Below are 115343 nucleotides of genomic sequence, written 5' to 3' on the forward strand. Positions count from 1 at the left end.
GTGCGGTGTGCTGAAGTCGGGGCTGGTGTAGTCGGGTCGGTTGTGGTCCGGTTTGGTGTCCTGTGTGTTGTGGCCGGGTCCGTCGAAGCCGGGGCTGCTGTAGTGCGGTGTGCTGAAGTCGGGGCTGGTGTAGTCGGGTCGGTTGTGGTCCGGTTTGGTGTCCTGTGTGTTGTGGCCGGGTCCGTCGAAGCCGGGGCTGCTGAAGTCCGGTGCGCTGTAGTCCGGGCCGCCGAAGTCCGGCCGACCGAAGTCCGGGCTGCTGAAACGCGGCCGGCGGTCGGAGCCCGAGGCGCGGCCGGTCCCGGCCGCCGCAGCCTCCTCCCCGAGCCGTGCGACGAGGAACGGCCGGATGCCCGCGTCGCGCAGCGCCGCGAGCCACACCGTCCTGGCCTGGTCGACGTCGGGAGAGGTCGCCGGACGGGTGCGTGCGGTCGGCTCCCTGTGCTCCGCGGCGGTCCGGTAGAGGGCGACGAGCCCGACGACGGCGGTGAGCGCGGCGATGCCGAGGCTGATCCAGCCCGAGCTGACCAGGGTGTCCGCCATGTCGGGCAGGCTGTCGGTGAACCGCATCCCGTACCCCAGAAGCAGGAACGTGCCCGCCGCGACGGCGGCCAGGAGCGGAGTCAGGACCGCCAGCACGGGCACCAGACCCGCGCCGGTGCGCTCCTGGTGCCCCGGCCCGGAAGAGGATGCCGCCCGATCGTCCCGTACCTCGCCGCACAGCCGCTGCCGCCGCTCCGTGTAGGACCGGTACTCGGCCTCGGCGGCCGACGCGATACGGGCAGTGGCCGCCAGGGCCGTGGCACGCAGCCGTTCCTTGCCGAGGTGCGAACGGGCCAGCAAGCGCTGGATCTCCGCCGATTCGATGACTTCGTCCAGCGCCGCCGCGTAGTCGGCCCTGTCCTCGTCCTGCAGCCGGAACGACCGGTCCATATCCGTCCCCCGATGTGTTGTGATCCGATGCCCCGGCCCGGTGGCGGGCGCGGCGTACGAGGCCTACAAGTGGTCGGCGACGACCGGCAGCAGGTCCTGGAAGGTGCGTCCGTCGGCGGCGGCGCCGATGGCGGCCATCTGCCAACCAGCCCCCGAGCGCGCCACCTTGGCCATGATCTGGGCGGTGTGACGTCCGCCGCCGCTCAGCGTGTAGCGTGCCAGCTCCTGCCCCGTGGTCTCGTCGACCAGGCGGCAGAAGGCGTTGTCGACCTCCTCGAAGGTCTGGCCGGTGAACGAGTTGACGGTGAACACGATCTGATCGATGTGCGCGGGCACCCGCTGCAGATCGACGACGATCGACTCGTCGTCGCCCCCTTGGCCGGCACCGCCGACGAGGTTGTCACCGGTGTGCCGCACCGATCCGTCGTCACTGGTCAGATGCTGGAAGAAGACCACGTCCTGGGCCTGCGCCCCGGCGAACAGGATCGCCGAGGCGTCCAGGTCGATCTCACGCGCGGTCAGGCGGGCCAGGAAGCCCTTGCGGGGTGCGGCCTTCCAGCCGAGTCCCATGCGTACGACGGTGAGTTCGCCGCCGCCGGACTTGGCGAGGCTGATCCGCTGGCCCTTCGACAGATCGACGGTCATGGGTCCGCTCCTCTCGGATGTCTTGGTCGCCGGATGCGTGGTGGTCAGAGCTGGACGCCGTAGTCGGCGACGATGCCGCCCAGCCCGGAGGCGTACCCCTGGCCGACGGCGCGGAACTTCCACTCGGCGCCGTTGCGGTACAGCTCGCCGAAGACCATCGCCGTCTCGGTGGACGCGTCCTCGCTGAGGTCGTAGCGGGCGATCTCCGCGCCGCCGGACTGGTTGACCACGCGGATGTACGCGTTGCGGACCTGCCCGAAACTCTGGCCCCGGCCCTCGGCCTCATGGATCGACACGGGGAACACGATCTTCGCGACATCCGCGGGCACCGCGGCCAGATCGACCTTGAGGATCTCGTCGTCCCCCTCGCCCTCGCCGGTGAGGTTGTCCCCCGTGTGCTCGACCGAACCGTCCGGGCTCCGCAGGTTGTTGTAGAAGACGAAATGCGCGTTGGAGAGCACCTTGCCCGCGCCGTCGCACAGCAGGGCGCTGGCGTCCAGGTCGAAGTCCGAGCCGGTGGTCGTACGGACGTCCCAGCCCAGACCCACCAGAACGGCGGTCAGTCCCGGCGCCTCCTTGGTCAACGAGACGTTTCCGCCCTTGGCGAGGCTCACACCCACAGTGGTTCTCCTTCATACCGAAGCCCGCGGCGGACAGTCACCGTCCGCGCGTTCTGTGACAGAGACCAAAATCTACAGCACTGTAGATTTAACGGTGGGGCACTGTCCGGATCGCGCGGGTCAAAGGGCGTGGAACGCGATATGACGACCCATCATCCGATGAATATGAGGGTCGTACCGCGGGCGCCGCTTCGACGCCCCATCGAGCGGACGCGACGGCGCCTGGAGCGATGGGTTCCGCTGTGGGTGGACCGCTGGCCGGAGCCTGGGTCGGCGGATCGGGAGAGGAGGTTCCCGGCCCGGATCCGACGGGCTTCGCGGCGGCGTACTCAGGCTGAACGGGGCTCGTCGTGGCCGCTTGGTGCGGACATGTCGGCGTTTGTCGAGTGACCTGGATCACAAGATCCTTGACAGTCGTCGAGCGGTGTCGAAAGCTCGTTCATCATTGGTCTGGACCACGATGAATGGGCGGGGTTCATGCTCGATCCGTCGCACGCTGCCGCTGTCGGCACACCGCTCTCGCGAGACGAACTCCGGTCCAGATCAAGAGAGTCGAGAGCGGCGGGGTCGGCGCCAGGGGCCCTTCGGCCGGGTGCGGCGGTCCGGGGCGGGTCGGGTGCGGTCCGGGGTGAGGTGCCCGGCCCGGTGTGCGGCGAACCGGGAGTGCCGATGGGCGGACGGGTCCCGGATGTGCGGCTGGCGTTGTGCGAGCTGTGGCAGGCATTCGGCGGGATGGCGTTACTGGCGCGCTACGGCTCCGACGCCCCCTGGCCGCATGTGTCCTGGGCCCGGGAGGCGTACGGCGCGCTGACGCCGCGTCTGAGGGCCGTCGTCGAACTGGCCGGGCCCCGGAGGCGCGTTCCCTCGTTCTTCGCCAGAGGGGTCGTCGTGCGCGGGGCTGGCGTCGCGGGGGAACTGGACGCCCTGAAGTGCACTCCGCCCGGACTGGTCCGTGAGGAACTCGCCCGGGAATATCCCAAGGCGTTCGACAACCCGCTGATCGCGGCGCTGATCCGCGATCCCGAGCGGCAACTCGGATACCTGGCGGTCGAATTGGCGAACTTCTGGCGATCCGGGATGGAGTCGCGCGCCGTCGGACTGGCGCGCACCCTGGAGGAGGAGATCCTCTTCCGGTCGCGGACGCTGGCGATGAGCGGCGGTGCAGCGCTGATGCGCGACCTGAGACTCCCGCCCGAGCGCACGGACGGCGCGGATCTGCTGACGCTGGTGCCGATGCTGCTGACGGACGGCACGCACTGGTGGTCGACCGTCGACGGCCGGACCATGGTCTCCTATGCCGCGCGGGGGGCGGGCGGTCTGAGTGCGGAACGGAAGCGGGGTGGCGGGGTCGCGGAACCGCAGCGGGCTGACCGGCTGGCGATCCTGCTGGGACGGGGGCGCGCGTCGGTCGTACGCGAGCTGGGCGCACCCATCACCACGTCCGCCCTCGCCGACCATCTGGGGCTGGCCGCGAGCACGGTCTCCCAGCATCTGTCGGCCCTCGTGTCCGCGGGGGTGGTGCGGCGCCATCGGGCGGGCACCCGCGTCCTCTACGAACTCAACCGCGAGGGCGTGGCGCTCACGGAGTGCCTGATGAATCAGTGATCCCGCGGCGCGGCGGGGTTGACCCGTCGGTGAGGTGATCCATGAGGTACCCTCCTCGCCCCTGTGGAACGGGCGGTAAAGAATGTCTTTTGCCGTGGAGAACTGCTTGGCAGGTGCATGGTAATTTCGCCTCTGTTCCCCCTGCCCCGACGGTGTCTCGTCCGCGGTCGCCGGATCACCAACCATGCGTACAACCAAGGCGATTCGGCATTCACCGAAAGGGTTGTCCCGCTCCTCGGGGGTCGACGACAGTCGGGACCGAGAACGCTCGACCGGAGGACCGCAACGCCGTGTGCAAGACACCCGCAACCGTCACCTTCCCGAGACCGGAACCCTCGTCGGTGGACCCGGCGCCACACTGACCTGACGCCACACCGATCCGGCGCCGCACCGAAGTGGCGGCGTTCCGCTCCGGTGCCGGATGCGGGCAACGGCGCCCGAGGCCGGACCTCACCGTGAGCCCCGTCGCGGTGCCGCCCGTCTGCTGCGCCGTTCTGCCGGGCGGCACGCCATCCGTGACCTCAACGCCGATGTCACGGCCCCGGAGCAGCCGCACTGCGGTGGCACGGTCGGCGGGCGCAGAGCCCCGACCGTCTCCGCCGCGCGACGTCGCCTCCGCGAGCCCTTCCCCTTACCCTCCCTCTCCTTCTCAGGCACCGGACCGGTGCGCGATCGGAGACGAGAGGCCCGTGCACCGGTCGACCGGGCCGCACCCGCCTCTCCGTTCCGGCGCCCGCACGGTGGGGCGCCGCCCGAGCGACCGGTCCCGTCCCGCCACCGAGAACCCCGACCCTGGAGTGATTGCATGCCGACTTCCGCTCCCTACCTGTACCGCGCGGCTTCGGACCGCCCGTACTTCAGCTCCGACGGCGAGACCTATCTGGCGCAGACACCGCTGCGGGACATCCGGAAGAACCACGAACTGCGGGTGCTGTCCGAAGAGGACTTCGCCTTCTGGCAGACCTACGGCTACGTCGTCGTGAAGCAGGCGATCCCCAGCGAAGAGGCGCGACGCCTGCTCGACTTCACCTGGGACTTCCAGGGGCTCGACCCGGCCCGGCCCGACACCTGGTACGAGGACCGCCCGTTCCGCACGGACCTGGACCGGGAACTGCACGTCTACGGCTTCGTCGAGGCGTACCACCACCAGCTCATCTGGGACAGCCGCCAGACGCGACGCGTCTACGACGCGTTCGTCGACGTGTGGGACTGCGAGGAGCTGTGGGTGACCCTGGACCGGCTCAACCTCAACCCGCCCAACGTCAAGAACCGCGACCGCGCGCTCATCGCCCCCACCGACAAGGGCTTCGACATCGAACTCCACTGGGACGTCGACACCTCGCTCGGGGTGCTGCCGCAGCGGGTGCAGGGCGTCATCGCGCTCAACGACACCCGCCCCGAGGCCGGCGGTTTCCAATGCTCACCCGAGCTCTTCCGGCGGTTCGAGGAGTGGAAGGTCGCGCAGCCGGCGGACCGGGATCCGATCAGGCCGGATGCCGACCGGGCTGAGTTCCCCGTCGTGCGGCCGGAGCTCGAAGCCGGTGACCTGCTGATCTGGAACGGCCTGCTGGCGCACGGAGTGGCCCGCAACACCTCCGGGGACGGGGTGCGCGCCGTTCAGTACCTCTCCATGATGCCCGCGCTGGAGTCGCACCGGGAACTGCGCCGGTCCCGCGTCGACTCGTGGCGCGACCTCAGCACACCGGACTGGAACACGACCCTGGTCGGCGACGTGACGAAGCACGAATCGCTCAGGTACGGCACCGCCGAGCTGAGCGGCCTCGGCGAGCGGCTGCTGGGCCTCGCGTCCTGGAACGGGCGGGAAGCCGATGCGGCGACGGGGGAGCCGGCATGCGCCGCATCTGCCTGACGCTTCCCACGAACAGGGCCTGCGCCGCGACCATTTCGGCCGTGGGGGAGGAAGCCGACTACGCGGCCACCCACTTCGGCGTGGAGGTGCACCTGCTGATCCTCGACTCCTCCGGCGACGAGGCGTTCGCCGAACACGCGCGAGTCGTCGAGCAGACCCGGCGGGCGCCCGACGTGACGGTCCACCATCTCTCCGAGGCCCGGCAGCGGGACTTCCTGGAGCGGGCGATCCGCCGTGCGGGCGTCGTCAAGCCGGACCTGATCCTCGACCTCATGCTGCCGTCCGGTGTCTCCTACGGGGCCTGCACCAACCGCGCGTTCCTCATCGCGGGAGCGCTCGGCTGCGCGTCCGTGCACCGCCGGGACTCGGACAGCCGCTATCAGGAGCTGGACGGCCGGCCGGTCTTCCCCATCCACCACGAGCTCACCTCGCTCGGCAAGACCGCGGCCGACGCGGCGAGCGGAGTGTCACAGACGCTGCTGGAACCGGAACACACCGGCAAGCCGGTGGTGATGGTGGGCAGTTCCTTCGTCGGCGAACTGTCCGTGGACATCGGTGAGATCGCCCGGCTCGACCAGGCCGTCTACCGGGACGTGGTCAGCCTGTGGGCGCCGCTCGACTGGCCGGACGAGCGGAAGCGGGCCCTGGTCGAGGAATCGTTCACGGGCGCGGGCACCGACCCGTTCGTACGCGACCACTCCACGCTCACCCATGTCGACCCGATGCGTGTGGACATGTGCAACATCAGCTTCCTGGACGAGGTGTACGAGCGCGTCCCGCTGCCTCCCGCCGGCGACACCATCGGCAGCGACTACTTCCTGATGCACCTGGTGCATGACGGCACGCTGCCGGGAGTGCTGCACAACCGCAACATCGTCAACTACTACACGCCCGAGCGCAGGACCGACGCCGGGTTCATGGCCTACCAACTGCGGTTCACCAAGTTCTTCCTGTCGATGCTCTACCTCAACCACATCTACGACCGGATGGCCGAGGCTGGTGCCGCGCTGCTCGACGACCGGCACCGGGTCCGCCCCGATGCGGTCGCCGGACTGGTCAGGGAGAGCGCCCGCCTGGACCGGGCGGACAACGTCCGGCGACTGGCCGTCATCGACCGCTCGTACCGCCGACTCGGCGGAAGGTACGAGGAGTTCGCCCGTTCCCTGGCGCCGCGCGGGGAGCGGCTGCTGGAAGAGGCGCAGGAGGACATCGAGGACTACGCCACGCTGATCGAGGCGTGGGGGCCGCTGGTCCGGGCGAGCAGGTCCACCGGCCTGCCCCGGGGCACTCACCGGGACCCGTCGGTGCCATGCGTCTGAACGCACGCCTGCACGCCGCTCTGGCCGCCGCCACCGAGGACCGGATCGTCTTCGACCTCGCGGGAATCGAGGCGCAGTACGAGGCGCTCTGTCGGGAACTCCCGGGCGTTTCCGTGCGGTTCGCCATGAAGGCATGCCCCGTGGACGCCGTCCTCGCCCGGCTGGCGAGCAAGGGATGCGGCTTCGACGCGGCGAGCCCCCGCGAGATCGAACAGGCCCTCGCCACCGGTGTGCCGGCCGACCGGATCCACTACGGCAACACCATCAAGTCGGACCGGAACATCGCCGCCGCGCACCGCCTGGGCATCAGGGACTTCGCGACCGACAGCCCGCAGGACGTGGCGGCGACCGCGGCCCACGCCCCCGGAGCCCGGGTGTTCTGCCGGCTCGCCACCTCCGGGGACGGCGCCCTGTGGGGCCTGAGCCGCAAGTTCGGCTGCTCGGAGGCCGACGCCGTACGCGTGATGGAGGCGGCGCGGGCGGCCGGACTGACCCCGTCCGGGCTATCCGTGCACGTCGGCTCCCAGCAGATGACGTCCGAGGCGTGGCAGGACACCTTCGAACGGCTCGCGGACGTGATCGCGGAATTGAACCGGCGCGGCATCCTCCCGGACCACGTCAATCTCGGCGGCGGTCTGCCCGCCCTCGGCTACTTCGACAACCGGGGAAGGCCGTTGGACCCTCCGGTGGACAAGATCTTCGCCGTGATCCGCGACGGCATGCGGCACCTCAGTGGGGTCTCCGCGTCCCCGTTGGACTTCCTCATCGAACCGGGACGCCACCTCGTCGCCGACCACGGGGCGATCAGGGCGCACGTGGCCCGCCTCACGTCGAGGGAGCGGGCCGGCGGCGAACGGGAGCACTGGCTCTACCTCAGCTGCGGGAAGTTCAACGGCCTCTACGAGATGGACCAGTTGCAGTACCGGCTGCTGTTTCCCACCCACGACGGTCGGGACCACGTTCCGGCCGTCGTGGCGGGGCCCACGTGCGACAGCGACGACGCCTACACCCACGAACACAACCGTGTCCTCGTGCCCAGGGCCGTCGCCTCGGGCGATCCGGTCTGGATCCTCTCCTGCGGCGCCTACGCCACCGGATACATGACCCAGGGCTTCAACGGTTTCGAACCCCTCCCCGCCACCTGGACGGACAGTGAATAGACGGACGGCGCACGACGTGCGCATACGGCACATCGCCGAGGGCGACTGGGACGGCATCACGGTGCTGGAGGCCCGTGTGTACGGCGCCCACGGCCTGTCCGAGGGACGGGACGCCCTGCGGTCCAGGGCCCGGGCGTCTCCCGGCACCTGCTTCGTGCTGGACCGCGAAGGGCGGACGGCCGGCTACCTGCTGGCTCTCCCGTACCCGAAGCTCGCGTACCCGGACCTCGACCGGCCGGAGGACGTCGTCTTCCACTCGCGGAACCTGCATCTGCACGACCTCGTCGTCGACGAGGAGTTCCGCGGCGGAGGACTGGCGAGGGAACTACTGCGCCACTTCACGGAGACGGCCGGTGCGAAGGGGTACGGGAGCATCTCCCTGGTCGCCGTCCTGGGCAGTGACGCGTTCTGGTCGGCGAACGGATACCGCCCCCACCCCCATACCGCACCGCCGCCGGGCTACGGCCCCGGCGCGGTGTACATGTCCAGGACGGTGCCGGACCACCGCACCGGGAGAACGGTTTGCGCCACCGAGCCATCGCCCGGGGCGCCTCTGGAAGACGAAGTGGGCTGATCTCACATGCTTGGCGTCCGTGACCCATTCCACCGGGCACAACTCGCGATCGCGGCGTTGTTCTGCTTTCTCGGGTTCCAGTACGCGACCTGGGCGTCGCGGCTCCCGGCCATCAGGACGAGGCTCGATCTCTCGGAAGCGGAACTGGGCCTTCTGCTGATGGCCTGCGGCGCCGGCGCGGCGGTGTCGTTCCCCCTGGTGACGGTGCTGATGAGACGGTTGGGGTCGCGGCGTCTCGCATTCCTGTCGGCCATCTGTCTGAGCCTGCTGCTGCTCGCGCTGGCCGCGGCACCGAACTATCCGGTCGCGCTCGTGGCGATCTGCTGCGACGGCGTCGCCGTCGGGTGCCTCAACGTCGCCATGAACGCGCAGGGCGCGGCACTGGAGGCCACGTTCCGGCGGACCGCCATGTCCAGGCTGCACGCGACCTTCAGTGCCGGTTCCCTCTTCGCCGCGCTGCTCGCCTCCGGCGTGAACATCGTGACGACGGAGGTCGCGGTGCACTTCGGAGTGGCCTCCGTACTCCTGCTGCTGCTGGTGGGGCTCACCCGCTCGGGGCTCCTGGCGGACGACCTGAGTGGTGCCGAGAAGGAGACGCCGAAGGAGAGCAGGCGCAGGCTGACCATGCCGTCCCGCGTCACCATATGGATGGGCTGCGCGATGGTGTTCGGCACGGTGACCGAAGGCGCGATGAACGACTGGTCCGCGCTCTACCTGAAGGATGTCGCCGGAGCGTCCGCGCAGTTGGCACCCATGGGCATCGCGGTCGTCTCGGTCATGATGGTGCTGGCGCGCCTCTTCGCCGACGGCTGGCGCAGCCGCTGGGGCGACGGGCGCATCGTGAAGGCCGGCAGCGCGGTGGCCGGGGCGGGACTGGCACTCGCCCTGCTGGCCGGTGGCACGGTTCCGGCACTGATCGGCTTCGCCTGTGTCGGCCTGGGCGTCGCGGCCGTCACACCGTGCGTGTACGTGGCGGCGGCGGGTCAGGGCACCCGGGCCCTGTCGCTGGTCGCCGCCATGGGGACGACGGGGTTGCTGGCCGGACCGGCGGTGATCGGCTTCATCGCGAACGCCAACGGTCTGGTGTGGGGGATGGGGGCCGTCGCCGCCTCCGCGCTGCTGGTGTCGCTCTGTGCGACCCGGATACGCTGGCCCGGACGGGCCGAGCCGGAGCCGATCCCGAGTTGAGAGCCGTCCGTCGCCCCTGGCGGGCGTCCGACGGCGGCAGCGGCACCGCGCCGCGTTGTCGGAACGCCCGCGTACATCCCGTGTGCGGGCGCCCCTCCGCCTTGCGACGCACCGCATCCGACCCCGCCCGCAGATCCACCACGGAGGACGGGACAGCCCTCATGGCTCTGGGGCGGGAAAGGTTCACCGGCTCGTCGAACGAAGCCGAAAGTCCGCGGACGTGCCGACCGGCGCGACGGGACGGATGATGCCGGGAGGGGCATGAGTGTTCTTGTGAGGGGAATGCTGGAACCGGCACCGGCCCGGCCGGACGGTGCCGAACCGCCGAGCCGGTGCAGTGGATGAGGGGGAGACCGTGATCGAGAAGATCCTGCCGTCGCGGGTGGTCGTGGAGGAGGCGTTCGCCGATCCGCCCCACGCCACGCTCTTCCCCGCCGAGGAGGAGCTGATCCGCAACAGCGTGGAGGTACGGCGCAGGGAGTTCACCACGGTGCGCCACTGCGCCCGCCGCGCGCTCGGCGCGCTCGGCGTGGCCCCCGCGCCCATTCTCAAGGGCGAACGCGGTGCCCCGGTCTGGCCGGACGCCACCGTTGGGAGCATGACCCACTGCGCCGGGTATCGGGCCGCCGCGGTGGCGCACCGCGCGGAGGTCCGTTCCATCGGCATAGACGCCGAACCGCACGCGCCGCTGCCCGACGACGTGCACGACAGCATCGCGCTCGCGACCGAGCAGCGGCGCGAACGCGAGCTGCGCGGACGGCACCCCGGAATCCACTGGGACCGGCTGCTGTTCAGCGCCAAGGAGAGCGTCTACAAGACGTGGTTCCCGCTTACCCATCGCTGGCTGGACTTCGAGCAGGCCGACATCGTGCTCCACCCGGACGGTTCCTTCACCGCGGAACTCCTGGTGCCTGAAGAGGAGTTGGCGGCGCGGGCGCAGACCGTTCCGGAGTCCGGGCCGCAGGCCGTGCCCGGACGGGCCTTCGGGAGCCAGGCGCCGCCGTCGGCCCTTGTACCGACGGTCCCCAGGCAGCTGCCGGGCCGCTGGCTGGTCGCCGACGGTCTGGTGGCGACCGCGATCGTCATCGAGAACGCGCCGGTCGGCCCGTAGGCCGTCTCCCACGGCGCCGGGCTTTCCGGGCGGCTGTCGTCCTCCCTCTCGTCCGGGGCCCGGGACCGCCCGTAGTCTCTGCTCGCATGAGCGATGATCACACGAACGAAGAACGCAGGCGTGCGCGTGAGGTGGGCATCCCGCTGACGGGTGAGCCGGGCCGGTGGAATGCGATCACGGACGTTCCGGGCGTCGAGGTCGGCTACGTCACCCTCGTCGAAGGCGACGACGTGCGCACCGGGGTGACCGCGCTCCTGCCGCGCGGCCGGGACGGTGTGGGCACCCCCTGCGCGGCCGGCCGGCACTCGTTCAACGGTAACGGCGAGATGACCGGGACGGCCTGGATCGAGGAGAGCGGGTCGCTCGCCGTCCCGGTGCTCATCACCAACACGTACGCGGTGGGCCCGGTGCACCGGGGCGTGGTCGAGTGGGTACGCGCCAACTGCGCGGGCATGGCACCGGAATGGCTGCTGCCGGTCGTCACGGAGACGTGGGACGGCCATCTGAACGACATCCACGGCACGGCGGTGCGGCCGCACCACGCGGGGGCTGCCATCGACGCGGCGGACTCCGGGCCGGTCGAGGAGGGGTGTGTCGGCGGCGGCACGGGCATGCGCTGCTACGGCTTCAAGGGTGGCTCGGGGACCTCGTCGCGGGTGGTCCGGTACGGCGCGGACCGCTACACCGTGGGCGCGTTCGTGCAGGCGAACTTCGGCGCACGGCGCGAACTGATGATGGCCGGTGTGCCGGTGGGGCGCGAACTGCCCGCCCCGGTCGCGGCCCGGGCTCCGGCCGACGCGGCCGACTCGGCCCTGGCACCCGGCCGCGGTCCGGTGGCCGACCCGGAGCGCCCGGTGCCGCCCGGCGCGGGCTCGGTGATCGTGGTGGTGGCGACCGACGCGCCGCTGTTGCCGGGGCAGTGCAAGGCGATGGCGCGACGGGCGACACTGGGCCTCGGCCGCACCGGAACCACCGGCAGCCACTTCTCCGGAGACCTCTTCCTGGCCTTCTCCACGGCCAACCCGTCCGCCCTGACCAGCACGTTCCCCGAGGACGACGACAGCGCGCCGTACGAGTCGATGCGTTTCGTGCCCTGGGGCCGGATGGACCCCTTCTACGGAGCGGTGGTCGAATCGGTGGAGGAGGCGGTGCTCAACGCGCTCACCGGCGCGCACGCGATGACCGGACGGGCCGGCCACCACGTTCCGGCGCTCCCGTTGGACCGGGTGGCCGCGCTGGTGGCGGACCGGACGCGCTGAGGCCGTACGCCGGGCGGGTTCCGGCCCGGCGTTCGGGGGAGTTGCCGGGGCGTACGGGCGGCCGGCGCGGGGGGCGCTGGTTCTCGAACAGGTTCGTCGGCCATACTGCCCGCCGTGGAGCAGCGCATAGATCCGAACACTCAGCCCGGGTACGCCGCGGGGACAGACCCGGCGTACATCCCCGGCCTCACGGCCCCCGTCGCCGCCGGGACGACGGCACCGAGCCGGGGCCAGCAGGAGCGGAAGCAGGCGGACGAGGCGGCGACCGCCGCGGTCGCCGTCGACGACGCCCCCGCGGAGTCCGCCGACGGCGGCGAGGCGTCCCTCGACGAGCCGTCCGCAGCCGCGGACGCCGCGGGCGATGACGCGGCGCCCACCACCGAAGGAAAGGAGACAAGCGACCAACGACCAAAGGACGGGCCGGAGTTCGAGGTGACCGACCGCCGCGGGGCGATCACGGTGAACCACGAGGGCGTCCGGTTCCGGCTGGACGATCAGGAGGCCGAATTCGACTGGGACGAGATCGGGGCGGTCGAGATGAAGACCGCCAGGTTCGGCCGCCGGTTCACCGTCACGGTCCACCTGTCGACCCGTCGGTGGTTCAACGCCGAGGTCGAGGCGCCCGCCCGGAGCGATCTGAAGCGGTGGGCGGAGCAGCTCGACGCGGTGCTCGACGTCTACTTCGAGGAGTCCTGAGACGACGCCCCCCGAGGGGCCGGGACACGCAGGCCGGCCCCTCACATCGCGCACCGTCAAGCTTCGGCGGGCACTGGCGCCCCCGGCCTGCCGGTGCGGTCGGGGACCGTCTCCGTGGCGGCCCTTCCCGCGGAGCACATCGAGCGGAGGCGGCCACGCCAGCGCCCCCATGCGCCTCGTCCGGGGCGGCCTCCGTGCCCTCGGACACGCCGAGGAACCCGGATCCGCCGGTCGGCGGCCAGGGCGGGACCCCTCGTGAACGCCCGGCTGGGGCGGGCGGCGAAGGGTCTCTCGGGCGGCCTCCCGCATACCCGGACCGGGTACACGGCAGGCCGCCCCACGATGCCCGGCGGCCGTCAGTCGTCCGCGAGCACGACCGAGCGGGTCAGGTGGCGCGGACTGTCCGGGTCCAGGCCGCGGGCCGTGGCGCGGGCGATCGCCAGGAGCTGCACCCGTACCAGATCCGCCAGCGGGTCCAGGTCGCTGTCCACCCAGCGGGCACCGGTCGCGCGCAGCTGCTCCGGCAGACCCTCGGGCGCGGTGCCGAACATCCAGGTCGCGGTGGTGTCGGTGGCGATGCTGATGGGACCGTGGCGGTATTCCATCGCGGGATACGACTCGGTCCAGGCGAGCGAGGCCTCCTTCATCTTGAGCGCGGCCTCGTTGGCGAGCCCCACCGTCCAGCCCCGGCCGAGGAATGTGAACTGGGTGCAGTCCAGCAGCCCCTCGGGCAGCGGCTCCGCCAGTGCGGTCTCCGCGTCGCGCACCACGGCGTCGGTGTGCAGCCCGACGTGGGCGCGGAGCAGGGTGAGCGCCGTGGTGGCGAACCGGGTCTGCACCACGGACTTCTCGTCGGCGAAGTCCAGGACGACGACATCGTCGGCGGACGTCATGACCGGGGTGTCCGGGTCGGCGGTGATGGCCACCGTGCGGGTGGTGCCGCGGAGGCGGTCGAGCAGTTCCAGGACCTCGGTCGTGGTGCCCGAGCGGGTGAGCGCGACGACCCGGTCGTACGCCCGGCCGGAGGGGAACTCAGAGGCGGCGAAGGCGTCGGACTCGCCCTGCCCGGCCCCCTCGCGGAGCGCGGCGTACGCCTGGGCCATGTAGAACGAGGTGCCGCAGCCGACGACCGCGACGCGCTCACCGGCGACGGGCAGCGCGGACGACTGGGAGGCGGCCAGATCGGCGGCGCGGCGCCAGCACTCGGGCTGACTGGCTGTCTCGATCTCGACGAATGACACTTCATGCACTCCGAACTCGTAGGATGATGCTCGTTCGTGCACGCTATATGGGTGATGCGAGCATTATCAAGCATTCAGTGTGCAGAATGCTTGACCGTGCAGTGCTGTGTGCCACGCTTGCGCGTGTCCGGTGACCGTACCCACGGGGATGGGTGTCCGAAGCCCGGGATCGTGAGGAGAGTTCTCTTGTCCAGGGAAGCCCGGTGGAACGCGCTGCTGGAGCTCGTCGGCAGGAACGGCCGGGTGGAGGTCGAGGACGCCGCCGCCACGCTGGACGTCTCGGCCGCGACCATCCGTCGTGACCTGGACCAGCTCGCCGAGCAGCAGCTGTTGACGCGCACCCGCGGGGGAGCGGTCGCGCACGGGGTCGGCTATGAGCTGGCCCTGCGCTACAAGGCCGGCCGTCACGCCCCCGAGAAGCAGGCCATCGGCCGGGCCGTCTCCGAACTGATCGCGATGGGCGAGGTGGTGGGACTGACGGGCGGCACGACGCTGACCGAGGTGGCCCGTTCGCTGGCGACGCGCTCCGACGTCGCCGGGGACACCGCTGCGGGGCTGGGCGCTCAGCCGGCCCTCACCGTCGTCACCAACGCCCTCAACATCGCCAACGAACTGGTGATCCGGCCCCAGATCAAGATCGTGGTGACCGGCGGTGTGGCCAGGCCGCAGTCGTACGAGCTGACGGGCCCCCTGGCCAGCGGTGTCCTGGGCGAGATCACCCTGGACGTCGCCGTGCTCGGGGTCAACGCGATCGACACCGAGCGCGGCGCCTATGTCCACCATGAGGGCGAGGCCAGCATCAACCGCCTGCTCGCCCAGCAGGCGCAGCGTGTGGTGGTGGCGGCCGACTCCTCGAAGATCGGCAAACGGGCCTTCGCCCGGGTCTGCGACCTCGCGCAGGTCGACTTCCTGGTCACGGACAAGGGGATCGCGCCCGAGGCCGTCGCCCGGTTCTCGGAGGCCGGTGTCACCGTCGTCGCCGTCTGACCCTCCTTCCCCCGGACCTGTGTGATCGGGGTCCGGTCGGGTCGTACCCGGACCCGGTCGCCCGTACGGTGCGCGACACGGCGGGGCGAGGCGCGCGAACCAGTCGTGCGCAGAGGGCGCGCGAGGTGCGCCGAGAGGGCATGCGGGGCGCTCCTGATGGGTCGTGTGATGCCTCCATGGATGCTTATGGACGCTCTCGTGCTGAGAGATGCGCGATATCCCTGCTAAATGAACAACTCTTGCCATTCTGGTGCGGCGTCGTGAACTATGGGCCTGTCGCCGCCGAGGGATGCCATCCGTGCACCCGCATGTGCGGAGCCGGCCGTTCCGTAGGGGTGCCCGCGTCCCGGCGGAGGCGGTCCCCACGGGCCGCGCGTACCCCCGGCACCACCCATGGACAGAAGGGACCACCGTGTCAGACCTGCGACTCGGCGTCATCGGGCTCGGCCTGCGCCGCTCCATCGCGGCGGCCGCCCACCACCCCGGAAAGGGGTCGGCGATCACCGCCGTCTGCGACCTCGACCCCGAGGTGCGCCGACGGGAGGCCGAGCGCTTCGGTACCGATGTCGCCGTCGAGGACTACAAGCAGCTCCTCGGCCGCGACGACCTCGACGCGCTCATCGTCGCTACACCGGACGACACCCATGAAGCCGTCGCGGTCGACGCGCTCCGGGCGGGCAAGGCGGTCTTCGTCGAGAAGCCGCTGGGCATCACGGTCGAGAGCTGCGACACCATCCTGCGCACGGCGTACGAGACCGGCGCCCGGCTGTACGTCGGACACAACATGCGGCACATGGGCGTCGTGCGCCTCATGCGCGACATCATCGCCCGCGGTGACATCGGTGAGCCCAAGACCGTGTGGGTACGGCACTTCGTCGGCTACGGCGGTGACTACTACTTCAAGGACTGGCACGCCGACCGGACCCGCACCACCGGTCTGCTGCTCCAGAAGGCCGCCCACGACATCGATGTCCTGCACTGGCTGGCGGGCGGCTACACCCGCCGCGTCAACGCACTCGGCGACCTGCTCGTCTACGGCGACCTGCCGCGCCGGGAGCCGGACACCCCGCGCCCCGCGAACTGGCTGCGCGAGTTCGACTGGCCGCCGACGGCCCGCAAGGACCTGCACCACACCGTGGACGTCGAGGATGTCTCGGTGATGAACATGCGGCTCGACAACGGCGTCGTGGCCGCCTATCAGCAGTGCCACTTCACCCCGGACTACTGGCGGAACTACACCGTCATCGGCACCGAGGGGCGTCTGGAGAACTTCGGTGACGGTCCGGGCGACGAGGTCAAGGTGTGGAACACCGGCCCCACCGGCTACCGCCGCGAGGCCGACATCACCTACCGGGTGCCGGACGCCGGGGGCACCCACGGCGGCGGTGACACCCGGATCATGGCGGAGTTCTGCCGGTTCGTCCGCGACGGCGGCGTCACCGACACCTCGCCGGTCGCCGCCCGGATGAGCGTGGCCGCCGGTGTGCTGGCCACGCGCTCCCTGCGCGAGGGTGGTGTGCCGTACGAGGTACCGGCCCTCGACCCGGAGCTGGTCGCGTACTTCGAGCGCGGACAGGTCCGCTGAGGCGTACCTCCGGGGAGGGGCGAGGGCACAGGGTTGCGGGAGCCCGGGGAGCCCGGGGAGCCGGGGGAGGGTTCCGGCAGTGGTGGAAGGTGCGGGCCCCGCCGCGGTCGGAGGGGCCCGGACGGAAGAGGGCACGCCGGTCGGCGGAACCCGGGCATTCATAGGGGCTGTTTTCAGCCATGCTCGGTGGGTAATCGGCCTGATCGGGTTTGACAGTGGCTCGTCGGCCTTCTGGCGCAACAGAGGTACCCTAGGGGTGGGTTGCGTCATTTGGCCGGAAAGCCCCTTCTGGGGGTGAGGGAAAATGGTTCCCCAGGGTCACCGATGCGCCGCCATGAGAGTGAGTAAGTGGCCGTTTCACGCCAACGAGACCTAATAGTGACCAACTTCGAACGCATGGCCGGATAACGGTGGGCATAATCGCGTCCATGTCGATCACGAGTGGAGACATCGTCGATCTGGGCCGCGGCCTGTACGCATGGCTTCCGCCGAAACGGGGCTGGGGGCTGGCGAACTGCGGTCTGCTCGTTTCGCCCCGCGGTGCGCTCTGGATCGACACCCCGTACGACAGGACGCTCGCGGGCCGGTTCCTGGCCGAGTCGACCAAGCGGCTGCCCGACGGCGTCTCCATCGACCGGGTGATCGTCACCCATGCGAACGGCGACCACTTCTGGGGCGCGGGCGTCCTTCCGGACGCGGAGATCATCGCGACCCGTGAGGCCCGCGAGCACATCCATTACGAACCCACGCCGCAGCAGCAGCACGCGCTCGTCGTCAGCGGGGACCGGGAGTCTGCGCTCGGGGCCTACCTCGCCCGGCACTTCGGCCCCTTCGACTGGTCGCGGACCGAGCCCGTGCACCCCACCACGTACTTCACCGGCGAGCTCGAACTGACCCTGGGCGACTACCCGGTCCGGCTCACCGCGCTGCCCCCCGCCCACACCACCGGCGACCTGATGGTTCATCTGCCCGAGCAGAACACCGTGTTCAGCGGGGACGTCATCTTCTCCTCGACCTCCGCCCGGCCCGGCGACCACGCGGTGCACTGGGCGGGCCCGCTCGGCAACGTCATCGCGGCCTGTGAACGGATCCTGGCCACCGGCGCCGAGACCATCGTGCCGGGGCACGGGCCGGTGCTCGACCGGGCCGGGGTGCGCGAGCACATCGTGTACCTGGAGTACGTGCGCGAGCGAGCCCACGCCTTCCATGCCGCGGGCGTCCCCGCCCTGGAGGCGGCCCGCCGGGTCATCGGCGAGGGCCGCTACCGGGAACTCGGGCTCCCGGAGCGGCTGGTGGTGACCATCGGCAGTGAGTACCGGCAGCTCGACGGCTCCGAACTGCCCGGAGTGCTCCAGGTGATGACCGATGTCGCCGTCGTCGCCCGGGAAATGGAGCAGTCCCGCGAGACGGCGGGCACGGCCGAGCGGTGAGCAGGAGCACCGCAGCCGTTTCCGCCGGACACCGGTTCGGGCCGCCCGGCGCCCGATCCGGGCGAAGACCCGTGTGGCCGACGACCGGCCCGACTACAGGGATGTGGTGACGGCATGGGATGGATCCTGGCGATGATCGCCGCCGCCGTGGCCGTGGCGGCGGGCGCCCGCGCACGGAACGCGGTGCGTTCGGAGTACCTGGCGCTGACCCGCGCCGAGACGGCCGAACGGCAGACCAAGGCCGCCGAGGCCCGTACCGCCGCCCTCACCGACGAGATCCGGCAGCTGGCCCGTCGGCGCATCCCGGCCGCCGCGCTCGCCCTCTCCCACCCCACCGCACCGGTCCCCGGGCTGTGGCAGCCGGCCGAGATCGACGGCGAGGCCGCCCGACTGCTTTCCGAGGCCGTGCAGGCCACCCGCACGGCGGTGGTCGAGGAGCGCGGGCGGGTCGACGCCGCCGCGCGTGCGGCGATGCGTGGCACCTCCGCGAAGATCCAGTCCCTGCTCAACCAGTCGCAGCAGCTGCTCCACGAACTCCAGCACGAGTACGACGATCCGCGGATCCTGCAACTCGACTTCCGCAACGAGCTGGCGCTGCGGCGCACCCAGGCCACCGCCGTGCTGTGCGACGCCTGGCCGGGGCTTGCCCGCCAGAACTCGCCGCTCGTCGAGATCGTGCTCGGTGCCCAGTCCCGTGTCTCGGGCTACGAACGGATCAAGGTCGCCAACCATCTGCGCGACGAGCGGCTCGCGCTCGTCGCCCGTGCCGCCGAGCCCCTCGCTATCGCGCTCGCCGAGCTGCTGGCCAACGCCACGGCGTATTCGCATCCCGACACCGACGTGCAGGTGACCATCCAGCAGAGCGGTGGACGCGGTGCGTTCCTGGTCGTCGACGACGGCGGCATCGGCATGGACGACGATGCGCTGGAGCGGGCCCGCGGGCTGCTGGCCGGCCGGTCCGAGGTGCTCCTGACCGAACTGGGCGATCCGCCCAGGACCGGCTTCGCCGTCGTCGGCCGGCTCGTGGCGCAGTACGGCTTCGACTGCCACGTCGAGGCTTCGCCGTTCGGCGGCATGCGGACGATGCTGCGCGTCCCCGCCCATCTGCTGACCGTGCTGGAGGACGACCACAGTCTGTCCGCGCTCGCCCCGTCGCCGATCCGGGCCCACGGCCCGGCGTCCGGCTCCGCCGCCCCTCCGGACTCCGCCGTGTCCTCGGGCCCGGCCGCGTCGTCCCGCTCCGCTGCCGCCACGGCCACCGCCTCCGCCGCCGACGCTCCCGGGCACGCGTCCGCCTCCGCGCCGCAGCCGGGCGCCGGGCAGTCCACCGGGCTTCCCACCCGGCGCCGCCGCTCCCCGCGTCCCGAAGCGGCCCGCTCCGCGACCGCTGCGGCCACCCGGGGCCGCGAAAGCGTGTCCCGTACACCGGAGCAGGCGGGGGCTTCCTGGGCGGCACTCCAACAAGGCACTCTCAACGGCAGGAGTTCGACCGGGCGGGCCGCCACCGCCCCGGTACCGGACGACCACGAACACCACCACGAGCACGCGCACCACCGCGACGGCCGGCACGAACAAGGAGACGAGACGTGAGCGCCCCCACCCCCACCACCGGTGACCTCGCCTGGGTGCTGACCCCCCTGCTGGAACTCCCCGGGGTCCAGCACGCCGTGGTCGCCACCGGTGACGGCCTCGTCGAGGGCGCGTCGCCCGAACTGGACCGGGCCTCGGGCGAGCGGGTCGCCGCCATGACCGCCACCCTGCACGCCGCGGCCCGCGCGTTCACCACCGCCTTCACCGACGTCCAGGCGCCACAGCTGGCGCAGACGGTCGTCGAGTCCGACCTGGGCTTCGCCATCGTCGTACCGGCCGGGAGCAACACCACGCTCGCCCTGTTCGCCGAGCCCGGGGCCAAGCTCGGCGACATCGCGTACCAGATGCAGGTCCAGGTGAGCGCCCTGACCCGGGCGATGAACGCGCCCTCCCGCCGACCAGACCCCGTCGACCGGCCATGACCGCCGGCCGAGGACGCCGCCTGATCCCCGCCTATCTGGTCACCGGCGGCCGGACCCGGCCCGCCGGGCCCGCACTCGACCGGCTCGCCGTACTCGTACGCACCGACACGGACCTGCCCCCGGACGCCGGCTCCGAGCAGCGCAGGCTGTGCGAACTACTGGCACCGGGAGCGCTCACCGTCGTCGAGTGCGCCGCCCACCTGGATCTTCCGGCCAGCGCCACGGTCTTCCTGGCCACAGACCTCGCGGCCGCCGGACATCTGCACATCCGACCGCCCATCCCCAGCGCCGGGGAGATCGACCGGTCGCTCGTCGAGAGGCTGCTCGTTGGACTCCGCTCCCTCCACTGACCGCGCGGGCGTCGGCTACCTGCCGTCCGCCGCCCGGACCCTGATGAAGATCGTCGTCACGGGTCCGTTCGGCGTGGGCAAGACCACGCTGATCCGTACGCTGTCGGAGATCGCCACCCTCCACACCGAAGAGGCGATGACCGAGTCCAGCGTCCGGTTCGACGACACCGCGGGACTGCCGGACAAGACCACGACCACCGTCGCCGTCGACTTCGGCCGGCTCACCGTCCTCGACGACCTCGTGCTCTATATGTTCGGCACGCCCGGACAGCAGCGGTTCTTCCCGCTCTGGGAGGACATCGCGCGCGGTGCGCTGGGTGCACTCGTCCTGGTGGACACCCGCAGGCTCGCCGATTCCTTCGCGGTCATGGACATGGTCGAGGAGCAGGGTCTGCCGTACGCCGTCGCCGTCAACCGCTTCCCCGACGCCCCCGCCCACAGCGACGACGTCCTGCGGGGGCACCTCGACCTCGACCCCGAGACCCCGCTCGTGCAGTGCGACGCCCGCGAACGGCGCGGCAGCATCGACGCGCTCATCGCGCTGGCCGAACACGTGCTGACCCGACTGCCCCCGCCCGAGGATCCGTGATGACACCGTTCGTACAGCCGCCGCAGCCCCTCGCCCTGTACGGCCCGGAGTTCGCCGCCGACCCGCACGGGCACTACCGGCGGTTGCGGGAGCACGGCCCCCTCGCCCCCGTCCGGCTGGCCCCCGGCATCGACGCGCTCCTGGTCATCGACTACCAGGCCGCCGTGGACCTGCTGCGCGACACCCACACCTTCACCAAGGACCCGCGCGCCTGGCAGGCCACCGTCCCCGAGGACTCCTCGGTCCTGCCGATGCTCGGCTACCGGCCCACCGCGCTCTTCAGCGACGGTGAGGTGCACGCCCGCTACCGCCGGGCCATCAACGACGGCCTCGCCCTGATCGAGCCGCACGTCCTGCGTGCCGAGACCGCTCGCGCCGCCCGGCGCCTGATCGGCGAATTCGCCGCCACCGGCAGCGGCGACCTGATCGCCCAGTACGCCCGACGGCTCCCGGTGCACGTCTTCGTCACCTGGTTCGGAGTGCCACCGGGCGACGCGGGGCGCATCGTCGACGGCATCGCCGGGATGTTCAACTCCGCCGAGGACGCCGCCACCGCCTACGCCGACCTCGTACAGGTCGTCACCGATCTGGTCGCCGCCCGGCGCGACCGGCCGCGCCACGACCTGACCTCCTACCTCCTCGCCCATCCCGCGGACCTGGACAACGATGAGACGGTCCGTCAGATCACCCTGCTCATGAGCGCGGGTCACGATCCGATGACCAACCTGATCGGCAACGCGCTGCTGCACATGCTCACGGACGCCCGGTACGCGGGCTCGCTGCACGGCGGGGCGATGACGGCGCACGAGGCGATCGACGAGGTCCTCTGGCAAGACCCCCCGCTGGCCAACTTCTCGGCCCACTACCCCCGCCACGACACCGAGTTCCACGGTGTCCGGCTGCACGCGGGACAACTGGTCCTGGTCTCCTACGCCGCGGCCAACGGCCAGTCCGGGCCCGGCTTCCCCGCTTCCGGCACCCGCTCCGGATCCAGCGCCCACCTGGCCTGGTCGGCCGGTCCGCACCGATGCCCGGCGCAGCAGCCGGCGCTGCTCATGGCGATGACCGCGATCGAGCAGCTCACCAGCCAGCTGTGCGACATCGAACTGAGCGTTCCGATGGATGAGCTGAGATGGCGTCCGGGACCCTTCCACCGTGCCCTGGTGAGGCTTCCGGTACGTTTCACCCCTGTCGACATGAACGCGGCCACGGGCCGGGGGGACACGACCGAGGCCCCGCCGGGCGCGGACTCGGGCCGGGCGGACACGGACGCAGGCTCCCCGACAGGCGTGCCGATCGGCCCGTGAACCGTGTCGGTAGTACGCCGAACGGGTGAGGGACGAGAGAATTGCCCGATGAACAGCGAGCGCAGCGGGCGCAACGCCGACCGAAGCACAGACGGGGTGGTCCGGTGAGCAGGTACGACAGGTACGACGACGTCACGGACGAGCAGTGGGAGGGGCTTGCCCAGGTCGTGCCTCTGCGCAGCCGCAACGAGTGGCCGTCACGGGTCGATCACCGTACGGTCCCCGACGAGCCTTCGGAGGCCGAGCAGCGACGCCTCGTGGTGATCAGGGTCCAGGTCTTCGCGGACGCACGCGAGGTGGCGGAGTATCTGGTCGCGCAGGTTCCGGTGCTGCTCGACCTGACGAACGCCGAGCCGGACGTGGCCAAGCGCATCCTGGACTTCGCCAGTGGGGTCGTCTTCGGTCTCGGCAGCGGGATGCACCGGGTCGACCGGAACGTCTTCCTGCTGTCACCGGCGGGCATGGAGGTCGAGGGGGCGGCCGCGGCCGGCCTCCAGGGTTAGGCCGCGTCCGGCAGATGACGCCGTTCGCTCGCAGGGCGCCGCGTGCGGTGTCCGGTCCTGCGGCACCAGGCGTCCGTACGGCGGCGAGGTGTCTGTACGGCGGCGAGGTGTCTGTCCGGCGGCCGGGTGGGGGACCACCGCGTGCGGGACGCACTCGGCCGACCCCGGCAACGCGGTACGCGTCCCGGGCGTCGCACACCGGGCAGGAGGTGCGGGGCGCGCCCCGGCGGAGGAGCCGGCTCGTCCGGCGGTCACGCGCCAGGCGCGGAACCCGGCGAGCGGGGGAGGGCTTCCGGTACCGGCCTCCTCGATCACGGAAGCGGTGAGGTTCACCGGGCGGACGGCGGGCCCATGGCAGGCGGGAAGAAGCGGCTTCCGCGGTCGGGAAGGTCCACCGCGCGGGGGCGCCGCGGCAGACATAGCCCGATCGTAGGAAGGTCGGCCAGGCGGAACGGTTCTTCTGTTCACGGTCTGCATACCGTCCGCCCATGACTGCACTCCGCCCGGGAACCATCACGTCGTCGCCCGCCTCCGGTACGCCGCCGGGAACCACCATGCCGCCGCCCGCCTCCGGTACGCCACCGGATACCGTCGCCGACGCGGGGGTGCCCGGTGCCGGGAGTGTCCGTGTCCGCGCCGGTTCCGTCGCGTCGGTCGGCGCGGGTGCGCCGGTTCCCGCCGGACTCGTCCGCGCCGCTGAGCTCCTCGGCTCCGCCGAGTCTTTCCGCTCCATCGAGTCCCTCCACCCCACCACCGCATCGCCTTCCGCCGCATCGCCTTCCGCCGGATCCGTCGGCACTGCCGGACCTCTGCCTTCCGCCGGATCCGTCCGTCCCTCCGCCGCTCCGCCCTCGCTCGGATCCGTCCGTTCCGCCGGGCCCGTGGTCACCGAGCTGCGCCTTTCCGCCTTCGCCGCGCACCGGGGTGCCACGTTCCGCCTCGGCCCGGTCACGCTCTTCACCGGCTCCGGCGGCAGCGGCAAGTCGAGTGTGCTGCGGGCCTACGAGGCACTGGCGCGGCTGGCGGGCGGGGAGCCGCTCGGCGAGGTGTTCCCGGATCCGGAGGGCTGCGTACCGGAGGGGGCCGTGGCCGACACGCAGGGGCGGCGCGGGTTCCGCATCGGCTGTACCACGGACGGACCGGTGGGACCGGTGCGGCTCGATGTCGCCGTCCAGGCGGAGCCCACCCTGCGCATCGTCGGCGAGCGGCTCACCGGTGGTGGTGAGACGCTGCTCACCACCGCACTGCGCGATCCTGGCCGTTCGATGGTCCAGGCGGCCTGGCATACGGCCGGCACGGTCCCGGTCACCCGGGCACCGCTGCCCGACGACCGGCTCGGCACGGCCCTGCTGCCCCTGCGGGTGGCGGGCAGGACCGAGGGGCAGTTACAGGTCCTGGCCGCGGCGGAACAGACGATCGTGGCCCTCCGGTCGGTCTTCTCCTGCGAACCGCAGCCGTCGCGGATGCGTGCCCCGGTTCCGGCGGGTGACAACCGGCTGCGCCGAAGCTGCGACAACCTCGCGGCGGTGCTGGAGCGCACGCGCACGCAGTGTGCCCAACCCCACGCCCGGCTGGTCGCGGCGGCCCGCGCCGGTTGGACTCGGCCGGTCACCGCACTGGGCGTGGAACCGTTGCCGGACGGGCTGGTGCGCGCCGTGGTCCGGCGTGAGGGCGGTGGCAGCACGCCGCTCAGCCGGCTCGGCGACAGCGAGCTGCGGTACCTCGCGCACGCGCTCGTCCTGCTCGTCGGCCCCGGGGTGCTGGCGGTGGACGCCGTCGGAGAGGTGCCCTCGGCCCTCCAGACACTCACCGTGCTGGCCGACGGACTCGACCGCGACCTGGACGGACGGCAGTTGCACGGACTGCTGGATCTCGCGGTCTCGGTCGCCGCGACCGGTCATATCGGGCTGGTGGGCACGGTCACCGAACGGGGTGCGTTCGGGGCTGGGGAGACGGCCGGGGTGACAGTGGTAGACCTGTGATGGTGACGGAACTTGATGTACGAGCCCTGCAGCGACGACTGGCCGCCTTCGCGGCCGCGCGGGACTGGGGGCGATACCACACCCCGAAGAACCTGGCGATCGCGCTGAGCGTCGAGGCGTCCGAGCTGGTGGAGATCTTCCAATGGCTGACGCCGGAGGAGTCGGCGCGCGTGATGGAGGATCCCGGCACGGCGCACCGCGTGGCGGACGAGGTCGCGGATGTCCTCGCATATCTGCTGCAGTTGTGCGAGGCGCTGGGGGTTGATGCGCTGCAGGCGCTGTCGGAGAAGATCGACCGGAATGAGGTCAGATTTCCGATTCCGGGGCGCCCTGAGGGTGCCGCATCCCAGGATCGTTACTCTTCGGAGTGATCAACTTATCCACAGTTGAATTTGTGTCCACAGATTTCCGAATTCCCCTGGCTTTCCGATGCTGGTGCCCTCACTGTGGGTAATGGATGAGTTGAGCGGCTTTTCGTACGGACGGGGGTCACACATGGAAGCGGAGCGGCTTGTTGGAGTCAGTCGGCGTGCGCTGGCGCAGAGCCGGGGCACGCCGGACATCATCACCGAGGCGTGGCAGGCCCAGGCGCTCGCCCAGGCGATCGGCAGTCGGCTGGCCGTGGAGGGGCCGAAGGAGTTACGGGGCGAGGCGCGCGGGCTCAGTGAGATCGGTGGCAGAAGCGGAGGACCACTGGACCATCCGGCGGCGCGAGCGCAGGTCGCGAGGGCCGTCCAGTTGTCCGAACTGGTTGAACCCCGCGCGACGTTGACGAGTCTGGGAGCGTTGCTCGGGGAAGTGGGGATGGCCCTGGTGGGGGTGGCGTGCGAGACCGATGAGCAGGCGCTCTATTGGCAGTGCATGGAGGCGATCGACGCGGCCGACGAGTCGATGGACCGGGTGCACGGCATGTTGCGGTGTCTGGACGAACAGGAGCGGGAACGACGGCGAAGTCCGGAAGGAGGCCGGGAGCGGGACGGCCCGTTCGGTGCGGTCGGCAGACCGGTCGCTCCGGCAAAGGGCCGGTGGTGAGCAGCGGGCGGTGCGCGAACGCCATGCCGATTGTGACCAGCGGGTGGGTGTGATCAACGCGTCGATTGCGGCCACTGGTTCGGTCATGGTCCATGGATGGGGCGTGGTTCGTGGATCGGTGGCGAACGGCGAGTCGGCCGTGACCGGTGGAAACGGCCGGCAGTACCGCATCCGGCATCGGCAATGGTGGTACGTGCGGGGTACGGGGAGAGGAGCGGCCGGCGTCCCGAGGTGCAGGATGGTGGTATGGATCTTCGAATCTTCACCGAGCCCCAGCAAGGGGCCGACTACGACACTCTGCTCACCGTCGCCAAGGCGGCCGAGGACCTCGGCTTCGACGCCTTCTACCGTTCCGATCACTACCTTCGCATGGGCCCCGGCGACGGGCTGCCGGGCCCGACCGACGCGTGGATCACTCTGGCCGGGCTGGCGCGCGAGACCAAGCGAATCCGTCTCGGCACGCTCATGACCGCCGGGACCTTCCGGCTGCCGGGTGTCCTCGCCATCCAGGTCGCTCAGGTCGACCAGATGTCGGGCGGCCGAGTCGAGCTCGGACTCGGCGCGGGCTGGTTCGAGGAGGAGCACCGGGCCTATGGCATTCCGTTCCCCAAGGAGAAGTTCGGCAGGCTGGAGGAGCAACTGGAGATCGTCACCGGCCTGTGGTCGACCGAGATCGGTGAGACGTTCAGCTTCGACGGCACGTACTACCAGCTGACCGACTCGCCCGCGCTGCCCAAGCCCGCACAGGCCAAGGTGCCGATCCTGATCGGCGGGCACGGGGCGAAGCGCACCCCGAGGCTGGCCGCTCGGTACGCGGACGAGTTCAACATCCCCTTCGCGTCGCTGGAGGACAGCGAGAAGCAGTTCGGCCGGGTCCGGGAAGCGGCTCAGGCGGTCGGCCGCGCGCCCGACGATCTGGTGTACTCCAACGCCCTCGTCGTCTGTGTCGGCAAGAACGACGCGGAAGTGGCGCGTCGCGCTTCCGCGATCGGCCGTGAGGTCGAGGAGTTGAAGGCCAACGGACTCGCGGGCTCGCCCGCCGAGGTCGTCGACAAGATCGGCCGGTACGGCGCGATCGGATCGTCCCGCATCTACCTCCAGGTCCTGGACCTGGACGATCTGGAGCATCTGGAGCTGATCTCGTCCCAGGTCCAGTCCCGGCTCGGCTGAACGGGCCGCCGCCCACGCCGTCCGATCGGGGAACGGCCCGGGCGCTCTCCAGCAGGAGGCCGCTCGGCACCGGAGGGTCCGGGACGCCGACCGGGACCGGACCCCGGGATCGGCTCGGGGGTTCGGCCCGGCCTCGATCTGCCGGGGCGGCCCGGGGCGAGGGGCCCGGCCCGGGCCGCCCTCAAGACCCAGGGTGGTCGAGGCGCGTCGTGGCTCATGAAGGAGGCAACCTTGCAATCCGTCCGACGTCCGGTCGAGGGCGCGTCCGCCCGCGGTCTCGGTCATGCGCTTTCCCAGGGAGTGGTCCTGCTCGACGGGGGTCTTTCCAATCAACTGGAGGCGCAGGGGTGCGACCTGTCCGATGCCCTGTGGTCGGCCCGCTCGCTGGCTGACGAGCCGGAGCAGATCGTCGCGGCGCACACGGCCTATGCGCGGGCGGGCGCGCAGGTGCTCATCACGGCGAGCTACCAGGCGACCTTCGAGGGGTTCGGGCGACGAGGGATCGGGCGGGCCGGGGCGGCGGAGCTCTTCGCCCGCAGCGTCCGGCTGGCGAGGCGGGCCGCGGAGGGAGCGGAGCGGGAGATATGGGTCGCCGCCTCGATCGGCCCGTACGGCGCGATGCTGGCGGACGGCAGTGAGTACCGGGGCCGATACGGGCTCTCGGTCCGGGAGCTGGAGCGGTTCCACCGGCCCCGGATCGAGGCACTCGCCGAGGCGGGGCCCGACGTGCTGGCGCTGGAGACGGTGCCGGACGTCGACGAGGCCGAGGCGATGCTCCGGGCGATCGAGGGATGCGGGCTGCCCGCCTGGCTCTCGTACAGCGTCGCGGGGGACCGGACCAGGGCGGGACAGCCGCTGGAGACGGCCTTCGCGGTGGCAGCGGGGTGCGATCAGGTGCTCGCCGTGGGGGTGAACTGCTGCGATCCGGCGGATGCGGACCGGGCGGTGCGGGTGGCGGCCGAGACGGCGGGGAAGCCGGTCGTCGTCTATCCCAACAGCGGCGAGCGGTGGGACACCCGGGGCGCGGCGTGGGCGGGCGGCGTCACGTTCGATCCCGGCACGGCACGGTCCTGGCGGGACGCGGGCGCGCGGCTGGTGGGCGGGTGCTGCCGGATCGGACCGGACACCGTCACGGAGCTGGCCGAGGTGCTCGGTGTCGGCGCCGGGCGTGCGGAAGGGAGGGGTGACCAGGAAGTACGGCGGGAGCAAGGCACTTGAAAATGCTTGGTGGTGGGTGAGTGGACCGGACCATAATCGGACGTGTGTTCTTGACGATCAGTACCACCGGCGACCCGGAACGTCCCGCGACCGACCTCGGCTTTCTGCTGCACAAGCATCCCGACAAGGCACAGGCGTTCTCCACCTCTCACGGCACGGCACACGTCTTCTATCCCGAGGCGTCCGCCGAGCGCTGCACGGCGGCGCTCCTGCTGGAGGTGGATCCCGTGGCACTGGTGCGTCGAGGCAAGGGCAAGGGAAGGGGCGGCGCCCCCGACGCGGCACTCGCACAGTACGTCAACGACCGTCCGTACGCGGCGTCCTCGCTGCTCTCCGTGGCGATGAGCACAGTCTTCAAGACCGCGCTGAAGGGGGCGTGCCAGGCGCTGCCCGAGCGCGCCCGGACGCCGCTCCCCCTGCGGATCGAGGTGCCCGCGCTGCCGGCGCGCGGCGGATCGGAACTGGTGCGCGCACTTTTCGGGCCGCTCGGCTGGACGAGGGTGGACGCGGTGGCCATACCGCTGGACGAGCGATTCCCGGAGTGGGGGGACTCGCGGTACGTCCGGCTTGCGCTGGAGGGCGAGTTGAGGCTCGCGGACGCGTTGCGACAGTTGTACGTCCTGCTCCCGGTGCTCGACGACGCCAAGCACTACTGGGTCGCACCGGACGAGGTGGACAAGCTGCTGCGGGCGGGAGAGGGCTGGCTGGCCACGCACCCCGAGCGGAAACTGATCACGAGCCGCTATCTGTCCCGGCGGTGGGACCTGTCGCGGCAGGCGGCACAGCGGCTCGAACTGGTGCGGCTCGCAGAGTCGGACGACCTCGACGTCGAGAACGTCGACAACGCCGTGGACGAGACCGAGGACACCGAGGAGAAGCCGGTGCCACTGGCCGAGCAGCGGCGCACCGCGATTCTGGACGCGCTGCGCGCGGCCGACGCGCGCCGGGTGCTCGACCTCGGCTGCGGCCAGGGACAGTTGGTGCAGGCGCTGCTCAAGGACACCGCGTTCACACAGATCGTCGGCGTGGACGTCTCCATGCGCGCCCTGACCGTCGCCGCGCGACGGCTCAAGCTGGACCGGATGGGTGAGCGGCAGGCCGCGCGGATCACGCTCCGGCAGAGTTCGCTCACCTACACCGACAAACAGCTGAAGGGCTATGACGCGGCCGTGCTCAGCGAGGTCGTCGAACACCTCGACCTGCCGAGGCTGCCCGCGCTGGAGTACGCGGTGTTCGGTTCGGCCCGCCCTCGGACCGTGCTCGTGACGACGCCGAACGCCGAGTACAACGTCCGCTGGGAGACCCTGCCGGCCGGACACATGCGTCATGGCGACCACCGGTTCGAATGGACCAGGGCCGAGTTCCGCGCATGGGCCCGGAACGTGGCCGAGCGGCATGGATACCGCGTCGAGTTCCGCCCCGTGGGGCCCGATGACCCGGAGGTCGGGCCGCCCACGCAGATGGCCCTGTTCACGATGACCGCCGCCGACGACACCGGGCGCCGGGCCAGAGGCCGGGCCGCCGACACCCAGGGGAGCGCGTCCGGGAACGGATCCGCGCACCGGACCGAGACGGAGGGAGAAGCCGCATGACCAGCACGTCCCGCGCCCTGCCCGTGACCGACCTCTCCCTCGTGGTCCTCATCGGAGCCAGCGGCTCCGGCAAGTCCACCTTCGCCCGCAGGCACTTCAAGCCGACACAGGTCGTCTCCTCGGACTTCTGCCGAGGTCTCGTCGCCGACGACGAGAACGACCAGAGTGCCAGTCGGGACGCCTTCGACGTCCTGCACACGATCGTCGGCAAGCGGCTCGCCGCCGGCCGGCTGACCGTGGTGGACGCCACCAATGTCCAGGCCGAGGGCCGCGGACAGCTCGTCCGGTTGGCCCGGAGCCACGACGTGCTGCCCATCGCGATCGTCCTCGACCTGCCCGAGGAGGTCTGCCTCGCCCGCAACGCGGCCCGCCCCGACCGGGCCGACATGCCGCGCCGCGTCATCCAGCGCCACCGCCGCGAACTGCGGCGCTCGCTGCGCGGCCTGGAACGCGAGGGCTTCCGCAAGGTGCACGTCCTGCGCACCGAGGAGGAGGTCGAGCGCGCCGAAGTCGTGCTGGAACGCCGCTACAACGATCTGCGCCACCTCACCGGTCCCTTCGACATCATCGGCGACGTCCACGGCTGCCGTTCCGAGCTGGAGGCGCTGCTCGCCGAGCTCGGCTACGTCGACGGCGCGCACCCGGACGGGCGCACGGCCGTCTTCGTCGGCGACCTGGTGGACCGTGGCCCCGACAGCCCCGGTGTCCTGCGCCGCGTCATGTCCATGGTGTCGGCGGGCAACGCCCTGTGCGTACCGGGCAACCACGAGAACAAGCTCGGCCGGTACCTCAAGGGCCGCAAGGTCCAGCACACCCATGGACTCGCCGAGACCATCGAGCAGCTGGAGCGCGAGGACGAGAGGGACCCGGCGTTCCGGGAGCGGGTGCGGGAGTTCATCGACGGGCTCGTCAGCCACTACGTGCTCGACGGGGGCGCACTCGTCGTCTGTCACGCCGGGCTGCCCGAGAAGTACCACGGGCGCACCTCCGGCCGGGTCCGCTCGCACGCGCTGTACGGGGACACCACCGGCGAGACCGACGAGTTCGGCCTGCCCGTGCGCTATCCGTGGGCGGAGGAGTACCGGGGCCGAGCCGCCGTGGTGTACGGCCACACCCCGGTGCCCCACACCTCCTGGGTCAACAACACCATCTGCCTGGACACGGGCGTGGTCTTCGGCGGGAAGATGACCGCGCTGCGGTGGCCGGAGCGCGAGATCGTCGACGTCCCGGCCGAGCAGGTCTGGTACGAGCCGGTCAAGCCGTTGACCACCGAGGCGCCGGGCGGCCGGGAGGGCCGGCCGCTGGACCTCGCCGATGTGCACGGCCGCCGGATCGTGGAGACCCGGTACCTGGGCCGGGTCGCGGTCCGTGAGGAGAACGCCGCGGCGGCGCTGGAGGTCATGAGCCGGTTCGCCGTCGCCCCCCAGCTGCTCGGCTACCTCCCCCCGACCATGGCGCCCACGGCCACCTCGCGCGAGGACGGCTATCTGGAGCACCCGGCCGAGGCGTTCGCCCAGTACCGGGCGGACGGTGTCGCCCGCGTGGTGTGCGAGGAGAAGCACATGGGCTCCCGCGCGGTGGCCCTGGTCTGCCGGGACGCGGACACCGCCCGCGAGCGCTTCGGTGTGGGGGACGCCACCCGCGCCCCCGGCGGCGCGGACGGCCCGACCGGTGCGCTGTACACCCGTACCGGGCGCCCGTTCTTCGGCGACGCCGCGTTCACCGAGGCGGTTCTCGACAGGCTGCGTACCGCCGTCACCGCCGCCGGGCTCTGGGAGGAGTGGGGCACCAACTGGGTGCTGCTCGACGCCGAGCTGATGCCGTGGTCCCTCAAGGCGTCCGGGCTGCTGCGCTCGCAGTACGCCTCCGTCGGCGCCGCGTCGGGCGCCGCCCTGCCCGCGGCGGGCGCGGCTCTGGCGGCAGCGGCGGCGCGCGGAGTGGACGTGACCGCCCTCGCCGACCGCCGGCGCGCGCGGTCCGAGGACGCGGCCGCGTTCACCGAGGCGTACCGCCGCTACTGCTGGAGCACCCAGGGCCTGGACGGGGTCCGGTTCGCGCCGTTCCAGGTGCTCGCCGTGGAGGGTCGCTCACTGGCCGCGGTGCCGCACGACGAGCAGCTGGCCTGGATCGACCGGATGGTCGAGCACGATCCGACGGGACTCTTCCAGGTCACCCGGCGGATCGTCGTCGACACGGGTGACGAGGCATCGGTGCGTGCCGGGACCGACTGGTGGCTGGAGCTGACCGGGAACGGCGGTGAGGGCATGGTCGTCAAACCGCTCGCCGCGCTCGTGCGGGACGGCCGCGGACGGCTCGTCCTGCCCGGGCTCAAGGTACGCGGTCGGGAATACCTCCGGATCATCTACGGACCCGAGTACACCCGCCCGGAGAACCTGGAGCGGCTGCGCGGCCGGTTCCTCGGCCACAAGCGCTCGCTGGCGCAGCGGGAGTACGCGCTCGGGCTCGAAGCGCTGGACCGGCTGGCCGACGGGGAGCCGCTGTGGCGGGTCCACGAAGCGGTGTTCGCGGTACTGGCCCTGGAGTCGGAGCCGGTCGACCCCCGCCTCTGAGGCCCCGCCCGGCGCCGGTGCCGGGACGGACACGGGCCGCCGGTCACGGCGCTCGCGTCCGTCCTGGTCCAGCGGGCCGGCGCACCGCGCGGGCCGTCGCGCCCGCGCCGGCGGACGGCGCGCGCCACGAAGACGGGAAACCCGCTGGCGATTCGCCGGGTGAACGATCCTCCGCGCGGTGAGGATGGAGGCATGGGATTCCACGTCGACTCCGAGACCGGGCGGCTGCGCCGCGTCATCGTGCACCGTCCGGATCTGGAACTGAAGCGGCTCACACCCGACAACAAGAACGCGCTGCTGTTCGACGACGTGCTCTGGGTCCGCCGGGCCCGCCAGGAGCACGACGGCTTCGCGGACGTGCTGCGCGACCGCGGGGTGGAGGTGCACCTCTTCGGTGATCTGCTGCGTGAGTCGTTGGAGATCCCGGTGGCCAGGCGGCTCGTCCTGGACCGGGTCTTCGACGAGAAGGAGTACGGACCGCTCGCCACCGAGCACCTCCGGGCGTCCTTCGAGGACTTGCCTGCCTCGGAGCTGGCGCTGGCGCTGGTCGGCGGGATGACCAAGCGGGAGTTCCTGGAGCGGCATGCCGAGCCGACCTCTGTCCGCTTCCACGTCATGGACCTCGACGACTTCCTGCTCGACCCGCTGCCGAACCACCTCTTCACCCGGGACACCTCCGCCTGGATATACGACGGGGTGTCCATCAACGCGATGCGCTGGCCGGCCCGGCAGCGCGAGACCGTCCACTTCGAGGCGATCTACCGTCATCATCCGCTCTTCACCGGCCCCGACGCGGGTGCCTTCCACCGCTGGTCGCAGGGGCAGGACGACTATCCCTCCACCATCGAGGGCGGTGACGTCCTGGTCATCGGGAACGGTGCCGTGCTCATCGGGATAAGCGAACGCACCACCCCGCAGGCCGTCGAGATGCTGGCCCGCGGGCTGTTCGACGCGGGCTCGGCGCGCACGATCGTGGCGCTCGACATGCCCAAGCGCCGGGCGTTCATGCATCTGGACACGGTCATGACCATGGTCGACGGCGACACCTTCACGAAGTACGCGGGCCTGGGCATGCTGCGTTCGTACACCATCGAACCGGGCGACGGGCCGAGGGACCTGAAGGTCACCGATCACCCGCCCGAGCAGATGCACCACGCGATCGCGCATGCCCTCGGGCTGGACTCGATCCGGGTCCTCACAGCCGTCCAGGACGTGCACGCCGCCCAGCGCGAGCAGTGGGACGACGGCTGCAACGTGCTCGCCGTCGAACCGGGTGTCGTGGTCGCGTACGAGCGCAACGTCACCACCAACACCCATCTGCGCAAGGAGGGCATCGAGGTCATCGAGATCCCCGGCAGCGAGCTGGGCCGGGGCAGGGGCGGGCCCCGCTGCATGAGCTGCCCCGTGGAGCGCGATGCCGTGCGGTGATGCGGGCGCCCCGGGAGCGACAGTGTTCGGAGCCGGAGCCGGCTCCCTTCGTGCTCCCAGCGGCACTGTATAGCGATGCAAGGCTTCGTATAGACTTTCATGGTCGCTGAATGTTCGATCGCCGCCTCACCCAGGAGCTGTCCCATGGCCATAGACCTCGCAGGCCGCCACTTCCTCAAGGAGCTGGACTTCACGGCCGAGGAGTTCCGCGGTCTGATCGATCTCGCGGCCGAGCTCAAGGCCGCGAAGAAGTCGGGTGCCGAGGTGCGGCGGCTGCGTGGCAAGAACATCGCTCTGATCTTCGAGAAGACCTCGACCCGCACCCGCTGCGCCTTCGAGGTGGCGGCCGCCGACCAGGGGGCCTCCACGACCTACCTCGATCCCTCGGGCTCCCAGATGGGACACAAGGAATCGGTGAAGGACACGGCACGCGTCCTCGGTCGCATGTTCGACGGTATCGAGTACCGCGGCGACAGCCAGGCAGCCGTCGAGGAACTGGCCGTCCACGGCGGCGTTCCGGTCTTCAACGGCCTCACCGACGACTGGCACCCGACCCAGATGCTCGCCGACGTGCTCACCATGACCGAGCACAGCAGGAAGCCGCTGGACCGCATCGCCTTCGCCTATCTCGGTGACGCCCGCTTCAACATGGGCAACTCGTACCTGGTCACCGGGGCACTGCTGGGCATGGACGTACGGATCGTCGCGCCGAAGTCGTACTGGCCGGCCGACGAGATCGTCGGCGAGGCCCGCAGGCTGGCCGAAACGAGCGGCGCGACTGTCACCCTCACCGAGGACATCGCCGAAGGCGTCAAGGGAGTGGACTTCGTCGCGACCGACGTCTGGGTCTCCATGGGGGAGCCCAAGGAGGTCTGGGCCGAGCGGATCGAGGCTCTCGCGCCGTACGCCGTGACCATGGACGTCCTGCGGGCCACCGGCAACGCGGACGTGAAGTTCCTGCACTGCCTTCCGGCCTTCCACGACCTCGGCACCGCGGTCGGGCGGGAGGTCGCGGCGGCCCATGGGTTGACGGAGCTGGAGGTCACCGACGAGGTCTTCGAGTCCGCCCACTCCATCGTCTTCGACGAGGCCGAGAACCGGATGCACACGATCAAGGCCGTTCTGGTGGCCACGCTGGCGGGCCCGGCGGCCGGGGCCACGGCTTGCGGCGGCTGACCGCATGGTCATGCACCCGATTGGGTGAACATGCGCAGGGGTGACTACTATCGTGCCCCTTGGTGGGGTTCGGGCGCGGACGCTCGAACCCCGCTTTCGTGAGTGCCAGCCCACGGCGCCGCGGCCCCTCCGGCAGCCCCAATCCTGCCGACGGCCGTACCCCGTCCGGCTCCGAAGCCCCGGCGGCCTTCGAAGTTCCACCGGCGCCGGGGCTCCCCACGGGCCCCCGGCGCCGCCCCCCACATGCTCCACCAGAGAAGAGATCGCCCCGTGAGTCCGCTGCGCCCGCCGAACCGTCCGAGCCCGGCCGGTCCGCGCATCAAGAACCCCCTCCAGCTGATCGCCGAATCCGGCGCCGACCTGGAGGGGCACGGCCTCAAGCGCACCATGGGCCTCTTCCAGCTGGTGTGCTTCGGTGTCGGCGCCGTCGTCGGCACCGGCATCTTCGTCGGCCTCTCCGACAGCGTCGCGAAGGCCGGGCCGGCCGTCGTGCTCTCCTTCGTGCTCGCCGCGATCACGTGCGTCTTCACCGCCTTCTCCTTCGCCGAGCTGGGCAGCGCGATCCCGGTGTCCGGCAGCTCGTACTCCTTCGCCTACGCGACCTTCGGTGAACGAGTCGCGTTCCTCGTCGGCTGGTGCCTGCTGCTGGAGTACGGGGTCTCGGTCTCCGCGGTCGCCGTCGGCTGGAGCCAGTACCTCAACGAACTCCTGGACAGCCTGTTCGGCGGGCAACTGCCCGCCGCGCTCTCGGCGGGGCCCGCCGACGGCGGACTGATCAACCTGCCGGCCGTGTTGGTGATCATGATGGCCGCCGCCCTGCTGGTGCGCGGCGTCCGGGAGAGTGCCGGGGCCACCGCCGCGATGGCCGTGCTCAAGATCGGCATTCTGGCCCTGTTCTGCGCGATCGCCTTCACGGCCTTCCGGCACGGAAACCTCACGCCCTTCCTCGCGCACGGGGTGGGCGGGGTCACCGCGGGCGCGTCGCTGGCCTTCTTCTCGTACATCGGCTTCGACGCCATCACCACCGCAGGCGAGGAGGTCAGAAACCCGCGCCGGAACATCCCGATCGCGATCATGGTCTGCATCGGCCTGGTGACTGTGCTCTACTGCGCCGTCGCGCTCGCCGCCATCGGCGCGCTCGGCCCGCGGGACGTCGCCGGCAGGCCAGCCGCGCTCTCGATCGTCGTCGACCAGGTCACCGGATCGTCCGCCGGGGGCGCGGTCATCGCGTTCGGGGCGGTCGTCGCGATCGCCTCCGTCGTGCTCACGGTGATGTACGGCCAGACCCGCATCCTGATGTCGATGTCCCGCGACGGCCTGATCCCGCGCGTCTTCGAGCGGGTCTCCGCGCGCACCTCGACGCCGGTCGCCAACACCTGGGTCACGGCGGTGGTCTTCGCGGTCCCGGCGGCCTTCTCGTCGCTCGACGTGGTGGTGAACCTGACCACCATCGGCACCCTCGGCATCATGGTCGTGGTGAACCTCGCGGTGATCATGCTGCGCCGCCGCAACCCCGAGGTGCGCGGGTCGTTCCGAGTGCCGCTGTATCCCCTGAGCCCCGTTCTGGGCGTCGGTTTCTGCCTCTACCTCATGTACGGGACGGGCTGGGCGACCTGGGTCCAGTTCGCCGTGTTCCTGCTGGTCGGCGCGGTGGTGTACGCCTGCTACGGGCGTAGCCGCTCCCGGCTTGCCGCGTCGCAGGCCCGGTAGGGGCCGGGCGGCTCCCCGGGCGGCGCCCGGGTGTTGAGGTCAGTCGCGGGGCGCCGCCTGGGACGGCAGCGTGAACCACACGGCCTTGCCGTGCTCCGTCGTGCGGTGACCGCAGGAGGCGCTGAGCGTGCGGATGAGCAGCAGGCCCCGGCCGTGCTCCTGCCAGGGGTCCGGTTCGCGGCCGGGCATGGGACGGGAGAGGTCGCCGGGAGGCGTGGGGTCGCGGTCGTGCACCTCCACCTGGCAGCCGGTCGGGTAGAGCTCCACCACCAGTTCGATGGGCTCGTCGCCGCGGGTGTGCTCCACCGCATTGGCGACCAGTTCGGCGGTGAGGAGTTCGGCGGTCTCGGAGTCGGCTGCCGCCTCGATGTCCGCCAGTGCCGTACGGATCAGCGCTCGGGCGACCGGAACGGCCACCGTCGTGTGCGGCAGGGCGACCCGCCAGGAGGCGGGGAAGGGGGCATCGGGTGGCACGGCAGCGTTTCCGTTCCGGAGTCGGGGACTCCCTGTCGGGTGACTCTCTTGAGGTCAATAACTTCTGAACTTCAACCTTACGAAGCGCAACAACTCGGACAAGGGTCCGCCGACCGGTGCGAAGGGGGACGTTCGGCACTACGTTCTCACGCTCCGGCATATCGCTTTCCCATGACGGAAGTCACATATAAGTGATACTTTCGTGGGAAGATGGCGGCCCGACGGCTGAAGCGGAGCCGCCTTCGTGAGCCCGTTTCCCGGCTCCGCCCCCCGAACGGATGAATGGCGTCATCTGTGCCTGACGACGGACGACGGAGTCGCCACCGTCACCCTCGACCGGCCCGAGAGACTCGACGCGCTCACCTTCGGCGCCTGCGTCGATCTGCGTGACCTGCTCGCCGGACTGTCCCGTGAGCGCCGCGTACGCGCCCTGGTGCTCGCGGGGGAGGGGCGCGGCTTCTGCTCGGGCGGCGACGTCGACGAGATCACCGGCGTCCCGCTCGCCCCGTTCAGTCCCCTTCGGGTCCACCGCCGCGCAGGCGGAAACGCTGGAGCTTCCCCGTCGCCGTGCGCGGGAGGGCGGGCACGAACTCGATGACACGCGGGCACTTGTGCGGGGACAGCTCGCCCTTCACATAGGTCAGCAGCTCATCGGACGACAGGCGCGCGCCCGCGCGCGGCACCACGTACGCCACCACGATCCGGCCGCGCAGCTCGTCCGCCTTGCCCACCACCGCGGCCTCCGCCACCCGAGGATGCCGCAGGAGGACGTCCTCGACCTCGGGGCCGGCGATGTTGTAGCCGGAGGAGACGATCATGTCGTCCGCGCGGGCGACGAAGCGGAAGTAGCCGTCAGCGTCCCGCACATAGGTGTCGCCGGTGATGTTCCAGCCGTGCGCCACGTACTCCCGCTGGCGTTCGTCGGCGAGGTAGCGGCAGCCGACCGGCCCGCGCACGGCGAGCAGACCGGGCTGTCCGTCCGGCACCTGCCGCCCTTCGCGGTCCAGCACCCGGGCCTGCCATCCGGGCACCGGAAGACCGGTGGTGCCGGGGCGGACCGCGTCATCGGCGGCGGAGACGAAGATGTGCAGGAGTTCGGTGGCACCGATGCCGTTGATGATGCGCAGCCCCGTCCGCTCGTACCAGGACCACCACGTGGCGGCCGGAAGGTTCTCCCCGGCCGAGACGCAGCGCCGCAGCGCGCTCAGATCGTGCCCGTCCACCTGGTCGAGCATCAGACGGTAGGCGGTCGGAGCGGTGAACAGCACCGATACCCGATGGGCGGCGAGCGCGGGCAGCAGCCGGTCCGGGCCGGACCGTTCGAGCAGCAGCGCGCTGGCACCGGCCCGCAGCGGGAATACGACGAGACCGCCGAGCCCGAAGGTGAAGCCGAGCGGCGGACTGCCCGCGAACACGTCGTCGCGGGTGGGACGCAGTACATGGCGCGAAAACGTGTCCGCGATGGCGAGCACGTCCCGGTGGAAGTGCATGCAGCCCTTGGGACGTCCGGTGGTGCCCGAGGTGAAGGCGATCAGCGCGACGTCGTCCGCCGCCGTGTCCACCGGGGGGTAGGGACCCGCTTCGGCTCTGGCCCCGGCCAGGCGCAGCAGATCGTCCGGCCCACCGCCTCCGTACACCGTGATCCGCAGCCCCGGCACCCTGGCCCGCACCAGGTCGTCGACGGCCCGGACGTCGCACAGCGCATGGCTCACCCGGGCGATCGAGCCGATGGCGGCCAGTTCGGCCGCCCGCTGCCGGTCCAGGACCGTGACGGCGATCGCGCCCGCCTTCAGCACCGCGAGCCAACAGGCCGCCAGATGAAGGGTGGTGGGGCCCCGCAGCATGACCCGGTTGCCGGGGACGACCCCCAGATCGGTGGTCATGACGTGGGCGATCCGGTCCACCCGCTCCCGCAGCTCCCCGTAGCTCCATACCGCGCCGCCGACGCTACGGAAGGCCGGGCGGTCGGAGCCCAGCCGGTCGGCGGTCCGGTCCAGGAGTTCCGTCGCGCAGTTGAGCCGGGCGGGGTAGCGCAGTTCGGGGAGGTCGAAGAGCAGCTCCGGCCACTGGTCCGGGGAAGGAAGGTGTTCGCGGGCGAAGGTGTCGAGGTGCGCTGAGGTCTTCGGGTCCATGACGGATCGCCCCCTTGTCGCCCTTGGAGCGTATCGTTCCGGTGACGGTAGTCAACGGTCCGTGACATGGCGAAGGCAGGCGGAACCGGCGGGGCCGGGCGCACGGACGGGATACGGACATGACGCCCCGCCAGTGCTGTTGGCCGGTGAAGCTTTCCGGCCAACAGCACGGGCCCGGCGGATGAGGGACGGCGGAACGGGGGAGCGGGGGAGTCGGGGGAGCCGGGAGGACGAGAGCAAACGGAGACACGGGTACGCGGATGAGGGGGCAGGCGATACGCGTGTACGCGAAAGGCGAAGGTACGCGGAGACGAGGAATCCAGCGAACGAGAAGCACGCCACAGACGAGACGCGACAGGAGAGACGCCGTGATGACGGCATTCTCGCTCGATCCGGAACAGACCTCTTGGTGCGAGGAGCTGAGAACCCTCGCCGAACCGGCCCCGGGCGCAGGCTCCGATCACGGAGGCCGGCGGCTGACCGGGGAGAAGTGCTGGATCTCCGGCGCCCCGGGGGTCGATTTCCACACCGTCTTCGCCCGCACGACGCGGGGCGCCGGAGCACGCGGAGTCACCGCGTTCCCCGTGCCCGCCGACCGCCCCGGCCTCACCGGCACCGCACTGGACATGCTCGCTCCACGCCCCGTCGGGCCCCTGGTCCTCGACGGTGTGCCCGTCACCGTCGACGATGTGCTCGGCGAACCGGACCGGGGCTTCCGGGTCGCCATGGACACCTTGAACCTCTTCCGCCCCGGCGTGGGCGCGTTCGCCGTCGGCATGGCCCGCGCCGTCCAGCTGCACGGCGCCCGCGCCCTGCGCCGCGGCCACCTCCTCGAACACCACGACCGGGAGGTCCGCGCGCCACGGAACCACGAAGGCGCCAGCGAGGTCCGGCGCACCGTCATCGCCAAGGAGCTGTACGCGAACAGGGAGGCGTCCGCATGAGTCCGGTGCACCGGATCAACCCCACCGAACTGTCGCCCCCGGCGGGGTTCTCGCACGCCGTCGCGGCGACCGGCGGCCAACTCGTCTTCCTGGCCGGGCAGACCGCCCTCGACCCGGGCGGCCGGGTCGTCGGAGGCACGCTCCCCGAGCAGTTCAGCGCGGCGCTCACCAATCTGCTCACCGCCCTGCGGGCGGCGGGCGGCGTTCCGGCGGACCTGGCCCGGGTCACCGTGTACGCCACCGACGTGGCCGAGTACCGCGCCCACACCGTCGAACTGGGCCGGATCTGGCACCGGTTGGCAGGCCGCGACTACCCGGCGATGGCGGTGATCGGGGTGGCGAGTCTCCGGGACGAGCAGGCACTCGTCGAAATCGACGGGGTGGCGGTCCTGCCCTGAGCGCGCCCCCCGCGGATCGTGATCAGGACGAACCGTGAAACCCGCAGAGCGGACGGCGTGAAACCCGCAGAGCGGACCGCACGGGCGTCGGGCGGGCCGGACCGGGGACCGGCGGTCCGGCCCGCCCGCCCCGCGCGACCGGTCCGCCTCGCCCCGCCGCCCCGGCAGCCGCACGGGGCGGCGGGGCGGCGGGACGGGCGGGCGCCGGTCAGTAGGGCTTCACCAGCGCGTGGGCCGCGCCCGGTATGCCGATCCTCAGCAGCTCGTCCTCCTCGGGCGTGGTCTCGCTGCCCGTCTCCTGCTTGAGGACGGCGCGCGACATGGCCTGCACCCACATGGCACGGGGGCGGCGGCGCGCCTCCCAGGCGTCGAGCGCCGCGTCCACATCGGTCTCGGCGTCCAGCGACTGGGCGAGCACCAGCGCGTCCTCGACGGCCATGGCCGCGCCCTGGGCGATGTGCGGGGTGGAGGCGTGCGCGGCGTCACCGGCCAGCACCACCCGGCCGACGTGCCACGGCTCCTCGACCGTCACCTGGGAGATCCGCGAATACACTACCGAGGCCGGGTCGGTGATCGCGGCCAGCGCCTCGGCGACCGGACCGGAGAACATCGTCAGCCGCTCGGCGAGTTGCTCGTGGGCCCGCTCCGGGTCCGGCCGGAAGTCCTCGGCCTCCGCGAACACCGCGCCCAGGTACATCAGGTCATCGGTGATCGGGGTCAGCAGCGCCTTGGCCTCCTTGCCCGCGGTGCCCATTACCACCCCTTGGACCCGGGGCTGCCGGGGCACGGTCACCCGCCAGTTGGCGAAGCCGGTGTACTCGGGGGTGTAACGGTTCCCGTACAGCCGGGTGCGCAACGGCGAACCGATGCCGTCGAAGCCGACGACCAGGTCCCAGCGGCCGGTGGAGCCGTCGGAAAGGGTGACGTCCACACCGGCGCCGTCGTCGGTCAGTTCGGTGATGGTGGTGCCGAAACGGATCGCGGCACCCGCGGCGACCGCGGCGGCGTTGAGCACCCGGGCCAGGGCCGGGCGCGGAATGCCGTTGTTTGAGGGGGCGTCGTCCATCCGCGGCTGGGGTATCTCGGCGAGCGTTCCGCCGGCCGGGTCGACGATGGTGAGGGTCTCCCACTCGAAACCCGCCTCGAGGCAGTCGTCCAGGACGCCGATCTCGCGCATCACGTGCAGGGCGTTGGACGGCTGGATGATGCCGACCCCCAGTGCCTCCACTTCGTCGCGGACTTCTGCGACTTCGACGGTGTGGCCGCATCGGCCCAGCGCGGTGGCGAGCGTGAGCCCGCCGATGCCGCCGCCGTGGACGAGGACACGCAGGGGTGATGCCATCTCAGGTTTCTCCAGAACGCGAAGGACAGGACGAAGGGCGGGACGAGGGAGGGGACGAGGAGGGGGAGACGGGAGGGGCGCGACCGGCCGGCGGGCGCGGCGGCGGCGACCGTCAGGCGGTGCCGGCCGACAGGCCCATCAGATGGTCCACCAGCGCCAGCAGCACGTCCCGGGAGAACGGTCGCTCGCGGACGTCGCCGACCAGCAGGGGCACATGCGGATCAAGGTCGAGCGCGGCCCTGATCTCCTCCGGCGTACGGGTGTTGTGGCCGTGGAAGCAGTTGATCGCCACGACGAACGGGATGTTCCGGCTCTCGTAGAAGTCGATCGAGGCGAAACTCGTCTCCAGCCTGCGGGTGTCGGCGATCACCACCCCGCCCAGCGCCCCGTTCACCAGGTCGTTCCACATGAACCAGAAGCGTTCCTGGCCGGGGGTGCCGAAGAGGTAGACCACCAGCTCCGGACTGACCGTGATCCGGCCGAAGTCCAGCGCCACGGTGGTGGTGTCCTTCTGGTCGACACCGGCCAGGTCGTCGACGCCGACGCTCGCCTGGGTCAGATACTCCTCGGTGCTCAGCGGGGTGACCTCGCTGACGGCGCCGACCATGGTCGTCTTGCCGACGCCGAAGCCCCCGGCGATGAGGATCTTGACGGCGGCGGGAGCCGCCTGACTGATTGTCATGTTGGTTCAGAGTCTCCGGAGTCCGTCACGAACGGCGGCCAGCAGGCCCATGTCGGCGCCGCCGGCCGCCCGCGCCACCGAGAGCGGCGCGCGGGCCGTCAGCAGGCCCTGGGCGACGAGGTCGGCCAGCAGGATCTTGGTCACCGACACCGGGAGGCCGAGGTCGGACGACACCTCGGCGACCGCGGAAGGCCGACGGCAACGCTCCAGGATCAGCCGGTGCTCCGGCTGGAGACGCCCCGGCAGTATCGGTGCACCGTGCTCGTTCCTCGGGTCCCGCGCGGTGGTGAGCACGGTGATGAGGCTGAAGTCGTCGCGCTCGGGAGCGGTCCGGCCCCGGGTGATGGTGTACGGGCGCACCATCGTGCCCGCCCCGTCCTCCCCGGCGTCCTCATCCCAGTTGGGAGTCACGCGCGCTGCCCGTCCCCGGTGCCGAAGGCGTCGAACTCGCCGCGGGCCGGGGTGGCGAGCTTCTGGCCGACCTGCTGGACGAGGTTGTGCATGGCGAGGGACATGATCTCGGCGTCCACCTCCTGGGAGGCGATCACGGCCAGATGGGTGCCCTGTCCGGCCGAGATGATGAACAGCCACAGGTCCGCGAGTTCGACGATCACCTGGTGGACGCTGCCGCCGTCGAAGAGCTGGCCGACACCGCGGGCCAGGCTCTGCTGGCCGGTGCAGATGGCGGCCAGACGCTCGGCGTCGGCGCGCTCGATGGTGCGGGAATGGCTGACCACGAGGCCGTCGTCGGAGAGCAGGACGGCGTTCCGGGTTTCGGCCACCGAGTCCACCAGGCCGTCGAGCAGCCAGTCGAGGTCCTGGTGTGTGGCGGTTGTGCGTGTCATGACCGTTCTTCTCTCGTGGGGTGCGGGGTGGCAGGCGGTGCGGGCCGCGGTGACGTCTCCGTGGTCGCACGGGCCGCGCGCGACCGGCGCTGGAAGGCGCCGATCGCCGCTCCGGACCGGCGGGGAGCCGGTCGCGCCTGCGGGGTCTCTTCCGGGCCCGGCTGTCGGGGCACGGTGTTCCGGGCCGCCGGGGCGACCCTCAGCTCGTCCGCCAGGCTGGCCTGCCGCACGCGACGTGGCAGCGGGGGCTCGGTACCGGGTGCGGGCAGCGCGTTCCCGGCGGGCAGCGCGGGCCGTCCGGAACCGTTCCCCGCGCTCACGGCGTCCGGGTCCGGCGGCGCCGGGTGGTCCGGCTCGGACACGGACAGCCGCGCCGGGCGGGTGTCACCCGGCACGGACGGCCGGGGCCCGGGCCTCGCGGGATCGAACGCGCCGCCGACGGGATAGCCGGTGGTGTACGGCTGCGGCGGTGCAGGGAAGGGCTCTGTGGAGGCAGGGTGGCCCGGAGGCGGGTTCACCGGGTACTGGCCGGCGGCCGTCATGTACGGCTGCTCGGTGGAGGACGACAGGCTTGTGCCGTAGGGGGACGGAGGCACGGGGAACGGCTCCGCGGGCACCGCGGCGAACGCGTCGTCGGCGGATGCGGGCGCACCGTGCCGCCCGTTCGGAACCGGGCCCTCCGGGGGTGCGGCGTAAGGCCGTTCGTTCTCCTCCGGCGGGTACAGGTGCTCCTGGCCGCCGTCCGGGTACGCGGTGCCGGGCGCCGGGTGAGGCTGCTCGGGGGTCTGGTACGGCTGCTGGGCGTAGGGGGCGCCCGCCGCGTTGAGCGCGGTCACGTCGGCCAGTGCCCGGCCCTGGACGCGGGTGGGCAGCGGCTCGCCGGGCGCCGTCTCCGGTGCGGGCGCCGGCGTAGGCTCGGCGGCCGGGGACGGCACGCCGACCGGGCCGGAGTGCGGTGCGGGGACGGTGAGCTCGTCGGGAACGAGCACCACCACGCGGGTGCCGCCGTACGGCGACGAACGGAACTCCACCCGCAGTCCGTGCTGGTGCGCGAGCCGTGAGATCACGTGCAGGCCGAGCCGGATGTCGTCGGAGTGGGCCAGCACGTCCATGCGCGGCGGGTGGAGCATCAGCTCGTTGGCCGCCGCGAGCTGGTCGTCGTCCATCCCGAGGCCCCGGTCCTCGACCTCGATGGCCAGACCGCGGCTCACCTTGGCCGCCCGCACCTCGACCGGGCTCGGTGGCCGGGAGAAGCTGAGCGCGTTCTCGATGAGTTCGGCCAGCACATGGGTGACCGGTCCGACGGCCCGCTCCGAGATCCAGGGGCTGCCGTCGAGGTCCAGCACGACCCGCCGGTAGTCCTGCACCTCGCCCTGCGCGGAACGCATCACGTCCAGCAGCGGGACCGGCTTGCGCCAGCGCCGGTGCGGGGTGCCGCCCGCGAGGATCACGAGGTTCTCCTCGTACCGGCGCAGACGCGCGGTGAGGTGGTCGAGGTCGAAGAGGCCCTCCAGGATCTCCGGGTCCTCGTGCTTGCGCTCCAGGTCGTCCAGCTTCCGCAACTGCTGGCCGATCAACTGCTGGGTGCGGCGGGCGATGCGCTGGAGCAGCTTCTCGAACCCGCGGTGCTGGTCGGCCTGTTTGACGGCCGCCGACAGTGCGCTGGTGCGGGCCAGGTTGAGGGCGTCGCCGAGCCGGGTCAGCTCGTCGCCCTTGCCTGCCTCGTGCTCGATGGCGCGGGCCTCGGCCTCGACGTCGATGCGTTCTCCCCGGGCCAGCCGCTCGACCACCTCGGGCAGGGCCTTCTCCAGTTCCTCGGCCCGCTCCTGGAGGCCGCCGATGCGGCGGCGGAGGTTGCGGGTGAGGCGCCAGGTGGTCCAGATGACCGCGATCACGGCGAGCAGGCCGACCAGCGTGGTCAGCGCCATCCGGAACAGGAGGGACAGCACGCTGTTCTTGCCCTCTTCGACCACGGTGGCGGTGCGCTTCTCCAGCAGGTCCTTGAGCTGGGTGTTCACCCCGTCCATCGCTCCGCGCCAGGTTTTCTCGTCGCCGGCGTCGAGGGTGACCACGCCGGCGCCGTCGGTGTGCGCGGGGCGCAGTATCCGGTTCTCCAACTGCGTCTTGGTCTTCCAGGCCGGGCTGTGCGTGAGTTTCTCCCACGCGGCCTTCTCGTCCGCCGACAGATAGGGGACGACCTGGGTGGTGTACAGGAGCGGCTGGCCCATGACGGCTTCCTCGACCTCGGCGAACTCCTCGGCGCCGAGCTTCCCCTTGGACCAGCCGCGCGCCAGCAGGGCGTCCGAGCGGGAGACCATCTCCTTGGTCCAGAAGAGGTGGACGAGCGGCTGCGAGATCGTGGTGATCCGGCCGTTGTCGACGTGGCTGAGCGCCGCGAAGAGCTTGAGGTCCACCGCGATCAGGTCCGAGTAGTAGGCGTACGCGGCCTTCTGCTGCTCGGAGCCCCCCTCGTCGACGAGGGCGCGCTGGGAGGGGAGTTGACCGATCGCCGCGCGTGCCGTGCGAACGGCGTCGCGGACCTCGGCCGGGGCGTCGTCGGCCGCCACGTCGGAGAGCGCCTGGAAGCTCTCGATGGCGTCGTCGGTCAGGACGCGCTGCCGTCGCAACGCCTCCTCGGCGCCCTTGCGCCCGTCCAGGACGTCGGCGCTGAGCCGACGCTCCTCCTGGAGGTTGTAGTACACGATGTTGGACGGCTGACCGGCCTTCTCCGCCAACTTGCCCTGGGCCGCCTGCCGCTGGAAGTCGGACAGGGTCTGACCACTTGTGACGGCCCAGAGGGCGGCGAGCGCGACCCCCGGGACGATGGCCAGTACGAGCAGGGCTGTCCGCAGCGACATGGTGGTCGACTTGGTCCGCCGTGAGACGCGCGTGCGCAGGGCGTACTCCTTGACGATGGTGCCAGCCTCAGGACTGGTCAAATCCGTTGAGAACTTCGACAGATAGATAGTAGTCAGACTGCAAAAAATGAAAAGAAAGTTGGCTCATATGGGCATTGCTGATCACGCATCGTGGTCACCCGAGTCCGGAAGTGTCTATTCCGTGCCGATTTAGCGGAGGAGGGCCGGAGAGGCGGTGCGGGCGCCGGGAGTGCGCGCGCGTGATGAATCGCGTCCGCCGTGAGCCCTTCGCCCGCGATCCGGCGCACTGCGCCGAGTCGGCGCGGCGCGCCGTGGGGAAGAGGCGCGGTCGGGGTTATATCTGTATTGAGTGCCTTTTGTCCTTGATACAACGTTCGCTCTCCGGCCTCCCGGCCGGGGTGGGCGCGGGGCGCCCGCCGGGGCCGCATGACCGCGCTCATCGTCTGCCACTTCGCCCTCGCCTGCTGTGCACGCCCGCTGGTACGGCTACTGGGCAGACGCGCCTTCGTCGTGCTCGCGGCGGCACCGGCGGCCGCCACCGCATGGGCGGCCACATGGTGGAGCGCCACCGCGTCGGGCGGTTCGGTCACCTGGACGTGGCAGTGGATGCCCGCGTACGGCGTCGGCACCGCGCTGCGGCTCGACGCGCTCTCCGAACTGATGGTGCTGCTCGCGGCCGGTATCGGCACGCTCGTCCTGCTCTACTGCGCCTCGTACTTCACCGACTCCGCCCCGGGACTGGCGGGCTTCGCGGGCAACCTCCTGGCGTTCGCGGGCGCCATGCTCGGACTGGTCCTCGCCGACGACCTGATGACCCTCTACGTCTTCTGGGAGCTGACCACGGTCTTCTCGTACCTGCTGATCGGGTACGACAGCGAGCGCAAGCACAGCCGCCGCTCCGCACTCCAGGCCCTCGTCGTGACCACGCTCGGCGGACTCGCCATGTTCGTCGGTTTCCTGATGCTCGGTCAGATCGCTGGCAGCTACCGGATCTCCGCCATCCTGGCCGACCCGCCCCCGGCCGGCGCCGCCGTCTCGACCGCCGTCGTGCTCATCCTGTGCGGCGCCCTGTCGAAGTCGGCGATCTGGCCGTTCAGCCTCTGGCTGCCGAACGCCATGGCCGCGCCCACCCCCGTCAGCGCCTATCTGCACGCCGCCGCGATGGTGAAGGCCGGTGTCTACCTGATCGCCAGGTTGGCCCCCGCCTTCGCCGACGTCCCGGTCTGGCGGCCGGTCGTGCTGGTGCTCGGCGCCGCGACCATGCTGCTCGGCGGCTGGCGGGCGCTGCGCCTGAACGACCTCAAGCTCGTCCTCGCCTACGGCACCGTCAGCCAACTCGGCTTCCTCACTCTGCTCGCCGGGGCCGGCGGCCGCGACACGGCGCTGGCCGCCGCCGTGATGATCCTGGCCCACGCCCTGTTCAAAGCCCCGTTGTTCCTCGTCACCGGCATCGTCGACCACGCAGCCGGAACCCGTGACCTGCGCGCCCTGTCCGGCGTGGGCCGGGCGCTGCCGCAGGTGTGCGCGGTCGCGGTGGTGGCCGCCGCCTCCATGGCCGCCCTGCCCCCGCTGCTCGGCTTCGCCGCCAAGGAGGCCGCGTTCGAGACCCTGCTGCACGGCGACGCCGCGGACCGCTGGGCCCTGGCCGCCACGGTCGTCGGCTCCGCGCTGACCGTCGCGTACACCCTGCGGTTCGTATGGGGCGCCTTCGCCCGCAAACCCGGAGTCGAGGACACCCCCGTGCACCGGGTCGGCCCGGCGTTCCTCGCGGCGCCCGCCCTCCTCGCGGCCTGCGGGCTGCTGCTGGGGCCCGGCGTCGGATGGGCCGACCGGCTGTTCGGCGCGTACGCCGACACGTTCCCCGCGCCCGCGCACCCCTACCACCTCTCGCTCTGGCACGGGCCGGGGACCGCGCTGCTGCTCTCGGCCCTGGCCGTGGCGGGCGGCGTGCTCCTCTTCGCGGGCCGCACCACCGTGACACGGCTCTCCCGGCGCATCGCCTGGCCGACCGCCGACGCCGTCTTCGGCCAGCTGCTGCTCGGACTCGAACGGTTCTCCCTCCAGCTCACCGGCCTGATCCAGCGCGGCTCGCTCTCCGTCTACCTCGCGACCACCCTGCTCGTGATGCTGATCGGCCAGCTCGCGGTGCTCGGTGTGGACCGACCCTGGCACCGGGTTGCCGCCCCACGGCTCTGGGACACCCCGCTGCAGGGCGCCATCGCCCTGCTGACCTGCGCGGCGGCGCTCTGTTGTCTCACCGTCAGCCGCCGTATGAAGGCCGTGGTCCTGGCCGGGCTGACGGGATACGGAGCGGCGCTGCTCTTCGTCGTCCAGGGCGGGCCGGACCTGGCGCTCACCCAGTTCTGCGTCGAGACCGTGGCGATGATCGTGTTCGTGCTGGTCCTGCGCCGGATGCCGGTGCGCTTCGAGGAGTCGGTGAGCAGCCGGCGGCGGGCCGTACGCGTCCCGGTGGCGCTGGCCGCGGCGGCGACGCTCAGCGTGGTGGTGTGGATCGCCGCCGCGGCGCGCGGCGCCACCCCGGCAGGCGCGGCCATGGTCGAGGAGACCGCCCACCACGGTCTCAAGGACGTCGTGGCCACCATCCTGGTGGACCTGCGCGCCTGGGACACGATGGGGGAGTCCGCCGTGCTCGCCGCGGCGGCCATCGGGGTGACGAGCCTGATCTACCTGCACCGCCGGACCGAGGAGCCGCTGCCGAGGGAGGAGCTGCGGGGCCGAACCGCCTGGTCGTTGTCCGCGCCCACGATGACGGGCCTGCCGCGCGGCGACGAGGGCGCGCCGGAACGCGGCTGGCTCGCGGCCGGGTCCACCCTCGCCCCCGAACACCGCTCGGTCGTCTTCGAGGTCGTGACCCGGCTGCTGTTCCACCCGGTCCTGGTGCTCTCGGTGTATCTGCTCTTCTGCGCCGAGAACATGCCGGGCGGCGGATTCGTCGCCGGTCTCGTCGCGGGCCTCGCCCTGATCACCCGATACCTGGCGGGCGGCCGCTTCGAACTCGCCGAGGCCGCACCCCTGCAGCCCGGACTCTTCACCGGCCTCGGCCTGTTCGTCTCCACCGGCGTCGCGCTGCTCGGGCTCATCGAGGGGACGGTCCTGCACTCCTGGACCCACCACGGCCGGCTGCCGCTGTTCGGCGAGTACCACCTCGCCACCCCGGTCCTCTTCGACTTCGGCGTCTACCTGCTCGTCCTGGGCGTGACGCTGGACATCGTGCGCGCGCTCGGCGCCAAGATCGACCGCCAGATCGAGCGGGCGGCGGCGGTCGAGGCCGACGCGGCGGGCACACGGAGCCCGGACACCGGCGCACCACCGGGAGAGGGGCCGGACCCGGAGCCCGGGACGGGAGGCGTCCCCGCATGACGGTGAGCGCCTCGCTCCTGGCCACCGCCGCGGTGCTGTGCGCGGTCGGCGGCATCCTCATGCTCACCCGGCCCTTCACCCGCATCCTGCTCGGCGCGGTGATCGCGAGCAACGGCATCAACCTGCTGATCGTCGCCGCGAGCGGACCGGCCGGCCGGGAACCCCTCCTCTACGGCGTACCGCTCCGGCTGGTCGCCGACCCGCTGCCGCAGGCCATCGCCCTCACCGCCATCGTCATCACCCTGGCCACCACGGCCTTCCTCCTGGCCATGGCCTACCGCAGCCACCAGTTGAACGGCACCGACGAAGTCCACGACGACGACGAGGACCGCCGCATCGCACTGCGCGCCGAGGTCCTGGGGGAGCGGGACGAACTGCGCGAACGCTACCGGGCCGCCGCCGACGTCACGGCCGCGGAGCGCGCCAGGTACCGCGAGGAGCGCCGCCGCCTGCGCGCCCGGCTGCGGGCCGACAGCGCGCTCCAGGCCCGGGGCCGGTACGCCACCGGGGACCTCTGGCACGACGTGTTGGGCGCGGACCCTGAGGACTACGCCGAGGGACGGGTCCGCCCGCAGAACCATGCGCCCAGGTCGGCCGGCCCGTCGCGCCACCCGCCGGGCGCCTCAGGCCCGGAGGACCACACCGAGCGACCGCCCCGCCCCGAGGACGGCCCCCCGCGACCGCCCCGCCCCGACGACACCGACCCGGGAGCCACCGGATGAACGTACTCGTCCCCGTGATGAACGCACTCGTCCCCCTGCCGGTGCTGCTGCCGCTCTGCGCCACCGGACTCAGCCTCGCCTTCGGCACCCGGCTCAAACTGGTCCAGCGCCTGGTCAGCGTCGTCGTGCTCAGCGTGGTGCTCGCGCTCTCCGCCGTCCTGATGATCGTCACCGACCTCCACGGCCCGCTCGCCGTCCACCTCGGCGACTTCGCGCCGCCCCTCGGCATCACCCTCGTCGCCGACCGGCTGTCCGGGCTGATGCTGACCGTCTCCTCCGCCATCACGCTCTGCGTACTCGTCTACTCCATCGGCCAGGGCATGGCCGACCGGGACGAGGAGACGCCCGTGGCGGTCTTCCACCCCGCCTATCTGATCCTGGTCGCCGGGGTCTCCGACACGTTCCTCGCCGGTGACCTCGTCAACCTCTTCGTGGGCTTCGAGACCATGCTCGTCGCGAGCTTCGTCCTGCTCACCCTCGGCGGCACCGGCCCCCGTGTCCGCGCGGGCTCCACCTATGTGATCGTCTCGCTGCTCTCGTCGATGCTGTTCCTCACCGCCATCGCCATGACCTACGCGGCGACCGGCACCGCCAACTTCGGCCAACTGGCCGAACGGATCGCCGAACTCCCGCCCGGTGTACAGACATCGATCCAGGCGATGCTGCTCACCGTCTTCGCCCTCAAGGCCGCCGCCTTCCCGCTCGCCGCATGGCTCCCCGACTCCTATCCGACCGCGCCCGCCCCCGTCACAGCGGTCTTCGCCGGGCTGCTCACCAAGGTCGGTGTCTACTGCATGCTCCGCAGCGAGACCCTGTTCTTCCCCGGCAACCGGCTCGGGGACCTGCTGATGGCCGTCGCGCTCGCCTCGATGACCGTCGGCATCCTCGGAGCGGTCGCCCAGACCGACCTGAAACGGCTCCTCTCCTTCACGCTCATCAGCCACATCGGCTTCATGGTCTTCGGCATCGGCCTCGCCACCCGGGAGGCGTACGGCGGCGCGATCGTCTATGTCGCCCACCACATCACCGTCCAGACCACGCTGTTCCTGGCGGCCGGACTGATCGAACGCCGGAGCGGCACCACCGAGCTCACCCGCATCGGCGGATTGGCCAAGGCCGCCCCGCTGCTCGCCGTCCTCTTCTTCGTCCCCGCCATGAACCTGGCCGGTGTCCCGCCGCTCTCCGGGTTCATCGGCAAGCTCGGGCTGATGCGGGCCGGAGTCGCCGACGGCGGCGCCTGGGCCTGGCTCCTCGTGGCCGGGTCGGCCGTGACCAGCCTCCTCACGCTGTACGTGGTGGCCAAGGTCTGGAACCTGGCGTTCTGGCGGACCGCGCCCCCGGGACAGGCGGCGACCGGCACCGTCCTGGAGTCCGACTCCGAAGAGGACGACACCGATGTCGACCCGGGCCCCGACCACATCCCCGGCAGCGGCGACGAATCGGTCCGGCACCGCCATGAGCCCGCCGGACGCGCGGTCGCCGCCACCCTGCACGGACGGGCCGTCACCACCACGACCCGGCTGCCGCGCCGGATGACGACGGCCACCGCGGCGGCCGTCGCGCTCGGCCTCGCTTTTACCGTGTTCGCCGGACCGCTGACCTCGTACACCGACCGGGCCGCCGCCGAACTCCTCGCCCGTTCCCCCTACACGGAGGCGGTGCTCGGCCGGTGAAACGCGTCATCACCCTGTCGTTCCGGCACAAGGGGCAGCCGCCGTACCGCGGTTGGGCCGCGCGCCGACGCGTGCTGGACATCCCGCTGATCGCCTGGCTCACCCTGATCTGGGTGCTGCTCTGGTCCGGGCCGAACTGGGCCAACGTACTCACCGGCGTGGTCGTCGCGATCACCGTCTGCCTGGCCTTCCCGCTGCCCCGGGTCGATCTCGGACTCCGCCTGCACCCCTGGGGCATCCTGGTGCTCGGCGGCTCACTGCTCTACGACATGTACACCTCGGGCGTGCGGGTCACCCGGCAGATCTTCGTCGGCCACCCGCACCGGGCCGCGGTCATCGCCGTACCGCTGCGCTGCCGTTCCGACCTGATGCTCGCGGCCACCGCTGTCGCCGTGTCGAACGTGCCCGGCGGATCGGTCGTCGAGGTGCGCCGCGCCACGGCCACCGTCTTCCTGCACGTGCTCGACGCGGACCGGCCCGCCGCGCTGGACGCGGCCCGGCGCTCCGTGTGGCGACTGGAGCGGCTGGTCGTGCGGGCCTTCGGCACCCCCGACGAGATCGCCCGGGTGGCCGGACCACCACCGATCGCCCACCCGGGGCGGCACGAGACATGACGAGATGCGGCGCACGACGAGATGCGGCGCATGAGGAGGCATGGCACATGAGGAGGCGCGGCACATGACCGTCCCGGAAACCGTCGACCGGTTGCTGCTCACGGCCGCCGTCGTCGTGATCGTCGTCGCCGGTGCGCTGCTGCTCGCCCGCATCCGGTTGGGCCCCTCCATGCTGGACCGCGCCATCGCGCTGGACGTGGGCGCGGCCCTCATCATCGCGGGCCTCGGCGCGAAATCCGCCTTCGCACGCGATCCGTTCTACTTCCCGATCATGCTGGTGCTGGCCTTCCTCGGGTTCACGGGATCGGTCGGCATCGCCCGCTTCATCGCCGTCCGCGACCGCCCGGCGCGCCGGCGCGGCGGCACGGGTCCGGCCGCGAAGGGCCACGGACGCGACGGCACCGAGGGGGAGGCGAGGTGAACACCTGGCTCCGGATCCTCGACACCGCCGGCGCGGCCCTGGTGCTCATCGGCGCGGCCATCTGCCTGCTCGGAGTGATCGGCATGCTGCGGCTGCCCGATGTGCTGTCCCGCAGCCATGCCGCCACCAAACCGCAGACCCTCGGCCTGATCGTGGTCCTCGCCGGGGTCGCCCTGCGGATGCGCATCGGCATGGACCTCGCCACCCTGGCGCTGATCGCGTTCTTCCAACTGATGACCAGTCCGGTCGCCGCGCACCTGGTGGCGCGGGCGGCCTACCGCACCGGCCACGTCGACCACGGCGAGCTGCTCTTCGACGAACTCGACGAGCAACTGACCCGGGAACGGTGAGCAGGCCGCGTCGCGATCGTCCGGATGCTCTGGGACCGGCCCTGAGGCGGATCCCCGCCCGTGCGGACGGGGCGGCCCGTCGGCATGTCCGCTGCCCGCTCATGTCTCCGATGGCGTTCCGTCCTTGATCAGGCGGAGGCCGAGATATTCGGCGAGGGGGCCGGGCAGCAGGACCGAGCCGTCGGCCTCCTGGCGCTGTTCCAGCACCGCGGCCGGGGTGCGGCCGATCGGCAGGCCGGAGCCGTTGACGGTGACGGACCTGCCGTCCGCCGCACCTCCCGCGCGATCCGCTTCGACTCCGAGCGCAACTCGTCGGCGGATCGGATGCTCTCGTTCCGGTGGGACAGGAGGCTTTCCAGGGAGGAGAGGGCCAGTGCGCAGCTGCGGTGGGCCGGACGGCGGACGGCTTCGTCACCCAGGCGGGCGTCATGCATGAGGGATTGCTCCTCGGGTGGAATCGGATTATGGCCATGCGAACGAGCACCTCGCGTGATCAATTTCACATGACTGAAATCGTTCGACTCCGATCCCTGACTTCGGTGCGCCAATGGCGTCGGATCCAGCAGGGAGGCGAGAATTGACATGGGCTTTAATATTAACTGTCGGAGATTGTCTCCTTTTTCGCAGTCTAGGAGGTGTTGATTCGAATCGGGCACCGAAAATGAGACTGCCATCACCTGCTGGCGCGATGTAACTCATTGGTAACAATTGATGTTCGGCGGGTGGTTCTAGTACTTTCAGTGGGCTTTGTGCAGCCCGGTTTTTCCGACTTAGAGTCGATTTCCGAATCGCGGAAGCATCATGGCGCGGGATGCGGCGAGCCCGGGAAGCAAGGCTTGATGGTGGCGATTGAAGTAGGTAGTACGGGGGGGCTTCGAGCATGGCAGAAGGGGCATCGGCGGATGAGATCGTTCCTGGCGCGGAGAGGGGGTGTCGCAGACCCGATTCCCTGTCCGACCCGACCTCGATGAGTGATGTTCTTTACCTGATAGGGGCGCATCACTCGGCGGACATGAGTGAAGGCGCCAGACTGAATCTGGACAGGGCCCGCATCAGATTTGTCCGGGGGGACGTCCAGGGAGCCCTGAGTGCCGTGAACAAGGCTCTCGCCGAACTCGGCGACGACCTTCCCGCTCGCCGGGACGTCATGGCTTTCCGTATTCTTGTGGAATCCATGATCGGTGAAGACGTCGAACAATGGGTTGTGAATGAGGAGGAGGGCGGGGGCTCGGACTCGCTGAACGTCGTCGCCCTTTGTGTCCAATCGATCAAGAAATGGCACGAAGGGGATCTCATCATGGGGCTCTGGCTGAATCAGTCTGCCATGCGGAAGTCCCGGGACGTGATTCCCATGTGGAAGCTCTACGCCAAGCTGCTGCTCGCGAAAAAGCTCATCGAGATACATGTCTCGCAACAGGCCATCCGGGTCATCGACGACATGCGCACCCTCATCGACGGCGCCGGTCTGCTGGCTTTCAGCTCGCTGCCCGGTGCTCTGCTCGCGACGCTGGACCTGCAAAAGGGGAATTTCACCGAGGCCATCGGCAAGGCGCATGCCGCGATCAGTCTCAGTGATCGACACGGCTCGGCGGTGAGCGTGAAACTGGCTCTTTCGGTTTCCGCCATGGCCCACATCCGGTTGGGCGAGGCCGATTCGGCCTCGCAGGACTTGGCGGAATTTCATCGGCGATCCACCTACTACGCCTACCCGGACTCCATTGCCCGGGCCGCCTTCGCCGAGATCGTGCTTGCCGCGGACCGGGACGGGGCGGGCAGGGCCGTCGAGCTGATGCATGCGAAGTGGCCCGAACTCGCCACCACGTCCGGATGCCTCGTCGAGGATCCTGCTCGGGTTGCCTGGATGGTGATGACGGCGCGCGCCGCGGGAGACCGTTTCCTCGCCGAGCGCTCGCTGCGCGCGGTCGAAGAGCTTGCTCGGAGCAATCCCGATGTGCCTGCCATCGAGTCCGCGGCGCAGTACGCCCGCTCGGCATGGCTGGGCCGGCGTCTCGGGCACGGCGTCGATTCCGCGCCCGAGGAGCAGGGGCCCGTGGGCCGGCGGGGCAGGTCTCGTGGTGGGCCCGGCCTCGGCCGCGACGTCAATGACGCCACGTCGGAAAGGGCCGATCGGCCGGCCGCACTCACCCAGAGGGAGATCGAGATCGCGAGGTATGTGACGTACGGGCTGACCAATCAACAGATCGCCAGGGAACTGGAGTTGTCCCATCACACGGTCAATTATCACCTGCGCAACATCTTTCGGAAACTCTCCATCACATCGCGTGTTCGCATAGGCCCGATCCTTGCTCTCCTCGACAGGCACGAAGATTCCTGATGGGACCGAGAACGCAGGCAGTGCCGCAGGGGACGGAAAGTCATGTGGTGATGTCCAGGGCCTTTTCCAACACCCTGGACACGGTGCCCGGGCCGAGGCTCCCGATGTCCTCCAGAGCGGACAAGGTCTCCTCTGCGGCGCCGGTGCCGAGGAACTTCCGGCGCACCAGCGTCCGCTGCTCATCTCGCGTCGAGGCCCCCGCGGAGCCGGCGAACGCCTTGCACTCCTCGACTGCGACGGTGCCGTCGACCAGCTCGATCCGGACCCGTGCGCCGATCGCCATCGTCGCGTTCTCGAACGTTTCCTCGGACGCGCCCAGCGAGGCGAGGATGACCGACGCGCCCGCACCGCCCCAACGTTTCAACTCAAGCCAGTCCAACGCGCGTTCACCGGCTTCCCGCAACGCTTCGCCCAGGGGTGAGGTCGCTCGGGCCATGTCCAGCGACAGGTCCATGTCGTGCTCCACCACCACCTTGTCCGCCAGCGCCCAACGACTCGTCTCGCCGAGTGCGGCGGGATCCAAGTCCCGCACCCCGAACGAGCCCGTGAGTAGAAGGGTCGCCACCCCGTAGCCGACGGACAGGGTCGCGGCCGGCACCGGAGTCAGGGGGCCTCGCAGAGCGGGCGCCACCTTCTGCTCCATCTGCGAGGTGAGCAGCGAACCGGCGACGGTGATGCGCCGTACCTTCTCGGCGTCGACTCGTCCGAGGCGCTCGTGGAGGCGCTCGGCGCAGTCGAAGGCCGCGTGCAGGTAGGCGCTCCCCGGAAATCTCTTGTACGTCAGGGAGTCGGTGTGCCAGCGGACGCCGAGGAGCTTGTCCACGGTCTTTGGCACTGGCACCGCCGAGAGGTGGGCGAGCAGACCGTCCGGATGTTCGAGGATGTCGTCGGCGCCGCTCAGGCCATGGGCCGCCGCATCGCAAGCATCGAGGGCGATCCGGACCGGGGCCGCCGCCGTGAGCGCCTTCACATCGCTCGTCACCACGCCGTGGTGGAGCGGGACGGAGAGAATGCCGAGGGCCAGGCCGAGTGCCGCCGTCCACTCGGCGCACGGGGCGCGACGCGCGTGCAGTCGAGCCGCCGCGGCACTCGCCGAGTGGCAGTGGGTGTTGGTCTGCCCGCGGAAGAACGGGCTGAGGATGGTCGCGGCGGTGATGCGCGCCGCGCACTCGTTCGCGACGACGATCGCGGCGAGGAGCGACCGGCCGTCGAGGCTGCCGTGCCGAGCCTCCGCGGCCGCGACGTTCACGGCGCCGGCCGACACATGCCCGGCATACGCCACTTCGTCGAAGTCCAGGGCCGTCGCCAGCGCGGACAGGACATGGGCCGAGCGGCCGGCGTCCCCCTGGAGGGGGGATCCGAACGCGCTGACCAGGGCCTTCCCCAACGGATGAGCCATGGATGCACGGACCGCGGCCAGGTTGGAGATCAACTGGCTGATCGCGGCCTCCCGGGTGAGCGCCGGGATGTCGTCGTACGTCACCCGGTGGGCCCAGTCGGCGAGCCGTGCGGTCAGGGACGTGTGGGGGAGGAGAGGCCGCTCTGGGTGCGGGGCGCGAGTGCGAGGAGAGGCGATGGGATCGCTGGACATGGGCATCCGGCCTTCGTCGAGTCGTGCTGCGGGTCGTCCCGGGGGGCGGTGCTGGACCTGGTGGCCGTTCACAGCCTGGTGACCACCGACTCGACGCCCGTGTCGAGTGCGCGATAGGACCGGTCGTGCCACAGCAGCGGACGTCCGTGCGAGACATGCACGGACGAGAGCTGCCCGTAGACGACGACATGGTCACCGACCTCCGTGATGGAGTGCAGATCGCACCAGCTCACGGCCAGGGTCCCGGGGATCGTCGGCGCACCGTGGATCAGGCGCACCTCGTCCTGGAGGTCCGTCAGCCGGGAGCTTCCGCTCGGCAGCCGGCTGCACCGATCGGCGATGTCGCCCTGATGGTCCGCCAGCAGGTGGACCGCGAAACGCCTGGCATTGCGGATCGTGGCGAGGGTGTCCGAACCCTGCGACAGGCAGCACAGGATCACCGGTGGTGCCAGGGACACGCTCGTGACCGTGCTGGCGGTCGAGGCCGACCAGCCGTTCGCTCCGCAGGCCGTGACCACGGCCACGCCGGCCGTCAGCTTGCGGAAGTACTCGCGGCACGCCTCGGCGCTCGGCGCCGTGTCGCCCGCCTCCCCTGGGCTGTGCTGAGGCATCGGCGTCATCCCTCCCGGAACCAGGCGGTGGCATCGGACGTGCTCAGCACGTCCAGCGCCGCCGGAAGCGTGTGCAGGTCGCAGGAGGCGCTCACGCGCGGCATGACCTCGCCGTCGTGCTCGAACAGCAGCGGCTGGCCGTCGAGGCGCTCGATCGTCATGTGCGCGCCACGCCGCCACCCGATCCCTGGTACGTCGTAGACATTGCCTCCGAGCGCGGCCTGCGCGAAGGCGTTCATGTCGGCCTCGGCCGTCACGACCGTGATGTCGAGCAGGCCGTCATCGAGCACCGAACGGGGCACGAGATTCAACAGGCCGCCGCGATACCGGAAGCCGCCCGTGATCGTCTCCACGACGCCCCCCTCGTACACGACCTCCCCGTCGACCGACACCCGGCCCTCGTAGGGCACATGGTCCGCCATCGCCGCGACTGCTGCGTCCATCAGCAACTGACGTCCGCTGCCCGGAAGTTCGGCTGCCTTCAGCAGGGTCTGAGCGAACAGGCCGCTGCCGGAGCCGAGAACCACGATCTGGTCGTTCTGATCGATCCGGGCGAGATCGAGGGCTCGCGTTCGGGATCGGCCGCTCATGACGCGCTCGACGACGGCGGTCCATGGCTCGTCGTTCCACAGACCGCGGTAGACGGAGTTGCCCGTACCACCGGGGGCGACGAGGAGCGGCGGGACGTTCTCGACACCCGCCCGGCCCGCCCGCCACAGTCCCGTGGCGACCTCGAACGTCGTTCCGTCACCTCCCACGGACACGACGCCGTCCACGGATTCGGAGTCGCCCGCCACCTTGTACGCGATGTCGGCGGCGGTTCCCGCGGCGGTGGTCCTGACGACGTCCACCCGGACCCTCTCCCGCGACGCGAGGGTCTCGACCAGATGTTCCCCGTCGCCTCCCGCCGCCGGATTGAGGATCGCGACCAGACGTGAACGCTGTTTCGTGGACATGTCTCTCCTGAGGATCGGCTCGGTCACGGCTGGATCCTGCGGACGACGGTGACGCGTGCACCACGCTTCGGGATCATGGTGATGTGGTTCATGGCACTCGGCTCGTCCCCCCTGTCGGCGGCGCGCAACTCCACGGTGCTCAGCACCCCAGAGAGCACCGTCTCCACCTCGACCTGCGCGAAGGTGGCGCCCAGACACCGACGGGCGCCGCCACCGAACGGAATCCACGCGTTCTGCGGCGGGGTGCTCTCCAGCCATCTCTCGGGACGAAACATCCCGGCGTCGTGCCCCCACAGCCGCGGATCGCACTGCACGGCGCCGATCGACGGCAGCACCGACACACCGGCCGGCAGCCGGTATCCGCCGAGCTCGATCGGCTCGGTGAGGCGCCGCGCCACGTTGTGGATCACCGGGCGGACACGCAGCGCCTCCTTGAACACGGCTGTCCGGTAGGGGTCCTTGGGCTCGTTCAGGCCCTCCAGTACGCGCGCCAGGACGAGCGGATGGCGAAGCAGCCGCTCGAAGAGCCAGGACAGTGCGACCGCGGTCGTCTCGTGCCCCGCCACGAGCAGCGTCACCACCTCGTCGCGCACCACCTCGTCGTCGGGTTCGCCCTCCAGGAGCATCGACAGGACGTCGGTGCGCTCGGAGCGGTGCGGATCGGCCCGTCGTCGGGCAATCTCCTCGTGGATCAGCTCGTCGGCCCGTTCGAGGCCGCGGACGACCTTGGTCCAGGGCCAGAACCTGCCCAGCCCCGGCCGGATCCAGACGAGGATCTCGGACAGGCCGATGTCCGCCATCGAGCGCAGCGCGGCCCCCAACGCGGCCGCCCGCCCCGGGTCGTCGACGCCGAACACCACCCGGACAATGATGTCGAGCGTCAGCGCATAAGCCCGGTCGAGGAAGTCGACGGGCCTGCCGACCGGCCAGCTCCGCGCTTCCCGCTCCGCCAACTCCCGCATCGCCACGGTGAGCCGGCTGATGCGTTCGTGATGGAACGGCGGCATCATCCGCTTGCGCGCCGGACGGTGTTCGGGCGCGTCGAGAGTGAGCACGGAGTGACGTCCGACGATCGGCACGAGCAGGGAATTCCCTTCCCCGGCGTGGAAGACGTCCGGTGAGCCGCGGAAGACTTCCTTGATGTGCTCGGGGTCCCGCAGCAGAACGAACGGTCCGCCGGGCACGACGCGCAGGGTCACCATGTCCCCGTACCGGTCGTGCATCTGCGTCAGATAGTGCTGCCTGCCACGCCGGAAACGGACCGTCTGCCAGGCCACCGAATCGCGTGGGCCGGGTGGCATCCGGTCCAGGGGCTCCGTGATCGGGACCTTGCTGATCGAGGCCGACCTCGCCAGCCGTTCCCACGCGCTGGACGTGTGCCGCACGACGCCGTTCATGAGGGATCCTCCGTCCGTGGTGCGAAGCGGTCGGGCGGCACGGGATCCTCCGCGGCGCCGGACGGCGCGGCTGCCGCCGTGAGATGACCCAGGTAGCGGTCGAGCGCGCGATCCGCCACCCTCCCGCGGGGCAGCCAGGGCCCCTTCGACCGCAGCCACGGCAGCTCGCTCGGCCCCGGGTCCGCGCCGGCGATGCGGCGCGCCAGAAGGGCGCCGTGGTAGGTGCTGAGCGCGAGCCCGTGGCCGTTGCAGCCGCCCGCGTGGTGCAGCCACGGATCTTTCCGGTGCTCACCGAGCACGGGCAGACCATCGCGGGTCACGGCTATCGGCCCTGCCCAGGTGGCATCCAGTGTGATGCCGGCGAGCGACGGGGACAAGGCGCGTACGGCGGCGAGCAGTCGTCCGGGGCGGGAGGCGAGGGATCCGTGGACGCCCCGCTCGACAGCACCACCGCCGACCACGAGCCGACCGTCCGGAGTGAGCCGGAAGTAGGGCGCAGCCTCGCCGTGTTCGATGAGTGGTTCGTCGGCGAGTCCGGCGAGCCCTGCCAGTTGGTCATCGGAGAGCTTCTGTGTGACACCCGCCTGCACACGGACGCCGAGCAGGCCGGACGGAGCCTCCGCCAGCGCGCCACCGTAGGCGTTGACGGCGACGACGACATGGTCGGCGACCAGTTCGCCGCCGTCGGTGAGGAGGGTGGCGAGCAGTCCCCGTCGGACCCCGCGCACCCGGCTGCTCTCATGGATGACGAGGCCCAGCTCCTCGCCGGCGCGGGCGAGCTGCTCGGTGAGCGCGGCCGGGTCGAGCGTCGCGGCCGGGCCGTAGCGCAGACCGCTGTGGTAGCGAACCGCGTGTTCGGGCAGTTCGCCCCGTCCGACGAACTCGACCCGGTCGGGCAGGCCGAGCATCCGCGCCGCCCGGTGCTCCTTGAGCTGATGCTCGGCGGCCGGCTCGTCGGACGCGACGACGAGCTGACCGCCCGGCACCAGGTCGCACGCGATGCGGTGGCGCCGCACCAGATCGAGTACGTGTCGCACGGCGGCGACCGACCACAGGTGCGCGGCCCGGGCGACCTCATCGCCGAAGCGCCGCCGGGCGATGTGCAGCGGGGGACCGATGCGCGGGCCGAGGAGCCCGGTGCCACGACCGCTGGCCCCCGCCGCGACCTTGTCCGCCTCCACCACGTGGACCCTCAGCTCCGGTGCGACGGTGAGAAGTTCGAGGGCCGTGGACAGTCCGGTCAGGCCCGCGCCGATCACCGCGACATCGCAGCGCTGCCTGCCGCGCAGCCGAGGACGCGTCGCCTCTTGGCCCGCGGCCCACGGGGTGGTGTGTCCGCTCATCGCCTGCTCCGGAGAGCTCCGGCCAGGCCGAAGCGCCGCGACCCGGACACGGCGCGGGCGATCGCGCGCGCGTCGACGGCCATGTCGGGCAGCTGACCAGGCGGCAGCCGGTATCCCTGGAAGTAGAGGTTCGGCGCGTGCGGGAGCGTCCGGGCGCCGTGCACCAGAGGGCGGCCACCCGGTTGAGCGAGCACCCGTAGATGCCCCAGCAGCCCCTCCATGTCAGGTCGTTGGCCGGTGGACGCGATGACGACGTCCGGCTTGATGCTGGTGTCGTCGTCGAGCAGCACGGCCTTCCTGTTGAACCCGGTGACACCGCGGACGATTTCGATCGACCCGTCGCGCACGCCTGCGATCAGACCGCGGTCGATCGCGCCGTAGGAGTGGCCGATGCGGTCGGTGCCGGCCATGGTGCCCTCCTTGGGCTGCGGTATTCCGTAGCGCGTCAGGTCACCCCACTGCATCCGATGCATCAGGAGGCTGGTGCGATTGACGAGCCAGTGGGGCATCGGGCCGTGTTTGATGGCCTGGCAGAGCAGCGAGGTCGTGGGGCTGAGCTTGAACAGGACCGGCATGTTCCGAATGGACATCCGTACCCGGGAGGCACCGGCCTGTGCCACGGCCACGGCGATGTCGATCCCGGTCGGACCGCAGCCGACCACCAGCACGTCCTTGCCGGTGTAGGGCCCGGGGACGGTGTACTCGCGGGCATGCAGGAACTCGCCCTCGAACTCGTCGAGTCCCGGCCAGCCGGGAATGAACGGCTTGCGGTGCAGCCCGGTCGCGACGACCAGGTGCTCGGTCCGCAGATCGCCGTCCGCGGTGCGCACCACCCAGCGATCGCCGTCGCGGTCCACGCGCTGTGCGTCGGTGTTGAAGCGTATGTCGGGCGACAGCACCTCGACGTACTTCTTCATGTACGTCAGGAAATCGTTGCGCATGGGCCACGGGCCGTACTCCGAGGAAAGCCGCATGCCGGGGAGCGAACTCAACCGCCTCCACGAGTTCATGCGCAGCGAGGGGTAGTAGGAGTGCCATGTCGAGCAGGCCCGCTGTTCCCGGTCCAGGAGCAGTGGGTCGTAGCCGGCCTCCTTGAGGGTCCAGGCGACCGCGAGACCACCCGGCCCGGCGCCGATGATGACGGGGCGTTCCATAGTCACGGACATCTGCTCCTCACCTCAGACCCGCTCGGGGAGCCGAGGACTTGGCCCGTCCCGCTCGGTGAGACGGCGTTCGAACTCGGCGAAGGCAGGCAGCCGGACCGGCTCGAACCGCACCTTGAACGATTTCAGGAAGTTCCCGAACAGCGCGCGATCACCGCACAGATGGATGGGGACCGCCAGCAGCGCCCACTCGAACCCCGCCACGAGGGCCCAGGTACCCACCACGATCGCGTTCGTGACCAGGCTGTGCATGGTGTTGTACAGGACGTAGTACACCTTGGGAATGTCGCCGCCCCTGGCCCGGCGGTGGGCGACGGCTCCCGGGAGATAGCCGATCACGTCGATGTAGACGAACAGCAGCACAGCCGGCCACCAGCGCACTTCCGAGAGGTGAAGGAGGAACAGCACGGAGCACACGACCAGGGCGACCCCGTACTCGAGGCGCAGGAGCGCGAAGGTCGTCCTGCTCTCGAATCGATTCACGTGATCCATCGCAGTCCTCCCGGTTATGCGACCGGTGCGGGACGCGATACGCCGGCCCCTGCGAACCGCGCGTCGATCACGGCGGCGATGGACGGATCGTCGACGACCGTGACGTTGCCGAGGAGGCTGCCCACGATGGTGGCGATGGCCTCCTTGAGCACCTTGGACGCGATCGGCTCCAGAACGCCCGCCAGACTCGGAATCCCGAAGTCGAAGGTCACCTCGAAGGTCACCTCGCAGCCGTCGGCGGTGGGCTCGACCACCCATGAACCGCGGAACAGCTGGAAGTCCCCGTCGGTCTGCTCGAAGACGATCCGCCGCGCGTCCCGCTGGAAGTAGTCGATCTCGGACCAGCGCAACGGGCCGTTCCGGAAGAAGATGTCCCAGTCGCTGGCCAGCGGTCCGTCCCCGCCACCTGGGTGCACGACGACGGAACGCACCTCGTCCACGAACTCGGAGTATCGCTCGAACTCGGTGATGCGCTGGTACGCGCTGTCGGCATCGACGCCCGTGGAGCGCAGGGTCAGTTGCAGGCTACGCATGTGTCAGTACCTCGTATTCGGGATTGCGTTCGGCGACCTGCCGGGCCGCCCGGTCGAACCGCTCGATGAAGAAGTCGACGTCGGAGTCCGTCATCGTGGCGGGCGGCGTGAACCGCACCACGTTGTCCGAGTTGAGGGAGAGGTTCGCCACGACGTCGTTGCCGATGAGCGAGATGAACAGGTCCGCGGCCATGGACGGATCGGCGAATTCGACACCGATGAGCAAACCCGCGCCGCGTACCTCATGGCGGTGGTGTGCCAGATGGGCGCTCGTGATTCGCGCGAGGTCCGCCGTGATCCGGCTGCCCAGGGAAGCCGCCCGCTCCACCAGACCGTCCTCGCGGATCGCCCGGATGGCACCGCACACCGCGGCCATGGCGATGGGCGCCGCGGAGAACGTCGAGGTGTGCAGGACGGGATCACGATCGAGCACCGCGAACACCTCGGGCGTCGCGATCGTCGCGGCGACCGGCATCACGGCACCGCCCAGCGCCTTGCCCGACAGCAGGATGTCCGGTCGTACGCCCTCGGCGTCGACTCCCCACCAGGTGCCCAGTCGGCCGAGTCCCGTCTGGATCTCGTCGACGACGAGCAGGGCGCCGTACTGCGAGCACGCGGCTCGCACCTCGCCGAGATATCCGGGCCGGGGAATCACCACTCCGCCCTCGCCCTGCACCGGTTCGACGATGACACAGACCTCGCCCGGGTACCGTGCCAGGTAGGCGGTCAGCGCCGCGGTGTCGCCGAACGGTACATGCGCGACATCCGGGAGCAGGGGCCGGAAGGGCTCCTGGAAGGTGGCCTTCGCCGTGACGGACAGGGCCCCCAGCGTCTTCCCGTGGTAACCGCCGGCCATCGACACGAGCCGCCGACGGCCGCCGAGCCGGGCCAGCTTGATGGCGGCCTCCACCGCCTCGGTGCCCGAACCCGAGAAGTGGATGCGATCGAGACCCGGTGGGGTCACGGATGTCAGGAGCTCGCCGGCGCGTGCTGCGGCCGGGTCGAGGAAGATCCGGGTGCCGATCGGATGGCGGTGCAACTGCCGCTCGACCTCGCGGACCACGGTGGCGTGCCGGGCGCCGGTGATGAACACGCCGTAGCCGCCGGCGTTGAAGTACGTGCGGCCGTCACTGGTGGTGACCCACGCTCCTGACGACTCCACCTCCACCTGACCGCCGAGAACCTCGGCCAGGCGGGCCCGCCCGGAACTCATGGTCCGCCGGTACGCCGCGGAAACCCGGGCGTCGTCGAACGTCTCGTCGTTGTGCATGGCTGAGCCCACGTCTCACCTTTCTGTCGGATCACTCGGGTCTCACTCGAAGCGCAGCACGTCACCGCGGAAGCTGTCCGCCAGCGCGGCTTCGGTCGAAGACCGTGACGGGGGATGGAAGTTGACGCAGTGACAGGCTGCGGCGAGGTAGGCCACGTCCGTCGACCCGATGTAGGCCATGCCCCCCAGCGCCTCCACCGCCCGGCGCGCGGAGTCGACGATGGCTTCTTGAGCGGCGTACCGGGCGACCAGGGTGCGGGCCAGTGCGGCGTTGTCGTCCTCGTCGGCCATGAGCTGCCTGGCGATCCCCTCGAGCAGCTGAGTCGCCGTCTCGATTCTGATGCCGAGATCCGCGACGACGGCAGGGCCGATCCGCTTGCCCGCGAATGCCTTCTCCACCAGGGCGCTGGCCATGCCCAGGTAGCAGGAGGTGATCAGCATCTCGAACCACATGAGTCCGATCGTCTGCAGTTCGTCGATCTCACCGTGCTCGCCGAGCTCCGTCGGCACCAGCAGACGTTCGTCGACGAACACGTCCGTGAGCCGCACCTCGTCACTTTCCGCGCCCGCGAGGACATCGCTCTTCCAGAACGGATGGACGGAGACTCCCGGGGTCTCGGCAGGCAGCAGCATCAGGACGGTGTCGCGGCTCCCGTCCTCGCGGGGCACCGCGATGCTCGCCGACAGCAGATCCATCGAACGGGACATGCTGCAGGGGCGTTTGGCGCCATTGACGACGATGCCGCCGTCCGCGCGGACACCGCTGACGGTGGGGGAGAGGATGCCCTGGCCCGGGTTGCCCTCGGCGAATCCGGAGGAGACGAGCAGGTTCTGCGTGGCGATTCCTTCGAGGAGCGCCCACTCGACGCCGCTGGAGCGCAGGCTCTCGGCAAGTGTGAAGATGGTCGCGACCGAGAAGTGGTGCATGGTCGTCGCCACGGCCAGCGACGGCGCCGCCGCACCGATCGCGCGGGTCACCTGCACGGCCTCCAGGGCGTTCGCGCCCCTTCCAGCATAGGTTTTGGGAATGACGAGGGCGGGGCCGCCGGCGGTGCGGAACAGCTCCATGCCGCGATTGCCGGGCTTCTCCAGGTCGGACAAGGACGATTCGGCCAGCTTCGAAAGCAGGCCGGGCAGATGGTGCTCACAGACCGCACGGGCCTCATCGAGCGATCGCAACGCAGTCCTCCTCGTTCTCGGGAAGGGCGCTCGTCTCCGGGGCGGCGGCCGAACGGGCGACGGGGTCCGCGACGACGGAGACTCCCTGGAGATGGGTCGTGCGCAGTACCGGGTAGTTGGCCTCGCCGAAGACTCCACCGGTCAGTCCGGTGCCGCCGTGGGACGGCAGCGGAGCGGTGAACGCGATGTGGGAGTCGTTGACCTTGAGCAGGCCACCGGTGGCCGTGTCAGCGATGTACCGCTCGACGACCTTCTCGTCGCGTGCCCACAGGGAGTTCCGCAGCCCGTACCGGTTCGAATTCACGAACTCGACGTATGCGTCGAGAAGCGCCTCGTCGTCGGCGGCCCCGGGCACCACGACCGGCAGCAGGGGGAAGAAGGTCTCGTCCTTGACCGCCTTCACCTCGCGTGCGTTCTCGAGGCCGTCCACGCGCAGCACGGTCGGCTGCAGGAAGAACCCGGCACTGTCGTCGACGGTCCCGTCGAGTTGCATGCCGTGACCGCCGAAGACCACAGCCGCGCCCTTGACCACGGCGTCGTCGAGGAAGTCGTGGAACTTGTCGTGTCGGAGCACCGGCGAGAGCAGCACCCCCTCCTGGTCCGGATACCCGGGCCGGAGCCGCCGCGCACGCTCGACGACCCGCTCGATCAGGTCGTCCGCGACATCGGGGTGCACGACGGCCTGGTTGGGGACCATGCACAGCTGGCCCGAGCCGTAGAAGCTCTCGACGAGCGCGTCGGCGGCGCCGTCGAGATCGGCGTCCTTCCACACCAGCACGGAGTCGTTGCCCGCGAGTTCGAGGATCGGCTTCTTGCCCGCCTCCACGCAGCGCCGCTCCAGCTTCAGCCCGGCCGGCACATCGCCGAAGAACATGATGTCGTCGACAAGAGGGCTCCCGAGCCATGCGTCCAGCATCGGGGCGGGGTTCCCGCACACCACGTTGAGCACTCCTGGCGGTGCCCCGAGCTGATCGAGGAGGGGCGCGATGATGTTCCTCAGCGCGTACGTGATCCCGTAGGGAGCCGTGCGCGGCGCGCGGACAACGACCGCATTGCCGCCCGGGATGCTCATGGTCCCCAGCAACGCGCTGACCAGGGGCGCATTGGCGGGTGGTGTGATGCAGACGACCCCGTCCGCCTGCCGCCGCACGATGTTGCGGCGATTGCCGACGGAGAACTCCTGATGCAGCTGGGTGCGCAGGTACCGCGCCGACTCCGGCCTCGTCAGTTCGCGCATCCCGGAGATCTCCCACCTGGCGAGCTCCAGCGGATGCCCTTCCAGAGTGAGCAGGCCCACGAGTTCGTCCTCGTGGTTCTCGATTGCGGTACGCAGCAGCTCCATCCAGCCGTCGAACCGGATGGACAGCGGCGTCGCACGCCAGATCTTTGCCGCTTCGGCCGCCGCGCTCAACGCGTCCTCGACGATCGCTGCGTCCGCGAGCGCCACCCGGCCGGCTATGACGCCCTCCGGAACCTCTGCAGGGTCGACCTGGCCGGCCTCGAGCCGCCGCTTGAGCGTGAGACTCGCGAACGAGTCGTCGAGTACGGCGTGGGCCGACAGGACGTAGACCCACCGGCCGCTCTCGACGTTCTTCCCGCGTACATAACTACTGAGTGAAGGGATTGAGTGAGCCTCGACACTTGGTGCCAAAGTGACCCCGCAAGGTAGATGTCGGCAAGGGCGACGTCATGACGTGTACGCCGCTGTCAGCGTTGCGAGAATGAGTATCGAAGGCGACTCTGAAACGGGGCTGACATTGAGATGGCGTCGATTTGGGCTGCGCGTCAGAGAAGGGCTGGTAGCTTCTCGCAGACCGATTTCCGTACGTGAGGACAGAGCATGCAGATGCCCGACTCGCTCCGGCCGGAACCCCGCGCTTCGATTGTCGCGGCCCTGGAACGCCATGCGGACAATCCCAGCGCCTTCCTCGCCCTCAACCGCGGCAACAAGTACTTCAGCTGCGATGACTTGGACGGATTTGTCTGCTATCAGGTCCAGGGGCGTCGCTGGATTCAGCTCGGTGGGCCATTCGCGGACCCGGCGTGCAGGGAGGAACTGGAGTCCAGGTTCCTCGCTCATGCCCATGAGCACGGTTGCAAGGTGATCGGCGCCCAACTCCAGCGTGCAGATGCCGAGTTGCTCGCTGCTCTCGGACTCACTGTGAACCAGGTGGGTGCCTCCTATGCCGTGCGGCTCGCGGACTTTACGCTCCGGGGAAAGCGTTTCGTGCGGCTTCGCAACAAGATATCCCGGGCCGTGAGATCGGGACTCGAGATCAGCGAGGTGGATCCGGACAAGTGCGCCGATGAGATCAACTCCATCAACGAGCGATGGCTCCGGGACAAGGGAAAGCACACCAAGGAGCTCTCCTTCCTGATCGGCGAGATGGGGGGCGAGTGGCAGGCCCTGCGCAAGCTGTACGTCGGGAAGATCGAGGGAACGGCGATCGCCTATGTGTCGTATGTGCCCGTCTACGGTTCCCGTCCGGGGTGGCTGCACGATCTGAGCAGACGTCTTCCCGATTCGCCACCAGGGGTGATGGAGGCCATCAACGCGCGGGCGATCGAGGACATGAGGGCGTTGGAGATCCCCTGGCTGCACTTCGGCTTCACGCCGTTCACCAGCCTCGACAGCAAATACGAGCTGCCGGCCGCGAGCCGCACAGCAGCCCGGATGGTCCGGTTCGTCGCCGATCACGGGGACCGCGTCTATCCGGCGAAGAGCCAGTTGGAATACAAGTCCAAGTGGTACCCGGACGCTGTACTGCCCGAGTATTTCGCCTTCGACGGCGGCATGTCGTTCCGATCGCTGTGGAGTGTGGCGAAGGCGACCAACATCATCTGAAGGGAAACAAATGTCAGAGGTCTGCTTCACCGCAACATGTGATGCCCCGCTCGACTTCGCGTTCTCCTACCTGGATGACTATCGAAACGTTCTCGAGTACTGGCACGGTATGACGAGCTACCGCCCCGTCGGGGAACTCGATCACGGCCTGGGGGCGGTCTTCGAGTCGACTATCAGACTCGGTCCGTCCAGCCAGAGGTCGACCATCAAGAACGTGCACTGGGAGGAGAACGTACGGGTCTCCTACGAATCCATCTCGGGTATGCGATCGACCACGAGTTTCCTCTTCCGGGAGGTTTCCGGAAACCGCAGCGAAGTGGAGATCCGTATCGGATTCTCGCTGCCCGGTGGAATGGCTGGACGGGCGCTGGAGAAGACGCTGGAGCCGTTCATCTCCGCCGCGGCCAGGAATACGGCGGCGAACATATCCGAAAAGGTGTCCGCCCGCTATGCCGGGCGGACACCCGATCTGGGGGGCTCGGAATGAGCGGGGGGCCTGTGCAGCGGCCTCGCGAGGCCGGGGAGGCAGTCGGCGCCGTCGAGGATGACAAGCCGGCTGGAAAGACCCGTCCATGGAGCCGGGATGCGCGGCTCGACAGCATCGCCGGACTGGCGGACCGCCTTGCGGATGAATGGGCTGCTCAACTGGGCGTGATTCCATGAGGACCGTCCCCGCCGCCCCCGGTGGGCGCCCGCCGGCGGCCGGGGCACCTTGCCGCGCGGCCGGAACGCCCGTCTGCGTCCGGTAGGCGGGCGGCGTCCCTGTGCCGTGCGACGCGCTGTATCCGCCGCCGCCCGCCGACCACCACGGATGACGCGACGGCCGTCCGGAACCACCGCTGAACACGCAGACGCGAGCTCCCGGCAGGAGGGTTCGGGCCCGCCGACCGTCCCTCCGCCGGGAGCTCTCGCCGATGCCGCGGCCGCAGGCTCAGGCTCCGTGCGCAGCCGCCGGGCCGGCCGGCTGCTGCGCCCACCGTCCCGTCAGGAATACCCCGATGTCCCCGACCGAGGCGGCGGCCTTCGAGACCAGCCCGGCCTGGGCCTGCGCGGCATGCCACAGCACATCGCTCACCACAAGGTTCGTCTCCACACCGGCCCCGCGCAGCGAGGCGGCCAGGCGAAGACACTGGGGATAGAGCAACTCCCTCCTGTTGGTGTGGAGATAAGTGGGAGGAAGCCCGGTGAACCCCGCTCCGGCAGGGGCATAGCGGGGGTCCGACGGATCGCCGTCGCCGAGGTAGGCGGTGGCACAGGCGAGTCCCCAGGCACGGCTGACGACGAGATCCCGACTCCGCTCGGCGGTGTCGCCCGGATCGGCCCAGGGCGAGATGAGCACCAACGCCGCCGGTGCGGGGTGCGAGCCGCCTCTGTCTCCTTCGGACCGGTCGGCGCCGCCGGCCGCGAGATGCTGCGCCGCAGCGAGGGCGATGCCGCCGCCCGCGGAGTCCCCGGCGAGCACGAGAGAGGACGCCGCGTCCCCCTCTGATTCCGTGAGCGCCTCTATTGCTTCCAGTGTGTCCTCCAGAGCCGCTGGGCACGGGTGCTCGGGGGCCAGGCGGTAGTCGAGCACATGGACGGGGCGCTCCGTCGCCTGGGCGAGATGGGCCGCGAGGGAGCGGTGCGTCGCGGGAGAGCCCACGGTGAATCCACCACCGTGCAGATACAGAACGGTCCCGGGAGCGGTGACGGTCCCGGACGTCACCCGTTCGGCGCGACGCTTGCCGAGGCGCACCTCCTTGACCACCGTGCCACGAGGCAGCGGCTGGGCGAGAGCGGTCGCGTTCAACAGCACGCGCTGCACCGCCCAGGGAACACGAGGGTGAAAGGTGCCGCGGAAGAACGGATGCAGCAGGGCCCGCGCCACGGGCAGCGGAATGTTCACCGGCGCGCCCCCGGACGAGGTGCGATTCTGAGAAGCCGGGACATGATGGCCCCGAAGCGCTGCGAACTCGCGGGCGCAATCCTTCCCAACACGTCGAGCGCCCTGGCCTCCGCGCCGATGAGGACCCGCGCCCGACGCGCCTGCACTCCTCGGACGATGGTCTCCGCCGCCATCTCGGGGGTGTGCAGGGCGAGGCGCTTGTCGAAGGCCCGTGCGATGGACGCCGGGTCCAGCCCGGGCGCGGCGCCGGCGTTGCGGGCTACCGAGGTCTTGATGCCGCCGGGGTGGACCGCCGTGACGCGTACCGGATACCGGGCGAGCAGCATCTCCTGGCGCAGAGATTCGGTGAAGCCTCGGACCGCGAACTTCGAGGCGCAGTAGGCGCTCTGACCGGGATATGTGATCAGGCCGAAGAGGCTGGAGATGTTGACGACATGCCCGTCGTGGGAGGCGATGAGGTAAGGGAGGAGCGACTTCGTCATGTAGACGGTGCCCCAGAAGTTGATGTCCAGGACGCGCTCGACGTCCTTGAACGACTGCTGCTCCACCTCGCCGTAGTAGGCGACGCCCGCGTTGTTGTATACCTGATGGACCGTGCTGAAGTACGCGCGTACATCATGCGCGTACTCGGTGACTGCTTCCCGCTCCGTGACATCGAGTCGCGTGGCCCAGATGTCCCGGCCGTGGTTCGAGCAGATGTTGGCCGTCTCCTCGACGCTCTTCGCATCGATGTCGGACAGAGCAAGATGCGCCCCGAGCTCGGTCAGGCGTACGGCGAGTGCACGGCCGATCCCGGATCCGGCCCCTGTGATGACAACGACCTTGTCCTTGAAGCTGTCCAGCGGCTTCTTCGCCATGCGCGTCCTCATCTCGAGATGGTGTAGGCCTCGATGTCGAATGTGCGGGTGATGCGGCGGAAGGCGTATGAGAACCCAGGCCACATCGTGGTGTTGGCGCCGTGCCGGTCGAGATACCAGCTGACGCAGCCGCCGGTGTTCCACACACTGCGCGCGAGCTTCTTCTGGAGGTCCTGATAGAAGGCTTCCTGTGCCGACGCCCGGACCTCGATCCTGCGCAGCTTCTGGCGCCGCATGGAGGTGAGGGCGCCCAGGAGGTAGTTCACCTGCGCCTCGATCATGAAGATCATCGAGTTGTGGCCGAGTCCGGTGTTCGGACCCACCAGCAGGAACATGTTGGGGAATCCCGCGATGGCCGTGCCTTTGTAGCAACGGCGCCCGACGGTGGCGAACACCTCGCCGAGGCTGCGCCCGCCCTCGCCGGAGATCCGCTCATACATGGGGGAGTCGGTGACATGGAAACCGGTGGCGAAGACGATGACATCGGTGGCATGTTCCGTGCCGTCCTTCGTGACGATCGACTTCTCGCGTATCTCCGCGATGCCGTCGGTCACCAGGCGGACGTGGTCCAGATTGAACGTGGGGTAGTAGGTGTTCGACAGCAAGATGCGTTTGCAGCCGAGCCCGTAGTCGGGGCGCAGGCGACGACGGACCTCTGGATCCCGTACCTCGCGACGGAGCTTGGCACGGGCCAACAGCTCGACGGGCCTCAGCAGAGCGGGCTTGTTCGCCAGCGCGACGGCCTGCGCCTCATGGGCCCAGTAGATGCCGGCTCGCAGGGTGCGCTGGTAGAAGGGCACGTATGCGCATGCAAGGCGTTCGGCCGTCGAATAGCGGCGATCCAGCCGGGGCATGATCCATGGAGCCGTGCGCTGGTACACCCGCAGCTCGGCCACCTGCGGTGCGATGGCCGGCACGATCTGGATGGCAGAGGCGCCCGTGCCGACGACCGCAACCCGCTTTCCGGCCAGATCGATGTCATGGTTCCAGCGAGCCGAGTGGAGCACCTCTCCTGCGAAGGCATCGATGCCGGGGATGTCGGGCAGCGCGGGCTCGCACAGGGCTCCGAACGCGCCCACCAGCACGGTGGCGATGAAGTCCCCCTGGGACGTCCCGATGTTCCAGTGCTGCTCCTCGCTGTCCCAACGTGCGCTTTGTACCTCGCAGTCGAAGATCTGGTGATCCCGTACGCGGTGACGCCGTGCGACCTTCTCGATGTAGTCCTGGATCTCGGGCTGGGGCGAGAACGAGCGGCTCCAGTGCGGGTTGAGCGCGAAGGAGTACGAGTAGAGATGTGACGGAACGTCGCATGCTGCTCCGGGGTAGGTGTTGTCCCGCCACGTCCCACCGGTGCCGTGCCCGCGTTCCAGGACCAGGAAGTCGTCCCAGCCCTCGCGGCGGAGGCGGACGGCGACGGCGAGACCGGCGAGACCTGCGCCGACCACGAGGGTGTGCACGAGGCGGGCCGGTCCCTGCCGCCGGGCGGCGGAAGGCGCCGTTCCCGTTCGCGCGGCCCCACGCGGCATGTGTTTGACACTCAAGAGGGCTCTCCCGTTGCGTCCGTCGGACGTACTCGGAGAGTGATGGTGGTGCAGTGATCTGACATTCCTCTGAAGCGGCGCCGCGGGCAGGGACAGAACAGTTTCAGGGGGTGCCCGGATGCTGGGTTCCCTGTGACGGCCGTGCAGCGGTTTCAGCTCGCGCGCGCCTCCCATGTTCCCGCAGCGAGCGACCAGACGAGGAGATGCCCGATGGCCCTTTCTCAGGAGATGGACGGCACCGTCGAGACGCCTGACGTGCTGATCGTGGGCACCGGATTCGCCGGCCTGGGCATGGCCATGAAACTGCTCGACGCCGGGCATCGTGACTTCGTCGTCCTGGAGAAGGCCGACGGCGTCGGGGGAACGTGGCGGGAGAACACCTACCCTGGATGCGCCTGCGATGTGGCGAGTGTCATGTACTCGTACTCCTTCGCTCCGAATCGGAACTGGAGCCGCATGTACGCGGAGCAGCCGGAGATCCTCGACTACATCAAGCACGTGGTCAAGGAACGCGACCTGGAGCAGCACATCCGGTTCGGCACGGAGGCGACGTCGTACGAGTTCGACGAGGCGGCGGACCGCTGGCGCGTGACGACAAGCGCCGGCCAGGAGTTCCGCCCGCGGGTAGTGGTGCTGGCCCATGGGGCGCTCCATCAGCCGAACATCCCGGACCTGCCCGGCATGGGGCGGTTCAAGGGCGAGATGTTCCACTCGGCGAACTGGGACGGCTCGGTCGACCTGAAGGGCAAGAGAGTCGCCGTCATCGGGACCGGTTCGAGCGCGGTGCAGTTCATTCCCGAGATCGCGGGCATCGCCCGGCACGTCGACGTCTTCCAGCGCAATGCCCACTGGGTGCTGCCGAAGGCCGACCGGCCGCTCAAGCAGACCGAGCGGCGCCTCTTCGCGTCGTTCCCGTTCATCCAGCGGCTCTACCGGCTCACGGCGTACTGGACGCACGAACTCCCTGTGCTCGCCTTCCTCAACCCCAAGTTCCTCGGTGTCCTCGAACTGGCGGCGAAGCGCACCTTGGCCAAGCAGGTGCCGGACCCCGGGCTCCGGGCCAAGCTCACACCCACCTACCGCATCGGCTGCAAGCGCATCCTGCTCACCAACGACTACTTTCCTGCCCTGCAGCGCCCCGACGTCTCCCTGACCACATCCGGCATCGACGAGTTCACCGAGTCGGGGATCAGGACGAAGGACGGTGAGTTGCATGAGGCGGATGTGGTGATCCTGGCGACGGGCTTCGCCACGGACAACCGCTGTGCGACCGAACGCATCGTCGGCCGCGGTGGATTGACCATTCAGCAGGCATGGCGTGACGGGATGACAGCCCATCTGGGCACCACGGTCGCCGGGTTCCCCAACCTCTTCATGCTGATGGGGCCGAACTCCGGCGGTGGCGCCCAGTCGATCCTCTTCGTCATCGAGGCCCAACTCCACTACATCATCGAGTGCTTGAAGCTGATGCGCTCCCGGAGGGCCACGCGTATGGAGATCCGGTCCGAGGTGCAGCACCGCTTCAACGCCCGGCTGCACGCCAAGCTGTCGCGGTCGGTATGGAACTCCGGCGGCTGCCACAGTTGGTTCCTCGACAACAAGGGGGTCAACCGTCAGTCGTGGCCGGGGACCGGTACCTCCTACTGGCGCGCCACCCGTCGGCCGGATCCGCAGGCGTTCCGGTTGACGAACGGCGGGAAACGATTGAAGTAAGCATACGCACGTGCGTATTCTGATGTTGGGCTCAGAATTGCCGAGCCCGTCCGTCCTGCCATGAAGGGGATGCCTCACGTGTCGAGAGCCGGCCACACCCTGAAGGCGGCGCCCAAAGCGCCGTCCCCTCATGAGGCCGCGGTCCCATGGACTTCGGTGTCGACCGTCATGGTCGGTATGTTCATGGCGATCCTGGATTCGTTCATCGTCGTGGTGGCGGGACCGGCCATCCAGGCCGACCTCTCGGCGACCGCGAGCGAGCTCCAATGGGTCCTTGCCGGCTACCAGCTGAGCTACGCGGTATTCATGATCACCGGTGGTCGGCTCGCGGATCTGTACGGGCGAAAGCGCGTCTTCCTCCTCGGCGCGGCGGTCTTCACGCTCTCGTCCATCGTCTGCGCCCTGGCGGCCGGTCCGCTCATGCTCATCGGCGCCCGCATCGTCCAGGGTCTCGGTGCCGCCCTGATGGTGCCGCAGGTCTTCGCGGTCATCACATTGACGGTGTCTCAGGAGAACCGGCATCGCGTCTTCGGCGTGCTCGGGGTCGTGATCGGCATGGCGACGGTCAGCGGCCAACTGGTCGGCGGTCTCCTGATCGGTGCCGACCTCTTCGGCACCGGCTGGCGCTCGGTGTTCTGGGTGAACGTCCCCATCGGCGTTGCCATGATGCTGGTGGCTCTGAAGAGCGTGCCGGAGTCGCGGGCCGAACAGACCCGCAAGCTCGACCTCCCCGGGGTGGTAATCCTCACCGCGGCCCTGCTGCTGCTCACCTATCCGCTCATCCAGGGGCGTGAGGCGGGCTGGCCGTGGTGGACCTGGGTGTGCTTCGCGGGCAGCCTGGCCGCGTTCGTCCTCTTCTGCGTGGTGGAGCGAAGGGTCGATCGGCGCGGTGGCGAGCCCCTGATCAAGCTCTCGCTCTTCTCGCAGCGCTCGTTCTCGCTCGGCATCGTCCTGGTCCTGGCCGTGTACGCGCTCCTGACCTCGTACTACCTGTCCCTGTCCATCTCCATGCAGGACGGACTCGGCATGTCGGCTCTTGGCGCCGGGCTCGTCTACACGCCGGCCGCCGTCACCTTCTTCGTCTGCAGCCTGATCGCCGGACGTCTCGTGCCGAAGTACGGCCGGCGTGTGCTGGAGGTGGGAGCGATCGTGCTCGCGGCCGGTTATCTGACGACTGCCGTGGTGCTGCTGTCCGGGCCCCGCCTCACGCCTCTTCTCGTCATCCCGACGCTGATGCTGCAGAGCGTGGGCGGCGGATTGCTGATCACTCCGTTGCTCAACACGGTCCTGGCGCGGATCGATCCGCAGACCGCGGGCATGGCCTCGGGCTCCCTGTCCACCGCACAGCAGGTCGGCGGAGCGTTGGGTGTGGCGGTGGTCGGAGCGGTGTTCTTCCACTCCTTCGATACGGGTGCGGACTCGGACGGCCCGGTGTGGGCGGCGGGTCATGCCTTCGCGTTGACCTCGCTGACCACCTTCGCCATCGCCGCGGTCGCAGCCCTGTTGGTGTTCCTCCTGCCGAAGGCGGCGCCGGCGAAGCGGTAACGGCACGGGAGAGGCCGACGTCGTCCGGGGTGTTCGCCCCGGACGACGTCGGCCTCTCCCGTCTTCCGCGCCCCCCTGATCCCCGGCCGCCGGTCAGGATTCCTTCAAGAGACTGTCCACCGTGCGATGAACCTTGTCGATGACGTCCTTGTCGCCGAGTCTCAGAGCAGTGTTCGCGGCGCAGAGGGAGGCGTCGATCAGGAAAACAGCGAGATCGAGTTCGAGTTCCGCGATCTCATCGGATTCGACCGCGTACTGGAGTTCTCTCCTGATCGTTTCGAGCCATTCCTGCTGCTGTTTGAACAGGGCGTCTCTGACGGCTCCCGGCTTACTGTCGAAATATGCGATGTTGGCGACTCTGAAGCAGCCGCCCTCGAACAGCGGTGTCTCGGCGTACGTGATCCAGTGATCAATCAGCGAGCGTAGTCGGCGCACTCCGTGCGGCGCCTTCCGCGCCGGGCGGGTGACTGCTTCGATGAACATGTCGCGCGCATAGTCAATGGTCGCCAGTTGCAGCGCTTCTTTTGTTCTGAAGAGGGTCTGGATGCCGGCCTTGCTCATGCCGGTGTCTGTCGCCAGGCGGCCGAAACTGACGTCATCCAGCCCTTCGAGTGAGGCGACGTCAACGGCACGCCGAAGGACGGTTCCACGTGTTCGCGCCCCTCTGAGCAGGCGCTTGTCGGTGGTTGCCAGCTGCTCGGCACGCATCGGGAAGGTACGCTTCTGGGTGCCCATACGGTCGATCGTACCTCTTGTTCGCGCCCTTGTGAGGGGGGTGACATGGCAGGGTCCGGCGAGATCGGCGCGACGGACAGGCCTTCGGCTCGAGGCAGCCTTTCTTGTTTCGATTTCATAGAGTTGAAATACGGGTTCGCGGCCTCGCTCATTCATGCAGGGATCGTGCGGGCTGCCTACTCGAATGTGTGGGATGTGGCGGCAAGGGTCAACCATTACGCTTCCTCAGTCATGGGAGTTCGGTAAGCGTGTTAAGGATCTTGTCCAGGTGTGACGAAGCGCGAGTTGACCCGGGGGCAGGCATTGACTGTCATGCGTATTGAGGTACTTGGTCCATTGCGCATTGAGATCGACCATTCGGAAGCGGGGTTGTCAGGTGCGAAGATCAGGGACATTCTCGCTGTTCTGGCGTTACGAGCAGGAGAGGATGTCGGAAGAGACGAACTCATAGAGGAGCTGGACCTCGCGAGTACGACTCGCGACTCAATCAACGCGGTGCACGCGCACATGCGCCGGATCCGCCGCTGGCTGCAGAGACACGGCATGCCGGCCGATTTGGTCGAGACGGTCGACTCCGGTTACCGGCTGAATCTGGACCGGGAATGCGTCGACGCGCACCGCTTCAGCGACCTGGTGCAACAGGGGCTCGGTCTGGCACCGGCGGCGCCCTCGGTCGTCGCGGCGATCCTGGAGGAGGCGCTCTCGCTGTGGCGCGCGGATGCGTTGACGGACACGAGGCAGGGGCCTCTCATCGCCTCCGCGGCGGAGGAACTGCACCAATGGCGTACGACGGCGCGCGGCGCCCTGCTCGACGCGTGGCTCGCGTTGGGACAGGACAACAAGGTGATCCTCAGCGCGCCGAGATTCATCGCCGATGACCCGTTGAACGAGGCGCTCCACGTGCGTCAGCTCACCGCGCTGCGACGTCTCGGCCGATACGCGGAAGCTGTCCGGGCGTACCACAATGCCGAGCGGATGCTGCGCCAGGAGCTGCGCGTGGAACCGGGAGCGGAGCTCCGCACCGCGCACACCGTCGCCCGGCGGAAGATCTCCTCCGGCATCATGCACGAATGGGTCGAGCTGGCCCGACTGGCGTGAAGCGGCCGATCGGCTGAGCCGGGTGCGGCGGTACGAGTCCGGTGCGGCACGGGAGGCTGAGGTCTCCCGTCCCGTGCCGGGCCGTTCGTCGTGCCTCACGATGCCTCCGCGCGGTCAGGAGGTGCGGCGCCCCAGAACGGCGGCGAGGGCCTTGACCATCTCGGCCGCCATGACAGCCTGGCCGGACGTGGAGAAATGTATGCCGTCCTTGCTCAGGAGGTTCTCCCGGGAGTTGATGGGGTGCTCCCACATGTCGACCACGACGGCGCCGTACTCTGCGGCGAGGGCGCGCGTGATGTCGTTGAGAGTGCGCACGCGTCGGGTCCAGTCGGGGAACACGGGCACGATATAGGCGCGGCCCAGTGTGAACGTCGTGAGCTGGGCGCCGGTCCGGGCCGCCAGGCCGTACAACGTGCGCATGTTCTGCTCGATCTCGTCGAAGTCCGGCTCGCGGCGCACGAGGTCGTTGGCGCCACAGGGGATATGAAGCAGGTCGGGCGCGAAGTCCGTCAGCTTGTCGACCTGTAGTTGGATGGTTTCGGCTGTCGTGGCTCCGATCACGGCTGTGTTCAGGTAGGCCACGTCCGGCCGCGCCTGCCGGAGGATGTGTGCGAACCGGTCGGACCAGCCCTGATTTCCGTAGCCGGCGCTCTCGTCCCCCGTTCCTGCGGACAGGCTGTCGCCGATCACGGCGTAGCGCTGCCACGGAGCGTCGAACAGCATGGCCGCCGCGTCGACGACGGGCAGGCAGTAGGGGTCGGTCTCTTCCGTGAAGGGCGTCATTACCAAAGAGTGCGACCGGCCGTATGTATATGTCAAGGCTGTGATCGCGCCACCTGAGCAGCCTTCCAAACCGATCGCGTCGCCGATCCGCAGTCCGTGCCGACTGCCTCGCCCGCATCCCCGCCGCCGCATACGGCACAGAGATCGTGGACAGCAGCGGCAGGCGCCGGAGGAGTGCTGCCGCGACGGCGATGCCGCCGGCACGCATGCCGAACGTGGCGGTGAGGCGCACCGCACTTCAACGCCGATGGAGGCGGGGTGCTGTGGGCGTCGTGCACGCACGCAGTCGTGGTGATGCCGCATGTGTCGTCACCCGAAGCCGAGCCCCGTCCGCACCTCATGGTGCGATGAGGAATCCGCCGGGGTGGTGGAAGTCTGGTTTCGGTGAAGGGTGTTTCAGTGCCCAGTACCCGAGCCGCCCCCTGTCGTCCTCGATCACCGCGGTCAGGGCCATCGCACCCGTACACGGCAGGTTGCGCACGTCCGTACGTACCTCCATCTCCAGCCGATGTGCTGTACGCGTGACCTGGATCCGAGGGGGCCGGGAAGGGCGGGCCGGTGTCGCCCCTGTGCGGTAGTCGTCGAAGGTGTAGAGAGCCCACTCCGTGGAGGGGGACGCGTTCAGTTCGAGGTAGGCCGTGCCTTCTGCCGTCCTGCGTGCGAACATCTCGAAGCACGTGTGTTTCCACAACTCATCGGTGTGCTGCGGCTCCCGGGTGGGCGGGAGCCGGAGGCGGGAGAGGTCTCCGTCCAGCACGTACCGCAGGGTGAGCGTGTCCGGACCACGCTCCAGCAGATGGACGTCGAGCGAGCGCACGATCCCGGTGTCCTGAGGTGCGAAGGGGCGCAGAGGGAAACGGTGCGGAAGACGCGACGGCATCACGTCACGCCCTTGAGATGGGGAGAGGGGATCGACACGTTGTCCCGCCCGCCCGCCCCTTCCGGCTCTTCCGTCCGTGCCGAATCCAGGATCGCCGCGACGGTTTCGTGGCTCGGCAAGATCGAGCGGGCCTCCGCGATGGTGTCGGCCTGTCCGGCCGCCAGATCCATGAACCTGTCCCATTGCGCTGCCAGGGGTTCACGACGCCCGCCGCACTCAATGCTCTCCGCGGGACTGTCCGCGGGGGGCGCAGCGGCCGAGGCGTCGAAGGATGCATGCGATGGACGCGGGTACACGGTGACGCACGGGTTCAGGAGGTCGGCGACCATCGTCCTGTCGTGCTCGACGACCGTGAGCCGCCGGGTTCTTGTGTCCGATACGCGACTTGCCGTCAGGCTCGCACGGCGAGCACCCGGAAACCGCAGTTCGGTGGTCACCGTGTCCTCGCCCTTCCTGCCCCCGCCGCTGTGGCGTTCGACCGTGGCGCGCACGACCTGCGGGGTGTCTTTGCCGAACAGGCCGATCGTCAGGTCGAGATCGTGCACCAGCAGATCCCAGGAAACGCCGGCATGCATGCGGGGGGAGTAACTGGAGAGCCGCTGCGTGCACACACCCACAGGGGACTCCGCGCGCGCCAGAAGCTCGCGGACGGCGGGGTTGAACCTTTCGATGAACCCGCACATCAGCGGAACTCCGCAGCGCAGAGCGGTGTCCACCATCTCCTTGCTGTCACTCAGGCTCGCGGACAGCGGCTTCTCCACGAGCAGGGGAATTCCCGCTGCCAGAACGTCCGATGCGACGGTCACGTGCTGATCCGTCGAGCAGGCGACGACCACGGCATCGACCCGCGAAAGATCCTCAAGCTTCGGTGCCCAGTCGGCGTCGAAACGCCGCGCCAGCCTGCGCCCGGCGTGTTCGGAGGGATCCACCACAGCCACCAGCCTGCTGCGGTCGCTCTCCGAGATGACGCGTGCGTGGTGGCTGCCCATGGCGCCGGCCCCTACGAGGAGAACGCGGGGAAGCGGAGTTCCGGTCATGCGCGCAACCTCTTCCGTACGGCGGAGATGATGCGATCCAGGTCCGTATCGGTCAGCCCGGGGCGGACCGGCAGGGAGAGGATCTCCGAGGTGATCCGTGCCGCCACAGGAGCCTTTGACGCCATGACCTGGGGATGCCCGCGATAGCAGTCGTAATCGAAGACCAGCCGCGGGTAGTAGATGCTCGTCGCTACTCCTTCGGCGGCCAGCGCGGCGGCGAGTTCGTCCCGTGTGCAGGCACCATCGTCCGTGACGCGAACGGTGTACTGGTGCCATACGTGACGGCGCCCGGCAAGAGTGCCAGGGAGGATCAGCCCGGAAATCCCGGCAAGCCCCTCCGACAGCCGGTCCGCGTTGTACTTCCGGCGCGTGGAGAACTCCTCCAGCCGACGGATCTGCGAGAGGCCTACCGCCGCGTGTATGTCGGAGAGGCGATAGTTCCCGCCGACACAGGAGTAGTCGTAACGGCTTTGCATCCCCTGGTTGCGGTACAGGCGCACGCGGTCGGCGACTCTGCTGTCGTCGGTGGTGACGACGCCCCCCTCACCGGCCGTCACATTCTTGGTCGCGTACAGCGAGAAACAGCCGACCCCGAAGCTGCCTGTCGGTCGGCCGGCGAGAGTCGCCCCGATGGCCTGGGCGGAGTCCTCGACCACCGTCAGGCCGTGCTCTGCCGCCAGCTTTTCGACCGCGATCATGTCCGCCGGCTGGCCGTACAGACTCACCGGCAGCAGGACCTTCGTCCGCCCGTTGATCTGGCCTTCGACAAGGGCGGAATCGATATTGAAGTCATCGGGCCGGATGTCGGCGAACCGGGCCGTCGCACCACTGGCGATGATGGCGTTCAGCGTGGCGGCGAAGGTGAACGGCGACGTGATGACCTCGTCCCCCGGACGCAGATCCAGAGCCTCCAGACTGAGGGACAGAGCCGCTGTGCCGCTGTTCACCGCGATGGCGTGCTCGGTACCGACGATCTGGGCCATGACCTCTTCCAGCCGCTCCACCATCGGGCCCTGGGTGAGATGACCCGACCGTAAGACCTCCATGACCAGCGGCTCCGCTTCCCGCACATCGACAGAAACGAGCGGTATCAATGGATGCCCCCTGAAATCGTGTGCGTGAGCGGTTCATGTGCTCCAGAGCCGCAGGCCAGGATGGAGAAGACCTCCGAGATCCGGCCCGTCGGATTCGTGTAATCGAGAGACCGGCCATTCATGTCGGAGAACGCTCCGCCCGCTTCCGCGATGATGGCGTGCGGTGCGACACAGTCCCAGATCCGGTTGCGGCGGTGCAGAAAAGCCCCGTACGTGCCACTGGCCACCATCATGCAGTCGAAAACGCTGTTGCTCATGCGAATGCCCCGGCAGCGGGAGGCCAGGCGTGCCACAATGCGGCAGTCGAGTTCGATCTCCGACGGGTGAATGTCCATCCCGTAGGCGATCAACTGCTCCGCCGGATCGACGTCAGGCGTGATCTGTATACGGACGCCATTGTGGTACGCCCCCTGCCCGGCCTCGGCGACATAGACATCCGAAAGAGCGGGCAGTGCCACCCCGCCGGCCACGGGTTTCCCGTGTTCGAGCACGCCCACCATGACGCCGAACAACGGACTCCCCACCGCAAAGTTCGACGTTCCGTCGATGGGGTCGATCACCCAGGTCAGAGGCGACGACCCTAAGACCGTCCCCGATTCCTCATCGATGATGCTGTCGTCCGGAAAACGCTCATGAATGCGCTTCTTCAGTCGATTACCGACGGCGGCGTCCGCCGCTGTCACCACCTGATTAGGATCTTCCTTCTTCACGCTGACAGTCAAACCGCGCGGAAATTCCATCACGTGCTTGGCTGCATCATGAAGAAGGGACTCAAGGAAAGTCAGATAAGTCACGTCGACGCGCTCCCGGGGTCACAGAGAATGAGTGGCCGTTTTCGCGTAGTGCTCCAGGATCGGCACCTCGGGTGCGATGAGGTCGGCAGGAATCCGATCCAACGGGAAAAGCTCTGCTGCTGCGACTTCCTGCGGATCGAGCCGATAGTTCCAGTCCTGGGAAGTTGCCGTGTACACGGTGGTGACGTTGAAAACCTGGTCACCGTTCGGGTAACGGAAGTACTGATCGGAACCGGAGAAGACGTGCATCAGTGAGAGGTTCTCGATCTCCAATCCGGTTTCTTCCGTGACCTCGCGACGCGCCGTCTCCTCAAGGGTTTCGCCGGGATCCATGAACCCGCCGGGAAGCCCCCAGCCCCCGGTGTCCGCCCGTTGCAGAAGCAGAATCTGTCGATGAGAGTCCACGACGATCACCGCGGCTCCCGGAAGAATGAGTGGGCGTGTGCCCACCAGTGCGCGCAATTCTGCGATATAGCTCAATGTGAGCCCCCTGGCTGGTTGCACCATGTCGCCTGCAGTGAAAAGAGTAGCGAGCCCCGGTGTTACTGCCCAACGATTCGTCCCGCGCCGAATAGCCCCTTTTTACTCTCGCGGGGACGGGCTCGATGATCCCATTTGGTCTGCACGTGCGAAAAATCGACCACGGAAGTCTTGACAAGTCACCCGGCGCTGCAATCACATGGGTGCGCAATCCGATGACCTTGGGAGCCGTGTTCGGCCTCGGGGGTCCTGAACTGAAAAAGGAGCGCCGCTGTGACGGACGAAAACCTTCAGGCACCGGGTTCCGCAGAATCGATTGCCGAGCCCCACGTCGGACCGAGCACGCTCAAGCGCCTCGTCGCGTCCTGGCCCCGAAGGGCCACCGTCCGCACCGACATGGAGGATTTCCTGGGAGCCGACCTCGACGAATCGGGCAAGACCGACTATCCAGTCACGCTCGTCCCGTTCGCCGACCATCCGCGATTCCTCGAAGCCCCCGAGGAATCGCGTGAACTCGTCAGCACGCTGGCATGGCAGGCATACAATGCCCGAGTGATCGCGGCCGAGGAGCACGTTGCGAATCCGACCTTCGAGATGCTGACTCACGGCGTCTTCCCCGGCGTGGACCGCTACGAGGCCAAAGAGGCGATGCAGCAGTCACACATCGACGAGGTGTGGCACACCTATATGCATATGACGGCCATGCAGCGCACCAGGGAGGCCCGTCGGCTCACAGTGGAACCGGACTACTCGCATCCGGTCACGAACACCCGTCTGTTCCGGCTGACCGCGGAGCGGAGCGAGAAATGGGAACGGGACATACTGTTCCTGGTGTGGACGGTGGTCGGTGAACTCCACATCAACAATTTCCTCGAACTGCTCGCACACGACAGGACGATTCAGCCCATGCATGCGCTCGTGGCACGCTTACACGCGAGGGACGAGGCCGCTCACGGGCCCATCGTCGCGGAAGTCATGAAGGACATCTTCGTACACCTGAACAAGGAACAGCGAGAGCTGTTCATCCAGACGCTTCCGGACGCGATCACCGCCCTCGGCGCCCAGGACTACGACATCTGGGCGGACATCCTCGACTTCGTCGGCATCGCCGGCGCCACCGACATCATCGCCGACACCCGCCGCCTCCCCGGTACAGACATGATGTTCACGGACTTCTCCACCGTGGCCCGCCTGGTCCGCGACCTGGAGATCGAGGACCGCGTCGAGTACGACTTCGCGCATCGTGACTGAGGCACCTGCCGCGCTGCACACCCGTGAGAAGGGTGAGTTGCCGGAGCGGCTCTGGTCCCGGGACTTCACTCTCCTCTTCGTGGCCCGCACGATATCCGTGCTCGGTGACCAAATGCTCATACCGACCACGATCACCGTGGCCGTACTCCAGGCCGGACACGGCATCACCGGCGTGGGGTACGCCCTCGCGGCCCATGGCGCACCGCTGGCACTCTTCGTCGTCCTCGGCGGTGTCCTCGTCGACCGGTTCACGCCGATCAGGGTCATGGTCGCCGCGGACATCGCCCGACTGATCTTCCAGGGCGGCCTCGCAGCCGCTTTCATCGTCGGCACGCCCGACCTCTGGCTGATCGTCACGCTGCTCGCACTGGGAGGCACCGCAACGGCCGCCTTCCAGCCCGGCTACGTGAGCGTCATCCCGCGCACGGCCCGGGACATCCAGAAGGCCAACGCGGCCATCCGGGTCACGGAATCACTCATGACGGTGCTGGGTCCCGCCCTCGCCGGTGTGCTCATCGCCGTCTCGTCCGTCTCGCTCGTCCTCGTCCTCGACGCCACCACGTTCGCGGTCAGTTGCGTCTGCCTGCTGGCCATGCGACTCCGCATCTCCCGCCCCGGACGCCGAAGCTCCGTGCGCAGCGACCTCGTCCAGGGATGGCGCGAGTTCTCGTCGCGAAGCTGGCTCTGGGGCGTCATCGTGATCTTCATGCTCTTCCAGGCCACCGTGAACGGCCCCTTCCTGGCACTCGGCCAGAGTCTGGTCACCCTGGAACACGGGGAAGGCACCCTCGGCTTCGTGATGGCGATGTTCGGCGCCGGAAGTGCTCTCGGGGGTTTGGTCGCCGCGCGCCTGCGTCCGGCGCACCCGTTGCGGGCCGGCGCTCTCGCGTTGACCGGTACGGTCTTCTGCCTGCTCACGGTGGCGTTGCAGCTGTCGGTGCCGGTGATCGCCGCCAGTTACGTGGTCTGGGGCGCAGGGGCGGCGTTCTGGCTGGTCATGTTCCACACGGCGGTTCAGACGAAGATCCCTCCCGACGTTCTCGCCAGGGTCCACGCCTACGACGTCGCAGGCTCGGTGATCATGCGGCCGGCAGGCCAGATGGCGGCCGGTCCGGCCGCCATCTGGCTGGGTGTCGCACCGGTGCTGTTCTTCTCCTCGTCGATGGTCCTGGTCACGGTCGGACTGCTGCTCGCCGTCCCCGCGATCAGAAACCTGCGACGGGAGTGAGGAGCGCGCCACTCGCTGCCGGTGCCGGACAGGTCAGCCGTCCAGTACCGACAGCAGGGTGGTGCCGGAGTCGCCGAGTTCGTAGAGCACCCATGGCCCCACCCGATAGCGCCGTACGAGGCCGGCTGAGGAGAGTACGGAAAGATGCTGTGAGACGGTGCTCGGGGCCAGCCCGACAGAGCCGGCCAGTCCGGTCGTGGTGGCGGGGGAGTGCAGCGCGCGCAGAACCGTTGCCCGGCCCCGTCCGAGCAGGATGGTCAGCCTGTCGCCCGGACTCAGCGTGCCGACCGGGTCTTGCGGCCCACCCGCGCTGATGCCACCGAGCACGGCGGCACCCTGCGCCTGGTACGAGAAGGCGGCTGTGCCGTTCCAGGTGGCGAACACCCGGGCGCCGCGTGCGAACAGGGTGGGGACGATGACCAGACGACCGTCCCGCATCCGCCAGTCGAGATCCGCGGGATGCGGCACGCTCAATTCCGGGCGCTCCCAGCAGATCCGGCCGCCGAGAGCCTCCAGCATCGCGTCCGTGCCCCGGGTCACCAGGATGCGCCCGCGCGTCAGCACCTCCTCTTCCAGCACGCCGCGCATGGCGGGCCAGGACCGGGCGAGCGCGGCGTCCCAGTACTCGCCCATGAGGTGGGCGAACCGGCCGTGGCCGGCCGACCGCAGTGCGGACAACTCGTACTCGATGGCAGGGGACGACTCGTCCGGAATCGGAGTGAGGGGGGAGGAAGGCGACTTCGCCCAGTGCGCGCGCACAGTGGTGGTCAATTCCTGCCGCAGGGCCGGCGACACCCGCTGAAGCGCTGCCGCTGCCCATTTTCTGTACGGGTAAGGGATCTCGCTCCGGTACCGCATGGTCAGAGCCAGACTGGAAACCGCTTCCCACAAAGGGCTGATGGCGATGCGAATCCGTCCGAGAGTCAACTCGTCGAGGTGTATCCGTATCATTCGGCCACCCGTGCTGCACCGGGCGAAGTCGAGTTCCCCATGAGACCGTCAGACCTCGATCTTCAGGGCCAGGTCCTGGCAGAGGGTGAGTACCTCGTTGATCCACCGCGACGGGTCATCGGGGTTGTAGTCCCGCATCGTCTTGAGATCCCAGTACTTGGCGAAGGACAGCGTCGCGGGGCCGGTCTCCCGGAACCGGCGCGCCTGCCACTTGGGCGGCTCGCTCCCGTAATTGCCCTGCTCCTCCAGCAGGGCGTCGACGGTGTGATGCAGAGCGATCCTGGCCGAGAGCACCGCGCTGTGCACATCGCCGCCCTCCAGTTGACCGAGCGAGTCCTCCACCGCCCGGTCCGCCTCGCCCAGCGACCTGGTCACCAGGATGGACCGGAAGGCCGAGGCGTCGACCTCCGCGCGGCGGCGGGCCACCCAGTCCTCGCCGACCAGCGGGAGGCAGGTCCGCACGCGCTCCAGGAAGACCTCCTCCCTGAGCGCGAGCGCATCACCGGAAGCGGCGCGGGTCCGGTCGAAGGCGTCCCAGGAGACCTTCGCCAGCATCTGGTCGATCTGGTCCTCGAGCCAGTAGGCGAGGTCGTAGCCGCGGTTGTCGGTGAAGAAGGTGTGCCACCCGATCGTGGCAGGGCGCAGCGGCACCGAGACGTCGATCATTTCCGGCCCCGCCCAGGGCTCCTTGCTGACCACGTAGACGTCGATGTCGCTCTTCTCATTGCCCCAGCCGCGGGCGGACGACCCGACCACGAAAGCCGCTTGGCAGGTGTCCGGCACCAACTGCCGATTGCGGAGGGTTTCCAGTACACGAGTTGCATCAATCGTCATCGACGACCTCCGTGAAAAGGGGACTTGCAGACTCTGTGGAACACGGGCAGCGTAACGACGCTCTTCTGCCCGTAGGCAACGATTCGCCGTGGGGCGAATTCTCCTGTTTCTCCCGTCTGCTCGTGCTGCGGCGGCCCGGAAACCGTGATGCACGCGGCATGTGTACGCTGACGCGCCATGAGGTCACACTTCCGCACCGGCGAAGTCGTCGTCAGACGCGAGATCTTGGACGATCGCGAATGGCTGGTTTATCCCGTACGGATCGCTGCGGACGACGAGCAAGTACTCGCCGTGTATTTGGCGCACGGCACTCCTCTCACCTTCGGGCGCGGCGATTTCCGCTGGGGGTTGCATCCCTGGATCGAATTCGAGCCGTTCTGGCAGTCGAGCGGTGTCCTGCAGCTCCAGCGACCGGGGGAGGGCTATTCGGTCTGGGGCCGGTGGGAGGAGGGCGTGCTCCAGGAGTGGTACGTGAACTTCCAGGTGCCGTTCGTCCGCACGGACCGCGGGTTCGACACACTCGACCACGAACTGGATCTGGTCATCCCCGGTGACGGGTCCCCGTACCGCTGGAAGGACGTCGACCACTTCGAGGAGCGTGTGCGCGCGAACGGTTTCACGGCCGCGGAGGAGCGCGGTGTGCGAGCGGCGGCCGCCCGGGTGGTGGAACTCGTCGAACGAGGTGAGTGCTGGTGGGAGCGGTGGCGCGAGTGGCGGGCGCCCGCCGACTGGGAGGAGGCTCCCGCACCGGTCGCACTGCGGGAGAACCCTTCTCCGGAGACGCGGGGAGCGCTCGGTCGTGGGATGCACGGGAATCAGAACGACTCGGCATAGAGGGTGTACAGGTGGTCCCGGGTGACCTGCCCCGCCGGGTCGTTGTCGAGGTTGCCCGTCACGCCCTCGACGAACCGGCTCAGGTCGTCCTTGTCCACCCCGTGGTCGCGTAGCCGGAGCGGGAGGCCCGCCGACGCCAGAAGCCGGCCCACCGCCTCGTGGATGGTGGTGCCTCCCAGCAGCGCGGCGACCTCGGCGAATGCCTCCGGGGCCAGGGGCGCGGTGTGCCGCAGCCAGCTCGGGTACAGGATCGCCAGTCCCGCCCCGTGCGAGATGTCCACGCGGGGCACCGAGCCCATGGCCTGCTGCAGACGATGCGGCAGGCAGGTGCTGACGTTGGCGACGTTCACCCCTCCGAGCAGCGCTGCCTCGGACAGTCCCGCCCGCGTCTCGGGGGAGGCCTCGCCGCGGAGGGCCGCAGGAAGATGCTCGGCGATCAGCGCGATGGCCCGATGGGCCCGGGCCTTGCTGGCCGCGTCGGCACGTGCGGCCACGCAGCCCTCGACCGCATGGGCGAAGGCGTCGAAGGCGCTCTCCGCCAGAAGCGGGCGCGGCAGGGACGCGATCAGGTCAGGGTCGACGATCGCGATCCGTGGGAAGAGGGCGTCCCCGCGGATACCGGCGCGAAAACAGCGCTTCGTGTCCGTCACGATCGCGCCCTTGGTGACTTCTGATCCGCTGCCCGCCGTGGTGGGAACGGCCAACAGGGGGAGGGCCGGCGTCCCCGGCGCCAGCGTCGTCCCGATGAGGTCGCGCACCGTCCCGCCCGAAGGAGCCGTGACGCACACACCCTTGGCAGCGTCCAGCGCACTGCCTCCGCCGAGCCCCACCACCACGTCGCAGCCTCGGGAACGGGCCAGGGCGACGGCCTCGTCGACCTCGTCGGACGTCGGGTTGGCCGAGATCCGGTCGTGGACCGTGACGCGGACTCCGGCGGATTCGAGGGACGCGACCATGCGGTCCAGATAGCCGTGGGCCCTCGCGGCTCTCCGGCCGGTCACCAGAAGGGCGTGCCCGCCGAGGGTCCGGGTGTGGCTACCCGCTCGGTCGAAGACGCCCTGCCCGAAGTCCACACGGGTGGGCACGGCCAGGTCGATCTCCATGCGTCAGGCTCCTTCATTCGTACGACGGGGGGCGAGGCGGGCGTTGTCCCGGAGCGCGTCCAGCACCGTGCACGTGCCGGTGGCGAGCAGCGCGAGCGCCGAGCCGCCGCCGGTCGACACGGGCCCGCTCCAGGGGAGTTCGGCGACGGTGTCGCCGCCGAGCAGCAGAGCCCGCCCGCTCAGGCCCGACAGTGCGGACAGCAGCGCCCCGGAGGATCTGGTGTGCCCGTCGCGGACACGGGAGGGCGTACCGGCCAACACGGCCCGGTCCACCCGGGCGAGGAGTTCCAGCGCCCAAGGCTCCACCTCGAAGTCCACGACGGCGTGGTCTTCGGGCACGCCGTCCAAGACCGCGAAGGGCCGGGCCGCACCGGTGAGCTTTTGGTGCGTCAGCGGGGCCGCCCAGACCGTCCGGGGCAGGTGCAGCCGGCCCGGTCCGCGCGCGGCGAGCACGGCGCGTGCGGCGTCGAGGCAGGCGGCAGGACTGCTGCCCAGGTCGGAGGCTCCGGTACGGTGACCCGCCGCACGCAGCAGCGTGTTGAGAACGACGCCTCCGGGCACCACCAGATCGCAGGTCCGCCGCGCATGCACGAGGCCCACCAGGGTCTTCTCCGGCTTACGGCCACCGAGCACAGCGGCCCGGGAAGCACCGTCACCACGGTCGGCCCAGGGCGTCAGGAACCGGACCTCGGCCACCAGGCTCCTGGCGGCGTGTCCCGGAAGCCGCCGCAGCAGGCCGGTGTTGGACGCGTGCGCACGGTGGGCCTTGGAGAAGCCGCCCACGGCGACCCGGTCACCGAGCAGCGCGAAGCTGCGCGCCAACTCGTCGCTTCCTTGCTCCTCACCGGCATGGTGGCGGGTGTTGCCGAAGACGGCGATGCCGCCGGGCCCGAGCTGCTCCGCCGCCCGCACCGCCGCGGCGGAGGCGTTCTCGGGGATGTACGGGACCGGCCGGTCCAGCCGCCGGGACAGGTAGGCGGCGACATGAGCCAGTGAGCCCGCGCTGCCGTCCCGGTGGCTGCCCTGGTGGGAGAGGACGGCCACTCGGGCCCCCGACTCCGCGAGCTGCCGCAGGTCGGCCAGCTCGCTGTCGATCCGCCCCGTAGGGGAGAGGGCGGTATCCACGTTGAAGCCGGCCGAGTAGATCCAGCGCTCGCCCGGGGGGACCGCCCGATCCTCCAGGAGCGGGACGCCCGCGAGCGGATCGCCCCGCAGGCTGCCGGAGTTCGTGTCGAGGTGCATATCAGAGGCCGTAGCCGCGCAGGCCGGCGGTCTCGTCGAGGCCGAGCATGACGTTCATGTTCTGAAGGGCGGAACCGGCAGCGCCCTTGACCAGGTTGTCGGTGACGGAGACCACCTTGGCCACACCGCGCCGGGCGTCGTAGTCCACGCCGATGTGGCAGAAGTTGGAGCCCGTCACCCCGGTGGGATTCGGATACCTGCGGTAGTCCTTGTCCGTGAGGCCGCCGAGCTGGTCCTGCGTGTTGATCCGGACGAAGAACTCGCCTTCCGCACCGGCCCCGTAACGGTCCGTGTAATGACCGAGGAGCCGCGCGCGGGACAGACCGGAGCGGAGATCCTCCCGTATCCGGACGCTCGCCTGGAGGTGAATGCCGCGGGCGAAAGGGCCGTGCGCGGTGCTGAGGTCGACGGTGACCGGCCCGTCGGTGAACTCGGCCAGCCGGTCCTCCAGTTCAGGGGCGTGTCGGTGACCCTGGAGGCTGTAGGGCAGCATGGCCCCGAACGCCTCCGCATGCAGGATCTCGGTACGGGGCTTGACCCCGGCGCCGGTTGTCCCGTTGACCGCGGAGATGTGCAGCGGCGCGGCGGGGTCCGCGAGCCCCGAGGACAGCAGCGGTTCGAGTGCGAGCAGTCCTGTGATCACATAGCACCCCGGGTTGGCGACCAGCCGGGCCGCGGGCAGCGCCTTCCGGTTGAACTCGGTGACCCCGTACACCGCCTCGGGCAGCAGCTCGGGAGCACTGTGCGGCGCGCCGTAGGTCTGTTCGTACGCCACCGGGTCGGTGAACCGGAAGTCGGCGCTGAGGTCGATCACACGCGTGCCGGCCCTCAGCAGTCCGGGGGCCCGGTGCATGGCCTCGCCCGATGGGGTGCACAGGAACGTCACGTCCATGTCGCCGGCCGCCGCGGTGACCTCATCCACGTCGTGGAAGCGCAGTCCGGAACCGAGCAGGTTGGGATGGACCCGCTCGAACGACTCCGCGCTGCGGGAGGTCGGCAGGATTTCGGTCACCGCGGGGTGGCCGAGCAGCAGGCGGCACAACTCTCCGCCGGTGTAACCGGTCGCGCCGATGACCGCCGTCCGAATGCCGTTGCTCATTTCTTCCCTTCGTTCGCGAACTCGCCTGGATCGGTGGACACATGAAGCATGATCTTGCCGGTGGAGACGTCGGAACGGTCCATCAGACGCAGCGCCGCATCCGCGTCGGCGAGCGGCAGGTGATGGGTGATCATGGGAAATACGTCGAGCGTGCCGGCCGAGAGAAGACCGATGACGTCGGCGAAGTCCCGGGGGGTGGACAGGGCCGAGCCGTGCACGGTCACCTCGTGCCCGACGAGGGTGTTGAGGTCGACCCGGGGGCGGCCCTCGAAGTAGCTCACGACCACGATGTCGCCTCCTGGCCGCACCGCGTGCAGGGCCTGATCGGTGACGTCCGGGTAGCCGGCGGCGATCACCACGACGTCCGCCGAGCCGCCCAGGGCCGCCAGCGCGTCACGCCGAGGGGCCCCGTCGAGGGCGTCGACGTAACCGTCGGCGCCGAGCCGGCGGACGAGTTCACCCTTGTCCGGTCCGACGTCCACGCAGACCACCGTGTCGTAGTGGAGCTGCCGGGCGGCGATGAGGCAGCTCAGGCCAATCGTCCCGGAGCCGAGGACGAGAGCCTTGCGGCCCGTACCGGGTCCGACCAGCCGTACCGCGTGCAGGCCGATCGAGAGCGGCTCCACGAGCGCGCCGGCGACGGGGTGCAAGCCGCCGGGCAGCCGGTGCGTCATATTGGGTCGCAGCGAGATCAGTTCGGCGAAGGAGCCGGTCCAGCCCAGATGGCTGAGGTTCAGCTTCGCGGTGCACAGATGCGGGGCGCCGCGTTCGCACTCGGGACAGGCGTCGCAGTGCGAGAAGGCCGCCGAGCACACCAGCTCGCCCGGTGCGAAGCCGGTCACACCGGCACCGACGCTCTCGACGACCCCGGAGAACTCGTGTCCCAGCACGGCGGGTGCGGTCTTGTAGGGGTGAGTACCGCGGTAGGCAGCCAGATCGGAGCCGCAGATCCCGGTCACGGACACGCGTACGAGGAGCCGGCCCGGAGCCGCCTCCGGGGCGTCGATGCCGCGGTGGACGATGCTCCGACGGTCAGTCAGGACGGCGGCGTTCATGGTCCCGGGCGATGTTCCCCGCATGATCAGCACACCCTGTTCTTCGCCTGGCCGCCGGCCAGGACGGTCCGCAGCTCCGCGGCCAGCAGTCGGCCGAGCCTGAGTTGGGCGTCGGTCGTGGTGGCGCCGATGTGCGGAGTGAGCACCACATTGTCGAGATCCGCCAGCGCCGGGACGCCGGACTCCCGCGCATGCACGTCCAGGGCGGCACCGGCGAGCGTGCCGTCGGTCAGCGCGTGCAGCAGAGCATCCTCGTCCACCACGCCGCCCCGGGACACATTGACGAGGTAGGAGCCCGCGGGCATGAGCGCCAGCTCCGCCGCGCCGATGAGGTGCCTGGTCCGTTCCGAGAGCGGCACCGCGAGACAGACCACGTCGGAGCTGCGCAGCAGATCGCCGAGGGGAAGCCGCTGGACACCGCTGCGACGCAGCTCCTCGTCCCGCTCGGGGGAGGGCTGGGCGACCGTTGTGAGGACTCGCATGCCGAGCGCCCGGCCGAAGCGCCCGATGTGCGAGCCGACCGGGCCGAAGCCGACGACGCCCAGGACCCGGTTCTCCAGCTCCGGTCCCGCCAACTGGGGCTTGTTCCACCGCCCGGCGCGCACCTGCCGGTCGGCGAGGGAGATGTTGCGGGTCACGGCGAGTACGAGGCCGAGGGCCAGCTCGGCCACCGCGGGCGCGGAGACGCCCGGGAGGTTGAACACCTGAACGCCGGACGCGCGGCAAGCAGACAGGTCGATGTTGTCCGTGCCCGACCCCGCCCTTGCCACCACCCGCAGCCGTCGTCCGGAACGGATCACGTCACCGGTGATCCGCACACCGCTGCGCACCACGAGCGCCTCGGCATCCACGGCCAGGGAGAGGAGTTCCTCGTGGGAGGGCCGTAACCGCACCACGACCTCATGGTCGCGCTCCAGGTCCGCCAGGGCGTCGGGGGACACCGGGTCCAGTACGACGACGCGTGCTCGGTTAGCCATGCAAGCGATGGTGCAGGCTATTGCCAATATTGGCAAGGCGTTTACATTCTAGTTGACCTGTCGGGCAAGGCGAGGTTAGTTTCTGAATCAATGGCCCACCTCCTCAAGGGAGTTGGGTAGTCATGCTTGGTCAAGTACTGCCATCCGGGAAAGGCTGTCGATGCTCAAGCGCACTTACCCCTCATTCCGCACTGTCCTCGGTAGGCACGACGTGGTCCGGGTGGCGGGCGCCCACCACGCGCTGAGCGGCGTTCTGGCGCAGGAGGCCGGATTCCAGGCCGTGTGGTCGTCGAGCTTCGAGGTCTCCGCCGCGCGCTGCCTCCCCGACGCGAGCATCCTCACCATGACGGAGTTCCTCGACGCGGCCTCGAACCTCCAGAAGGCTCTCGACATCCCTGTCGTCGTCGACTGCGACACCGGGTACGGCGGCAACTACAACGTGGCGCACATGGTCCACGAGTTCGAGGCCGCCGGTATCACCGCGGTGTGCATGGAGGACAAGACCTTCCCCAAGCTCAACAGCTTCGCGGACGGCAGACAGGCACTCCTGCCCACGACGGCCTTCGCGGGCAAGATCCGCACGGCCAAGGCGGTCCAGTCGACGGAGGACTTCTACGTCATTGCCCGTACCGAAGCCCTGATCGCGGGCATGGGAATGGACGAGGCCGTCAGCCGCTGCCAGGCCTACGCCGACGCAGGAGCCGACGCCGTGCTCGTCCACTCGAAGAAGCCGACCAAGGACGAGATAGTCGCCTTCCTGGACCGATGGGACGGTCGCGTACCGGTGGTCATCGTGCCCACCACCTACCCCGACTGGCACATCGACGAGGTGCGCGAGGGCGGTGTCTCCGTGGTCATCTACGCCAACCACGGCATGCGCGCCACGCTGACCACCCTGCGCAAGACCTACCGGGCCATCTACGAGGCCGGCGACACCATGGCGCTCGAACCGGAGATCGCCTCGGTCCGGGACATCTTCGACCTTCAGCGGATGGCCGACTGGCAGAAGCTCGACGCGTGAACTCCCCGCGCGCGTGCGACCCACCGACCCGCACTCAAGAGGGCAGGGCCACATGATCATCTCACTGGTGGGGCCCGACGGGGCCGGAAAGTCGACCGTGTCCCACCTCGCCACCGAGCGACTGTCCGCCGACGGCGTCCGCATCGAACGGGTGGACCGCTGGGACATCGTCGACAACCCGGCCTACCCGGCGACCCGTTTCATCAAGCCCGACGTTCCGGACACCAGGCTCTGCGTCGCGGAGATGCCCGGCACCACCCGGTTTCTCTTCCTGATGTGGTCCATCTCCCACGCACTCCTGGGCCGCGTGCCACCGACGGCCCAGGAAGGCACCATCACGCTGCTGGACGGCTACTGGATGAAGCACGCCGCGAGCGAGATCGCCTACGGACTGGACCGCACCTGGGCCGAGAGCGTCGTCGCCGCTCTTCCCGAGTCCGGGCAGGCCCTCTACCTGCGTCTGGAGCCGAAGCGGGCCTGGGAACGGAAGGCGGGGAAGGACGTCGTCCCGTACGAGTGCGGGATGGACCCGGACTGCACGCGGGACAGCTTCGTGTCGCACCAGAGCCGCATCCAGGAGGTGCTCGACGACTGGGCCGAGCAGTTCGGCTGGCGGATCATCGACGCCGACGCGCCTCTGGACGCTGTGGTGCGCCAGGTCGTGTCAGGGATCTCCGGGTCCGTGCCGGCGGCGGAACGGTGACTGCGCCGACACCGGCCCGGCCCGCCGTACGGCCGGGAGAACCCCGCACCCTCGTTGTCAAGGTCGGCGGCAGCCTCGTCTCCGACAAGCGCACGACCGACCACCTCGACACCGCAGCCGTCCAGCACTACGCGACGCTCGTCGCGGACCTGGCACGTGCCTTTCCCGGCCGCACGGTGTTCGTGGCCGGCGGCGGCGCCCTGGGACACGGAGCGGTCCGCGACCTGGACGCCGCCGACGGGTTCGCGGGCCTGGAGCTGACCCGCGCGACCTTCGCCGTCAAATGGGCCTGGGCCACCGCCTTCCGCGAAGCCGGCCTCCGGGCCATGCCCCTCCAGGTCGCGGCGATGTGCTGGGACCGCCCGGAGGGGCCCGTCGCCGACCTCGGCCTCATCCGCGGGCTCCTGGCCGAGGGCGTACTGCCGGTGTTGTCCGGCGACTGCATCCTCAGCACCGGCCCCAGACTGCGGATCTACGGCAGCGACCACGTACCCGGCATGATCATCGACGAGGACCTGGCTCCCGTACGGATCGTGACGCTGACCGATGTCCCCGGCATCCTGACCGGCTCCGCCCCGGACAGCCCCGTACTGCCCCAGGTGAACCCCGACGATCCGTCAGCCGCCCACGCCCTGGTGTGGGAGAGCGCCCCCTGGGACACCAGCGGGGCCATGCGCGGCAAGGTCGACGCGATGACGGCGCACGCCCGGCGCGGAGCCGAGTGCGTGATCACTCGCGGAGACCGCGACGCCACATCGCTGCGTCATCTGTTCGCGCCGATGCCCGACTGGCCCGCAGAAGTACCGCACACCCTGATCGCCAGACCTTCCGATCAGCCCTTCCCTTCTTTCCGCCGTCTCGCTTCCGAGGAGGTCTCCGGAGTGTCCGCCACGACGCCCTCGCCCGACACCAACCGCCTGGTGCTGCTCAACCCGGGCCCGGTCAACGTCCACGACGACGTGCGCGCCGCCATGACCACGCCCGACCAGTGCCACCGCGAGCCGGAGGCCGCGGCGCTGATGACCCGGGTGAGGGAGAAGGCCACCCGCATCAGCGGCGGCGACGACACCTTCACCTCCGTGCTGTTCGCGGGTTCAGGCACGGCCGCCCTGGAAGCCGCCTTCTCCTCCGTCGTCCCCGCCGACGGCCGCATCCTGATCCTCGACAATGGCAACTACGGCGAACGGCTGTGGCGCATCGTCGACGTGCACGGCATACCGCACCACCGGATGGAGTTCGGCTGGTGCAACCCGATCGACCCGGCCGCCGTCGACCGCGCCCTCGCCGAGGACCCGGGCATCACCCATGTCGGCCTCGTCCACCACGAGACCAGCACCGGCATGCTCAACCCGCTGCGGGAGATCGGGGCCGTCGTCGCCGAGCACGGCCGGCAACTCGTCGTCGACGCCATCAGCAGCCTCGGTTCGGAACGGCTCGATCTGCGGGCCGATCACATCGACTGGTGCGTCGGCACTGCCAACAAGTGCCTGGAGGGCCTGCCCGGCGTCAGCTTCGTGACCGCCCCGCGGCACCGATTGGAGGCGCTGGAGAACATCCCGACACGCACCTTCTACCTCGACCTCCACGGCCACTTCCGCTCCCAGGACCGTGTGCGGGCCCCCCTGTTCACACCGGCCCTGCAGGTCATGAACGCACTGGACAAGGCCCTGGACCTGGCACTCGACGAAGGTACCGAAGGACGCGGGGCCCGCTACGCCGCGCTCGCCGCGCAGATCCGCGACGGTCTCGCGGAACGCGGAGCCCGCTTCCTGCTGCCGGCCGAGGATCGAGCGAACTCCGTGACGAACGTGTACGTCCCCGACGGCATGACGTACGAGGACCTGCACGACGGTCTCAAGGCAGAGGGCTATGTCATCTACTCCACCCAGGAACAGCTGACCCGCGTCTTCCGGGTCGCCAACATGGGGCGCCTCGACAGCGACGACATCTCCGGCTTCCTCGCCGCGTACGACCGCGTCGTCGCCAAGCACGCGGGTCGGAGCGCCTGACCGAAGTGGACCCGAACGTGCCCACCACCGAGCAAGGAGGCCCACCCCATGGATTCCCACCGACTCGCTGTCGTCGGTGCCGGTCCCAGCTGCACCTATGTTCTGGAGCGGCTCGCCGCGACGGCGACGGCGGCGGCCCGGCCGGTGCCGCTCGGCATCCACATCTTCGACCGCTCCGGGCAGTTCGGCGCCGGACAGGTGCACAGCACCGGCCAGCCGGTCACCAGCTACCTCAACCGCATCGTCGGCCAGGTGGCCTTCGCCGCCGACGAGACCGTGGTCGGCGCCGGCCCCCTGCTGCCCCAGCAGGACCGGCCCACCCTGCTCGAATGGTGCCGAACCGAGTACGAGAGAACCAGGGACCCGGTCTTCGACCTGGCCGCAGAGGACTGGCCGAAGCGCTACGTCCACGGGCTGGCGCTCGCCGACCAGTTCCAGCGCTACGTCCGCATGCTGCGGGACGTCCCCGGCGTGGAGGTCCACCTGCACCACGCCGAGGTCGCCGACCTGGAGGAACTGCCGGACGGCCGGCTCGGCGTCGTCGACGGCGACGGGGAACGCGTCCTCGACGCCGACCAGGTCCTCATGCTGACGGGCCATTCCTCCAACGACCCGGCCCGCTATCCGAGGCAGGCCGCATGGGCGCGCTTTGCCGCGAGCCGTCCGGCCGTCTTCGTCCCCTCCGCCTATCCGCTGGAGGAAGCATTCGATCCGGACCGGTCCGGCCCCGGCAGCACAGTGGGATGCATCGGCATGGGACTCACCGGGATCGACGTCATCCTGCACCTGTCCGAAGGCCGCGGAGGGGTCTTCGAGCCGCAGCCCGACGGCACCCTTGAATACCGGGCCTCCGGCCGCGAGCCCGACTCGATCGTCATGTTCAGCCGCGCCGGTCTCTTCACCTTCGCCCGCCCCTACAACGCCAAGGAACGCAACCCCCGGGAACTGGAGCACCGGGGTGTCTTCCTCACCGAGGACGCGGTGCACCGGCTGCGCCGTGCCGCAGGCACACCCGTCACCATCGGCGGCTTCGAGCAGCGCCAACTCGACTTCCGCGATCACATCTTCCCCGTGATCCTGCTGGAAATGGCGTACCTCTACTACACGACCCTGCTGGGCTCCGGCTTCGGCCGCAGGCTTGAGGCCGCAGCGCGGCCCGGGTACGAGGCATTCCTTGCCGACGGCGGCCGCGGCGACACGTCCGACACCTCCGTCGATCGCCTGCTGGCACCTCTGGAGGCCCTCGTCGACGAGGCCGCGGAGACGGTCGACTCCGTCCTCTCCGGCAAGACGGAACTCGCCGCGGCCAGGAAGCGGGACGGCGACGCCGAATCGCTGGTGCGCCGCTTCCTGGACGTGGTCCTCGGCACGGAGCAGGCCGCCGCCGTCGCCGCACACATCGAGAACCCCACGGAACTGGCCGATGCCGTGACTTCCTCGAAGTCCCCGTGGAGGCACCCGAAGAGCGTCGCCGCCCAACGGTTCTCCTGGGAGCGGTTGATCCGCCCGATCGGCCGCGACATGTTCACCACACCCGAGAAGTACCGGGTGGCGATGCTCGACTTCCTCGACCTCGACCACCGCTGGGCCGCCCAGGACAACCTGTCCAACCCGGCGAAGGCAGCAGCCGACGGCGTCTGGCGGGACCTGCGCGACGTCCTCGCCACCGCGGTCGACTTCGGCGGACTGCACGCCGATTCGCACCGCGACTTCCTCGACGTCTTCATGCGCCACCACAACAGGCTCTGCAACGGTGCCGCCCTCGAGGTCATGGAACGAATCCGCGCCCTGATCCGGTGCGGCCTCGTCGACGTCTCCGCCGGCCCCGGCGCGGACGTCGCACCACAGGAACAGGACGGGCGCTTCGTGGTGCGCGGCCCCGCCACCGGCGCCGTGCTGCCCGTCGACATCCTGGTGGACTCCCGGGTCCACCCCTTCGACGCCGAGAACGACATCCTGCCGCTCTACCCCAATCTGCTGCGACGCGGCCTCGTCCGCAAATGGCGCAACCCCGCGGCCGACGGGACGGACTTCGCGCCGGGCGGCCTCGACCTCACCGAGAACTTCCACCCGATAGGCGCCGACGGCGAGGTGGACCAGCGGCTCACGTTCCTCGGTCCCCCCAGCGAGGGCGTGATGTTCTTTCAACTGGGCGCACTGCGCCCCCAACAGAACCATCACGTCATGCAAGATATCCTGCGCTGGATACGTGAGTTCTGGGCGCAGGAGGCGATGGCGGACGCGGCGGTCGGCGCGCCCGCCGGCAGAGGAGCGTGAGGGTTTGTCGAGCACACCAGCCACTGCGACTGCTGAACTGCGCACGCGAGTCGAGGAGATCACGCGCACACACACCCGGCTGCTGGAGGACGTCGCCGACATGGGCGACGCGGCGGCACGCGAGCAGACCGGGCTGCCCAGCTGGAGTCGGGGGCACGTGCTCACACACCTCGGCGATCTGGCCCGCGCATTCGCCCGGCAGGCCCACTACGCCTCCGAGGGCCGCCGGATCGAGGTCTACGACGGCGGCCGCCCCGGACGGGACTCCGCCATCGAGGAGGGCGCGCCACGGTCGGCTGCGGCGCTTCGGGAGGCTCTGGAAGAGGGCCTGACCGGGCTGGAACAGGCCTGGGCCGATCTCAAGGAGACGGACTGGAGCCTGCCCTGCGCCTACCGGGACTCCGACCTCCTGGCGACCCAGATGTGCTGGTGGCGTGAGGTGCACATCCATTACGCCGACCTCGACATCGGCTACCGCCCCGAGGACTGGAGCGACTCCCTCGGACGGCACGTCATCGACTTCCTGCTGCCCCGGCTCCCCGCCGACCGCACCACCGTGCTGCTCGCTGCCGACACCGGCCGCCGCTGGGAACACGGCACAGGTACAACGCTCACCGTCCACGGCACCCAGAACTCCCTGGCCGCCTGGCTCGCCGGACGCCGGACCGCCCAGGAGCCCGGGACCCGAGCCCCTGACACCCCGCTGCCGGAGCTGGGCCCCTGGCCCTGACCGGACCGCTCCACCCCGACCCCGACCGACAAGCCGACGCAAGGAGACGACCTGTATGCCGACGCCGGCGCAGACGCTCAGCGGTGACACCAGCCTGGTGCTGCCCGAGTTCGACATGCCCCCCCAGGACCCGTACTCGCTGCTGAGATCTTGGCTGGAATCGGCCGTGGAACGCGGAGTCCGGGAACCCCACGCCGCCGTCCTTGCCACGTCGGACGGTTCGGGCCGGGTGTCGGGCCGGGTGCTGCTGGTCAAGGAAACCGATCGACGCGGCCTGGTGTTCACCAGCTTCCGGGGCAGCCGCAAGGGGCGGGACCTCGCCGTCGCGCCCTGGGCATCGCTGACCTTCTACTGGCGTGAGACGCTCCAGCAGCTCACCGTGGAGGGGCCGGTGGAGACCCTGAGCGCCGAGGAGTCGGACGAGCTGTTCGCCCGGCGCCCTCTCGCCGCTCAGGCGACCACGGCGGTCTCCGAGCAGAGCCGCACCCTGCAGGACGAGGACGGCCTCAGAGCCAGGGCACAGCACCTGGTCGGGGCGGGCGGCCCGGTGTCCCGCCCCGAGGAGTGGACCGGCTACCGACTGGTGCCGCAGGGTATCGAGTTCTGGTACGGCAGCCCCGACCGCCTGCACCGGCGTCTGCGCTACGACCGGGATTCGGATGTCGCTGCCTGGACCCACCGAAGACTTCAGCCGTGACAGCCGTGGCAGGATCCGGCTTGACTTCGTCAGGTCGGATCTTGCCACGGCTCTTGTACGATGAATCGGAGACGGGTACACCTCGGTCACCCGACTCCCGGAGGTCCGCCCCGCGCTCCCACCGGTGAATCTGCGCACGTACTTCACGAAGAGGTGGAGTTGTTCACACAGCCAGGGTTCGGTCAGCGTCTGCGCGACCTGCGGAAACAACAGGGAAAATCGCAGGCCGAGTTGACAGGCGAGGGCATGTCTGCCGCCTACTTGTCACGGCTGGAGTCCGGACAGCGCCCCCCCACGGAACGCGCGGTGGCATATCTGGCCGAGCGCCTCGGTGTCACGGTGGGAAGCTTCGAGGCGCAGTCCGAGGATTTCCTGACCGAGGCGATGGCCACGGTCGCGACCCGCTCCGAGGGCGAGATGGACAGGACGTGCGTATCGGCCCTGGCCGAAGCCCTGGAAGCGGCCGATGACACCGACCCTGTCATCCGCTGGCACGCCCTCGCCCTGCTTGCCCGGGCCTACGAGGCATTGGGCGACTTCACCGGCCAACGTGAGGCGCTGACCGAACTGAAGGTGCTGAGCGACGAACTGGGCCGCCCCGTACTCCAGGTCCGGGCCCGACTGCGGCTGGCGCGCTGTGCCCGTAATCTCGGCGACGCGGTGGCGGCCCGCCACGCCGTGCGGGAGATACTGGCCTTCAACGAGCAGCACGGTGTTCGGGTGTCCGCCACCGATCTGGTGCTCGGCAAGCTGGTCCTGGCCTCGGCGGAGGCTGAACTCGGGGACCTCGGCGAAGCGGCCCGCTTGGCCGACGACGCCCGCGACATGCTGGATTCGACCGAAGGCTCGCTGGCGGCGGAGGTGTTCTGGACCGCGGCCACCGTCAGCAGCCGTCAGGGCAGCCATGACCGTGCCCTCGTCCACCTGCATGCGGCGATGGACGCCATCGACAGCAGGCAGAACCTGCTGCTGTGGATTCGGCTGAGGCTCGCCGCCGCGTCACTCTCCATGCAGGCCATGCCTCCGCGTCTCACGGAGGCGGAGTCCTTCCTGACCGAGGTCGAGCCTGTGCTCCGGGTCACCGGCTCCTTGAGGCATTGGCAGGAGTTGGTTTTCCTCCAGGCCAAGCTGGCCTTCGACCAGGGTGACGACGAGCGTGCCGCCGCTCTCACGGAGCAGGTCGAGGAGGGCTTCCAACTGCTCCTCCCGCGTGACCAGATCCGCTTCAGGGCGCTGCGCGGGGTTCTCGACCTGCGGACCGGGGATCAGGAGGCCCGCCGTCGCCTGGAGCACCTCGTCGCCGAAGCGGAGCAGGCCGGAATGCCGCAGCTTGCGGCCGAGGTGTGGCGCACGGTCGCGGAGAGCCTTCTGTACCGGACCGGGAGGCCCGCGCAGTCGGCCCCGGCCGGCGTGCCCGCAAGCTCCGGGCCCGCGGAGAGCGAGAGCGAGCCAGGAGCCCCGGTCACCGACCTGTGAGCCGTGGGGTCACGGCCAGTCGATGTCGTCGCTGGATCTTCCGGATGCCGAGACCTGCCCCGTCGGAGTCCTCCTATCCGGGGTGCCTGCGGTTCCTATGGGGACGAGCGACGTGAACAGGGCCAGGGATAACGGGCCAACTGCGATCCTGCTCATGAGGAGTGATCCCTCCGTAAGGCGTGATGCGGCCTGACTGCACTGCGGGAGCAGGCCTAAGCTAATCGGACGTGACCGCGAGTGGCAATACTTGGCAAGAACTGATGACATTCTGGCGAAGGTCTGGTGGAGTCGCGGGAAGGTCCGGGGACGACATCAGGTCGATATCAGTGGAACCCGGTGGCGTTCACCGCCAACGGCTACAGTCCCGACTCACAGCCTGTTCGGCAATGACGAACCATGGGACAGAGGGCGAGCAATGGTTCAGTCTGTTCGGCGCGCAATGCGCCTGTTGCGGGAGTTGATGGCGGGCACTCCGAGCCTCGGCGTCACCGAACTCGCCGACCGGCTCTCCGTGGCCAAGCCGACCGCCCACGCCCTGTTGAGGACGCTGGAGGCGGAGGGCGCGGTGATCCAGGACGCGGACTCCGGGAAGTACCGTCTGGGACCGCTGCTGGTGGTGCTGGGCAACGCGTACCTGGACGCACACGAGTTGCGGAACCGCTCGGTGACTTGGGCCGACCTGCTGGCCGCCCGGGTCGGTGAGGCCGTGTGGGTGGGCACCCTGGCCCAGGGCGAGGTGCTGGTACTGCACCACGCCTTCAGGCCGGGCGGTGTCGCGCAGTTGCTGGAGTCCGGTGCGACACTCCCATGGAACGCCACCGCCCTCGGCAAGGCCGTCGTGGCCTTCGCCCTGCCCGAGCGGCTCAAGGAACTCCTGGGCGGCGAGCTGACCGCGTCGACCGGGAGCAGCGTGACGGATCCGGTCGAGCTGGAGCACCAGTTGGCGCAGGTCCGGCAGAAGGGCTATGCGACCGAGGTCAACGAACTGACGATCGGAGACGCCGAAGTGGCCGCGCCGGTGCGTGGACGTTCGGGCGAGGTCGTGGGGGCGATCGGCGTCGTGGGTCCCATGGAGAGGCTGCTCGCCGACGCGCATCACCAGGAATGCGCCATTGCGGTCCGCGAGGTCGCGCGCAGACTGTCGCGCGACATGGGGGCCACCCGCGTGAGCGGTCTGGCGTGAACCTCCGAGGCCTGAAGGTCGTCCCGCACTGATCGAGCCGGTCGCCGGCCTGCGGGAACAGTCAGGGCTCAGCCCCATCGACGTGCGGACGGACCTGTTCAGGACGGCTCCGACGCCGCGATCACGCTGGTGCCGCATCAGGTGACGTCCACATGCATCCAGTATGCGGATGCCGGACGCCCCTCCGCCTTGTGATGCACCGCATCCGACGCCGCGCGCCGGTCCACCGCGGATGACGGGACAGCTCTTGGCGACGCCGTTGCGGACACACCTCAGTGAGCCTCCTGAGAACCCTGAACGGTCCAGCCACCACGCGTACACCGTCTTGACGCGGACTGTGTTCGAACGGCTACTGTCTTCCCTCGTGTTCGGCAGTGGGGAACACCGTTCAGCATCTGAGACAGGCAGTGCTGTCGTTCACGGCCCGCTCTCAGTTCTCCAGGCGCGCTGCGAGAGGACAGTGGTGAAGAAGCTCATCAATGCGCCGAAGGAAGCCGCCGGAGAAGCCCTCGAAGGCGCGGACGACACCGTCGGCCTCCTCCCACGAAAGGGACGTGCGAGTCACCTCGGAGAGCGGGCACTCGGCCATCCTGACCCGGGCGCGGTGGCGGTGGTCACCGGACTCGAAGCGCTGGCCGACGCCTGGACGAGGCCGTGTTTGCCGAGGCACAACGCGCCGCTGCCTGCCGCGGGCTTCACGATCGAGGACTGTACCCGCAGGCGGTCCCTGCCCACCCCCTCTGGAATACCTGGAGCAGCCGTGTCCCGAATACTGGTCGTGTCCGCCAGCCCGTCGCCGAACTCAGGGACGGAGGCTGTGGGTGAGCACGTGGCGGCGCAACTGGCCGAAGCCGAGTGGCAGGTCGAGCATTTACGGGTACGCACCCTGCCCCCCGCGGCGCTGCTCGGCGCAGACAGCTCCGACCCCGTCGTGGGGCGGGCCATGGAAGAGGTGTCTCGCGCGGACGGCATCGTGCTGGCCACCCCGGTCTACAAGGCGAGCTTCTCCGGACTCCTCAAGGTCTTCCTCGACATGCTGCCGCAGTGCGGTTTCGTGGGCAAGGCGGTGCTTCCGCTGGCCACCGGCGGCAGCTCCGCGCACGTGCTCGCCGTGGACTACGCGCTGCGCCCCGTCGTCCAGGCACTCGGCGCACGGCACACCGTGCAGAGCTACTTCCTGCTCGACCGCTATCTCAGCCGCAGCAATGGCAGCCTGCGCATGCCCCAGGAGAACACCGACCTGCTGGACAGCGTCATCGAGCAGTTCCGCAAGGCGTTGATCACGGCCGCATGACATGGTGGCCCCGGCGCGGGACAAGGGTCCGGAGCCGCCGCGCCCGCCGTCCGCGCCCGCATCTGGCCCGCACCTGCTCTGTCAGATATTCGGGTGCGCCGTCCGGCCTGTGATCCCCACGCTGTCCGGGCACGAGGCATGGCCGCCCGGACGCGAACGCGTGCTGTCCGTCCGGGGCGATCTGAGGGAACGTTATCGGTCCTCGTCGAGAGCGGCGCGGGCCTCGGCCTCCGGCAAGGGGAGGCGGTTGGTCTGGCGGTGGAGGACATCGACTTCGAGAAGGAGGCCGTGCACGTCCGACGTCAGGTCAAGACCGTGCGCCGGAAGCAGTTGGCTCCTGGCCCAACGTCCCGGAGGAGTCCCAGAGATGCCGCCGCACCCGCTCCTGGCCCTCATATATGCAGGTCAGGCTGGGGGCGGCGGCATCCGTGCCTCAGATGTCCCGGAACTCCTATACGACGTATCTGGTCTGCGGAAACGACCCCGTTCTAAGATCATCTTGCACGGTCGTTGCACAAGCCGAACGGTGCAGGAGTCACGCGGCCCTGGTGTAGGCACTCCGGACCGCGATGCGGATCTTGGAACCAGCTCCCACGATCCGGTGTACGTACTTGCGCAGAGTAAACGCAGGATCGGCGTGCCCGAGCCGGTCCGCGAGTGTGTACACGTCTACCCCGCCGTTGATCATCATCGACGCGTACAGGTGTCGGAGGGCGTGCATCATCATGTCGCGGGACTTCTCCCAGCGCCGCCCCTTTGCGTTGGGGTCAAGTGGCTTGATGAGGCCGGCCGCTGCCAGAGCAGGCTTCCAGCGGTAGGAGTTGAACCAATTCGACTGAATGGCGGTCTTCTCCCGAGTGTAGAAGATGAGCTGCACCGTGACCGGGGCGCCGCCTTTGCTGCCCCATGGTCGGGTCACCTCGACGGGCGGGTACTTCTCCATGTGCTCGCGCAGGGGGATGGCCACGTCGTCGGTCAGTTCGACCCATCGGTCCTTCGGGTCTTCGTCGTCTCCGCCCTTGGGGAGGGCGTATGCCAGGAACGAGCCGTCGTGGACTACTTGCCGTTGCACGTGCACCATCGGGCCGTCCGGATGTGCCCAGTCGATGTCTTCTGGTGACAGGCCGAATATTTCTCCTTGACGAAGGCCAAGGCCGCGACCGCAGTCGACGAGTGCTTTGTAGCGGTCGGGAAGTTCGGCGCGGATCTTCTCGGTGTCCTCCCACGTCAGGGTCAGCTCTGTCCGGCCGCCACCTCCTCGCTTCGGCTTGGCATCCTGCACCGATTTGGCGAGGCATGGATTTTTGTGTATCAGGCTGTCGTCCACGGCCAGGTCAAAGACAGCCCGAAGATTATCGAAGACCAGGCGCAGCGTGGAACTTTCGAGTAGCCGACGACGGTCGTGCAGCCAGTCCAGCAAGGACGACGCGTTCACGTCCTTTACGCGCATCTTCCCAACTGCGGTAGGAACGATGTGTAGGTGAACCCGTTCCCTGTGGCGTCGGTATGTGCGCGGATTCTTGTGCTCGTGCCCCTTGAGCCACGTAAGGGCGAGTTCACCGACCCTGATCTCTCCGGCACGGGGGTTGATGTATGACCCGTCGTCCACTCCGGATCGCATCTTGGTCTCGTGCCTGCGGGCTTCGGCCTCGGTGCGGAACAACTCCGTCTGCTGGATACCCTCCCGGTTACGCCAACGGGCCTGCCACCGCTTCCCGGCCCCGTGATCCCTCGTCGGAACCTTGCCGTGTTCCCTGCAATTCGACTCCCCGGCTTCCGGGCGTGACTTGTGCCAGCGATCGTATGGCATGGACTCGACTCCTAGTTTTCAGCGGGACTTGAAGTTTCTTTGTGGGTTCTCTCGTGTCAGGGGCGTCATCGGCGACGAGATCGTATGCCCGTTCATCGCACCCTGAGTGAATGGGATGTTGATCCAGGCGAGCTGAAAATGTCAAACGTATTCTTGTGGTCTTCGCGGCAAAGGGAGCGAATTGGTAGGGAGAATCTCGCCCGGGCTAATCGTCACTGAGGTGTCGGCGAACCCTCGACGAGTCCTCGCCGAGGGTTCGCTGGTTTCTTCCGAGAGTTCGGAAGATCCGTAGGAGTTTCGCTGCAAGTTGCTCTATTTGGCCTGGCTGGAATTTCATGTCAATGTTCCGTGCGCCACCACAGCGGAATGCCGCTCACGTGGTTCTTGCCTGCCCGTTCCGAGCCGTTCTGGAGTGCCCATGCGTCGAACCACTGCCCGTGCGGTAGAAGCCGCCAGTGGCGCGGGAGGTCGTTTTCCGTTGATGAGTGCTGAGGAACTGGCCGACTTCCTGGGCGTGCCGCTGAACACGGTCTACGTATGGAATCACCGACGCCAGGGTCCGCGAGCCCACAAGGTCGGCCGCTATTTGCGCTACCGCTGGCCGGAGGTGGAGGCATGGCTGGAAGCTCAGGCGGTGGATCGCACTGTCTGATTGGCCGGGTACGCCTGCTGCACTTGTGTCGGCAGGGTGACAGTACCCGGCGTACAGCCCGACTCGTCTGCCGCTACCTGCGGCTTTGCCTTGGAAAGGGCCTCTGACCTGCGTCGGAGGCCCTTTCCGGTCTTTGAGGAGCTTGCTGGGGTAGGCAGCGAAAAGCCCCTCGGAAGTCTCTCGGGCAGCGCTGCGAGTCCCTGAAAGGCCCCTGGGGTGGAGGGGTGAGCGGGGCCTCTGAGTTGGCTCGGATCGGTGAGGCATGGCGCTGCTGTTTCATCTTGCGGCTCTGCAACTGCCGCGAGGTAGGGCGTGGTCTGCAGCGGAGTGCCTGTGGCCCGAGGCCGGTGCACTCGTCATGCGTAGGTCTCGGGTTCGAACCCTGATCATGGTGGCGCCTGGCTCGTCCTGTGAGGCGCAAGGGCTGGCGGGCGACGAGCTGCTTGCCCTCCCTTCAGTGGTCGGCCTCGATACCTTGAACCGAGCACTGAAGAATTGTGACTGAGCCCGTTAGTCGGCGGGTTGAGCACTTCAGTCTGCGGCTGGTGCGTCCAGGGATGGCTTCCCTGCACCGGAGAGCTTGGGGAGGGGGCGGCCTCGGGGACGGGGACGTCGGAGTAGCCGCGGGCTCCACTTCACGTCTTCGGGCAGGAAGCCATCCTCGCGGGCTTTGCGTGTCCAGGTGCTCACGGTCTTGTCGGGCAGGCCTTGGTGGTTCTTGTACGGCCGGTTCCACACCGCGCAGATCACCTGGAGGGGAGGCACTCCCTGCGAGAGGGCGAACCGGTACACCTTGGCCACCAAGCGGGAGTGCTCGCGACCCCGGTCCCTCTTGAGTGGCCCAACGATCAGCCGAGCCACGCTGATGACGGTGGGGCCGCGTTGTCCCGCCTCGCGACCATCTTCAATCACCTCGGCGAGTGGGAGCGAGGCGATGGTCTGGGCGTTAATCCGCAGGTCGAAACCATGCGCCGCTGGTTCGATGACCAGGCCGCGGCACCGGGCAGACCGGTCCTTGTCCCAGCGCAGCTCGACGCGGAACTGCCACCCGGGCGAGCCTGGCACGTGGGTGATCCACGCACCGTAACTGGTCGTGTCCACGTGGGCAGATGGCTGACCTTGGTCGGCCACGGTTTCGCGCAGGTCCAAGGGGACGAACTTCGCTCGCTGGGGACGGAACGCCCGCGTGTCCCGGCCGAGTGCGCCGTGCTGCCGCGCGTCACGGATCCAGTCGTTCACGCCCTCCAGGCTGCGGGACCACACCGCCGCGACCACGTGGCGAGGCGGTAGATCGGCTGCTACGGCCTCGGCGTAGATCATTGCCACGAGGCGAGAGAAGGCCGGTTCACCACCGCCCCGGCGCCGCGGAACCCACTCAGTGTTCAGTCTGTGGGCCACCGCTGGACCGAGCGTCGCCGTGGCCACTGCTACGGCCAGCAGTCGGTCAAACGGCCGGACACCGGACTGCTTGTCGATCACGCACAGCTTGCGGATGGCCTTTGAGGTCACCTCGGTGAAGCGTTCGGGATCGGGATGGGACCGGAGGGCAAGCATGGCCGGCCAGAAGGTGCCGTGAGCCGAGCGGCGAAGCCCCACCGTCACGTTCCATGCCTCGGCGCCTGGGAGGCCCGTGACGTGCACGACTCCGTGCTCGGCGCCCAGGCCAGTAAGAAGCCCGCGCGCTCCGATCACAGTGGAAGTCAACTCCACTTGACGACCCTTCCCTGCCGACCTTTGGCAATCTACGTGAAATGAGGGGGTACTTAATGATCTTGGAGGTCCGTAACGTCAACAGGGCCGGCGCCGGCAAGAAGACAATGACCTCCTCGACCCTTGGGAGACGCCGTGGCGATCACGCCCACTCCTACCGAGCCCATCAAGGGCCCGCTGCCCGTCTGGCTGCGTGCCGCACAGATCTCCTGTCTGCTGATGGCGGGTGTCTGTACCACCGTGGCCCTCCACCGGCTCCAGAACGACCCGACCCTGATCGCTGGGGTATGGGCAGCGCTGGGCGTGGGATATGCCGGTGCATGGATCAACCTGCTCTCGTACGGACTGCAACTGCGTTCCGCATCGGTCCTGCCTACCGACCTGGAGTAGGAGTCGACCGGACGAGCCAGCGGGCCCATTCGGGGCACAAGCGTGAGGGGCCGAACCGGCGATCGGTCGGACCCCTCATGCTTGCGGATGTACTGCTCGAACTGGTGCGTCTGATGTCTATGCCCTCGATCAGGAGAACGCTCCGGTCACCAACTCGCGTGCTCACTCGCCAACTGAAGTGCTCAGTCACAAGAATTCGAGGGCCCACCATCGCTGGCGATCACACGAGCTGCCGATCAGTGGGAAGACCTACGCGTCGTTCGTTCGGATCTGCGCTCCGTGCTCGTTCCGTTCGTATGTACGCCGCGTGTTCTTCTCGATCTTCCGCGCGACCTCGGAGCCCAGGTCCACGCCATTCATCTCAGCCAGGGCCGTCAGGTAGAGGAAGACGTCGGCCAGCTCTTCCCCGAGGTCGGGCAGTCCCTTGCGCCAGGCGGTGAAGGCTTCGCCGACCTCGGCGGTGAGAAGGCCGAACTCCAAGGCCACGTCCGTGGTGTTGAACCCCTTGAGGGTCTTGTTTTCCCAGGCGAGTTTCTGGGCGGACTCGATCTCCAAGACTCCTCCAGCGGCGGTACAGCAGGTGCCTTCGAAGCCTAGCGGGAGCAGTGTGCCGGTGTGCTGGCTTCGGCAGGCCGTCACCCTGCCGAAGGGAGTTTGAGGGTTGTGGTGTCGAGGGTGAGCACGCGGGTGTAGTCAGCGAGGGTGGAGAAGACCCTCTCGTATCCCGTGACCAGTGCGGACACCTCCTCCAGGCTGACCGCCTGGCCATCGCGCAAGAGGAGTCGCCGGCGGATGGCAGTTGGCGATGCGGTCAGGTGAACGAGCACGCCGGAACGGTCGATGACGCTCTCGGCCAGGTCGATCGCCTGGCTCCAGTTGATCCGGGACCGGCCCCGGTGAAGGGGGCCGTAGACGAGTTCGCTGATGAAGCACCGGTCGAAGAGGATCCGTCCGGGCCCGGCGAGGATGTTCCTGTAGCGACTGGCCAGGTCGAGATGGTCGGGTGTCTTCGGGGAGTGCACCACCACGAAGCCGTGGTCCGTTGATAAGCGCTCCCCGAGAGTGCTCTTGCCGACTCCGTCGCAGCCTTCAAGGACCATGGTCTGGTACTCGCCGACGATCTCGTCGAGGTTCATGCGGCCAGCCAGGACAAGACGGCGTCGCCATTGTCGAGGTGAGCGTCGGCGGCGTACTGGACCATGAGGTTGCGCCAGTTGGGCTCGCGGCCATGGGCGTGTGTGAACGTCGGGCGTGGTTGGAAGGCCGCGATCCGTACGCCGCTGGCCGCAGCAGCACCGATGAGCAAGGCGGTACCCGGCGGCGTTTCCGCGCCGGAAACGTCGGCCAGCAGCCGGGCAGCTGAGCACGCCGCGGTCAGGTCGGCCAGGGCCCCTGCTACCGGGTCCGCCGCCGTGAAGCGCTGGGGCACCATCACCGTGTGGCCGGCATCGACACAGGCTTTTGCGAGGTGATCTCGGCCCCATGCCGTGTACGGCGACGGCTCGACGTAGACGGGTGCGCCGATAGCCGCAGGCGGGCCCATAAGACGGGGAGCGCGATCTGGGAGGTCGAGCAGCGCGTCGACGGCCGCGTCGAGGGCCGTGTTCGTCTGGGCCATGTTGAGTGCTTGGAAGCCCGGGAATCGGGACTGGGGCGGAGTCGACGGCAGAGTTGGCGGCCCGAGCTTGGTGACGCGCACGATGTGCGTGGCCACGGCCTGGAGGAGGGGGTCGGGGAATTCGAGGCGAGGGCCGGCCTCGGTCAGCGAGTAGGTCTGGAAGTCGGTGGTGAGCACGATGACCGGGACGCCCGAAGCAGCGGCGTATCCGATCTCCATGCAGACCCCGTCGTCGAGGCTCGGGCCGTGCAGGATGGCGACCATGACGTCGAGGCGGCCGAGGCGTTCACGGTCCAACTCGAACAGGCGGCGCCCTTTGACGTCGGCGACCAGGTCCTCCTCGTCGGTGTCGCAGAACGGCAGGAAAACGCCATCGGGGCCGACTTTCGCGGCGAGTCGATCGGCGAGGTCGGCAGCGAGAGCGCGGTCGTGCGCGGCAAAGAGCCGGTGGGCTACGTAGACGGACACTGGAGAGTCCCCCAAGTCGTGAGGTCAGCCGCGACGGGGCGCGGGGATCGGAAGGGACGGGGCCGCGACGTATCTGGCTGCTGCTGCGGTCGCCTCGGCCAGAGCCTGGGCGGTTGTCGCACCCTGCGATCGACGGGCGAGATAGGTCCCGGCCAAGGTGTCTCCGGCGCCGGAGACCTCGCGCGCAGGATGCGGCGGCGGAACGGCGGAGGCCACCAGACGTCCGAAGCGGCGGACCACTGCTGCCCGGGGGCCATCGGTGATGACCACCTCCGGGAGCGCACGGGAGTTGATTACTTGCTCCAGGAGCCGGTGCTCGGCAGCGTTGACGAACAGGGTGGTCGCCTTCGGCAGCCAGGAGGCGGCAGCGCGGATCATCGCTTCCGCGCTCGGCAGGAAGAAGTCCACGCTGAAGTTGGTCCCGTCCCTGGCGAGTCGGTCGAGCACTGCTGCCACGTCCAGCGGGCGGCGGCAGCAGACGTGGTAGGTGCCGCGCGGGTGCAGATCTACGTGTCTGAGCGCGTGCTCGGTCAGGCCCTCGGCCACGCCGTAGTCCGTGCCCACCGCCACCAACTCGCCTTGCAGGTCGTACTCCAAGTCGAAGGTGGTGGACATGCCGTCGGCCTGGGCCCGTGCCGACCAGTCGAGCGTGTCAAGACCTGGCGCCTTCGGAAGGTGCGCGAGATCGTTTCCGAGAACGCAGACCGGGACCGCCCGGCGGCCGGCCTTTGCCGCCGCGAGGGACAGGAGCAGAGCCGCGCCGCCGAGCCGGGATCCGCCACGGTGGTCGGGATAGCGGGTCAGGTCCCGGCTGATGTTGCCGATCACGTCGAGCCGTTCCACGGTCTCCCCCTGGAGGTCAAGCACGGCGGGCGCGGTGTGCGCAGTCGACGATCTTCGAGCAGACCGGTCGCCGGCGGCAGAGCTGTGGGGCCGGGCCGTTGAGGTACAGCCGCTTGAAGTAAATGAGGACGAGGTGCACCCACCAGGTCGGCTCCACCCCCTCGGGGATGGAGACCTGGTATTCGTTGTCGGTAACCAGCGACCGGAACTCGGTTGAGCGGGCGTGCACGGCCGCTTCAAGTACCTGCCGCATCCGTTCGTGTGCCACGGCGCTCGTCGGAAGGGCGAGGCCCAAGGCGGGTGCGAGCTTGGTGACCATGCCGGAGTCCACCGGGATGATGCCGCAGTGGTACCCGCGGGCGGTGAGCAGCGCGCACTGGGCGACCTTGTAGGACGCACCTCGCACCCGCGCGGCGAAGTCCAGGACCAGGGCATCGCAGTCGGCTGACTCCGCAGTCGGATCGGTCCCCTCCTTCTCCCAGCCACGGAGAAGCTCGGCGAGGGAGCGCAGGTAGTCGATCCGGGCCTGCGGCAGACCGATGGGACGTACCAGCGACGCAAGCTCGGCGTCCGTGGCAGCAAGGAGGCTGTCGAAGCCACGGGCGTCCGCCGACGTGATTACTCGGGCGTACGTCTCCACCATTCGATAGGAGACCCGGGTGGACCAACCGGCGGCGAGCATCCGTACCCGCGGATCGCTGATCGATGTCGGCCACCACCGGTTCTCGTCGTGATTGGCCTCCACCTCGGCCCGCACATCTGGAAGGCCGGCGGCACGGGCCACCAGGCGGTGGACGCGCCGGATCTCCAGCGGCTTCGCCTTCACACGCTCGATCGTCATGAACCGACTCCAGCACGGGTTCGGGTGGCCAGAAGTGCCATGGCGAGGTTGGACGAGAGCACCGGCTTCCCGAACCGGTGCTCCAGTTCAGTGATCACTGGCAGGGTGTGCCACCCGGTACACGACAAGACCACCGCTTCGGCAGCTCCGACCACTTCCTTTGGCAGATGTCCCACCAGGGCCAGGATCTGATCCGGAGTAATCGCGGGATAGCCGTCGGTCAGGCCCAGACTTGCATGAGCCAAGACCTCCACACCGGCCTCGGTGAACGCCGTCGCTTCCGCTTCGGTCACCGGGGCGGGGTAGGGCGTAACCAGTACCACGCGCGCCACGGCCGCCTCGGTGAGAGCCCGCAGAAGGGCGTCGAAGGCGGTGAGCATGCCGTCCGGAAGCGGTGGACCGCCGGTGAAGCCCGCTGACGTGCACGCCAGCATCACTGCATCGAGCGGAACGTGGGACAACGAGTCCAGCGCCTGCGCCGATGCGTCACGCAGGCCGTGCCAGAACGAGGCGTCGATCGCCGTTGTCCGGGAGGCGGGTACGAGCCGTGCGTGATGGAAGACCGTGTGGTGCAAGCCGAGGCGGGACAACTCGGTCTCCACGGCGACGTTGGCCCAGGGCAGCAGCAGACCTGCACGGATGGTGCGGTCCGCCGCCGCGTCCAGGGCCGCCAGCGTCGCGAGCGTCCCGTCAGGAAATGGCTGCAATGCGCGCTCCGGAGATCATGCGCGGTGAGTGACCGGTGACCACCAGGTCACCGGTGGTACCGAGTGGCACCGCCGCGCCGCGCTCGACGACCTGGATGGAGTACGAGCCCAGCCGCCGCCAGTAGGTGCCCTCTTCGCTGATGAAGTAGGAGTGGAGTGCGGGCACGCGCAGGCCGGTCGGATACACCCGCTCCTTCATCGGCTGATCCCAGGTGAAGTCGATGTCCGCCCTCCACGACGCGAAGTGCTCGGCCGACGGCAGCGGCTCCCGCTCATTGAGCGCGGCGAGCGGGGTACCTGGGAACGCCCTCGCCAGGCGCACGTTCGTCCGGTGGCACAGCAGGCCGGCGTCGAGAATCCCAGCCAGGCCGCGAAGGTTCGCGACGTGGGTGCCGTGGGTCTCTCCGGGGAGGCCGTAGATCAGGTTCAGGCCGGGGAGGAGCATCGGCAGACCACCGGGGCCG

At 69.5% G+C, this 115343-nt stretch carries 103 protein-coding genes and 3 pseudogenes (1 of these 106 running past the window's edge); 58 read left to right on the top strand and 48 right to left on the bottom strand.

The window, feature by feature from the left end; all coding sequences use genetic code 11:
• The 3 genes from ACIHCL_RS12065 to ACIHCL_RS12075 form a co-directional block, all read right to left on the bottom strand.
• Window positions 1–933 (bottom strand): hypothetical protein (locus ACIHCL_RS12065; protein ID WP_399860192.1); only part of this gene is annotated, 933 nt, incomplete at its 3' end.
• 63 nt (window positions 934–996) lie between these two features.
• A complete protein-coding gene (locus tag ACIHCL_RS12070; protein ID WP_399860195.1) occupies window positions 997–1578 on the bottom strand; it encodes a TerD family protein in 582 nt (193 codons plus the stop codon).
• 44 nt (window positions 1579–1622) lie between these two features.
• A complete protein-coding gene (locus ACIHCL_RS12075) occupies window positions 1623–2198 on the bottom strand; it encodes a TerD family protein (protein WP_399860197.1) in 576 nt (191 codons plus the stop codon).
• A 669-nt stretch (window positions 2199–2867) separates the two neighbouring features.
• Between ACIHCL_RS12075 and ACIHCL_RS12080 the strand changes: the two genes are divergently transcribed.
• From ACIHCL_RS12080 to ACIHCL_RS12120, 9 genes are all read left to right on the top strand, one after another.
• The gene (locus tag ACIHCL_RS12080; RefSeq protein WP_399860200.1) at window positions 2868–3803 is read left to right on the top strand and encodes an ArsR/SmtB family transcription factor; all 936 of its coding nucleotides are present in this window, start codon (window positions 2868–2870) and stop codon (window positions 3801–3803) included.
• 805 nt (window positions 3804–4608) lie between these two features.
• A complete protein-coding gene (locus tag ACIHCL_RS12085; RefSeq protein WP_399860201.1) occupies window positions 4609–5673 on the top strand; it encodes a phytanoyl-CoA dioxygenase family protein in 1065 nt (354 codons plus the stop codon).
• Window positions 5655–6992, top strand: coding sequence for a DUF6271 family protein (locus ACIHCL_RS12090; RefSeq protein WP_399860203.1), 1338 nt, complete (start codon window positions 5655–5657; stop codon window positions 6990–6992). Before ACIHCL_RS12085 ends, ACIHCL_RS12090 begins: the two co-directional genes overlap by 19 nt.
• Entirely contained in the window at window positions 6983–8152 is a 1170-nt protein-coding gene (locus ACIHCL_RS12095) for a type III PLP-dependent enzyme (protein WP_399860204.1), read from the top strand. Before ACIHCL_RS12090 ends, ACIHCL_RS12095 begins: the two co-directional genes overlap by 10 nt.
• Window positions 8153–8168: 16 nt before the next feature.
• Complete coding sequence (locus tag ACIHCL_RS12100) at window positions 8169–8726, top strand: GNAT family N-acetyltransferase (protein ID WP_399860206.1); 558 nt, start codon at window positions 8169–8171, stop codon at window positions 8724–8726.
• A gap of 6 nt (window positions 8727–8732) precedes the next feature.
• The gene (locus tag ACIHCL_RS12105) at window positions 8733–9914 is read left to right on the top strand and encodes an MFS transporter (RefSeq protein ID WP_399860208.1); all 1182 of its coding nucleotides are present in this window, start codon (window positions 8733–8735) and stop codon (window positions 9912–9914) included.
• 355 nt (window positions 9915–10269) lie between these two features.
• A complete protein-coding gene (locus tag ACIHCL_RS12110) occupies window positions 10270–11025 on the top strand; it encodes a 4'-phosphopantetheinyl transferase (protein WP_399860211.1) in 756 nt (251 codons plus the stop codon).
• Window positions 11026–11111: 86 nt separating this feature from the next.
• A complete protein-coding gene (locus ACIHCL_RS12115; protein WP_399860213.1) occupies window positions 11112–12284 on the top strand; it encodes a P1 family peptidase in 1173 nt (390 codons plus the stop codon).
• Window positions 12285–12398: 114 nt separating this feature from the next.
• Window positions 12399–12980: a hypothetical protein gene (locus ACIHCL_RS12120; RefSeq protein ID WP_399860216.1), complete on the top strand. Its 582-nt coding sequence runs from the start codon at window positions 12399–12401 to the stop codon at window positions 12978–12980.
• Between the two features lie 356 nt (window positions 12981–13336).
• Here the strand turns inward: ACIHCL_RS12120 and ACIHCL_RS12125 are convergent, their stop codons facing one another.
• Window positions 13337–14221: an SIS domain-containing protein gene (locus tag ACIHCL_RS12125; protein WP_399860219.1), complete on the bottom strand. Its 885-nt coding sequence runs from the start codon at window positions 14219–14221 to the stop codon at window positions 13337–13339.
• Between the two features lie 186 nt (window positions 14222–14407).
• On the opposite strand from ACIHCL_RS12125, the gene ACIHCL_RS12130 reads away from it, so the two are divergent.
• The 19 genes from ACIHCL_RS12130 to ACIHCL_RS12220 all read left to right on the top strand — a co-directional run bounded on the left by ACIHCL_RS12130 (window position 14408) and on the right by ACIHCL_RS12220 (window position 36862).
• Entirely contained in the window at window positions 14408–15208 is an 801-nt protein-coding gene (locus ACIHCL_RS12130; protein WP_399860221.1) for a DeoR/GlpR family DNA-binding transcription regulator, read from the top strand.
• A gap of 412 nt (window positions 15209–15620) precedes the next feature.
• Window positions 15621–16793: a Gfo/Idh/MocA family protein gene (locus ACIHCL_RS12135; RefSeq protein WP_399860223.1), complete on the top strand. Its 1173-nt coding sequence runs from the start codon at window positions 15621–15623 to the stop codon at window positions 16791–16793.
• A 428-nt stretch (window positions 16794–17221) separates the two neighbouring features.
• The gene (locus ACIHCL_RS12140; RefSeq protein WP_399860226.1) at window positions 17222–18223 is read left to right on the top strand and encodes an MBL fold metallo-hydrolase; all 1002 of its coding nucleotides are present in this window, start codon (window positions 17222–17224) and stop codon (window positions 18221–18223) included.
• Window positions 18224–18337: 114 nt separating this feature from the next.
• Complete coding sequence (locus tag ACIHCL_RS12145; RefSeq protein WP_399860228.1) at window positions 18338–19813, top strand: ATP-binding protein; 1476 nt, start codon at window positions 18338–18340, stop codon at window positions 19811–19813.
• The gene (locus tag ACIHCL_RS12150; protein ID WP_399860230.1) at window positions 19810–20235 is read left to right on the top strand and encodes a roadblock/LC7 domain-containing protein; all 426 of its coding nucleotides are present in this window, start codon (window positions 19810–19812) and stop codon (window positions 20233–20235) included. Before ACIHCL_RS12145 ends, ACIHCL_RS12150 begins: the two co-directional genes overlap by 4 nt.
• Window positions 20232–20585, top strand: coding sequence for a DUF742 domain-containing protein (locus ACIHCL_RS12155; protein WP_399860233.1), 354 nt, complete (start codon window positions 20232–20234; stop codon window positions 20583–20585). The genes ACIHCL_RS12150 and ACIHCL_RS12155 overlap by 4 nt, the downstream gene beginning before the upstream one ends.
• The gene (locus ACIHCL_RS12160; protein WP_399860236.1) at window positions 20563–21174 is read left to right on the top strand and encodes a GTP-binding protein; all 612 of its coding nucleotides are present in this window, start codon (window positions 20563–20565) and stop codon (window positions 21172–21174) included. The genes ACIHCL_RS12155 and ACIHCL_RS12160 overlap by 23 nt, the downstream gene beginning before the upstream one ends.
• Entirely contained in the window at window positions 21174–22481 is a 1308-nt protein-coding gene (locus tag ACIHCL_RS12165) for a cytochrome P450 (protein WP_399860238.1), read from the top strand. The genes ACIHCL_RS12160 and ACIHCL_RS12165 overlap by 1 nt, the downstream gene beginning before the upstream one ends.
• Before the next feature lie 104 nt (window positions 22482–22585).
• Window positions 22586–22984 carry a cell division protein SepF gene (locus ACIHCL_RS12170; RefSeq protein WP_399860240.1) on the top strand — a complete coding sequence of 133 codons (399 nt, stop codon included), beginning with the start codon at window positions 22586–22588 and terminating at the stop codon, window positions 22982–22984.
• 488 nt (window positions 22985–23472) lie between these two features.
• Complete coding sequence (locus tag ACIHCL_RS12175; RefSeq protein ID WP_399860242.1) at window positions 23473–24966, top strand: ATP-binding protein; 1494 nt, start codon at window positions 23473–23475, stop codon at window positions 24964–24966.
• A gap of 2 nt (window positions 24967–24968) precedes the next feature.
• Window positions 24969–25337 (top strand): nucleotide pyrophosphohydrolase, encoded by a 369-nt coding sequence (locus ACIHCL_RS12180; RefSeq protein ID WP_399860558.1) that lies wholly within the window; start codon window positions 24969–24971, stop codon window positions 25335–25337.
• Window positions 25338–25461: 124 nt separating this feature from the next.
• Entirely contained in the window at window positions 25462–25998 is a 537-nt protein-coding gene (locus ACIHCL_RS12185) for a DUF6099 family protein (protein WP_399860245.1), read from the top strand.
• A gap of 246 nt (window positions 25999–26244) precedes the next feature.
• The gene (locus tag ACIHCL_RS12190; RefSeq protein WP_399860248.1) at window positions 26245–27168 is read left to right on the top strand and encodes an LLM class F420-dependent oxidoreductase; all 924 of its coding nucleotides are present in this window, start codon (window positions 26245–26247) and stop codon (window positions 27166–27168) included.
• Window positions 27169–27384: 216 nt separating this feature from the next.
• Entirely contained in the window at window positions 27385–28386 is a 1002-nt protein-coding gene (gene mmuM / locus ACIHCL_RS12195) for a homocysteine S-methyltransferase (protein ID WP_399860250.1), read from the top strand.
• 44 nt (window positions 28387–28430) lie between these two features.
• Window positions 28431–29978 carry a 3' terminal RNA ribose 2'-O-methyltransferase Hen1 gene (locus ACIHCL_RS12200; RefSeq protein ID WP_399860251.1) on the top strand — a complete coding sequence of 516 codons (1548 nt, stop codon included), beginning with the start codon at window positions 28431–28433 and terminating at the stop codon, window positions 29976–29978.
• The gene (locus ACIHCL_RS12205) at window positions 29975–32548 is read left to right on the top strand and encodes a polynucleotide kinase-phosphatase (RefSeq protein WP_399860253.1); all 2574 of its coding nucleotides are present in this window, start codon (window positions 29975–29977) and stop codon (window positions 32546–32548) included. The genes ACIHCL_RS12200 and ACIHCL_RS12205 overlap by 4 nt, the downstream gene beginning before the upstream one ends.
• A gap of 192 nt (window positions 32549–32740) precedes the next feature.
• A complete protein-coding gene (locus ACIHCL_RS12210) occupies window positions 32741–33976 on the top strand; it encodes an arginine deiminase (RefSeq protein WP_399860256.1) in 1236 nt (411 codons plus the stop codon).
• Between the two features lie 144 nt (window positions 33977–34120).
• On the top strand, window positions 34121–35152 hold the full coding sequence (argF, locus tag ACIHCL_RS12215) for an ornithine carbamoyltransferase (RefSeq protein ID WP_399860257.1): 1032 nt from the start codon (window positions 34121–34123) through the stop codon (window positions 35150–35152).
• Window positions 35153–35395: 243 nt separating this feature from the next.
• Window positions 35396–36862 carry an amino acid permease gene (locus tag ACIHCL_RS12220; RefSeq protein ID WP_399860258.1) on the top strand — a complete coding sequence of 489 codons (1467 nt, stop codon included), beginning with the start codon at window positions 35396–35398 and terminating at the stop codon, window positions 36860–36862.
• A 39-nt stretch (window positions 36863–36901) separates the two neighbouring features.
• Here the strand turns inward: ACIHCL_RS12220 and ACIHCL_RS12225 are convergent, their stop codons facing one another.
• Window positions 36902–37336, bottom strand: a complete 435-nt coding sequence (locus ACIHCL_RS12225) for an ATP-binding protein (protein ID WP_399860261.1) — start codon at window positions 37334–37336, stop codon at window positions 36902–36904.
• A gap of 244 nt (window positions 37337–37580) precedes the next feature.
• Here ACIHCL_RS12225 and ACIHCL_RS12230 point away from each other — a divergent pair.
• Window positions 37581–37841: pseudogene (locus tag ACIHCL_RS12230) on the top strand (enoyl-CoA hydratase/isomerase family protein); the annotation flags it as partial.
• 4 nt (window positions 37842–37845) lie between these two features.
• Here ACIHCL_RS12230 and ACIHCL_RS12235 read toward each other — a convergent pair.
• Window positions 37846–39468, bottom strand: coding sequence for an AMP-binding protein (locus tag ACIHCL_RS12235; RefSeq protein ID WP_399860263.1), 1623 nt, complete (start codon window positions 39466–39468; stop codon window positions 37846–37848).
• Between the two features lie 320 nt (window positions 39469–39788).
• On the opposite strand from ACIHCL_RS12235, the pseudogene ACIHCL_RS12240 reads away from it, so the two are divergent.
• A pseudogene (locus ACIHCL_RS12240) lies at window positions 39789–40412 on the top strand (acyl-CoA dehydrogenase family protein); the annotation flags it as partial.
• Complete coding sequence (locus ACIHCL_RS12245; protein ID WP_399860266.1) at window positions 40409–40810, top strand: RidA family protein; 402 nt, start codon at window positions 40409–40411, stop codon at window positions 40808–40810. The pseudogene ACIHCL_RS12240 and the gene ACIHCL_RS12245, both read left to right, overlap by 4 nt.
• 208 nt (window positions 40811–41018) lie before the next feature.
• Here the strand turns inward: ACIHCL_RS12245 and ACIHCL_RS12250 are convergent, their stop codons facing one another.
• From ACIHCL_RS12250 to ACIHCL_RS12270, 5 genes are all read right to left on the bottom strand, one after another.
• Window positions 41019–42152, bottom strand: a complete 1134-nt coding sequence (locus ACIHCL_RS12250; protein WP_399860269.1) for an FAD-dependent monooxygenase — start codon at window positions 42150–42152, stop codon at window positions 41019–41021.
• Window positions 42153–42264: 112 nt separating this feature from the next.
• Window positions 42265–42834 carry a GTP-binding protein gene (locus ACIHCL_RS12255; RefSeq protein WP_399860271.1) on the bottom strand — a complete coding sequence of 190 codons (570 nt, stop codon included), beginning with the start codon at window positions 42832–42834 and terminating at the stop codon, window positions 42265–42267.
• Between the two features lie 6 nt (window positions 42835–42840).
• Window positions 42841–43245 carry a DUF742 domain-containing protein gene (locus ACIHCL_RS12260; protein ID WP_399860274.1) on the bottom strand — a complete coding sequence of 135 codons (405 nt, stop codon included), beginning with the start codon at window positions 43243–43245 and terminating at the stop codon, window positions 42841–42843.
• Window positions 43242–43679 (bottom strand): roadblock/LC7 domain-containing protein, encoded by a 438-nt coding sequence (locus tag ACIHCL_RS12265; protein WP_399860275.1) that lies wholly within the window; start codon window positions 43677–43679, stop codon window positions 43242–43244. The genes ACIHCL_RS12260 and ACIHCL_RS12265 overlap by 4 nt, the downstream gene beginning before the upstream one ends.
• Window positions 43676–46618, bottom strand: coding sequence for a nitrate- and nitrite sensing domain-containing protein (locus ACIHCL_RS12270; protein ID WP_399860278.1), 2943 nt, complete (start codon window positions 46616–46618; stop codon window positions 43676–43678). The genes ACIHCL_RS12265 and ACIHCL_RS12270 overlap by 4 nt, the downstream gene beginning before the upstream one ends.
• A 366-nt stretch (window positions 46619–46984) precedes the next feature.
• Between ACIHCL_RS12270 and ACIHCL_RS12275 the strand changes: the two genes are divergently transcribed.
• The 7 genes from ACIHCL_RS12275 to ACIHCL_RS12305 all read left to right on the top strand — a co-directional run bounded on the left by ACIHCL_RS12275 (window position 46985) and on the right by ACIHCL_RS12305 (window position 56054).
• Entirely contained in the window at window positions 46985–49939 is a 2955-nt protein-coding gene (locus tag ACIHCL_RS12275) for a Na+/H+ antiporter subunit A (protein ID WP_399860280.1), read from the top strand.
• Window positions 49936–50661 carry a Na(+)/H(+) antiporter subunit C gene (locus ACIHCL_RS12280; protein ID WP_399860283.1) on the top strand — a complete coding sequence of 242 codons (726 nt, stop codon included), beginning with the start codon at window positions 49936–49938 and terminating at the stop codon, window positions 50659–50661. The genes ACIHCL_RS12275 and ACIHCL_RS12280 overlap by 4 nt, the downstream gene beginning before the upstream one ends.
• Window positions 50662–50678: 17 nt before the next feature.
• On the top strand, window positions 50679–52334 hold the full coding sequence (locus ACIHCL_RS12285) for a Na+/H+ antiporter subunit D (protein ID WP_399860559.1): 1656 nt from the start codon (window positions 50679–50681) through the stop codon (window positions 52332–52334).
• The gene (locus ACIHCL_RS12290; protein WP_399860285.1) at window positions 52331–52948 is read left to right on the top strand and encodes a Na+/H+ antiporter subunit E; all 618 of its coding nucleotides are present in this window, start codon (window positions 52331–52333) and stop codon (window positions 52946–52948) included. The genes ACIHCL_RS12285 and ACIHCL_RS12290 overlap by 4 nt, the downstream gene beginning before the upstream one ends.
• A 64-nt stretch (window positions 52949–53012) precedes the next feature.
• Entirely contained in the window at window positions 53013–53369 is a 357-nt protein-coding gene (locus ACIHCL_RS12295) for a monovalent cation/H+ antiporter complex subunit F (protein WP_399860287.1), read from the top strand.
• Window positions 53366–53719, top strand: coding sequence for a monovalent cation/H(+) antiporter subunit G (mnhG, locus tag ACIHCL_RS12300; RefSeq protein ID WP_399860290.1), 354 nt, complete (start codon window positions 53366–53368; stop codon window positions 53717–53719). The genes ACIHCL_RS12295 and mnhG overlap by 4 nt, the downstream gene beginning before the upstream one ends.
• 1093 nt (window positions 53720–54812) lie before the next feature.
• Window positions 54813–56054 carry a LuxR C-terminal-related transcriptional regulator gene (locus ACIHCL_RS12305; RefSeq protein ID WP_399860293.1) on the top strand — a complete coding sequence of 414 codons (1242 nt, stop codon included), beginning with the start codon at window positions 54813–54815 and terminating at the stop codon, window positions 56052–56054.
• A gap of 40 nt (window positions 56055–56094) precedes the next feature.
• Here ACIHCL_RS12305 and ACIHCL_RS12310 read toward each other — a convergent pair whose 3' ends face one another.
• The 11 genes from ACIHCL_RS12310 to ACIHCL_RS12360 form a co-directional block, all read right to left on the bottom strand.
• Window positions 56095–57645, bottom strand: coding sequence for an MmgE/PrpD family protein (locus ACIHCL_RS12310; RefSeq protein WP_399860296.1), 1551 nt, complete (start codon window positions 57643–57645; stop codon window positions 56095–56097).
• Window positions 57646–57713: 68 nt separating this feature from the next.
• Window positions 57714–58256, bottom strand: coding sequence for a flavin reductase family protein (locus tag ACIHCL_RS12315; RefSeq protein WP_399860299.1), 543 nt, complete (start codon window positions 58254–58256; stop codon window positions 57714–57716).
• A 5-nt stretch (window positions 58257–58261) separates the two neighbouring features.
• Window positions 58262–59212 carry a diacylglycerol/lipid kinase family protein gene (locus ACIHCL_RS12320; RefSeq protein WP_399860302.1) on the bottom strand — a complete coding sequence of 317 codons (951 nt, stop codon included), beginning with the start codon at window positions 59210–59212 and terminating at the stop codon, window positions 58262–58264.
• Window positions 59213–59235: 23 nt separating this feature from the next.
• Entirely contained in the window at window positions 59236–60609 is a 1374-nt protein-coding gene (locus ACIHCL_RS12325; protein ID WP_399860305.1) for a cytochrome P450, read from the bottom strand.
• Window positions 60606–61952 carry an NAD(P)/FAD-dependent oxidoreductase gene (locus ACIHCL_RS12330; RefSeq protein WP_399860307.1) on the bottom strand — a complete coding sequence of 449 codons (1347 nt, stop codon included), beginning with the start codon at window positions 61950–61952 and terminating at the stop codon, window positions 60606–60608. Before ACIHCL_RS12330 ends, ACIHCL_RS12325 begins: the two co-directional genes overlap by 4 nt.
• Window positions 61949–63106: a flavin-containing monooxygenase gene (locus tag ACIHCL_RS12335; protein ID WP_399860561.1), complete on the bottom strand. Its 1158-nt coding sequence runs from the start codon at window positions 63104–63106 to the stop codon at window positions 61949–61951. The genes ACIHCL_RS12330 and ACIHCL_RS12335 overlap by 4 nt, the downstream gene beginning before the upstream one ends.
• Before the next feature lie 24 nt (window positions 63107–63130).
• Entirely contained in the window at window positions 63131–63607 is a 477-nt protein-coding gene (locus tag ACIHCL_RS12340; RefSeq protein WP_399860309.1) for a hypothetical protein, read from the bottom strand.
• 14 nt (window positions 63608–63621) lie between these two features.
• A complete protein-coding gene (locus ACIHCL_RS12345; RefSeq protein WP_399860312.1) occupies window positions 63622–64140 on the bottom strand; it encodes a type II toxin-antitoxin system RatA family toxin in 519 nt (172 codons plus the stop codon).
• Complete coding sequence (locus tag ACIHCL_RS12350) at window positions 64133–65410, bottom strand: aspartate aminotransferase family protein (RefSeq protein ID WP_399860563.1); 1278 nt, start codon at window positions 65408–65410, stop codon at window positions 64133–64135. The genes ACIHCL_RS12345 and ACIHCL_RS12350 overlap by 8 nt, the downstream gene beginning before the upstream one ends.
• 42 nt (window positions 65411–65452) lie before the next feature.
• Entirely contained in the window at window positions 65453–66589 is a 1137-nt protein-coding gene (locus tag ACIHCL_RS12355) for an acyl-CoA dehydrogenase family protein (RefSeq protein WP_399860315.1), read from the bottom strand.
• The gene (locus tag ACIHCL_RS12360) at window positions 66573–68240 is read right to left on the bottom strand and encodes an aldehyde dehydrogenase family protein (protein ID WP_399860318.1); all 1668 of its coding nucleotides are present in this window, start codon (window positions 68238–68240) and stop codon (window positions 66573–66575) included. Before ACIHCL_RS12360 ends, ACIHCL_RS12355 begins: the two co-directional genes overlap by 17 nt.
• Before the next feature lie 189 nt (window positions 68241–68429).
• On the opposite strand from ACIHCL_RS12360, the gene ACIHCL_RS12365 reads away from it, so the two are divergent.
• Window positions 68430–69434 carry a bifunctional lysylphosphatidylglycerol flippase/synthetase MprF gene (locus ACIHCL_RS12365; protein WP_399860320.1) on the top strand — a complete coding sequence of 335 codons (1005 nt, stop codon included), beginning with the start codon at window positions 68430–68432 and terminating at the stop codon, window positions 69432–69434.
• 10 nt (window positions 69435–69444) lie between these two features.
• Window positions 69445–69921, top strand: a complete 477-nt coding sequence (locus tag ACIHCL_RS12370) for an SRPBCC family protein (RefSeq protein WP_399860322.1) — start codon at window positions 69445–69447, stop codon at window positions 69919–69921.
• 444 nt (window positions 69922–70365) lie between these two features.
• Here the strand turns inward: ACIHCL_RS12370 and ACIHCL_RS12375 are convergent, their stop codons facing one another.
• From ACIHCL_RS12375 to ACIHCL_RS12385, 3 genes are read right to left on the bottom strand one after another with little or no spacing between them, the layout of a single operon-like run.
• Window positions 70366–71319 (bottom strand): alpha/beta hydrolase fold domain-containing protein, encoded by a 954-nt coding sequence (locus ACIHCL_RS12375; protein WP_399860325.1) that lies wholly within the window; start codon window positions 71317–71319, stop codon window positions 70366–70368.
• Window positions 71316–72188, bottom strand: a complete 873-nt coding sequence (locus ACIHCL_RS12380) for an SDR family NAD(P)-dependent oxidoreductase (protein ID WP_399860327.1) — start codon at window positions 72186–72188, stop codon at window positions 71316–71318. Before ACIHCL_RS12380 ends, ACIHCL_RS12375 begins: the two co-directional genes overlap by 4 nt.
• Window positions 72185–73633 carry a flavin-containing monooxygenase gene (locus ACIHCL_RS12385; protein ID WP_399860330.1) on the bottom strand — a complete coding sequence of 483 codons (1449 nt, stop codon included), beginning with the start codon at window positions 73631–73633 and terminating at the stop codon, window positions 72185–72187. The genes ACIHCL_RS12380 and ACIHCL_RS12385 overlap by 4 nt, the downstream gene beginning before the upstream one ends.
• Window positions 73634–73927: 294 nt before the next feature.
• Here ACIHCL_RS12385 and ACIHCL_RS12390 point away from each other — a divergent pair, with 294 nt between their 5' ends.
• Both ACIHCL_RS12390 and ACIHCL_RS12395 read left to right on the top strand, forming a co-directional pair.
• Complete coding sequence (locus tag ACIHCL_RS12390) at window positions 73928–75430, top strand: flavin-containing monooxygenase (protein WP_399860332.1); 1503 nt, start codon at window positions 73928–73930, stop codon at window positions 75428–75430.
• Between the two features lie 156 nt (window positions 75431–75586).
• Window positions 75587–76975 carry an MFS transporter gene (locus tag ACIHCL_RS12395; protein ID WP_399860335.1) on the top strand — a complete coding sequence of 463 codons (1389 nt, stop codon included), beginning with the start codon at window positions 75587–75589 and terminating at the stop codon, window positions 76973–76975.
• A gap of 93 nt (window positions 76976–77068) precedes the next feature.
• Here the strand turns inward: ACIHCL_RS12395 and ACIHCL_RS12400 are convergent, their stop codons facing one another.
• A complete protein-coding gene (locus ACIHCL_RS12400; RefSeq protein WP_399860338.1) occupies window positions 77069–77710 on the bottom strand; it encodes a TetR/AcrR family transcriptional regulator in 642 nt (213 codons plus the stop codon).
• Between the two features lie 270 nt (window positions 77711–77980).
• Between ACIHCL_RS12400 and ACIHCL_RS12405 the strand changes: the two genes are divergently transcribed.
• Window positions 77981–78808 carry a BTAD domain-containing putative transcriptional regulator gene (locus ACIHCL_RS12405; RefSeq protein ID WP_399860341.1) on the top strand — a complete coding sequence of 276 codons (828 nt, stop codon included), beginning with the start codon at window positions 77981–77983 and terminating at the stop codon, window positions 78806–78808.
• Between the two features lie 114 nt (window positions 78809–78922).
• Here the strand turns inward: ACIHCL_RS12405 and ACIHCL_RS12410 are convergent, their stop codons facing one another.
• From ACIHCL_RS12410 to ACIHCL_RS12435, 6 genes are all read right to left on the bottom strand, one after another.
• Window positions 78923–79591 carry an SGNH/GDSL hydrolase family protein gene (locus ACIHCL_RS12410; RefSeq protein ID WP_399860343.1) on the bottom strand — a complete coding sequence of 223 codons (669 nt, stop codon included), beginning with the start codon at window positions 79589–79591 and terminating at the stop codon, window positions 78923–78925.
• A 337-nt stretch (window positions 79592–79928) separates the two neighbouring features.
• Entirely contained in the window at window positions 79929–80408 is a 480-nt protein-coding gene (locus tag ACIHCL_RS12415) for a DOMON-like domain-containing protein (RefSeq protein WP_399860345.1), read from the bottom strand.
• A 62-nt stretch (window positions 80409–80470) separates the two neighbouring features.
• The gene (locus tag ACIHCL_RS12420) at window positions 80471–81508 is read right to left on the bottom strand and encodes a Gfo/Idh/MocA family protein (RefSeq protein WP_399860348.1); all 1038 of its coding nucleotides are present in this window, start codon (window positions 81506–81508) and stop codon (window positions 80471–80473) included.
• Entirely contained in the window at window positions 81505–82554 is a 1050-nt protein-coding gene (locus ACIHCL_RS12425) for a DegT/DnrJ/EryC1/StrS family aminotransferase (RefSeq protein ID WP_399860351.1), read from the bottom strand. Before ACIHCL_RS12425 ends, ACIHCL_RS12420 begins: the two co-directional genes overlap by 4 nt.
• 44 nt (window positions 82555–82598) lie before the next feature.
• Entirely contained in the window at window positions 82599–83396 is a 798-nt protein-coding gene (locus tag ACIHCL_RS12430; protein WP_399860353.1) for an inositol monophosphatase family protein, read from the bottom strand.
• Window positions 83397–83414: 18 nt separating this feature from the next.
• Window positions 83415–83810: an NUDIX hydrolase gene (locus ACIHCL_RS12435; RefSeq protein ID WP_399860355.1), complete on the bottom strand. Its 396-nt coding sequence runs from the start codon at window positions 83808–83810 to the stop codon at window positions 83415–83417.
• 339 nt (window positions 83811–84149) lie between these two features.
• On the opposite strand from ACIHCL_RS12435, the gene ACIHCL_RS12440 reads away from it, so the two are divergent.
• Window positions 84150–85127, top strand: a complete 978-nt coding sequence (locus tag ACIHCL_RS12440) for a diiron oxygenase (RefSeq protein WP_399860358.1) — start codon at window positions 84150–84152, stop codon at window positions 85125–85127.
• Window positions 85120–86355, top strand: a complete 1236-nt coding sequence (locus ACIHCL_RS12445; RefSeq protein ID WP_399860359.1) for an MFS transporter — start codon at window positions 85120–85122, stop codon at window positions 86353–86355. Before ACIHCL_RS12440 ends, ACIHCL_RS12445 begins: the two co-directional genes overlap by 8 nt.
• Before the next feature lie 33 nt (window positions 86356–86388).
• Here ACIHCL_RS12445 and ACIHCL_RS12450 read toward each other — a convergent pair whose 3' ends face one another.
• Together ACIHCL_RS12450 and ACIHCL_RS12455 are read right to left on the bottom strand one after the other, a co-directional pair.
• The gene (locus ACIHCL_RS12450) at window positions 86389–87126 is read right to left on the bottom strand and encodes an ArsR/SmtB family transcription factor (RefSeq protein ID WP_399860362.1); all 738 of its coding nucleotides are present in this window, start codon (window positions 87124–87126) and stop codon (window positions 86389–86391) included.
• A 228-nt stretch (window positions 87127–87354) separates the two neighbouring features.
• Window positions 87355–88140 (bottom strand): nucleotidyltransferase domain-containing protein, encoded by a 786-nt coding sequence (locus ACIHCL_RS12455; protein WP_399860364.1) that lies wholly within the window; start codon window positions 88138–88140, stop codon window positions 87355–87357.
• A 177-nt stretch (window positions 88141–88317) separates the two neighbouring features.
• On the opposite strand from ACIHCL_RS12455, the gene ACIHCL_RS12460 reads away from it, so the two are divergent.
• A complete protein-coding gene (locus tag ACIHCL_RS12460; RefSeq protein WP_399860366.1) occupies window positions 88318–88974 on the top strand; it encodes a DUF402 domain-containing protein in 657 nt (218 codons plus the stop codon).
• On the opposite strand, the gene ACIHCL_RS12465 is transcribed toward ACIHCL_RS12460, so the two are convergent.
• The 5 genes from ACIHCL_RS12465 to ACIHCL_RS12485 are packed head-to-tail and all read right to left on the bottom strand — an operon-like array spanning window position 88956 to window position 94450.
• The gene (locus ACIHCL_RS12465; RefSeq protein WP_399860369.1) at window positions 88956–90077 is read right to left on the bottom strand and encodes an iron-containing alcohol dehydrogenase; all 1122 of its coding nucleotides are present in this window, start codon (window positions 90075–90077) and stop codon (window positions 88956–88958) included. The two genes, ACIHCL_RS12460 and ACIHCL_RS12465, sit on opposite strands and share 19 nt — an antisense overlap.
• A 3-nt stretch (window positions 90078–90080) precedes the next feature.
• On the bottom strand, window positions 90081–91319 hold the full coding sequence (pgk, locus tag ACIHCL_RS12470) for a phosphoglycerate kinase (protein WP_399860372.1): 1239 nt from the start codon (window positions 91317–91319) through the stop codon (window positions 90081–90083).
• A gap of 1 nt (window position 91320) precedes the next feature.
• Window positions 91321–92418 carry an N-acetyl-gamma-glutamyl-phosphate reductase gene (gene argC, locus ACIHCL_RS12475; protein ID WP_399860374.1) on the bottom strand — a complete coding sequence of 366 codons (1098 nt, stop codon included), beginning with the start codon at window positions 92416–92418 and terminating at the stop codon, window positions 91321–91323.
• Entirely contained in the window at window positions 92415–93473 is a 1059-nt protein-coding gene (locus ACIHCL_RS12480; RefSeq protein WP_399860377.1) for a zinc-binding dehydrogenase, read from the bottom strand. The genes argC and ACIHCL_RS12480 overlap by 4 nt, the downstream gene beginning before the upstream one ends.
• A 26-nt stretch (window positions 93474–93499) precedes the next feature.
• Window positions 93500–94450, bottom strand: a complete 951-nt coding sequence (locus tag ACIHCL_RS12485; protein ID WP_399860381.1) for a hydroxyacid dehydrogenase — start codon at window positions 94448–94450, stop codon at window positions 93500–93502.
• Window positions 94451–94610: 160 nt separating this feature from the next.
• Between ACIHCL_RS12485 and ACIHCL_RS12490 the strand changes: the two genes are divergently transcribed.
• The 10 genes and pseudogenes from ACIHCL_RS12490 to ssuE all read left to right on the top strand — a co-directional run bounded on the left by ACIHCL_RS12490 (window position 94611) and on the right by ssuE (window position 105840).
• Entirely contained in the window at window positions 94611–95471 is an 861-nt protein-coding gene (locus ACIHCL_RS12490) for an isocitrate lyase/phosphoenolpyruvate mutase family protein (protein WP_399860384.1), read from the top strand.
• A 52-nt stretch (window positions 95472–95523) separates the two neighbouring features.
• Complete coding sequence (locus ACIHCL_RS12495; protein ID WP_399860386.1) at window positions 95524–96174, top strand: thymidylate kinase; 651 nt, start codon at window positions 95524–95526, stop codon at window positions 96172–96174.
• Window positions 96171–98183: an aminotransferase class V-fold PLP-dependent enzyme gene (locus ACIHCL_RS12500; RefSeq protein WP_399860387.1), complete on the top strand. Its 2013-nt coding sequence runs from the start codon at window positions 96171–96173 to the stop codon at window positions 98181–98183. The genes ACIHCL_RS12495 and ACIHCL_RS12500 overlap by 4 nt, the downstream gene beginning before the upstream one ends.
• Before the next feature lie 48 nt (window positions 98184–98231).
• A complete protein-coding gene (locus ACIHCL_RS12505; RefSeq protein ID WP_399860390.1) occupies window positions 98232–100460 on the top strand; it encodes an FAD/NAD(P)-binding protein in 2229 nt (742 codons plus the stop codon).
• A 4-nt stretch (window positions 100461–100464) separates the two neighbouring features.
• Window positions 100465–101190: a maleylpyruvate isomerase family mycothiol-dependent enzyme gene (locus ACIHCL_RS12510; protein WP_399860391.1), complete on the top strand. Its 726-nt coding sequence runs from the start codon at window positions 100465–100467 to the stop codon at window positions 101188–101190.
• A 55-nt stretch (window positions 101191–101245) separates the two neighbouring features.
• The gene (gene phzG / locus ACIHCL_RS12515; RefSeq protein ID WP_399860393.1) at window positions 101246–101887 is read left to right on the top strand and encodes a phenazine biosynthesis FMN-dependent oxidase PhzG; all 642 of its coding nucleotides are present in this window, start codon (window positions 101246–101248) and stop codon (window positions 101885–101887) included.
• A gap of 60 nt (window positions 101888–101947) precedes the next feature.
• Window positions 101948–103363: a helix-turn-helix domain-containing protein gene (locus ACIHCL_RS12520; RefSeq protein ID WP_399860396.1), complete on the top strand. Its 1416-nt coding sequence runs from the start codon at window positions 101948–101950 to the stop codon at window positions 103361–103363.
• 415 nt (window positions 103364–103778) lie between these two features.
• Complete coding sequence (locus ACIHCL_RS12525) at window positions 103779–104546, top strand: IclR family transcriptional regulator (protein ID WP_399860399.1); 768 nt, start codon at window positions 103779–103781, stop codon at window positions 104544–104546.
• Between the two features lie 232 nt (window positions 104547–104778).
• A pseudogene (locus ACIHCL_RS12530) lies at window positions 104779–105171 on the top strand (DAK2 domain-containing protein); the annotation flags it as partial.
• A 135-nt stretch (window positions 105172–105306) separates the two neighbouring features.
• The gene (ssuE, locus tag ACIHCL_RS12535; protein ID WP_399860566.1) at window positions 105307–105840 is read left to right on the top strand and encodes an NADPH-dependent FMN reductase; all 534 of its coding nucleotides are present in this window, start codon (window positions 105307–105309) and stop codon (window positions 105838–105840) included.
• 535 nt (window positions 105841–106375) lie between these two features.
• On the opposite strand, the gene ACIHCL_RS12540 is transcribed toward ssuE, so the two are convergent.
• Window positions 106376–107275 carry a tyrosine-type recombinase/integrase gene (locus tag ACIHCL_RS12540; RefSeq protein ID WP_399860402.1) on the bottom strand — a complete coding sequence of 300 codons (900 nt, stop codon included), beginning with the start codon at window positions 107273–107275 and terminating at the stop codon, window positions 106376–106378.
• 856 nt (window positions 107276–108131) lie between these two features.
• Here ACIHCL_RS12540 and ACIHCL_RS12545 point away from each other — a divergent pair.
• On the top strand, window positions 108132–108302 hold the full coding sequence (locus ACIHCL_RS12545) for a helix-turn-helix transcriptional regulator (RefSeq protein ID WP_399860404.1): 171 nt from the start codon (window positions 108132–108134) through the stop codon (window positions 108300–108302).
• 531 nt (window positions 108303–108833) lie between these two features.
• On the opposite strand, the gene ACIHCL_RS12550 is transcribed toward ACIHCL_RS12545, so the two are convergent.
• Window positions 108834–110012: a hypothetical protein gene (locus ACIHCL_RS12550; protein WP_399860407.1), complete on the bottom strand. Its 1179-nt coding sequence runs from the start codon at window positions 110010–110012 to the stop codon at window positions 108834–108836.
• A gap of 135 nt (window positions 110013–110147) precedes the next feature.
• Between ACIHCL_RS12550 and ACIHCL_RS12555 the strand changes: the two genes are divergently transcribed.
• Window positions 110148–110402 (top strand): hypothetical protein, encoded by a 255-nt coding sequence (locus ACIHCL_RS12555; RefSeq protein ID WP_399860410.1) that lies wholly within the window; start codon window positions 110148–110150, stop codon window positions 110400–110402.
• Window positions 110403–110651: 249 nt separating this feature from the next.
• Here the strand turns inward: ACIHCL_RS12555 and ACIHCL_RS12560 are convergent, their stop codons facing one another.
• From ACIHCL_RS12560 to ACIHCL_RS12590, 7 genes are all read right to left on the bottom strand, one after another.
• Entirely contained in the window at window positions 110652–110957 is a 306-nt protein-coding gene (locus tag ACIHCL_RS12560) for a MazG-like family protein (protein ID WP_399860413.1), read from the bottom strand.
• An 80-nt stretch (window positions 110958–111037) separates the two neighbouring features.
• A complete protein-coding gene (locus ACIHCL_RS12565; RefSeq protein WP_399860415.1) occupies window positions 111038–111538 on the bottom strand; it encodes a hypothetical protein in 501 nt (166 codons plus the stop codon).
• Window positions 111535–112488 carry a nucleoside 2-deoxyribosyltransferase gene (locus ACIHCL_RS12570; protein ID WP_399860416.1) on the bottom strand — a complete coding sequence of 318 codons (954 nt, stop codon included), beginning with the start codon at window positions 112486–112488 and terminating at the stop codon, window positions 111535–111537. The genes ACIHCL_RS12565 and ACIHCL_RS12570 overlap by 4 nt, the downstream gene beginning before the upstream one ends.
• Window positions 112489–112512: 24 nt before the next feature.
• Window positions 112513–113355 carry a PfkB family carbohydrate kinase gene (locus ACIHCL_RS12575; RefSeq protein WP_399860419.1) on the bottom strand — a complete coding sequence of 281 codons (843 nt, stop codon included), beginning with the start codon at window positions 113353–113355 and terminating at the stop codon, window positions 112513–112515.
• Window positions 113348–114172, bottom strand: a complete 825-nt coding sequence (locus tag ACIHCL_RS12580; protein WP_399860420.1) for a hypothetical protein — start codon at window positions 114170–114172, stop codon at window positions 113348–113350. The genes ACIHCL_RS12575 and ACIHCL_RS12580 overlap by 8 nt, the downstream gene beginning before the upstream one ends.
• A complete protein-coding gene (locus ACIHCL_RS12585) occupies window positions 114169–114879 on the bottom strand; it encodes a hypothetical protein (protein WP_399860423.1) in 711 nt (236 codons plus the stop codon). The genes ACIHCL_RS12580 and ACIHCL_RS12585 overlap by 4 nt, the downstream gene beginning before the upstream one ends.
• Window positions 114863–115343: the 3' end of a radical SAM protein gene (locus ACIHCL_RS12590; protein WP_399860426.1), read on the bottom strand. The gene runs 1040 nt beyond the window's last position; 481 of the gene's 1521 nt are visible here — the last part of the coding sequence; its start codon lies off the right edge, out of view; its stop codon occupies window positions 114863–114865. The genes ACIHCL_RS12585 and ACIHCL_RS12590 overlap by 17 nt, the downstream gene beginning before the upstream one ends.

The organism is Streptomyces sp. NPDC052042 (genome assembly GCF_044548345.1).
Lineage (GTDB): Bacteria > Actinomycetota > Actinomycetes > Streptomycetales > Streptomycetaceae > Streptomyces.

Bases quoted from the DNA above. Each gene is read 5' to 3' on its own strand.
- ACIHCL_RS12185 (WP_399860245.1), top strand. From the start codon at position 25,462: ATGGAAGCGGAGCGGCTTGTTGGAGTCAGTCGGCGTGCGCTGGCGCAG.
- ACIHCL_RS12280 (WP_399860283.1), top strand. From the start codon at position 49,936: ATGACGGTGAGCGCCTCGCTCCTGGCCACCGCCGCGGTGCTGTGCGCG.
- mmuM (WP_399860250.1), top strand. From the start codon at position 27,385: ATGAAGGAGGCAACCTTGCAATCCGTCCGACGTCCGGTCGAGGGCGCG.
- ACIHCL_RS12315 (WP_399860299.1), bottom strand. From the start codon at position 58,256: ATGCCTCAGCACAGCCCAGGGGAGGCGGGCGACACGGCGCCGAGCGCC.
- ACIHCL_RS12080 (WP_399860200.1), top strand. From the start codon at position 2,868: ATGGGCGGACGGGTCCCGGATGTGCGGCTGGCGTTGTGCGAGCTGTGG.
- ACIHCL_RS12525 (WP_399860399.1), top strand. From the start codon at position 103,779: ATGGTTCAGTCTGTTCGGCGCGCAATGCGCCTGTTGCGGGAGTTGATG.
- ACIHCL_RS12420 (WP_399860348.1), bottom strand. From the start codon at position 81,508: ATGACCGGAACTCCGCTTCCCCGCGTTCTCCTCGTAGGGGCCGGCGCC.
- ACIHCL_RS12140 (WP_399860226.1), top strand. From the start codon at position 17,222: ATGTCGATCACGAGTGGAGACATCGTCGATCTGGGCCGCGGCCTGTAC.
- ACIHCL_RS12205 (WP_399860253.1), top strand. From the start codon at position 29,975: ATGACCAGCACGTCCCGCGCCCTGCCCGTGACCGACCTCTCCCTCGTG.
- ACIHCL_RS12425 (WP_399860351.1), bottom strand. From the start codon at position 82,554: ATGGAGGTCTTACGGTCGGGTCATCTCACCCAGGGCCCGATGGTGGAG.
- ACIHCL_RS12265 (WP_399860275.1), bottom strand. From the start codon at position 43,679: ATGACACGCACAACCGCCACACACCAGGACCTCGACTGGCTGCTCGAC.
- ACIHCL_RS12165 (WP_399860238.1), top strand. From the start codon at position 21,174: ATGACACCGTTCGTACAGCCGCCGCAGCCCCTCGCCCTGTACGGCCCG.
- ACIHCL_RS12455 (WP_399860364.1), bottom strand. From the start codon at position 88,140: ATGACGATTGATGCAACTCGTGTACTGGAAACCCTCCGCAATCGGCAG.
- ACIHCL_RS12190 (WP_399860248.1), top strand. From the start codon at position 26,245: ATGGATCTTCGAATCTTCACCGAGCCCCAGCAAGGGGCCGACTACGAC.
- argC (WP_399860374.1), bottom strand. From the start codon at position 92,418: ATGAGCAACGGCATTCGGACGGCGGTCATCGGCGCGACCGGTTACACC.
- ACIHCL_RS12095 (WP_399860204.1), top strand. From the start codon at position 6,983: ATGCGTCTGAACGCACGCCTGCACGCCGCTCTGGCCGCCGCCACCGAG.
- ACIHCL_RS12365 (WP_399860320.1), top strand. From the start codon at position 68,430: ATGCAGATGCCCGACTCGCTCCGGCCGGAACCCCGCGCTTCGATTGTC.
- ACIHCL_RS12505 (WP_399860390.1), top strand. From the start codon at position 98,232: ATGGATTCCCACCGACTCGCTGTCGTCGGTGCCGGTCCCAGCTGCACC.
- ACIHCL_RS12335 (WP_399860561.1), bottom strand. From the start codon at position 63,106: ATGGAACGCCCCGTCATCATCGGCGCCGGGCCGGGTGGTCTCGCGGTC.
- ACIHCL_RS12105 (WP_399860208.1), top strand. From the start codon at position 8,733: ATGCTTGGCGTCCGTGACCCATTCCACCGGGCACAACTCGCGATCGCG.
- ACIHCL_RS12275 (WP_399860280.1), top strand. From the start codon at position 46,985: ATGACCGCGCTCATCGTCTGCCACTTCGCCCTCGCCTGCTGTGCACGC.
- ACIHCL_RS12485 (WP_399860381.1), bottom strand. From the start codon at position 94,450: ATGGCTAACCGAGCACGCGTCGTCGTACTGGACCCGGTGTCCCCCGAC.
- ACIHCL_RS12245 (WP_399860266.1), top strand. From the start codon at position 40,409: ATGAGTCCGGTGCACCGGATCAACCCCACCGAACTGTCGCCCCCGGCG.
- ACIHCL_RS12565 (WP_399860415.1), bottom strand. From the start codon at position 111,538: ATGAACCTCGACGAGATCGTCGGCGAGTACCAGACCATGGTCCTTGAA.
- ACIHCL_RS12460 (WP_399860366.1), top strand. From the start codon at position 88,318: ATGAGGTCACACTTCCGCACCGGCGAAGTCGTCGTCAGACGCGAGATC.
- ACIHCL_RS12465 (WP_399860369.1), bottom strand. From the start codon at position 90,077: ATGGAGATCGACCTGGCCGTGCCCACCCGTGTGGACTTCGGGCAGGGC.
- ACIHCL_RS12320 (WP_399860302.1), bottom strand. From the start codon at position 59,212: ATGTCCACGAAACAGCGTTCACGTCTGGTCGCGATCCTCAATCCGGCG.
- ACIHCL_RS12210 (WP_399860256.1), top strand. From the start codon at position 32,741: ATGGGATTCCACGTCGACTCCGAGACCGGGCGGCTGCGCCGCGTCATC.
- ACIHCL_RS12155 (WP_399860233.1), top strand. From the start codon at position 20,232: ATGACCGCCGGCCGAGGACGCCGCCTGATCCCCGCCTATCTGGTCACC.
- ACIHCL_RS12220 (WP_399860258.1), top strand. From the start codon at position 35,396: ATGCTCCACCAGAGAAGAGATCGCCCCGTGAGTCCGCTGCGCCCGCCG.
- ACIHCL_RS12520 (WP_399860396.1), top strand. From the start codon at position 101,948: ATGAATCGGAGACGGGTACACCTCGGTCACCCGACTCCCGGAGGTCCG.
- ACIHCL_RS12480 (WP_399860377.1), bottom strand. From the start codon at position 93,473: ATGAACGCCGCCGTCCTGACTGACCGTCGGAGCATCGTCCACCGCGGC.
- ACIHCL_RS12310 (WP_399860296.1), bottom strand. From the start codon at position 57,645: ATGTCCAGCGATCCCATCGCCTCTCCTCGCACTCGCGCCCCGCACCCA.
- ACIHCL_RS12285 (WP_399860559.1), top strand. From the start codon at position 50,679: ATGAACGCACTCGTCCCCCTGCCGGTGCTGCTGCCGCTCTGCGCCACC.
- ACIHCL_RS12490 (WP_399860384.1), top strand. From the start codon at position 94,611: ATGCTCAAGCGCACTTACCCCTCATTCCGCACTGTCCTCGGTAGGCAC.
- ACIHCL_RS12340 (WP_399860309.1), bottom strand. From the start codon at position 63,607: ATGGATCACGTGAATCGATTCGAGAGCAGGACGACCTTCGCGCTCCTG.
- ACIHCL_RS12250 (WP_399860269.1), bottom strand. From the start codon at position 42,152: ATGGCATCACCCCTGCGTGTCCTCGTCCACGGCGGCGGCATCGGCGGG.
- ACIHCL_RS12380 (WP_399860327.1), bottom strand. From the start codon at position 72,188: ATGAGGACGCGCATGGCGAAGAAGCCGCTGGACAGCTTCAAGGACAAG.
- ACIHCL_RS12175 (WP_399860242.1), top strand. From the start codon at position 23,473: ATGACTGCACTCCGCCCGGGAACCATCACGTCGTCGCCCGCCTCCGGT.
- ACIHCL_RS12325 (WP_399860305.1), bottom strand. From the start codon at position 60,609: ATGAACGGCGTCGTGCGGCACACGTCCAGCGCGTGGGAACGGCTGGCG.
- ACIHCL_RS12370 (WP_399860322.1), top strand. From the start codon at position 69,445: ATGTCAGAGGTCTGCTTCACCGCAACATGTGATGCCCCGCTCGACTTC.
- ACIHCL_RS12255 (WP_399860271.1), bottom strand. From the start codon at position 42,834: ATGACAATCAGTCAGGCGGCTCCCGCCGCCGTCAAGATCCTCATCGCC.
- ACIHCL_RS12400 (WP_399860338.1), bottom strand. From the start codon at position 77,710: ATGGGCACCCAGAAGCGTACCTTCCCGATGCGTGCCGAGCAGCTGGCA.
- ACIHCL_RS12495 (WP_399860386.1), top strand. From the start codon at position 95,524: ATGATCATCTCACTGGTGGGGCCCGACGGGGCCGGAAAGTCGACCGTG.
- ACIHCL_RS12345 (WP_399860312.1), bottom strand. From the start codon at position 64,140: ATGCGTAGCCTGCAACTGACCCTGCGCTCCACGGGCGTCGATGCCGAC.
- ACIHCL_RS12085 (WP_399860201.1), top strand. From the start codon at position 4,609: ATGCCGACTTCCGCTCCCTACCTGTACCGCGCGGCTTCGGACCGCCCG.
- ACIHCL_RS12545 (WP_399860404.1), top strand. From the start codon at position 108,132: ATGAGTGCTGAGGAACTGGCCGACTTCCTGGGCGTGCCGCTGAACACG.
- ACIHCL_RS12070 (WP_399860195.1), bottom strand. From the start codon at position 1,578: ATGACCGTCGATCTGTCGAAGGGCCAGCGGATCAGCCTCGCCAAGTCC.
- ACIHCL_RS12235 (WP_399860263.1), bottom strand. From the start codon at position 39,468: ATGGACCCGAAGACCTCAGCGCACCTCGACACCTTCGCCCGCGAACAC.
- ACIHCL_RS12145 (WP_399860228.1), top strand. From the start codon at position 18,338: ATGGGATGGATCCTGGCGATGATCGCCGCCGCCGTGGCCGTGGCGGCG.
- ACIHCL_RS12330 (WP_399860307.1), bottom strand. From the start codon at position 61,952: ATGAGCGGACACACCACCCCGTGGGCCGCGGGCCAAGAGGCGACGCGT.
- ACIHCL_RS12090 (WP_399860203.1), top strand. From the start codon at position 5,655: ATGCGCCGCATCTGCCTGACGCTTCCCACGAACAGGGCCTGCGCCGCG.
- ACIHCL_RS12390 (WP_399860332.1), top strand. From the start codon at position 73,928: ATGGCCCTTTCTCAGGAGATGGACGGCACCGTCGAGACGCCTGACGTG.
- ACIHCL_RS12295 (WP_399860287.1), top strand. From the start codon at position 53,013: ATGACCGTCCCGGAAACCGTCGACCGGTTGCTGCTCACGGCCGCCGTC.
- phzG (WP_399860393.1), top strand. From the start codon at position 101,246: ATGCCGACGCCGGCGCAGACGCTCAGCGGTGACACCAGCCTGGTGCTG.
- ACIHCL_RS12350 (WP_399860563.1), bottom strand. From the start codon at position 65,410: ATGCACAACGACGAGACGTTCGACGACGCCCGGGTTTCCGCGGCGTAC.
- ACIHCL_RS12410 (WP_399860343.1), bottom strand. From the start codon at position 79,591: ATGACGCCCTTCACGGAAGAGACCGACCCCTACTGCCTGCCCGTCGTC.
- pgk (WP_399860372.1), bottom strand. From the start codon at position 91,319: ATGCACCTCGACACGAACTCCGGCAGCCTGCGGGGCGATCCGCTCGCG.
- argF (WP_399860257.1), top strand. From the start codon at position 34,121: ATGGCCATAGACCTCGCAGGCCGCCACTTCCTCAAGGAGCTGGACTTC.
- ACIHCL_RS12115 (WP_399860213.1), top strand. From the start codon at position 11,112: ATGAGCGATGATCACACGAACGAAGAACGCAGGCGTGCGCGTGAGGTG.
- ACIHCL_RS12580 (WP_399860420.1), bottom strand. From the start codon at position 114,172: ATGACGATCGAGCGTGTGAAGGCGAAGCCGCTGGAGATCCGGCGCGTC.